Below are 115,343 nucleotides of genomic sequence, written 5' to 3' on the forward strand. Positions count from 1 at the left end.
ATTGTACGGGAATACGGGGAATCGATCAGCCGTAAAATCTGCCCTGCAGCAAACTGTCATCGATTGAACCGCGTTCAGCGAAATGCCTTCTCCAGCGCAAATCGCGCCACCGGCTCGTCGCTGACGCTGACCTGTTCGCAGAACATGGCGAGCGGGCGCACCCACAGGCCGTAGTCGCCGTAGAGCGCGCGATAGATCACCAGCCACTCTTCGGTCTCGCTGTGCTGAGCCACGTCCAGCACTTCGTAGAGCTGGCCCTTGTAGTGGCGATAGATGCCCGGCACCGGCTTTTGATGGTCACTCATCAAGAAATCTCCTGGGTGGCGGCTGATGCCGCTTTGTTTGCCGATGTTTCCATCTCCTCGGCGGCGCGTTTGGCCCGGTCGGCTAGCCGGGTCAGTACGCGGCCGGCGGCGACAAAACCGAATGTCCCGGTGACCACGCTGACCGCCCCGAAGCCGGCGGCGCAGTCGAGCCGTGTGGCCTGACCCGGGGCCGGTTTCTGCAGGCAGACTTCGCCGTCTTCACCGGGGTAGACCAGCTGCTCGTCCGAATAGACGCACTCGACGCCGAAGCGACGCTTGGGATTGCGCGAGAAGCCGAAATCGCGGCGCAGTTTCGAGCGCACCTTGGCCAGCAGCGGGTCGTGTTCGGTGCGAGTGAGATCGGCCACGCGCACGCGGGTCGGATCGCTCTGACCGCCGGCGCCGCCGGTCACCGTGATCGACAACTTGCGCCGGTTGCAGTAGTGGATCAGCGCGGCCTTGGCGCCGACATGGTCGATGGCGTCGATCACGTGGCCGGCGTCGGCCGGAATCCGCTCGGCCAGATTGGTCGGAGTGATGAAAGCGGCGTCGGCATGAATCTCGATGCCCGGCCAGATCGCGCGGCAGCGTTCGGCCAGCACCTCGACCTTGGGCTTGCCGATCTGGCCGTCCAGCGCATGGAGCTGACGGTTGACGTTGGAGACGCAGACATCGTCCAGATCGATCAGGGTCAGCTTGCCGATGCCGGAGCGCGCCAGCGCCTCGGCGCTCCAGCTGCCCACGCCGCCCACGCCGATCACCACCACATGCGCGCGACGAAATGCGTTGGCCGCGCGGGTGCCGTAGAGGCGGCGAATGCCACCGAAGCGGAAGTCGTAATCGTCGTTGTCTTGAGTCTCGGTCAATTCGGTCATGGGCTCTCGATCATAAAGGGATGTCGATCGGTTCGGCAGCCTCAGCAGCGCTGGCGCCATCTTCCCACCGGGCACCGTTCTGCGTCAGATGTGCCTGCCAGCCGAACCGCGTGAGCAGGGCGGAAAAATGATTGTCGGGGGCTGCCTCCAATGTCAGCGTGCGGCCCTCGAACGGGTGTCGAAATTGCAAGAAAACCGCTGCGAGCAGCAGATGCGGGCAGTCCAGATGATCGCGAAAGTAGCGGTTGTGAAGGCCCTTGCCGTGTTTGGCATCATTGATGATCGGGTGCCCGCAGTGGGCCAGGTGACGTCGAATCTGATGGCGCCGGCCCGTCTCCGGTCGCGCTTCCATCAGCGAATAGCGCGAGTGCGGATAGCGATCGACCGCAACCGGAATCTCCACCGTCGCCAGCCGCCGAAAATGGGTCAGTGCGGCTTGCGCCGGCATCTCTGCCTTGGGCCGAGTGCCGTCTTCTTCACGTAACGGCGCATCGACGCTGACCGTCTCCGGCCCCCAGCCGCGAACCACCGCCAGATAGCGCTTGGTCATCTGCTGCTCGGTGAACGCCAGGCTCAGCGCAGCGGCGGCATCGCTGTCCAGCGCGAACAGCAGGACGCCGCCGGTGGGGCGATCCAGCCGGTGCACCGGATAGACATGCTGGCCGATCTGATCGCGCAGCGTCTGCATCACGAAACGGGTTTCGCCGCGGGCCAGCGCCGTACGATGCACCAGCATGCCGGGCGGCTTGGCCACGGCGATCAGGCGTGCGTCGCGATAGATCACCGCCAGCGGCGCAACAGGCGCGGTTGTGGCAAGCGTCGCGATCATGGATTGACCAGGGAAGTCGGGTAGAGCCCTATTGTCGGGGCTGACGCGGGCGATCTCAAGGGCCGGGCTGGACAGGGAGGCTGGACACGAGGGCTGGGCATCCGCGCTGAGTAAGGCTAGCCTCGGGACAGCGAATGAACCCTCGGAATGAGTCTTTGCCCATGAGTGATATCGATTCCCCGCATCTGGTCGTGCTGACCGGTGCCGGCATCAGTGCCGAAAGCGGTCTCAAGACCTTTCGCGATGGCGATGGCCTGTGGGAGAACCACCACGTCGAGGATGTCGCCACGCCGCAAGCCTGGGCGCGAGATCCGCAAACCGTGCTGCGCTTCTACGACGAACGCCGCGAGCAGACCCGCCGGGCGCAGCCGAACGCCGCGCATCGGGCACTGGCCGAACTCGAGGCGGCAGGATTTCGGGTCAGCGTGGTCACCCAGAATATCGACGATCTGCACGAGCGCGCCGGTTCCCGCCATGTGCTGCACCTGCACGGCGAGATTCGGCTGGCGCGCTCATCCGCCGACGCCAACCTGCGTTATCCGGTGGACGAAACGTCGACGACCGGCACCATCGCGCTCGGCGATCTGTGCGACAAGGGCAGCCAGCTGCGCCCGGACGTGGTCTGGTTCGGCGAGGCCGTGCCGCGCTATGCCGACGCTTGCGATATCGTTGCCGAGGCCGACGCGTTGCTGGTCGTCGGCACCTCGCTGGCGGTCATGCCCGCCGCGATGCTGCTGGATCAGGCCCCATTCGAGGCGCCGTGCTGGCTGGTTGACCCCAACGCGCGGGACCTGGCGCCGCCGGGGGTGAGCCCCATCGCCGAACCGGCCAGTCGCGGCGTACCGGCGCTGGTGGCGCGCTGGAAAGCGCAGGGTGACTTTGCTGGCTGAGCGTTGTGGCCGACCGAGCGTTGTGACTGACTGGGCGCTTAAATTGGCGACGCGTTTCGTCTGGCAGCGCGTTTCGCACCATTAGCGGCCTTTTGCCTATTTAGTCGCGGCGTCCGGTGCGGCAAAATGGCGCGCCCGGTCGGCGTCGGCGCGATATCGCCTCGGCATCGGCCCCAACAGAGCCGCTCGAGCGGCCCAGGTGTGCCAAGCCGGCACGCCACTCATCGCTAGGACACTTCATCATGTTTGAACGCATCAACCGGTTGTTCCCGGTCTGGGCCGTCTTGCTGGCCGTCATCGCCGCTTTCGAGCCGCAGCTCTTCGTCGGGCTGAAGGCGGATATCACGACCCTGCTGGTGGTGATCATGTTTGCCATGGGCCTGACGCTGACCCGCGAAGACTTCGCGCGGGTGATCAAGTCGCCCAAGCCGATCGCCGTCGGCGTCGTGCTGCAGTTTCTGATCATGCCCGTTGCCGCGCTGCTGGTGTCTCGCGTGCTGCAGCTCAGCCCGGAGCTGACCACCGGCATGATCCTGGTCGGCGCCACCGCAGGCGGCACCTCTTCCAACGTGATGACCTGGCTGGCCGGCGGCCACGTGGCGCTTTCGGTGTCGATGACCATGGTTTCCACCGTGATTTCGGTCGTCGCCACGCCGTTCATCACCTGGCTGCTGGTTGGCCAGACCATCGACGTGCCGGTTCTCGGCATGCTGGTGAGCATCGCCAAGCTGGTCATCGCGCCGATCGCGCTGGGCGTGATCGTGCATCACCTGCTGGGCGCGCGTATCCGCAAGATCGAATCGGCGCTGGCCACGCTCGCCATGGCCGCCATCGTGCTGATCATCGCCATCGTCGTCGCGCTCAATGCCGGCAATCTGGCCACGCTGGGGCCGATCGTCGCGATCGCCGTCATCGCCCACAACGGCATCGGGCTCACCGCCGGTTACTGGCTGAGCCGCGCGCTGGGCTTCGACATTCGCACCGCTCGTACCATCGCCTTCGAGGTCGGCCTGCAGAATTCCGGCCTCGCGGTCTCGCTTGCCAACCAGTTCTTCACCGCCGGTGCCGCGCTGCCGGGGGCGCTGTTCTCCGTCTGGCACAATGTTTCCGGTTCGCTGCTGGCGGGTTACTGGAAACAGCGGGGTGTTCGCGCCAAGGGCGCAACGGCAGACACGAGCGAGAGCGTCAGCCGCTGAGATCGATACGAATGTTGTCTTAATTCCGACGCTGGAGAAGCGGGGCGAAGTGCTAGAATGCGCGCCCCGCTTTTTTGTGCGCGAGACAGCCGAACCATGCGTGATGATGCCGAACGGACGACCGAATCCCGGCCGCCGAGCGAGACCGAGTTTCCGAGTGCCGAGGCCAGCCGCGAAGCGGTCGTCGGCGAAGCGACCCCGCCGCGCCGCGAGTTCAAGGCGCGAGGCAGCTTCGTCGAACGTTGCGACGGCTGCCGTCTGCCGGTGCTCAACTGCCTGTGCCCTTATCGCGTCATGGCGACGAGCGAGGCCCAGGTATGGCTGCTGACGCACTCCTACGAACATCACAAGCCTACCAACACCGGACGGCTGATCGCCGACGTGCTACCGCAGACCCAGACCTTCACCTGGTATCGCACCGAGCCGGAGGCACGCCTGCTCGAGCTGCTGGCGGATCGGCGCTACGTACCGTTCGTCGTCTTCCCCGATGACCAGCCGGACTATCAACACCGCGTGGTCGACGAGCGTGCGGTGATCAGCGCCAAGCAGGATGGCTTCATTCCGGTGTTCATCCTGATCGACGGCACCTGGCGCCAGGCGCGGCGTATCTTCCGCAAGAGCCCGTATCTGGATGGCCTGCCGGTGCTGCCGTTGCATACCGACCGGCTGACCCGCTATAGGTTGCGCAAGCCGGCATCTGCTGCGCATCTCTGTACCGCCGAGGTCGCCGCCGAACTGCTGCGCAAGACTGGTGATGTCGACGCCGCCGACGTGCTCGACGACTATTTCGACGCCTTCAACCAGAGCTACGCCGAGAGCCGCTTCTACCGCAAGATCGAAAAGCCCAGCGCCGCCATGCAGCGCCTGCTCGATCGGCGTGCCCTCGAAACGACCGACGCCTGAGCGGCTTTTTCGTTTTGTTCGCCGGATGAGCTCTGGCCTGACCTGATTGCCGCCCCGCAGTGTTAGAGAACTGGCAGAGAACTGGCAGAGAGGTGGTAGAGAGGTGGCTAAGAAGCGATAGAGAGGTGACAGATGAGTCGCGGCAGGCAGGCCGCGCCATCGGCTGCACTGCGTCCCGAACGTTCGCAGTGATTGATAAAATGTTATGATATAACGTATTGTGTGGGTGGCGATGCAGTCTTCACGTCATTCAGAAAAAGAGATACGAATCATGAAATTATTATCAGTGCGGAGCGCGGGTGTCGTGGCAGTCGGTTTGCTGACCATGGGGAGTTTCCAGACCGTCCTCGCCGAGGATCACGATGGTCATGGCCATAGCCACGAACATGACGATCACGACCACAGCCATGACCATGAACACAGCCACGATCACGGCGACGATATCCATGCGGGTTACTTCGACGACGACCAGGTCGAAGATCGAAAGCTTTCCGACTGGGAAGGGGACTGGCAGTCCGTCTATCCCTATCTCCAGGACGGCACACTCGATGACGTCTTCGCCCACAAGGCCGAGCACGGCGACAAGACGGCGGCCGAATACAAAGCCTACTACGAGAAGGGCTATCGGACCGACGTGAACCGTATCGTCATCGACGGCGACAAGGTCACCTTTTTTGATGACGGCGAAGCGCATACCGGCGAGTACACCTACGACGGCTATGAGATTCTGACCTACGAAGCCGGCAACCGTGGCGTGCGCTATATCTTCGAGCGGGAAAGCGGGGACGACGACGCCCCGCAGTACTTCCAGTTCAGCGACCACGCCATCTCGCCCACCGATGCGGACCACTACCACATCTATATGGGTGACGATCGCGACGCGCTGCTCGACGAAGTCGTCAACTGGCCTACCTACTATCCTGCCGATCTGAGCGGTGAAGAGGTCGCCGAAGAGATGATGGCGCACTAAGCGCTATTCCGGGCCTCCGCTGCACTCGCATCGGGGGCCCCGGTAATGTTATCGTCTGCGCCGTGCGCCCGAGTGGCTCAACTGGATAGAGCAACGGCCTTCGAAGCCGTGGGTTGCAGGTTCGAGTCCTGCCTCGGGCGCCATTTCGATTGATCTCGAATCATCCCGCCTTACCGAACCGCGCATCATCACCAATCTTGCCTGCTGTTCGGCTCATCAATACCCATTCTGCATTACGATCTTCAAAGCTCACGCCACCAGTTTTTCGACCATCAAAATGATCGAGTGGATCACCTTGATATGGATCTCCTGGATGCGGTCGGCGTAGCCGAAATGAGGAACCCGAATTTCCACGTCGGCGAGCCCCGCCAATTTGCCGCCATCCTTGCCGGTCAATAGTATGATGCTCATGCTCTTTGCTCTCTTAGCACTTGAGTGAAGTTCGCGAGAAGCAATGCGACAAACGCGAGTCTTTACGATGACGAATGTGAAAATCTTTCAGCCCGGCACTGAGAATGAGCAGGCGTTTCTGGCTGCCGTGCAGCGCAGCGAGTCCCTCTTCGACAGGTGGGTTTCACCACCAGATACTCCGGAGAAATACGCCGATCATCTGCGCCGCTATTCGGCGGAGACGCACTACAGTTATTTGGCCCAGGCAACTGACGGCGCGCTGATTGGCTGTATCAACCTGAACGAAATTGTTCGTGGCGCGCTCCAGTCTGCGTACTTGGGTTATTACGCGTTCAGTCCGAACCAAGGCAAAGGGTTAATGAAGGAAGCATTGGATACCGTGATTTCCCACGCCTTCGACAAACACGAGCTTCATCGACTGGAAGCCAATATTCAGCCAGACAACGTGAGCTCGATTTGCCTGGTCAAGTCACTGGGCTTTCGGTTGGAAGGATATTCGCCGCGGTACCTGAAAATTGACGGCGAATGGAGAGACCACGAGCGCTATGCGATCACGTCGGATGAGTGGGTTTCACAGGCACATGCTGTCCGGTAGATCAATTCGAAGGCGCCTGGCAAGCTTTAGTCGAAAATCCGTTTTCGGTTATTAGCGATTACATCCCTTGATCTTCAAGCATGTTCGTTTTGTCGCCGTCATATTGAACGTTACAGCCCGTACTATGGAATCCTAGAGCTCTATCTTGGAAGTACATTTGATCTCTTCCATAGGGATCTCGGTTTTGACACTCTGAACAATTTTCAGATTGGTCAGGTGTTGCATCTGGAACCGTCGGTAGGCGGACAGATCCTCGACGGCGACCCTCAACAGAAAGTCGCAGTCCCCGGCCATGAGGTGGCACTCAAGGACCTGGGGCATCTGCTTCACCAGCTCCGTGAATTGATGGACTGTCTCCTCGTCCTGGCCCGTTAGCCAAACTCGTGTAAATACGCTCACGCCGATACCGACCTTGGCTCCATCCAGCAGGGCGGCGTACCCTCGAACGACACCGGCTTCCTCAAGTAAACGCACTCTACGTAAGCACGTTGAAGGCGAGAGTCCGGTGCGTTTGGCAAGCTCCAAGTTTTGCACACGGCCATCTCGCTGTAATGCGTTCAATATTCGTCGGTCCGTCTTGTCGAGGGGGTATGGTTTTGAATTCAATTTATTGCTCCCTATTTGAAATTTTGTACCAAAATGTACCTTCTGGATAGCGCATAAAAAAGCCAAATTTCGGGCAGTGGTCGATAGGCTAACCATGAACTCATGATTAGCGAGCACGTCTTATGTATTCCACATCCGAAATGAAGTTATATCGCTGGGCAGAGCTGAAGCGGGGAATTAGGGACGCTTTCCCGGTCATCATCGGTCTAGTGCCACTAGCGCTAGTGCTAGGCGCACAGGCGAGCAAAAAAGGAATGAGCACGGTCGAGGTATCGCTGATGACGGCGCTCAACTACGCTGGCGGATCTGAATTCGCGGCAATCGAGCTATGGTCCTCCCCGCCTAACATTGCGGTGATTGTCGCAATGACGTTCTTGATCAACAGTCGCCACATCGTCATGGGCGCGACACTGGCTCCGCTACTGAAGCATTTGCCTTTCCGTAAGACTCTGCCTGCTCTTTTCTTCATGTGTGATGAGAGCTGGGCTATGGGGGTTGCCGATGCCAGAGGATCATCGCGATTCCAGCCCTTCAGTTTCCACTATTACCTGGGTGTTGCTCTTTTGCTCTGGTTCAACTGGGTTGCATTCACGTCTCTAGGGGCGCTGATCGGCCCAGCCTTGACTGACATTAGGGCGTGGGGATTCGATATGGCTTTTCCAGCCGTGTTTCTTGTACTGCTGCGAGGCATGTGGAAAGGATTGAAGTTCGCGTTGCCTTGGCTTGTCAGTCTGCTGATTGCATGTGGATCATGGCTATGGCTGCCGCAGGGATGGTTCGTGCCGACTGGCGCTCTTGGTGGGCTATTAGTGGCATATCTGTTGGGGGGTGACCGTTGATGATTTCATTCGACGTAGCCCTGACGATAGCCCTTATGGGGCTAGCCACTTACTCCACTCGACTGATCGGATTTCTCGCGATCCATAAGCTAGCATTGAACGCGAGAGCTACACGGGTCATGGAAGCCGCCCCCGGCTGCGTGTTAATCACGGTGATAGCGCCAAGGTTCGTAGCGGGAAACATGGGAGAGTTGCTGGCGTTAGCAATCACCATGTTAGCCGCTATTCGTTTCTCGCTGCTCCCTACCGTTATGATTAGTGTGATCTCTACCGGCTTAGTGCGTCATTTATGGGGATGAAGTCTTCATTATTTTTTGAAGATCATTTCAATGGCCTCGGTCGAGAGCTGCCAAGCCGGATGCAGAAAAAGTGCGGCGGATGGCCGGACCAACGACCACATTAGGTCAAAGCGTGTCGGTCACGCCAACGGCTACCGCTGCAAGCGCGCCAAATAGATCGGTGCTTATGCAGCGTCCCTTGTGGGTTCAGTCCACTAGCTGTTCCACCATCAAAATGATCGAGTGGATCACCTTGATATGGATCTCCTGGATGCGGTCGGCGTAGCCGAAGTGAGGAACCCGAATTTCCACGTCGGCGAGCCCCGCCAATTTGCCGCCATCCTTGCCGGTCAGCAGTATGACGTTCATGTTCTGGGCTCTGGCTGTCTCGACGGCCTTGATGATGGTTTCGGAGTTACCCGAGGTCGAAATGCCGAACAGCACGTCTCCTTTCCGGCCGACGGCTTCGACATAGCGCGAGAACACATACTCGTAGCCGAAGTCATTGGCGACACAGGAGAGGTGGCTGGGATCGGAAATGGCGATGGCCGGCAAGCCCCGGCGGTTCTCCCGAAAGCGCCCGGTGAGTTCTTCGGCGAAATGCATGGCGTCGCAGTGTGAACCGCCATTGCCGCAAGCGAGAACCTTCCCGTCGGCTTTGAAGCGTGCCGCCAATAGCTCCGCTGCCTGCGCGACCGCTTCCAACTGGGCTTCATCCTGGCTGAAGCGGGAAAGCACATCGGCGGCTTCATTCATCTGGTCTCGTACGATCTCTTTCAATTCCACGGGGGCTTCCTCTGGGCTGGCTTCGCTGGCGAGGATAGCAAGCCTATACGCCCGAGGCCCTCGATGCGGTAATGCAGCGCCTCGGGTAGGCATTCGTCATCTTGTCAGCGTGGGGTGAGCGCCGCACACTCTGGAGTTCCCGCGAGCCCACCTTCAGCATGGATGCCCCGTGACTTTCGAGACGATTCTGATCATCGCCTGTGCCTACCTCGTGGCCGCCTTCGTCAAGGGGGCGACCGGCCTGGGATTCTCCACATCCGCGCTGCCCATCCTCGCGCTTGGGCTGGGACTGAAGTTCGCGATGCCGCTGGTGATCATTCCCTCGCTGGTCAGCAACGCCATCGTCATGAGACAGGCGGGGCACTTCGGCGAAACGGTTCGGCGCTTCTGGCCGATGTTTCTTGCCACCATTCCCGGCCTGCTGATCGGCCTCGCCGTGCTGGATCTGATCGATAGCCTCGTCGCCGGCGCGATACTGGGCGTGGTGCTGATCGGCTACGGCGCTTTCACGCTGTTTCGCCCTGGCCAGCCGTTATCGCAGAGCCTGGGCCGCAAGCTCGCGCCGGCGTCCGGCTTTCTCACCGGGCTGGTGAATGGCATGACTGGATCTCAAGTCATGCCGGTGCTGCCGTTCCTGCTGGCGCTCCGGCTCGATCCCAAGCGGTTTATCCAGGCGATCAATATTTCCTTCAGCCTCTCGAGCCTGATCATGGCTGTGGGCCTGGCCAAGCTGGGGCTCATGACGGTTGAATCGGTCTGGATCTCGTTGTTGGGGCTGATACCCGTCTACGTCGGCACCAAGATCGGCGGTGTCGTGCGCCAGCGGATGGATGCCGACACCTTCCGCAAAGTGGTGCTGTTGATGCTGATCGTCTTCGGCGTCGTGCTGGTCAGCAAGACCGCTCTGGCATAGGGCGGGTAGCGCCGTTCAGGACGCGCGTAAGGGCGAAACCCAATGCAGAGCTGTCATGCTGCTGGGTTACGAATAGGCAATAGTGGGGCGGGTCAGCGATGTGGTAGTTTCGCTGATCGACTATCAATGACTGGATATGAATCGAATGATTAAAGGCGTGATTTTCTGTGTGTGCTTCCTTGTCGTGCAGCTCATGGTGTTGAGCCATATCGATAACCGCCTATCGCCTTCTTCCAAGGATGCGCGCCAGGTCGTAACAACGACGCCGGCAGTCAACCGAGAAAAGAAAGACGAGAAGGACGCACGTCCATCTTGATCATTCCGATGGGCTGAGAGCCCACCAGCCTGGGAGGGCGATGAAGCAATGGGCGCTCTCAGCCATCCCGCCTTCCCTCTCATAGCGCCTCTTCATGCACTGCCTCCACCTACCCAAGCCTTGGCCCTTATCGGGCCGGCGAAAAGGCGTCATCGGCCCCTGTGGCCATCCTCTGGTTTTTGTTCTGCCGAACCCCGCCGCGCGCTGTCGACTCCCCGCCCCGCCTGCGCGCTAAATGGGTCGGTTTTGATGCAGCGTTGCAGGAGGCGTCGGGCCGCGCCATCGCTGGGGTGGCGGGTCGGATTCAGCGTCGGAAAAGTGATGCGGAATGATGCGTTTTGCAGCCTAATCGACGAAAGGTTGGGGGCGGATTATAGAGAAATGAAACAAAGTGTGTAATGTTGATGCAGAAAGTGTCTTAAAACGGCTCAAGCGGTCTGGCCAGTTCCGATCCAAAGCAGCCGGTTTTGACGGATAACAATCGAGGCAATATACATGGCGCATGATATTGACGTAATTGGCGAGTTTAATCCCGAGACCTCTATTCTCTTCTTAGGCTCTGGATTCAGCCTCGGCGCGAGCAACATCGCGAATGGTAGCCCGCCCAACGGCAAGGGGTTACGGCGCCACTTTATCGAGCAACTTAACCTTCCAGCGGATACGGACTACGACCTGCAAATTCTCAGCGAGGAGTTCGCCGAGCATGATTCTGGAAAGCTTCGTGAAGAGCTTTATAGAGTTTTTCGGCTGACCGAACTAACTGCTGGACAAATAGCTGTGTTGAATGAGCCTTGGCGACGCATCTACTCGACCAACTACGACGATGCGGTCGAGTTGCATCGGTTGACAAGGCAAATGCCACCGAATGCTTACGATGTTTCGGAGCCAGTACCGAACAAGCTGCCTCACGGCGCTGTGGTGCACCTCCACGGCAGCATCCGACTGATTACACCTGATAATGTGATGAAAAGCCTGGTTCTCGGCGAAGGATCTTACGTGAACCAGTATGTCGTGCGCTCGCGCTGGTACGACCAATTTCAGCGCGATCTAGCCTTCGCAAGCACCCTGTACATCGTTGGATACAGCCTCGCCGATTATCATATTGCAGGCCTGCTGATGGCCAATCCTAAGCTTGCGGAGCGAACTGTCTTCATTCAAGGGCCTACTGTCGACGAAACGTTCCTGCGACGCACCGCGCAGTATGGGCGCACTATGTTTATAGGCACCGACGGCTTCGCCGAAGCTCTGGCGCGCGCTCCACGCTCAGTCACTCCCTCACTGGATAATCTGCGCTCTTTCCGCTCGCTGTCACCGGTACGAGATAAGAAGGCAGTCGCTCGACCGACCGCTACCGAGGTCTTTGATCTTCTAGTCTATGGCGATTTCGATCCTAATCGTCTTGCTCGATCACAGCCCAGTGAAGAGTACGCGATTGCTAGGGCAGAAATGGTGCGCACGGCGGCGGCTGCGATTGAGAATAAGGCGTCGCTCGTTGTAGATGGTCGGCTTGGTAATGGAAAATCGATTTTTCTTCATCTACTTGCGTTCGAGCTTTCGTCAAGAGGGTGGACTTGCCTAAAGCTTCAGCTCGGCCATCCGGACCTTCAACGTGAGATTGTGGCACTGACCGAGGTCGAGCGATTGGTCGTGTTTGTCGAGCAATATTCGGCCGCCCAGGATAGTTTGAGTGGCCTTCGAGATGCTCTTCCACAGGCTAAGCTCGTTGTGGAGGTGCGGACGGGTACGTTTGAGGTCCGCTTCCACGAGTTCGTAAAGCTTTTGCCCCAACCGTTTGATCGAGTGAGCTTGAACGCACTTACGAGATCCGAAATGACCTCGTTTGGCCGGTTGTGCGAGAGTGCAGGACTTCGTGCTCCCGATGTAGATCACCGTGGCGACCTACGCGATCTTTTGCTTGATATTTTCGAGAATGCCGCAGTTCGCGATCGTGTGAAAGAGGCTCTGGCCCCCCTGTTTGAAAATAGTTCTACTCGGCGAATTCTCACTATGACTATGTTGATCGCCACCCATCAAGGCTCTGTAGGTGCCTCCTTTGTGAGAAGCGTAGTCGGCGTAGATCCATTTATGGTGCTTAAACCATTGGAGGATCTGTCGCATGAAATTTTCGAGACGTCAGCTGATGGTTTCAGGGCTCGATCATCTATTTTCTCTTCGTTTGTGATCAAAGCGTTCATTACGTCAGAGGAGATCGCTAATGCTGTTGTAGAGGTGACGCTGGCCGCTGCCCAGCGGCGAAGCGAGCGGCCCTATAGGATTCTTATGTCGACTATGATGGCGTATTCGAGCTTGAGGAGAACTTTCCGAGGCAAGGGAGATCCGGGCACCGTCATCGCTAGCATCTATGAACGTTTACGATACGACGAGCGGGTGAGTGGTGAGCCGCTCTTTTGGCTTCAGTATGCGATCGCGATGGCGGAAAAAAACCGACTCGATGCTGCCGACGAATTTATAGCCACCGCCTATAGAAAGGCCGAAGAGCTTCCCGGCTTCCAAACTTATCAGATTGATACCCAGGCTTTCCGCATAGCTTTGTTACGCGCTATGAAGCAAAGTTCGGGCCAAGCTATTTTCAACATTGATGCAGTTCTTCTTGGTTTTGAGCGGATCGATGCCATGCTCGGCGACGGGAGCCACCGATTCTACGCTGTGAAAGTGCTTGAAAACGTTCGGCCGTTCGTAGCCGCACGGCTTGGAGATTTAGCAAATGGCGAGCGGACCGCCTTGCAGTATTGGCTTCTGAAGGTGGAAAAATCGCTCTCTTTGCTGCCAGATGATTTTAAGGCAACAGCTGGATCAGAGGAGATCCGCAAGAGCGTCGAGGCGGCTGCTAAAATGTTTATCGACCAACGTTAATCTTATGTGTGTCCGGCAAGTCTCGAGTTTTTCTACTGCTTTGCGCCGGACGTTCTATATCGTACTGCTTCGAAAGGCGGAGGGTTTTAAAGAAATTACAGTCTGCTTTTGGTCATAAGCTGTCTTGAGGCCAACCATCGTACAGGGTAGGTATGAACCTCCGATCGCATTCAGTGGCATACATAATGGCATACCATGCTGTATTGCCGCATAGATTTTCAATAAAAAACAATCAATTATCCCGTTTTTTGAGTCCTGCCTAGTACCGTTTTGGCGTGACCCGATCGGGAGATTGGAAGTAGTTAGCAAGTACATTAACTCTGACGCAGCAGTGATCGCCACCGCGAGGGGGGCATGCCAAAGGCGCGACCGAAGGCGCGGGTCATATGGCTCTGGTCGGCGAATCCCGCCGAGAGCGCGGCTTCGCTCAGGCCGATGCCAGCGGTGATGCATTGTCTGGCGAGATCCAATCGGCGTAGCGTGAGATAGCGATAGGGGCTGGTGCCGAACAGCGCCCGGAAGTCGCGGGTGAGCGTCCAGCGCTCTTGGCCGGATATCAATTCGAGATCGTCCAGCGTCACGCCCTCGTGAGTATGGGCATCTAAATAGTTCCGAACCAGGCTCGCCGCGCGGTAGTCGGGTGTCGTTCGCGAGCGGGCAAACCGGGTATCACTGTTGGTTTCCAGCACGGCGGCCAGATCGGCAATGCCGTTCTCCTCCTCGAGCGCATCCAGAGGCGCCTCGACCGACGTCAGGAGAAAGCGGACAGCGTCTCTCAATCGCGGGTCCGTCGACAGTCCGCCGGTAATATGTGGCAAGGTCCTGCCGCCCAACGCGGTCTGGATGAGCGCCGGGGCGATGTAGAGCATGCGGTAGCGAAACCCGCGCTCGTCGCCGGCGTGGCCATCGTGGGCCTCGTCCGGGTGGAGCACCATGACGGTGCCGGGCAGGCTGTGCCGATAGTCGCGCCGGTAGTGGAAGCTCTGCACCCCATCCAGCGTGATGCCGATGGCAAAGGTGTCGTGGCGGTGGGTATCGTAGGCATGACCCTGAAAGCGCGCCTCCAGACGCTCGATGCGAGAAGGCGAAGCCACGATGCACCAGTCGGCATTGTTATTGGCCATGGCGGTTCCTGTCACAGAAACGGTATGACAACGTAATCGAAGAACATCATCACCGCGACCACGACGAGCAGAATCGCCATGAGCCGGTTGCAGAGACGAAAGTATCTCGGTTGGTGGATTTGCTTGCCAACTATCTTGCCTGCCCAGAAGTAGAGCGCGGGAGCGCCACCGCCGCCCAGCGCGATGAGCGCCGAACAGCCGATCAACGCCGCGCCTGTGATTTCCCGACCCGGGAACATGACCGTAGTGATCGGGATGACGACGAGTGAGTTCTTCGGGTTGAGCAACTGCATTAAAAATCCATTGCCGAAGCTCAACCGGCCAGAACGGATCCCGTCCCGATCCCCCGCCGCCGTCAGGGTCGATGTGAATACCTTGAACGCCAAGTAGAGGATGTAGGCGCTACCGGCCAGCGCGATGTAGGGGATCAGGTCCCGGACGATCAGGATCTGGCCCGCGAAACCGATCACGGCGAACCAGCAGAAGATCGCCAGTGCCACGCCGGCGAAGAACCCCCACGTCTTCCTGAGCGAAGCGGTCAGCCCCTCGTTCAGGCTCAGCAGGTTCACGGGGCCGGGTGTGTACATCACGGTGAATGCGTACAAAACGATCTCCATCTCTCTGCCTCATCGATGATCAGTTCCGGTTGATTGGATAGGCTAGAGCCCCGAAGGCGTCGAATCTTGAACGATCCTGCAGCGGATGCTTCCGTATCGGTAAGGCTTACTTCCTATAGCGTGTTGGTCTTGGAGCGATTCGAAAAAGTGTTCTTTTGAAACGGACAATTCGGCATGGGGCAAATTTTCAGCCCGTGAGGTGCGGCGCGAACACTCTGCAAAAAATCGGCCGTTCGGTCCTCCTGCCTCGGTCTCGGCTTTCTACAGCTGTTCGAGCATCGTCAGCGAGCTTCGGATGTGGTGGCTGCCCGAGAACCGCTGCATTGGATGAAATCGCCGGATCTTTCGCTCGATACGGGTCGACCGTTACCGCTCGTTGCGTTCGATGATGACTGTTTCTACCGTCAGTGGGCGATGGAGGTCGGGCAGTCGCACCCCCCGGGTTTCACTACCGTCATGACCTGCGGGAGCATCGCTGGTGTCGTGTCGGCAGTGCTCTCCGGGTTGGGCGTGACACTCTTGAATAGCCGCCACATCACGCCCGAGATGGAGATCATGAAGGCCGCGTTTTCCTGAGCCGCCGCCGATCGTTTACGTCATCCGAACCGGGCGCAAGAGTTACTCCAGTGCGGTTCTTGGGTTGGTCGAGGCGATTTCTGGAGAGACTGATCGCGTCTGAATAAGAGAGGTGGCGTGGGATGGCGCCGGGTCAGCGCTAGCGCGGGAGAGGCTTGCACTCGTGTCAATCGCACCTTGCAGCCGAACATTTGAGAGTGCAGGCTGCGAAGTGAGGGAAGAGAGGCTATGATCTCTCTGTGGGGAAAATTTCGGTCTGTAGGCCGAGATGGAAAGTTTCTCGCTTTCCGATGAACACAGGGGTTGACGGGGTGACGATGAGAGCGCAAACTGACGGCCTAGTTGGTTAGCAAGTCGCATATTGTCAGTTGCACTCGAATCATTCGGTAGCCTGGTTATATCCCCTTGTTTTACCCACTATATCGGGTAGCACCCGGCAATCGTAATTAAGCGTTAAGCGCATTAAAGGAATTCGTAACATGGCAACTGGCACAGTTAAGTGGTTCAACGACACTAAAGGCTTTGGCTTCATTTCTCCGGCAGACGGTGGCGACGACCTGTTCGCACACTTCTCCGAGATCCAAGCCGACGGCTTCAAGTCTCTGCAGGACGGTCAGGAAGTTTCTTTCGACGTCACTCAGGGCAAAAAAGGTCTTCAGGCTGCTAACATCAAGCCGCTCTAAGACTTTGGTAGATTCTTCGCCTTAGGGCGATAGAGCTCCAGCACCAAGGCCCGCTAACGCGGGCCTTGGTGTTTTTGTGTGTTCATATTATTCATTGACTCTCCCGCCTCCGAGCTTCAGGCAGGCCACGGGACCGTTCAAGGCATGGCCGCCATGCAGATCGTCGACGCCGACAGTCACCACCTCTCCGCCATCACGGATATCTTCAATCACTATATCCTGCACACCAATGCCCGATTCGAAACGTCGCCCCTGACACTGGTAGATAGGCGGGAGTGGTTTTCTCAATTCGCCAGGAACTCGCGGTATCAGCTGCTCGTTGCGGTGGAAGGGGGCCAGGTCGAAGGCTTCGCGGGTTCGCAACCCTATCGTAAGACCGCGGCGTTTTGCCGAACGGTAGAAACCACCATTTACCTGGCTCCTGACAGGGCAAGACGCGGTATCGGTACACGACTTTATTCAGCGTTATTCAGCCGTCTGAGTGAACAGGAGCTGAATCTCGCCGTCGCAGGTATTGCCTTACCGAATGAAAGCTCCATAGCGCTGCATGAGAAATTCGGATTTCGTCGCGTCGGGACCTTCGAGGACTATGCGATCAAGAACGGCCAGTTCCTCAGTGCTCTATGGATGCAGAAGCACCTGGAGCGGCGGCAGGACGGGTAAAAGCGAGTGGCACTCGCTAGACCAAAACCACCCCCAGCTGCTAGATCGGCTGGGGGTGGCTGAAGATACCGCTTAGCTCTGGCGACGCGCCGCGATGCTGCCGAAGCGGCGCTTGAACTGCGCGGCGCGGCCTTCGGTGCCGACCTCGCGCTGCTTCCCGGTGTAGAACGGGTGCGAAGCAGAGGAGATGTCGAGATGAACGAGCGGGTAGGTGTTGCCGTCTTCCCACTCGATCGTTTCGTCCGAGGTCATGGTCGAACCAATCTTGAAGTACTCGTTGACGCTGGTGTCGTGGAAGATGATCTGGCGATAGTCGGGATGAATGCCGTCTTTCATGGGAATCTCCTGTTCGGGTAATTTTGTTATGTTATTACATAATTGATGTTTTGGGCAATCTTTCCTGCCGGGTGAGGCCAGACCAGCCTGGCTTGTGCGCATCGAGACGTGATCCGTTATCATCGCGTCTCACCTATCAGCCAGATAACGACTCTGCATGCACAACCTCTACATTCCCGTCGTCGCCATATTGTTGGTAGCCGCCATCATCTTCGGCGGTCAGGCCATCTCGGACAGCCAAGTCGATGACGACATCAAGACGCTGATTTCACGGCAACTGGGCTCCGACCGCGAGATCGAGTTGCAGTCAATGAAGGAGGTGCAGAAGGGCTATGGCGTGTGCGGGCTTTATCAGACTGGCGAACGTAGCCAGCACGCCTCACCTTTTTACTATAGCAAGGTCAACGAGCGCGTGACCCTGGACGCCGAATCCGAACGATATCGGCGTCACTGCGAGGGCTGATGCAGGAGGGTCAAATCTGTTGAAAGCGGTCGATGCGTTCGCGAATGGCATTTTCGGGGCCGATGAGATCCTGCAGATCCCGTTCGGTCAGGCCGATATCGCGATGGCCGTGGACGATGGAGGTGTAGTTCTCGCCTTCCCGGATCGCTTCCTCGACCAGTAGCGACAGCTCCTTGCGATCATCGAGAGAGGTCGGGTCGAAGCTTTGCCGCGAACGCTTGAACTGATTGGCTTGTTCTCTGCGACAGCGAAGCAGCAGACTTTCCGTGATGAACGACGTGCTTTTCATGGATCGTACCCCCGACGGCGAAGTTCACTCTGAGATTAGAACCAATTCGAAGCATTTCACCATTGGCTTTTTGTTGTAGGCCGTTGGTTGTTGACGAAGAAACAGGGGCGGTGCGTTTGCGATCTACGACCAAGGTCGGTAGGGTCTAGCCCTTCATGCCTAAAGAACCGACCTGATATGACCTCCGACAACAACATGCCGGCCGCTCGGCGTGGCCGATTTGGCGATCCCGTGGTTCTAGTACTGACCATCGGTTTCATCGTCGCATTTGTGCTGTTTTCAGCGATCTCTCCCGACGCTGTGACTGATGCCATTGGCGCCGGCTTCACCTGGACAGCCGCAACGTTCGGCAGTTTTTTCCAGTTGCTACTGCTACTGACGTTCTTCATCGCGCTCGGTATCGCGATCTCGCCAGCCGGCCGCGCGCGCATCGGCGGCACGGATCGCCCAGAGATGAGCACGTTCAAATGGATCTCGATCATCCTGTGTACCCTGCTGGCAGGTGGCGGCGTGTTCTTCGCCGCTGGCGAGCCGGTCTACCATTTCGTGGTCACGCCCCCGGCCTTCGATACCGAACCCAATACCGCGGCTGCTGTCCCGGCTGCCCTGGCACAATCATTCATGCATTGGGGCTTTCTCGCCTGGGCCGTACTCGGCACGCTGCCGGCCATCGTGCTGGCCCATCAGCATTATCATCGCGGGCTGCCGCTTCAGCCGCGCACGCTGCTGGCGCCGATGATTGGCGAACGTCGAGTCCGTGGCGTGCTAGGCAGCGTGGTCGATGCGGTCTGTGTGATCGCGCTGGTGGCGGGTACGGTCGGCCCGATCGGCTTTCTCGCTACCCAGGTCAGCTTCGGCTTTCATGAGCTTTTCGGCCTGATGGACGGCTACGGCACCCAGTTGATCATCATGGCGATTCTGGGCGCTATCTACGTGACCTCAGCGGTGACGGGGATCGACCGAGGCATTCAGATTCTCAGCCGTTTCAACGTAATTCTGGCGATGGCCATCGCGGCAGTGATTTTGGTGTTCGGTCCGACGCAATTTCTCGCCGATGCCTGGTTCCAGGGCTTCGGCACTTATTTGGGGTCGTTCTTCGAGATGGCTTCGATGACCGCACAGACCGCGCCGGCCTGGTGGATGAAATGGTGGACGGTGTTCTTCTTCGCCTGGTTCATCGGCTACGCGCCGTTGATGGCCATCTTCGTGGCGCGGATCTCGAAAGGCCGCAGCATTCGTGAAATGATCGTCGCCGTGGCGATTCTTGCGCCGCTGGCGACCACGGCGTGGTTCACGCTACTGGGCGGTTCGGGCATCTTCTACCAACTTCATGGCCTCATCGATCTCACCGAGCCGTTGCAGAACTTTCGTTTCGATGTCGCCACGCTGACGGTGGCGCAGGCGTTGCCGGGCGGTGTCTTCATGGCGCTGGCGATTCTGCTGCTGACCACGATCTTCGTGGCGACCACGGGAGATTCGATGAGCTATGCCATTTCCGTGGTGTGCGCGGGTCATGATGAGCCCAAGCCTGCGCTACGCGCTTTCTGGGGCGTGGCGATGGCATTGATGGCAGCGATACTGCTGAAAATGGGCGCCGGTCAGATTAGCGTGCTCCAGCAATTCATCGTGATTTCGGCGATTCCGGTGTCGCTGGTGTTGCTGCCGACTCTCTGGCACGGGCCAAAGTCCGCCTACGCGATGGCGCGAGAACAGGGCCTGCTAAGTGATACTCGGACGACCGCAATCGCTGACTGAGCCCAGCGCCAAACCCTGAGTGCAACGCCCCCGATAGTGGATCATCGGGGGCGTTTTGCGTTGGAGGCGAGATTATTGGTGCAGAGAAGCTGGTGATTGGATTTGAGATCTACGACTAAGGTCGGTAGTGTGTCGCGCTTCATGCCTAAAGAACCCTCCCTCTGATATGACCTCCGACACCAACGTGCCATCGACGCAGGGTGGCCGTTTTGGCGATCCCGTCGTACTTGTACTGACCATCGGTTTCATCCTGATCTTTCTGGCCGCATCGGCAATTGCGCCGGATACGGTCGCCCGGGTGATCGATATCGGCTTTACCTGGTCCGCCAAGACCTTTGGCAGCCTGTTCCAGCTGCTGATGCTGCTGACGTTTTTCATTGCCATCGGCGTCGCCGTCTCGCCGGCCGGGCGCGCGCGAATCGGTTCGCAATCGCAGCCCGACATGAGCACGTTCCGCTGGGTATCGATCATTCTGTGTACGCTGCTGGCGGGTGGCGGGGTGTTCTTCGCCGCCGGCGAGCCCATCTATCACTTCGTGGTCACGCCGCCGGCGTTCGACTCCCAGCCCGGCACCGCGGAAGCCATTCCCAACGCGCTGGCCCAGGCCTTTTTCCATTGGGGCTTCACCGGCTGGGCGATTCTCGGCACGCTGCCGGTGGCGATTCTGTCGCATCAGCACTATCAACGTGGCATGCCTTTGCAGCCGAGGACGCTGCTGGCGCCGGTCTTCGGCGACCGGCTGGTGAGGGGGTTTCTCGGCGGCGTGGTCGATGCCCTCTGCGCGATCGCCGTCACCGCGGGTACGGTAGGGCCGCTGGGCTTTCTGGCCACGCAAGTGAGCTTCGGGCTCCACGATCTGTTCGGCCTGCCGGGCGGTTACGAGGTCGAGCTGATCATTCTGGCAGTGCTGGGCGCGATCTACGTAACCTCGGCCGTTACCGGCATCGATCGCGGCATCCAGTTTCTGAGCCGTATGAACGTGATTCTGGCATTGGTGATCGGCGCCATCATTCTGCTCTTCGGGCCGACGCAGTTCCTGGTCGACAGCTGGTTCCAGGGCTTCGGTACCTATCTTGGGCACTTCTTCGAAATGTCGACCATGACCACGGTCACGGCGTCTCCGAGCTGGATGAAGTGGTGGACGGTCTTCTTCTTTGCCTGGTTCATTGGTTTCGCGCCGCCGATGGCGATCTTCGTCACCCGGATCTCTCGCGGGCGTACGGTGCGTGAAATGATCATTGCCACGGCCGTGCTGGCGCCCATCGTCACCACGGTCTGGTTCACGCTGCTGGGCGGTTCGGGCATTTTCTACCAGCTGAGCGGCGCGATCGATCTCGCCGAGCCGCTGAAGAATTTCCAGTTCGATATCGCCACCTTGACCGTCGCCCAGGCGCTGCCCGGCGGCACCTGGATGGCGCTGGCCGTGCTCGTGCTGACCACCGTGTTCGTGGCCACCACCGGTGACTCGATGAGCTATGCCGTCTCCGTGGTGTGTGCCGGTAACGATGAGCCGAGCACCGCGCTGCGGGCATTCTGGGGTATCGTTTTCGCGCTGATGGCGGCGATCCTGCTGGCTATGGGCGAAGGTCAGGTCAGCGTACTGCAGCAGTTTCTGGTGATCCCCGCGGTGCCGGTGGCACTGATCCTGGTCCCTACGCTATGGCATGGCCCCAAGGCGGCCTATGCAATGGCAAGAGCGCAGGGCGTGCTCGACGAATCGCCGGCAACGACGCCGTCACGCTGACAGCGTTCGGGCCCTGGTTCTGACAAGACGAGCCGGGCAAGACGAACCAGGTAAGACAAGCCGGACAAGACGACACCCCCGACGGATCTCTCCGTCGGGGGTGTCTTCGTCTGATCGGCCGCCATCGGCTCGGCGGCCTGCCCTCACGCGGCTCAGGCGTCAGGTAGTGGCCGTCCCCGTGGTCGGCTGAGCCTCGGTCAGGCGGTGCTGACTACCGTTGATCGGAATCTGGCGTGGCCGCTGTTCCTCAGGAATCACGCGCAGCAGATCGACGATCAGCAGGCCGTTTTCGAGCCGGGCGCCCTGAACCTCGATGTTCTCGTCGAGCCGGAACGACAGCTTGAAAGCGCGCTGGGCGATGCCCTGATGCAGATACTGCACGCGGGCGTCTTCCTGGCGCTCGCCTTTACCCGCGGTGAAATAGGGCCGCCGAATTCTTTTTCAAGCGAGGAAGTCGAAGAATCGTGGAGAAGTTTCGGTCGGCTCGAAACCGGCATGGTTGCCGGTCTCGAGCGCTATATGGTGACGGCGATAGGCGTTTAAAGCGTCCGCTGTCGACGCAAGCTCGGCGCGATCAGCCGAACAGCTGGCCGGCGATGCGCAGGCCGGCGACCCAGGTCGCGATGGCGGAGCCCACGCTCGATAGCAGAAATACCAGCAGCGTGCGGGCGACGCGATTGCGCCACCAGCCCTGCCAATGGCTGACATCGCTGCGCAGTCGCGAGAAGTCGCCGACGGTGGGGCGGCGAAGATAGAGCTCGACACCGGCGGTCACGAAGCCGACGCCGATGGTCGGATTGAGCGAGGTCAGCGGGGCGCCAACGAAGGCGGCGATGATCGTCAGCGGATGCGCCAGGGCGATCAGCGCGCCGAGCGCGGAGAAGCTGCCATTGATCAGCACCCATTCGGCCACCAGCGACCAGCCGAGTGACGTATCGCGACTGAACCCGATGGCGAAGCCGGTCAGGACCAGCGCGACGATCACCCACGGGATCACCTTCCACCAGCGCGAGCGAGGGGCGGTCGCCTCCAGGTTGGCACGCTCCTGGATCACGGCATCGAGTTCGGGCGTCTGCTGGTTCAAGGTCTGCAGATGATCCGTCATGCCCTTGAGGTGACCGGCGCCGATCACCACCAGCACGCGCTTGGCGCTGCCGTCCGGCAGTTCCTCGACCAGCTTGAGCGCCATATAGCGGTCGCGCTCGGTGATCAGCGGCTCATAGAGCGTCTGGGACTGTTCGGCGAATTCGGCGAAAGTGGACTCGAGCACGTCGCCCTGCTTGAGCTTTTCGATCTCCTCGCTCGAGACCTTCTGGCGCGACAGCACGCTACCGAGCAGACCGGAGATCAGGCTGAAGCGCTTGTACCAGGGCACGTTCTGATAGATACGCTTGAGCGTCACGCCGATCTCGCGATCGATCAGATAGAGCGGCAGCCCGGCGCGTTGAGTTTCCTTGACCGCGGCACGCATCTCCGCCCCGGGCTCGATTCCCGACTGCTCGGCGACCCGTTGCTGGAAGGCGCCCAGCGCCAGGCTGGCGGCGACCATCCCGGCCTTGCCCTGCTTGAGCACCTGAAACAGATCGAGCTTGGCCATAGCGTTGGGCTGGACCAGGCTCTGGTGGCGCGAGGTGCAGAGTTCGATCGCGACGGCATCGAATTCGCCGGAACGAATCAGTTCGCGAACCTCGTCGGCGCTGGCCTGAGAAACGTGGGCGGTACCCAGCAGCGTCAGATGATGATCGGCGAGATCGACGGTCTCGCGAGGTCCGGCAGCGGTGTCAGACATCAAGGGCGTTCCAGGCTGAAAGAGATAAGGCGGAAAGATCGTAAGCTGAATGATTGTAAGCTGAGAGATCCTCGCCCCATATTGCACGTCGTGCCGCCAATTCCAAACGATTGACTGCGAAAACCGGCGATGCGTAGTGGGCCGCTCGCCGATCAATCGCGGCCGGCAAGATGTGCTTCGGCGTGGGGCGAACGGCAGGCGGCGGCAGTGAACAGTACATCGGTGGAAGAGTTGAGCGCCGTTTCGGTGGCGTCCTGCAGCACGCTGATGACGAAGCCGATCGCCACCACCTGCATGGCGACATCGGCCGAGATGCCGAACAGGCTGGCCGCCATCGGGATCAGCAGCAGCGAGCCACCAGCGACACCGGAAACCCCGCACGCGGCCAGCGCGGAGACCACGCACAGCAGTACCGCCGTGGCGAAATCGACGTCGATCCCCAGGGTATTGACGGCGGCCAGCGTCATCACCGTGATCGTCACCGCGGCGCCGGACATGTTGATCGTGGCGCCCAGCGGAATCGAGACGGAATAGGTGTCGGTGTGCAGGTCCAGCCGCTCGCACAGCGCCAGGTTGACCGGAATGTTGGCCGCGCTGCTGCGGGTGAAGAACGCGGTAATGGCACTGCCGCGAAGGCAGGCGAAAACCAGCGGGTAGGGGTTGCGGCGGATGTAGAGGAACACGATCAGCGGGTTGGTCACCAGCGCCACGAAGGCCATGCAGCCGAGCAGAACCGCCAGCAGCTGGGCGTAATCGACCAGCGCGCTCATGCCGGTCGAGGCGAAGGTGTCGGCGACCAGACCGAAGATGCCCAGCGGCGCGAAACGAATGATCCAGCGCACCAGTCCGGAGACGGCGTCGGAGAGATCGCCCAGTGCCCGACGCGTGGTGTCGTTGGCGCGGCGGAGCAGCAGCCCGAGCCCGACCGCCCACGCCAGGATGCCGATGAAGTTGGCCTCGGTCAGCGCATGGACCGGGTTGTCCACCGCACTCATGGCCAGGTTGCGAAGAATCTCGACGACGCCCGTCGGCGGCGTGCCGTCGGCACTGGGAGCGTCGAGGATCAGCGTCGTCGGGAAGGCAAAGCTGGCGGTCACCGCGACCAGCGCGGCGACCAGAGTGCCGATCAGATAGAGCATCAGCACGCCGCGAATCTGGGTCGGCTGGCCGCGTTGATGGCCGGCGATCGCGGCCATGACCAGCACGAAAACCAGAATCGGCGCCACTGCCTTGAGCGCGCCGATGAACAGATCGCCGAGGATGGCAAACGTTGAGGCGATCGAGGGCGCCAGTGACGCCAGAATCAGCCCTGCGGCGATGCCGATCAGAATCTGGGGAATGAGACCGATGCGAAACCGGGGCGAAGAGGCGGTAGGGGATTCGGAACTGGCGGACATGACGCTCTCTTGAGGTTGCCGGGTGGCGAGGCTGACGGCAATCGTGATGGCTGTGGTAATGGCAATGATAATGGCGAAGCGGGGCATTCTATCATCGCCATCTACCCCGTACCCGGAAGAAGACCAGCTCGACGGTCGATCGTTTCGGCGTCAGCGGCGCCAGAAGGCCGGCGTGAACAGCACCAGAATGGTGAAGATCTCCAGCCGGCCCAGCATCATCGCCAGCACCAGGATCCATTTGGCGATGCTGGGAATGTCGCCGTAGTCGGTGGAGACCTTGCCCAGCCCCGGGCCGAGGTTATTGAGCGCCGAGCCGATCGCCGACCACGCCGTCACCTGGTCCAGACCGGTGGCGAGTAGCGCCAGCAGCATCACCACGAACAGCATCATGTAGACCGAGAAGAAACCCCAGACGGCTTCGGCCACGCCTTCCGAAATACGCATCTTGCCGACCTTGACCGCGAAGATGGCATTCGGGTGAATCAGGCGATGAATCTCGCGAATGCCCTGCTTGAGGATCAGCAGGATCCGGATCACCTTGATGCCGCCGCCCGCCGAGCCGGAACAGGCGCCGACGAACGCCGCCATGAACAGCATGATCGGCAGCACGCCGGGCCACAGCGTGAAGTCGGCCACGCTGAAGCCGGACGTGGTCGCCACCGAGACCGCCTCGAACAGGCCGTGGCGAATACCGGTGGCGTCGTGATAGGTGCCGGTGGCGAACAGGGTGATGATGGTGATCGCGACCAGCAGCCCCAGAAAGGTCACGAAGAAGCGGAATTCCGGATCGCGGATGTACTGCAGCAGGCGCCGCTCGCGCCACACCGCGAAGTGCAGGCCGAAGCTGACTGAGGAGATGATCATGAAGAACACGCAGATCATCTCGATGGTGGCGCTGTCGAAATGCGAAATACTGGCATCGTAGGTGGAGAAGCCGCCGACGGCGACAGTGGCGAAGCTGTGGCCGATGGCGTCGAACCAGTTCATCCCCGCGCCCCAGTAGGCCAGCGCGCAGACCACGGTCAGGATCAGGTAGATGTACCACAGCGCCTTGGCCGTCTCGGTGATTCGCGGGGTCAGCTTGGAGTCCTTCAACGGACCGGGAATCTCGGTGCGGTAGAGCTGCATGCCGCCGATGCCGAGCGTCGGCAGAATCGCCACCGCGAGTACCACGATCCCCATGCCGCCGAGCCATTGCAGCTGCTGGCGGTAGAAGCGGATCGACGCCGGTAGATGATCGATGCCGCTGAGCACCGTGGCACCGGTCGTGGTGAGGCCCGAGAACGATTCGAATACCGCGTCGGTGAACGACATCGACGGCGCTTCGGAGACCATGAACGGGATGGTCCCGAACAGCCCGAGCACGCTCCAGAACAGCACGGTGATGATGAACCCGTCACGGGTACGCAGCTCGCGTTTGGCGTGGCGATTGGGCCAGTAGAGCAGGGCGCCGGTCACGATCGAGATCGCCATGCCGGTGCCGAAGGCGTACCAGTTGCCGTCGTGGAAGATCCGGGCGATGACCATGGGCGGGACCATGGTCAGGCTGAACACCATCAACAGCAGCCCGACGATTCGCAGAATCACCAGAAAACTCAAGAGGCGGCGCTCCCTGCCGGGCGAGAAGGATGGAGGGTCGAGCGCACGACGGTTAGGGTGGCGACGTCGGACATCAGAAGAAGGTCAGGCCGACCTGGAACAGCCGTTCGACGTCGCGGATTCGACGCTTGTCGATGACGAACAGGATCAGGTGGTCGCCGGTCGCGATCATGACGTCGTCGTGGGCGATCAGCACTTCCTTGCCGCGCACGATGGCACCGATGCTGGTGCCGCTGGGTAGATCGACTTCACCGATCGTGCGCCCGACCACGCGAGAGGAGCGTTTGTCGCCGTGGGCGATGGCCTCGATCGCTTCGGCGGCGCCGCGCCGCAGCGAGTGCACGTTGACGATATCGCCACGCCGCACATGGGTCAGCAGGCTGCCGATGGTGGTCTGCTGGGGCGAGATCGCGATATCGATCTCGCCGCCCTGCACCAGATCCACGTAGGCGGCGTTGTTGATCAGCGTCAGCACCTTCTTGGCGCCGAGACGCTTGGCCAGCATCGACGACATGATGTTGACCTCGTCGTCGTTGGTCAGCGCGCAGTAGATGTCGCAGTCCTCGATGTTCTCTTCGAGCATCAACCGCTTGCTGGTGGCGCTGCCGTGCAGCACCACGGTGCGGTCGAGGCGTTCGGACAGCGCGCCGCAGCGGGTCAGATCGTGCTCGATGATCTTGACCTGATGCTTGTGTTCCAGGGTCTCGGCCAGGCGCTCGCCGATGTTGCCGCCGCCGGCGATCAGTACGCGGCGGAAGTCGCGGTCGACCTTGCGGAGCTCCCCCATCACGGTGCGGATATCGCGACGCGCGGCGATGAAGAACACCTCGTCATCGGCCTCGATCACGGTATCGCCGGTGGGAATGATCGGCCGGTCGCGGCGGTAGATCGCCGCCACGCGGGTGTCGATGTTCGGCATGTGTCGGCGCAGAAAGCCCAGTTCCTGACCCACCAGCGGACCGCCGTAATAGGCCTTGACCGCCACCAGCTGGACCAGGCCACCGGCGAAATCGAGAACCTGCAGCGCGCCGGGATACTCGATCAGGCGACGAATATGGTCGGTCACCACCTGTTCGGGGCTGATCAGGACGTCCACGGGGATGGCGTCGTTGGAGAACAGGCTCTTGCGGGTCAGGTAGGCCGTCGAGCGCACGCGACCGATCTTGGTCGGCGTGCGGAACAGCGTGTGCGCGACCTGACAGGCGATCATGTTGATCTCGTCGGAGCTGGTCACAGCGATCAGCATGTCCGCATCCTCGCCACCGGCCTGACGCAGAATATTGGGGTAGGACGCCGTGCCGATCACCGTGCGGATATCGAGCCGGTTCTGCAGTTCGCGCAGCCGCTCTTCGTTGATATCGACGACGGTGATGTCGTTCTCTTCGTGGGCCAGATGCTCGGCCAGCGTGCCGCCGACCTGACCGGCACCTAGTATGATAATTTTCATGCCAAACCTTCACGGAAGCACGGCGGGCCGCCTGTCAGTTTACCGGCGCAGGAGCGGCGAGATCATGCCGTCCGGCGCCGAAATCAGCGCGTAGCATAACGAGCCGACAGGCTGAATGACAGGACCGTGGTCGACAACGCTCCGGCGGGGCGAAATCACCCCGCCGGGTAGCGCTTCTCAATCCATCGTGACGCCGACCTTGATGGTGACCTGCCAGTGGGCAAGCTTGTTGTCCTCGAGGTGGCCGCGGGTTTCGGTGACCTCGAACCAGCGCATGCCGTGAACGGTCTTGCTGGCCTTCTGCAGAGCGTTCTGTACGGCGTCCTCGATGCTGGTGGGGGAAGAGCCGGTCAGTTCGATCTGCTTGTAGACGTGGTCGCTCATGTTGATGCTCCTTGCGTGGGTGAACGTGGTCGGTGAACGTAGTTGGTGAAAGGGGTGCGTGAACGTGGTCGGTGAAAACGCGTGGGTGACAGAGCGCCTGCGTCGTCCTGCGAGGCGCTGAACTCAGGTGTCGACGATGACGACACCCAGCTCCGAAAGTCGCTGACGCGTGATGTCGTCGGTCTCGGAAGTGACCGGGCGCGTCAACGACCAGAGAAAGTGGGTCTTGAAGCCGGCCGCCACGGCATCTTCCGCGGTCCACAGCACGCAGACATCGCGGGCCAGGCCGCAGACATAAACATCGGTGACGCGTCGGTCGCGCAGCCAGCCCGCCAGCCCGGTGGCGGGACGATGGCCGTCGGGGCCGACGTTGTTGCGAAAGGCGCTGTAGGAGTCGATGGCGGGATCGGTGCCCTTGCGAATGATCGCGTCGCAGTAGGACCAATCGATGGCCGGATGCAGCGCCGCCCCTTCGGTGCGCTGAATGCAGTGGTCGGGCCATAGCGTCTGGGAGTGGCCGTAAAATTCGAGCGCCTCGAACGGCTGATGCGGCGGGTGCTTGGAGGCAAACGACACGTGCCCGGCCGGGTGCCAGTCCTGGGTCGCCACGACATGATCGAAGGCGTGCTGGGCCAGCAGCCACTCGAGCCCCAGCAGAATCTCGTCGCCCTGGGCGCAGGCAAGCGCGCCGCCGGGCATGAAGTCCGGCTGCACGTCGACGATGATCAGGGCGCTATGCGCAGAGACGCCGCCGAGTGCCAGCCCCGCGGGCTGCGTCTCGGTGTGGTGCCGGGTATCGGGAGACTCGATCTCGGGAGCCTCGGTATTAGGAACTTCCGTAGCGAGAACGTCCGTTTCGAAAACCTCGTTGTCAGGCACGGCCGGCGCTTCCTGAATGGCGAATTCAGTTCCAGTATCGAAGGCGGATGGGCATGTCGCAAGTGAGAAGCGCGGGAGAGGTGCGGGAGAGACGTGGGAGAGGCGTGATAGCAGGTCGGGGCGGCGAGCCACCCCGACGTGGATCCTGTCTCTGGATCAGGCTTGCTTGCGCAAGCGAGCGTAGAAGAAGCCATCGTGGCCGGTGGCAGCCGGCAACAGCTGCTGGCCCTGGCCGGCGGGGCGACCCCAGCTCAGGTCGGACGGTGTATCGGCGACGGCATCCGGCGTGCGGGCCAGGAACCGTTCGATCTGGGTCGCGTTTTCTACCGGCAGCACCGAGCAGGTGGCGTAGAGCAGCGTGCCACCCGGTGCGAGCTTGGCCCACAGTGACGCAAGCAGCCGCCCCTGCAGCGCGGCCAGTTCGGCGATATCGCTGTGGCGGCGCGCGAGCTTGATGTCGGGATGGCGGCGAATGACGCCGGTGCCCGAGCAGGGGGCGTCGAGTAGAATCACATCGAATGGCTCGCCATCCCACCAGCTGTCGTCGGCGCTCGCCGCGCTGGCATCGGCGGCGTGCAGCGTGGCGTCCAGATGCAGGCGCTGCAGCGTCGTCGCCACGCGTTTGAGGCGAGTGGCGTCGACGTCCAGCGCGGTGAGTCGAGCATCGAAGCGTTCGAGCAGGTGGGCCGTCTTGCCGCCAGGGGCGCTGCAGGCATCGAGCACGCGCTTGTCGTTGCTGTCCGTCAGTACCGGTGCCAGCAGGTCGGCACACAGCTGGGCGGATTCGTCCTGAACGCTGATGTCGCCCTCGGCGAAACCGGGAAGCTGGGTCACGTCACAGGGGCTTTCCAGCTGGATACCGTCTTCGGCGACGGCGCAGGGCGATGCCGCCAGGCCGGCGGTCGTTAGACGCTGGAGATAATCCTCGCGGGTGACGCGGCGGCGATTGACGCGCAGCGTCATCGGACCTGGTTCATTATTGGCTTCGCAGATCGCCCGCCAGTTGTCCGGCCAGGCGTCGCGAAACTCCAACAGCATCCAGGCGGGATGCCACAGCGCCACCGGCGCATCGCGGTCGACCTTGCCCTGCAGCGCCACCGATTCACGCTGGAAGCGGCGCAGACAGCCATTAATGACCTTCGTCGCCCATCCCTTGCCGAAGGCGCGAGCGGCACCGGCGGTTTCGCTGACGGCGGCGTGGGGTGGCACTCGCATGTGCAGAATCTGATATAGGCCGATCAGCAGTAACGCCTGGATGTCGGTATCACGCGCTTTCAGGGGCTCGCGCAGCAGCTGGTTGGCGAGGGCTTCGAGACGCGGATGCGTGCGACAAACGCCGAAGCACAGCGCCTTGACGAAGCCTCGATCGCGCTCCTTGATCACGCTGGAAGCCAGGTCGGCGTCCAGGCTCGACAGCGAGCCCTTGCCGTTCAGCACCGGCACCAGCAGTTGCGCGGCAAACGCGCGAGTATCGCCAGGGTTCATTGGGCGGCTTCCTTGGATGACGGGTCGAGTGATTGACCGGAACGTTGATCGAAACCTGGCCCCAAGCACTGCCCGGGTGCGAGCCGGGGATGGTTGGCATTGAGCAGATCGCGGGCCGCCAGCGGCTTGCCGCCGGGCATCTGCAGCTGGGCCACGCGCAGAACCTCGCGGCCATCGTCGCCACAGGCGATTCGGATAGCATCCGCGGCGGAATCGAGCAGCGTGCCTGGCACGTTGTCCTTCCCACTGGCTTCGGCTTCCGGTGTCGCGAACCACAGCCGCAGGGTTTCACCTTCGAGGCGCGTCCACGCCACCGGCCACGGATTGAAGGCGCGAATCCGACGTGACAGCGCGATCGCCGATTGGCTGAAGTCGAGCTCGGCTTCCGGCTTGGAGAGCTTGCTGGCGTAGGTGACGCCGGCCTCCGGCTGCGGTGTCGCGGTCAGATCCTGCGCGGCCAGCGCGTCGACGCCTTCGATCAGGGTCTGGCCGCCCAGCTCGGCGAGTCGGTCATGCAGCTCGCCGCCGGTGGTGGTGTGATCGATCGGCGTGCGCTTGATCAGCAGCATGGCGCCGGTATCGAGGCCGGCATCCATCTGCATCAGGGTGATCCCGCTCTCGACGTCGCCCGCCTCGATGGCGCGCTGGATCGGCGCGGCACCACGCCAGCGCGGCAACAGTGAAGCGTGCACGTTGAGGCAGCCGAGCCGGGGAATATCGAGCACTGCCTGCGGCAGCAGCAGACCGTAGGCGACGACGATCATCACGTCGGCATCGAACTCGGCCAGCCGACGCTGGGCGTCTTCGTTCTTGAGGCTGAGCGGCGTTTCCACCGGCAGGCCGTGCTCGAGCGCCAGCCGCTTGACCGGGCTGGGCGTGAGCTTGCGGCCGCGGCCGGCAGGGCGGTCCGGCTGGGTATAGACGCCGACGACCTGGTGGCGGGAGGCGAGCAGGGTCGCCAGGCTCTCGGCGGCAAAGTCGGGCGTGCCGGCGAAGACGATCCGCAGCGGCTGCCCTTCACAACGGTGACTCATTCGATGCTTTTCCTGGGGGTGGATGATGCCGACGACGGCAGTGACGCCCACGGATGAAAGGACGAAAGGCCGGCGTCACTGAGACAGCCGGCCTTTGAAAGCCTGAGTGGCGATGCCTGACGGGCAAGGAAGCCGGCGATCAGGCGTCCTGCTTCAGCCGTTTCTGCATCTTCTTGAGAATCCGGTCACGCTTGAGCGGCGACAGATAGTCGACGAACAGCACGCCTTCGAGATGATCGCACTCGTGCTGGATGCAGTGCGCCAGCAGGCCGTCGGCGTCCAGCTCGTAGGCATTGCCGTCGCGATCGGTGGCCTTGAGACGCACGCGCAGCGCGCGCGGCACCTCGGCGTAGTAATCGGGGATCGACAGGCAGCCTTCCTGCAACGGCTCGCGCTCGTCGTCCAGCGGCTCGTAGATCGGGTTGATCAGCACCAGCGGGCCGTTACGGTCGTCGCTGACATCCATGACGATCACGCGCTGATGAACGTCGATCTGTGTCGCGGCCAGGCCGATGCCGGAGGCGTCGTACATGGTTTCGATCATGTCGTCGACCAGCGCACGGATGCTGTCGTCGACCTCAGCGACCGGCGCCGCCTTGGTGCGAAGACGCGGATCGGGATATTGAAGAATGGTTCTGATGGCCATAGTCGTTTGCGTGCCTATCGGCATGAGTGACGTGTAGTGCCTATTGTAGAGCGCCAGCGTCGACGGGGGAACCGCCTGGCGGGTCTTGCGGCCTTCTCGTGCTCGAGTCCGCCGGGCTCTCGTCCTCAAGTCCGCCGGGCTCGCATCCTCAAGTCCGCCTGGCTCTCATCCTCAAGTCCGCCTGTCGGGAGCCGATCTATACGGGAAGACGTCGGCGTTCACCTCGGGGGAAGACTAAAGCAATGATCAGTGTGCAGGGTTGGTGGGCGCGTCGTTGCCGCTCGGCGGCGGGGCGTTGGCTGCTGGTCGCGGCTCTGGGTATGGGGGCGCTGCCGACATCGTTCTGGGCAGCGTCAGTCCAGGCTGATTCATCGGGGGCCCAGGCTGATTCGCTGACGCTCAGGGCAGACGCCCCGGCCAGCTACACGGTTCGTGAAGGCGATACGCTGTGGGGCATCGCCGCGCGCTTTCTCGACGCGCCGTGGCAGTGGCAGCAGCTATGGCAGCGTAATCCCCAGTTGGTTTCGCCGCGGAAGCTCTATCCCGGAGACGTGATCCATCTGGAGGCGAGCGCAGGCGCGCCGCGTCTTTCCCTCGAGCGAGGGCGCGGGCAACCGGTTCGGCTTTCCCCCGGTGTGCGCCGGGCGCCGACGCGTGACGCGGTGCCCGGATTGCCGCTGGATCGAATCAAGGTCTTTCTCGACGCCTACCAGATCATCGATCCCGATGTTCTCGACGACGCGCCGACGGTCGTCGCCGGTCAGGCTCAGCGGCTGCTGAGTGGTGCCGGCGATAAGCTATATGCCCATGGTGATCTGCCAGCGGCGGGGGCCACGCTGGGTGTGTATCGGCCGGGGACGGATTACCGCATGCCGTTGCCGACCGGCCAGTCTCGGCAAGCCGCCCAGCAGGCAACGGACCAGACGACGCCCGGTCAAGAAACATTGGAAATGACATCCGTTGGCCTGGAGCTTCAGCGGCTCGGCCACGTAAAGGTAATTCGCAACGTCGGCGACGTCGGCGAGCTCCAGGTGCTGGATGCGGTGCAGGAGATCCGTAACGGCGACTATCTGCTGGCCCTCGACGAAGGCGGTATTGCCACCGAATTCCTGCCGCGCGCGCCGGAGACGCCGGTGGTGGCAACGATTCTGTCGGTGCCGGACGGCGTCCGGTTCATTGGTCGCAACGATGTCGTAGCGATCGACCGCGGCCGCGCGGATGGCCTCGAGACGGGCCACGTGCTGCAGGTCATGCGCCAGGGCGAAAAGGTCCGTGACGACGTGCGTGACGCCTGGGTGACGCTGCCGGATACCGAAGCGGGGGCGGTGATGGTGTTTCGTGTTTTCGATCACCTCAGTTACGCCCTGGTGATGCGCGCTTCTCAGGCGCTGGCGGTGGGCGATCGGCTGGTGGTGCCGCGGGATCTGCGTGAAACGGTGGCGAGCGGAGGGGCTTTTTGATCGGCGCAGCCATGAACCGGCTCGACTCCGGCAGCGACGGGTGTCGGTCATGACGCTGGGGATTCGCGACTGGCTGGCGCTGGATGCGCTACCCGGACTGGGTCCGGCCAGATTGGCGCCGCTGATGCGCCGCTGGCGCGAGGAGGACGATCTGCACTGGCCCCAGGGCTGGCTGGCGGCGCTGCCCGCGACTCTGGCCCAGCCGTTGCGGCTGTGGCTGGAACATCCGGCGCGCAGCCCGCTTACGGCTTCGGTCGACGCCGCGATCGCCTGGGAAGCCGAAGATCCCCGCCATCATCTGCTGCATCCCGGTCATCCGGCGTGGCCGGATCTGCTCGATCAGCTGCCGGACCCGCCGAGCGTTGTCTGGGCCAAGGGCGATCTCGATGTGCTGGCTCGCCCGGCCATGGCGATCGTGGGTACCCGGCGACCCACCCGGGAAGGTCAGGACAACGCGATGCGCTTCGCCCGAGATCTGGTCGAAAGAGGCTACTGCATCGTTAGCGGCATGGCGCTGGGAATCGACGGCGCCGCGCAGCGAGCGGCATTGCAGGCGGGCGGCGCGACCATCGGCGTGCTCGGCTGCGGGGTGGACGTGATCTATCCGCCGCGCCACGCTTTCCTCTACCGGGAACTGCTGGCAGGGCAGGGACTGCTGCTCTCCGAACATCCGCCGGACACGCGGGCGCATCCGCGCTTCTTTCCCCGTCGCAACCGCCTGATTACCGGTCTTGCCCAGGGCGTGCTGGTGGTGGAAGCGGCGGAAAAGAGCGGTTCGCTGGTCAGCGCCAGGCTGGCGCTGGAGCAGGACCGGGAAGTCTTCGCCATACCCGGATCGATTCACAACCCGCAGTCGACGGGCTGCCTGCGCCTGATTCGTCAGGGCGGAGCGGCGCTGGTGCGCGATATCGACGACATGCTCGCCGACCTGGCGCCGTGGCAGCTGCCTGTTTCCGCCCCGACGACGGGCCGCGAGGAGAATCAGCGAATCGCGGGGGATCGCTCGCAGCCGTCCACGGCAAGCCGCTCGGCGCCGAACGTTGCGCCCGTCGCACCCGACTCGCCGCTGTTGGCAGCGCTCACCGACGCGCCGACGCCGGTAGACCTGTTGGTCGAGCTCACCGGACAGTCGGTGGCCGAGCTCCAGCTGGGCCTGCTCGAGCTCGAACTCGACGGCTGGGTTGCGCAGACCACCGGCGGCTGGGTCAGGCGAGGGCGCTAAGAGCGACCCTTATCTCGGCCATCTTCGACACGGAATTCTTGCCGTCAGGCGCGAATGCCGCCTGTTGGGCTATCAGGTTCCTGGGCTATTGGGTCGCTGGCCCGCCCCACACTTCCAGATGGTTGCGCCGCGCGCGCGACTTCTCCTCGTCGCTCAGGCTCCAGTCGCCGCCATAGATCGCTTCTTCCCAGGCGCCATAGGCCGGGTTGGGCAGCACGATGTAGCGGCTGCCGAAGGCGTCGGCCTGCGCATTGACGGCAGCTCGTCGCGCTGCGGCGGTCTCGCGATCGAAGCCGGCGGAAAAGTCTCCCAGGTTGTCCCCCATCAGCAGCACGACCCAGTGCGACTGTGCCACCCGTTGGCGGCGTGGCGTCTTGTCGCTGGCATCGGTGCGCGGCAGGAAATGCTCGCTGTCGGCATCGGGGAAGCCGACCTGACGCAGGTTGCGAAGCGTCGCGTCGGACTCGTTCTCGCGGCGGTTGGTGACGTAGAAGACCTCGACCCCGCGGGAGGCGGCGTAGTCCAGAAATGCCTTGGCACCGGGCATCGGCACCGCGCTGGCCTTCTCCACCCACTGATGCCAGCTGTCGCTGGCGTAGTTCTCGTCGTTGGCAATCAACCACGCCTCGTAGGCCGCGTTGTCGAGAACGGTCTCGTCGACGTCAACGATGATCGCCGGTGGACGCTGCTGATCGTTACCCGGGGCGGAGAGCGCGCGATCCAGGTTCATCCGGGCGAGATTGAAGGCCTGATGGCTGAGTGCGGCGTACTCTCCCGAAGACTGCATCCACACCGTCGCCATCACCAGTTCGTCGGAAAGCGACGTCGACTGGCTCGGCGGTTGTGCGGGTTGCTGGGCGCAGGCGGTCAGCCCGCCGGCCAGCGCCAGCGAGACCAGGGATAGAGAGAGTGAAGATCGGGGCATCGTCGGTTTCCTTGTCGGTTGTCTGTCGAGGGCCGGTCACTGTCTGTCGAAGTCGGTGAGTGTCTGCGAGGGTCGGTCGTTGTCTGGCGATGAGCCTACGACGAGTCAATATGGCTGGCGATCCGAGCATTCGCCAGCTGTGGATCGGCAGGCGGGTGAGGGCGGGTGCGACGTCGAGGTGCGGCCCGAGCCCATGCCGACATGCTAGAATTTGCGCCACGCTCGGTGCCCTTGTTTCACTTCAGGTTCCGGTACCGGCTGTCGCGCAGATATTCATGTCGTGCAGATGCTCGTAACGCGCAGCTTTTCGTGACGCATAGCTTTTCGTGAATAGAGATCAAAACGAGGGAAGGATGAGGCAAGAGTATGCGGCAGCGGTCGCGGCGCTCCAGCGCGGCGGGATCATCGCCTATCCCACCGAAGGCGTCTGGGGGCTTGGCTGCGATCCGGACAACGAGCGGGCATTGGCCGCGTTGATCGCGCTCAAGGGTCGCGCCAGTGAAAAAGGACTGATCCTGATCGCCGGTGACATCCGCCAGCTCTCGACCTGGCTCGAGGGCATCGACGACGCGGCGATGGCCCGGCTGATCGCGACCTGGCCCGGCCCCAACACCTGGTTGGTGCCCGATAACGGCCGTGCCTCGCCGCTGCTCCGTGGCAAGCATTCCACCCTGGCGGTACGCGTCAGCGATCACCCGCTGGTGCAGACGCTGTGTGCCGCCTGGGGCGGACCGCTGGTGTCGACGTCCGCCAATCGTGCCGGTGAGCCGGCGGCGATGAGCGCCGAGCAGGTGCGCGAGACGTTCGGCACGGCGCTGGACGGCATCGTCGACGGACCGTTGGGCGGACGCGATCGGCCGAGTACCATTCGCGATCTGATGAGCAACCGTACCCTGCGCGCCTGAGGGCCCGAGCGGCTGGCAGCGAGACTGCCCGATTTACACTCTGAACTCATATTTTCCGGACCCGAAGGAACGACGACCGTGGCACATCCTCATCTCGAACGCGTCAAGGAATACCTGCTCACGTTCCAGGACCGGCTCAGCGACGCGCTGACTGCCCTCGACGGCGGCGGGCGCTTTCACGAGGAAACCTGGGATCGCCCCGAGGGCGGCGGCGGTCGTTCGCGGGTGATCGAAGAGGGCGCGCTGTTCGAGAAAGGCGGGGTCAATTTCTCGCATGTCTACGGCGAGAAACTGCCGCCCTCGGCAAGTGCGGCACGCCCCGAGCTGGCGGGGCGCAGTTTCCATGCCGTCGGCGTCTCCTGGGTACTGCATCCGCGTAATCCGCACGTGCCCACCGTTCACGGCAACATCCGTTTCTTCATCGCCGACAAGGCCGGAGAGGAACCCGTGTGGTGGTTCGGCGGGGGCTACGACCTGACGCCTTACTACCCTTATCTCGAAGACGTTCAGCATTGGCATCGTGTCGCCAAGGCGGCCTGCGATCCCTTCGGCGATGACGTCTATCCGCGCTTCAAGGCCTGGTGCGACGAGTACTTCTTTCTCAAGCATCGCAACGAGACGCGCGGCATCGGCGGGCTGTTCTTCGACGATCTCAACGAATGGCCGTTCGAGGAGTGCTTTGCTTTCCAGCGCTCGGTCGGCGAGAGCTTTCTCGAGGCGTTCGAGCCGATCGCCCGGCGTCGTCGCGAGGTGCCTTTCGGCGAGCACGAGCGGGAATTCCAGTCCTACCGCCGCGGGCGTTACGTCGAATTCAATCTGGTGTGGGACCGCGGCACTTTGTTCGGCCTGCAGAGTGGCGGACGTACCGAATCGATTCTGATGTCGATGCCACCGCTGGCGCGCTGGAAGTATCAGTGGACCCCGCAGGCCGGCACCGAGGAGGCGCGTCTGCAGGCGTTCCTCGAACCCCGCGACTGGCTATCCGCAACCGAGGAACCCCAACCGTCATGACCGACCGTTACGCCGTTTTCGGCAACCCCATTGGCCATTCGAAATCACCGCGTATCCACCGGGCGTTCGCCGAGCAGACCGCGCAATCGCTGCGCTACGACGCCATCGAAGCGCCTGAGATCGACTTCGCGGGGGCCTGGCAGGCGTTCGTCGATGCCGGCGGCCGCGGCGCCAATGTCACGGTGCCGTTTAAGCAGGACGCTTATGCACTGGCGCAGGTGCTGTCACCGCGAGCGCAGTTGGCCGGTGCCGTGAATACGCTGATGGTGGGGCGCGATGGCCAGATCTACGGCGATACCACCGACGGTGTCGGGCTGGTCCGCGACCTGCAGGCCCACGCCGCTCCGCTCGAGGGGGCGCGTGTGCTGTTGCTCGGCGCCGGTGGCGCCTCCCGTGGGGTGATCGAACCGCTGCTGGAGGCCGGTATCGCTTCGCTGACTATCGCCAACCGTACGGTGGCCAAGGCGGAGGAACTGGCGCTGCTGTTCGCCGCCAAGGGTGAGGTGGCCGGCTGCGGATTCGATGTCGTCGAGGGGCCGTTCGATCTGGTCATCAACGCGACCAGTGCCAGTCTGGCCGGCGATCTGCCGCCGTTACCCGACGAGACGTTCGCCGCGGAAGGCCTGGCTTACGACATGATGTATGCCGCCGAGCCGACGGTATTTCTACGTTGGGCGGCCGAGCACGGCGCGCGCACCGTCGACGGGCTCGGCATGCTGATCGAGCAGGCGGCGGAGTCGTTCTGGCTGTGGCGTCAGGTGCGTCCGGATACCGCACCGCTGCGGGAGCTGCTGAGGCGGGAGCTGTAAGCGCTCGTAGGCGGAGAGGCCGGCAAAGCCTGTAAGTCGAACTTGCCATCCCCTGACGTCTTCATGACGGTGCTGACAGTTGGAGCGCTGAGACGGGTCTGGCGACAGGGATGTCGCCAGAGGCGCGTCGGCACAGGGATGTGCTTACGCGCCGACCCGGGAGCAGCGCTCCAGCGGTCAGGGTTTCGCCGTCATGCGACGTCAAGAAAGGGGAGCGCGAGGGGATCCCCCTCGCATTCACGAGCAACAGGGCGGTTGACGCCACGTCAGTGGTAACTCGAACACCTTCGAATATGTTGCCCTGATCCCAATCAAGCCTTGCAGTTGGGCCGCTTGCCATCGGCCTTTGCTTGCTCATAGCGCGGTTCGGCTTCGCTGAGCCGGTCATGCAGGGCTTCCATGCGCTGGGCGTTGCTGGGGTGGGTCGACATCCAGGCAGGCTGTTCGCCCTGGCTTTCGGCCGACATGTTCTGCCATAGCTGAATACTCGAGCTGGGGTCGAAGCCGGCGTCGGCCATCAGGTCGAGACCGACCAGATCGGCCTCCGACTCCTGTTTGCGCGAGAACGGCAGGATCACGCCGTACTGGGCGCCCGCGCCCAACAGCCCCATGACCTGCTCGCCGCCGGCGCCCTGGAGGCCGGCCACCGACTGCAGTACCGACAACCCGCTCTGTGTCGCGGCCTGAGTGGAGACGCGCTCATTGGCGTGGTGCGCCAGCACGTGCCCGACTTCGTGGCCGATGACCGCAGCCAGCTGATCCTGATTGGTGGCGACGTCGAGCAGCCCGGTGTTGACGCCGATATAACCTCCCGGCAAGGCGAAGGCGTTGGCGGTATCGTCCTTGAACACCTTGACTTCCCAATTGGAAATTCCGGCGCTGTCGGGGACGGCCGCAGTGATCGCCTTGGCCACGCACTGGACGTAGGTCGCCTGCGCGCCGCCGACCGTGGGCAGTTCCTGTTCGTACTGGGAAAAGCTCTGCTTGCCCATCTGGGAAAGCTCGTCATCGGAGTAGAACGCCAGCTGGTTGCGGCCCATCGGCGAGGTGCTGCACGCACTCAGCAGTGCGGCGACGCCGAGCGCGCCGATCAGCCGCGAGGACGGTCTTTTCGATGCGAGGGTCGATGCTAGGGGCGATGTGAGGCGCGATGCGAAAGTCTTCGAATCTTCCATGAGTATCTCCGGAGCTGCCTGAAGCTCTGTCGTCATGACGGTTTGTCGGGACGGATTATCGATCCGCTCAAGATACCCGGCCTGGCGGGGTGGTCAACCCGGCGCGTTCTCTCTCGCGTCCTCGCTTGCGTTTCCGGGTGCGCTCTCCGGCGGGTCACCTGGCGATATCGTTGGCGGCTCGCCGACATCCAGCGTCAATGTCGGGGCGGTGACGATGCCACCGAGGGCGGCCGGCAGCGTCGGCGTCAACGACAGCCGGCTGCCCGGCGGCAGTTCCCCCGTAGCGCTGAGTCGACGCGCCAGCGCCAGCAGCGACGAGACGCGTTCGGCTTTCGAACTCATCTCGTCGAGCCCGGTCGGTTCGAGCGCAACCGGCAGCATCACGGTGGTTGGCTCACCGCCTTGCAGTTGAACGGGCTCGTCGACCTCGCCGGTGACAGGCTCTGCGCCGGGCACCTGCAGCTGCCAATCGAAGCCCTGAAGTGCGATCGAGGGCGCGCTTGCCGGCAGCATCATCGCCAGCGGCAGGTCGATATTCACCGGTAGCCCGGCCAGCGCCAGCCCGGAACTCAGCAGCGAGAGCTCGTCGATATCTTCCAGCCCGGGGGAAAAGTGATAGTTACCGATCCGCACGTTTTCCACGCCCATCGACGACAGCGCGATTCGGCCCAGCATCAAGCCGACCTGAGGCAGTGCCAGGCAGCCGCCGAGCAAAGCCACCAGCGTCAGAGCCAAAAACGGACGGCAACGAGAGAGCATCGTTTTTCCAGGCAGTAATCAGGTGGGGGAGTGGTTGGAAAATGCGGTGAAAACGGCGATTCCATCAAGCAGGGCTCGCCTCGGGGCCGGGCAGACAAGGTTGGCCGTCACCGCCCATGACTGGACCCGTGGAATCAACCGGCACAAGATACGCTGTTTCCGGCATTCTGCAATCGTCTGTCACGTCGATCGTCATCGTCGGTATCTCGTCGGTAGCGTGGCGCTGCCAGTCTGCTCTGTTTGGCGCATTTTTGCGTTGTTATCCGGGACGTTTCCATCTTCAGCCGAGACGTTCCAATTTTCAAATGGTAGGGAGAATCGAAGATGTATGGGGATCTTGCGCTACGGGTGAGCCGCCTGCTGGATCGTGTCGAAAGCTGGCTGCCGGAGCAGCCGGCAGCCGTGGACTGGAGCCGTGATATCGCGGCGCTGTGGCAATCTCACCCTCTCGGCGGGCAGCTGGTCGCCGTATCGCCACGCGACGGCGTGACGCTGGATGATCTGATCGGCGTCGAACGGCAGAAGCACGCCCTGCTGGAGAATACCCGTGCCTTTCTCCAGGGTTACCCTGCCAACCATGCCTTGCTCTGGGGCGCTCGAGGCAGCGGCAAGTCGTCGATGGTCCGCGCCTTGCTCAATACCCTGGCGGGGGAAGGGTTGCGCCTGATTCAGGTCGACCGCCACGATCTGGTGGCATTGCCGATCCTGGTCCAGCGGTTACGCGATCGCTCGGAGCGTTTCGTCGTCTATTGCGACGACCTCTCGTTCGAGGGCAGCGACGATGCCTACAAGGCATTGAAAAGCGTGCTCGATGGCACCCTCACCGGCCCGCCGGACAACGTGCTGCTCTACGCGACATCGAACCGACGCCATCTGTTGCCGGAATCCATGGCCGACAATCAGCAGACGCATCTGGTCGAGGGCGAGCTGCATCACGGCGACGCGGTGGAAGAGAAAATTTCGCTGTCGGACCGGTTTGGCCTGTGGCTCGCCTTTCACCCGTTCGGCCAACAGGCCTATCTCGAGACCTGTGAACACTGGGTCGCGCACCTGGGCGGGGAGTCTGCCTGGAACGAGGCGGCTCGCGCCGAAGCCGTGCGCTACGCCACCCTGCGGGGCGTGCGCAGTGGCCGCGCCGCCTGGCAATTTGCCTGTCAGTGGGTCGGATCGCAGTCTATTCGACGCGCCACGGAATAAAAGATTACGGTACTCTCATGAAAAAGCATGAGCCAAGCTCAGCTCATCAAGGCTTCATGAGGGGAAAAACGGGTGAAAGTCTCTCGCTTACCGATATGGCTGATTCTGCTGGGCAGTGCCTTGCTGACGCTTTTTTTCGGCTGGATGCTACTGCAGGCGTTGTACAACGACCGCGAAGCTTTTTCCCGAGACCTTGATTTTCAGTCTCAGGAGCAGGGGATCACCATCAATGCCTCTCGAGCGGGACTCGAACGTCGCGTTCAGGTGCTGGCCACCACTCTTGTCGCCAATCCGGTGGTCAGAGGGATCATGGCGCAGGCTGTGACGCCGCTCCCACCGGGTCGACTTCGAGCGATCCGAGCCCGGCTGCGCGAGAACCTCGTCCCCTATTGGGAGGCGCTGGAGGCGGGCAACGCTCTGGAGCTTAATCTCTTCCTGCCCGGTGACACCGACGCGGATCCCTTCTTGAGCCTGCAGTCGAATGGCGCGTCCCAAGCATCCGGGGGCAGTGACTACCTGCTGCGACAGAGCCTGGAAACACGGGAGGCGGTTTACGGCATCGAGTTCGACGGCTCGCGCGCCACCACGGCTGGCGTTGCCCCCATCTTCGCCCCCGAGGATGAGAAAAACGATGTGCTCGTCGGACTGCTGGAGGTGGAATTCGCCGTCGTGCCCAACGTCGATAAGCTTTCCGCGCAGTTGGAAAGTGGTGTCGCGATTCTTGCTCCTCAAGGCGATGGCACCTCGCCCGGGTGGCAAGTCGCCAACCGATCGGACGAATTAATCGATGGCTGGGTGTCGCGACATCAGCTTCCGGTCGTTCACGACCAGGCGAATTGGACCGTGGTCGAGGGGGAGGGTGGACACGGCTATCTATTGACGCTGGTCCCGTTGAGTCAATCCGGCGACGAAAGCTCGCGAGCGGTTGCGGCGGTCGCGGTCTGGAAAGACATTACGACTCAACTTGAGCATCGCGATGCGCTGATCGTCAACACTTGGCTGCGTTGGGGAGTGGCCTGGCTTATTGCCGAAGCCTGCCTGCTGTTGTTGCTATGGGGCACGCGTCGTGTGACCCGGGACACCATGCTTCGTCATCAAAAGCGACTCGAGGGGCAGAAGTCGACGCTCGAGTCTCTCAATCAGCGTCTCGAGGCGCAGAAAGATACGTTGCAGACGCTCAACGACATCGCTGCCTTTCAAGAGACTTCTTTTCAGCGTCTGGTGGAAAAGGCGCTGCAGGAGGGCGCTGAACACTTGGGTATGCCGTTCGCCGTCGCCAATCGCATCGAAGGCGAGGATTATCTGATTCAAGCTGCCTACTCCATCGATCAGCGATTCGAGCCGGGGCAGCATCTGAAAACCAGTGATACATTCTGCGAGCTGACCATGGCCAGCGCCGATGTCGTCGCTTTTTCCGACGCCGATGCCGATGGTTTCTCGGAGCATCGGTGTCGGTTGCGCTATGAGCTCAAGAGCTACATTGGTGCGCCCATCTGGGTGCATGGCAAGCGCTATGGCGCGCTGGCGTTTAGTAGTGACCAAGTGTATCCGCGACAATTCAATGAGGTTGACGAGGAGTTCGTGCGCCTACTGGCACGCTGGATTGGCGCCACACTAATGCGCTGGAAGGATGTCGAGGCGCGAGAAGAATTGAGCAAGCGGTTGCGCAAGATTGCCTCACAGACGCCAGGTTTGATTTACCAATACCGTCAAGATTCGGCAGGGCGGTCGTCGTTCCCCTATGCCAGTGAAGCGATCAAGACGTTCTATGGGATCACGCCCGAGGAGGCCGCCGAGGATGCTTCTCATGTCTTCGAGCGAGTACATGAAGATGATGCAGAGCGTCTGGCGATTTCCGTCAGCGAGTCCGAGCGTAATTTGACTCCCTGGAATTGCGAGTACCGGGTGAGACAGGACAATGGAGAATTTATCTGGCTCGCCGGACAGTCGATTCCCGAGCGTGAGGACGATGGCGGAACGATATGGCATGGTTTTTTGCATGACGTGACTGCACGCAAACGCGACGAGCGCTTGAAAGGAGAGTTCATTTCGACGGTCAGTCATGAGCTGCGCACGCCGTTGACCTCGATCTCCGGTGCGCTGGGGTTAATTCAAGGCGGTGTCTTGGGCACGCCGCCGGATGCTATGCGGAGCATGCTGACGACCGCGCATAATAACTCCCAGCGTCTGATCCTGTTGATCAACGACCTTCTCGACATGGAAAAGCTGGTGGCGGGCAAGATGTCGTTCCAGATGCAGGACCAGGCGCTGATGCCCCTGATCGATCAGGCAGTCGAGGCCAACCAGGGCTATGCGGATCAGTTTCATACCCACTACGTGATTACCAGGCGCCTCGATCGAGCGATGGTCAACGTCGATGCGATGCGCCTTCAGCAGGTCTTGAGCAACCTGCTCTCCAACGCCGCCAAATTTTCGCCGCCGGAGACGCAGGTCGACATTCTGGTCGAGCCGATCGCCGATCGGGTGCGCGTCAGTGTCATCGATCACGGGCCGGGGATTCCGGTCGAATTCCACGAGCGTATCTTTCAGAAATTCTCCCAGGCCGACGCCTCCACCACCCGCAAGCAGGGCGGCACCGGGCTGGGGCTTGCCATCACTCGCGAGCTCGTCGAGCGCATGCGCGGGTCGATCAACTTCTTCTCGGAAGAGGGCCATGGCGCCTGCTTCTTCTTCGAGCTGCCATGCGTGGAGCCGGCCTCGACCCCAGTAGGTGTCCTGGAGGGCGTCGGGGAAGGCGTCGACGGATCGCGACGGCATCCCGATGAGAAGGCGCTGGCAAGCACGGACGAGACGGTCGCCGCCGGTTCTCGACTGCTGATCGTCGAAGACGACCACGATACGGCAATGCTGTTGGCAACGCTGGTAAGGCATTGGGGCTATCAGGCCGAAATCGCCCACACCATGAGCGAGGCGTTGAAATGGCTGGAACGGCGCAGTTTCGACGCTCTCACACTCGATCTGATGCTGCCCGACGGCAACGGCCTGACCCTGCTGCGCCAGCTGCGGGAACAGCCGCAGACGCGCGATCTACCCGTGCTGGTGGTATCGGCGAAGGCGGAAGAGGGCCAGCTCGAGATCGGCGGTCGGATGGCTGCCGTAGACTGGCTGGCCAAGCCCTTCAACGAGAAGCGCCTCGCCGGCGCGCTGCACAGCTCATTGAGTCTGCGTCCGCAACACGAGCGGATTCTCCATGTCGAAAGCGATGCCGGACTCTCCCAGCGCGTTGCCGGACAGATCGCCCCCAGCATGACGCTAGATGTGGCGCGTTCACTGCAGGAGGCTCGCTACCTGCTCGACAGTCACGACTATGGCTTGATCTCGCTGGATCTGACCGCGCCCCAGGGGCCCGGCTGGGAGATCATTCCGATACTGAGCCAGCTCGCCAGACAGCCGGCCGTCATCATCCTGTCGGAGGAGGCCCTGGCGCCGACGCTGCTAGGCCGCGTCAAAACGGCGATTGCCAGACCGGGGCTCTCCGCAGAGGCATTGATGGACGCCTTCGACCGTCAGCTCAATGCCACCAGGACGCTTTCGAATGACGATCCCGAGGGCGTTTCCCAGAGCGATTCCCAGAACGATAAAGAGGAAGACCAGAAGGAATGAGGTTGATATGAAACCCCTTCAACGTATTTTGCACGTCGAGGACGATATCTCGATTCAGGAAGTGGCCAAGGTGGCACTCGAAATCGTGGGCGGCTTCGAGGTCACCAGTTGCGACGACGGACAGTCAGCGCTATCGCGAGCCGACGCCTGGCAGCCGGATCTGATTCTGCTGGACGTGATGATGCCAGGCATCGACGGTCCCACGACGCTGGGCAAACTCCGTGAACAGCCCTCGACGCAGGCGATTCCGGTGGTGTTCATGACGGCCAAGGTCCAGCCCAGCGAGATCGAGCACTATCGTGCCATCGGTGCCCTGGACGTGGTGATCAAACCCTTCGATCCCATGACGCTGGCCGAACAGCTGCGTCGCATCTGGGAGCAGCATCATGTCTGATATCGATGTTCAGGCGCGTCTGGCCGCGCTGCGCGAGCAGTACAGCCGGCGTTTGATCGATGACTTGCAGACGTTGATGGCGCAGTCGCGGGAGATGAGTGCGCGGCAAAGCGGCGTCGATTTCGCCGCGCTCGACGTGCTGCGCCAGGGGCTGCATCGCATCGCCGGTTCGGCGGGCAGTTTCGGCTATACGGCGTTGAGTCGCGATGCGCGCGAGATGGAAATCTGGCTGCAGACGGCTCTCGAGAACACCAATCCGCCAACGCCACCGATGCTGACGGCGCTGCATGACCGGCTGCAGGATTGCTATCGCGCGCTGGAAAGCCCGCCGCTTTCGGAAGTCGACGAGCCACAGGGTAGCTATTATCTAGCCAGCGGCGACCGGGCGATACGCGTGGCGGTGCTGGCGGACGGCGATACCGAGACTCTCATCCAGTCGTTGAGCGGTTTCGGCTATGAATGTCGGCAGCTGTCGGGGGCTCTCGATCCTCATCGAACCTGGTCCTCGTGGCATCCGGATATCGCCATCGTCGATACCGCCAAGGTGGCGGAGGAGATCTGGAAGCCCGCCATGGAGGCCGTGCCTGAGGCGGCATTGATAATGCTGAGCGCCGAGAGCGGCTTCGAAGCGCGGCTGAATGCCGTCCGTCACGGTGCCCAGGGATTCTTCACCCATCCGGTGGATGTACCTTCGCTGGAGCATCGCCTGCGCCATCTGGTCAACCTGCCGCAGCAGGATCCCTACCGGGTATTGATCGTCGACGACGATATCGAACTGGCCGAGCATTTTCGGCTGACGCTGAAGATGGCCGGCATCGAATCGCGAGTGATCAGCGACCCCCAGGACGTGCTGCGGGGTCTGCGCGATTTCGTGCCCGATCTGGTGCTGATCGATATCAACATGCCGGGTTGCTCCGGCCCGGAGCTGGCGCGGATCATTCGTTTCGACGACGACTGGCTGAAGATTCCGCTGGTCTACCTGTCGGCGGAGTCGGATGCCCATCGTCAGGCCCAGGCGCTCGCCCTGGCGGGGGATGACTTCCTGGTCAAGCCGATTGCCGACGTGGCGCTGGTCGCCGCGGTGACCGCGCGGGCGCAGCGTTCCCGGCAACTGAGCCTGGCGCTGGCTCGCGACGGCCTCACCGGCCTGATCAAGCACCCGGCGATCAAGGAGCTGATCGAGCTCGAGATGGCCCGCGGCCAGCGTACCGATACCGCGGCGTGCGTGGTGATGATCGATATCGATCGTTTCAAGTCGATCAACGATACCTACGGTCATGGCACCGGTGACTACGTCATTCGGCTGCTGGCCAATCTGCTACGCCAGCGTCTGCGGCGCGTCGATCACGTCGGGCGTTATGGCGGGGAGGAGTTCGTCGCGGTGCTACCGTCGTGCTCGCTGGAAAACGCCCGTGAGGCCATCGAGCGCATTCGCGTCAGCTTTTCGCAATTGGAATGCGTGGCCGCGACGGAGACCTTCCATGCCACGTTCAGCGCCGGGGTGGCGAGCACCCATGAATGGTCGGATGCCGAAACGCTGCTGGAGGCGGCCGACAGGGCGATGTACGAGGCCAAGCAGGGCGGACGCGATCAGACCCGGATCGCCGTTCCGCCGCGGTGAGAGGTGAAACGTGAGCGACGAGGGTCGTCTCAGCGCCGGTTCTTGCGCGCTTCGCGACTGCGGCCCAGTTCACGTTTCTTGGCCTTCTCACGGTCGCTAGCGCCAGCGTCGGTATCGTAGGGGTTGTCGCCGGAACGGAATTCGAACCGAATCGGCGTGCCCCGCACCTTCAGTACCTTGCGGAAGGTGTTGGTCAGATAGCGCTTGTAGGCTTCCTGCAGCGATGACGTCTGGTTGCCGTGGACGACGATGATCGGCGGATTGCTGCCGCCCTGGTGCGCCATGCGCAGCTTGATGCGGCGGCCATTGATCATCGGTGGCTGATGCTCGCTGACGGCGTCCTGCAGGATGGTGGTCAGACGATTGGTCGACCAGTGGCTGTTGGCGCTGTCGAAGGCCTTGTCGACCGACTTGTAGAGATCGCCAACGCCGGTGCCATGCAGCGCCGAGATGAAATGGAGCTCGGCGTAGTCGGCGAATCCCAGGCGGCGCTTGATATCGGAGCGCATCTTGTCCCGCGCCTCGCTCTCCAGGCCATCCCACTTGTTGACCGCCAGCACTAGCGCGCGGCCGCTGCTGAGGACATAGTCGAGCAGATGCATGTCCTGTTCCACCAGGCCGGTGCGCGCGTCCAGGACCATGATCGCGACGTGGCACTCCTTGATCGCCTCCAGCGTCTTGACGATCGAGAACTTCTCGGCGATCAGGCTGACGTTCTTGCGTCGCCGGACACCGGCGGTGTCCACCAGCACGTAGGGCTTGCCGCGGCGCTCGAACGGAATTTCGATCGAGTCGCGAGTGGTCCCCGCTTCGTCGAACACCACCACGCGATCTTCGCCCAGCATGCGGTTGACCAGCGTCGACTTGCCGACGTTGGGCCGGCCGATGACGCCGATATGGATGCCGGGGTGGTAGCCGGCCGGGCCCGCGTTGGGGTCGCGCTCGGGGAAGGGCGCCAGCACCTCGTCGATCAGGGTGGTGACGTTACGCCCGTGAGAGGCCGCAATCGGGTGGGGATCGCCCAGGCCCAGCGCCCAGAACTCGGCCATCGCGGCGTGTTCTTCCAGACCGTCGGTCTTGTTCACCACCAGCCAGGTCTTCTTCTGGTTGACGCGCAGATGGTTGGCGATCGCCTGGTCGGCGGGCATCAGGCCGGCACGCCCGTCGACCATGAACAGCACGATATCGGCGTCGTCGATGGCGGTGAGCGATTGCTCCGCCATCGCCGCGTCGATGCCGTGTTCGTCGCCACTGATGCCGCCGGTATCGATCACGGTGTAAGTCTTGTCGCCGAGTTGCCCGCTACCGTATTTGCGGTCGCGGGTCAGGCCGGGGTAATCGGCCACCAGCGCGTCGCGCGTACGTGTCAGGCGGTTGAAAAGCGTCGACTTGCCGACGTTGGGTCGGCCAACCAGGGCGATAACGGGGTTCATGGCGATTCGCAAAAGGGCGGTGACAAGATGGACGATCAGCGGGAGGGGTCGGAGAACCCGGTGCGATCGATGCTAATAACCGGGCATTATAGCATGTGACGAGCGTGAAATCCGAATCAGGGGATCCGGTTCGCTACAACGCAATCGGCCCCGCATAGGCGGGGCCGATAGAGGGCTTTCGGGTACGATCAGTTGCGATCGGAAAGCGTCTCGAGGTCGTAGGCTGCCAGCGTGCCGTCGTTGCTCAGCGCGTAGATGCGCCGATCACCGGTCAGCAATGGCAGTGTCAGGCCGTCGCCGCCAAGTTCTTCGCGGCCGCTCATCTCTCCGGTCGAGGCGTCGATGAGGTGGATGTAGCCTTCGTAGTCGCCCACGGCGATGTTGCCGTCGACGAACGCGGGCGCGGTCAGCGAGCGACCCTCGAGCGTGTCGGAATCCCACATCACGCGGCCGGTATCGGCCTCGATGGCGATAACGTGGCTGGCGGCATTAACCGTGAACAGGTAATTCCCCACCACCAGCGGCGTCAGGTAGCTGGACTCTTCATGCTCCCACAGTACCTTGCCCGATGTGGCTTCCAACGCCAGCAGGCGACCGTTGTAGCTGGTCACGAACAGGCGGCCGTCCTGGGTCAGCACCGGCTGGCCGTCGAGATCGACGAGCTGATCGACTTCGGTACGTCCCTTGGGTACGGCGACGCGCATGTCCCATAGCGGCTGGCCGCTGCGATTGTCCAGCGTCACCAGGCGACCGTTGGCAAACCCGGCGAACGACACCGGTTCGATGACGCGGGGCGCGCCGGTGCCGCGCAGCGTCAACGCCGGCTGCGAGCTCGAATAGACCCACTTCTCGCTGCCGTCGAGACGGTCGAGGGCCGTCACCGCACCGTCGACACTCTGCACCACGACGAGCTCGCTGTTGACCTGCGGTGCGGCCAGCACTTCGCTGGAAACACGCGACTTCCAGTCGACGCTGCCGTCATCGCGGCTCACGGCCAGGACTTCACCATTGCGCGTACCGATATAGAGATGGGTGCTGTCGGCGCCGATTCCGCTGGAGATCGGCGTGCCAAGCTCGACGTCCCACTCGGTCTCGCCGTCGTCGGTACCGATGGCACGAAGATCCCCGGTCTCGTCGACCGCATAGATCGTGCCGTTGTCGACGATCGGCGTGAGCGGGTAGCGGGCGCGGCCCAGGCCCTCGCCGATGCCCTGATCCCAGCGCTCGTCGAGGCTGACCTTGGGTGTGAAGTCCTGAAGCGGCTTGGGCGGATACTGCGGCTCGACGCTACCGGCACAGCCGGCCAGCAGCGTGGCGGTCAACCCCAGAGGCAGAAGTAGGTGGGTCAATTTCATTGGGTAGCGTCCTCCGCACCGAGATCGTCTAGCTTGAGCTGCAGGCCATAGATGGTCTGGTCGGCATCCTGCGCCAGACTTTGTGCCTGCTGATAGGCCTTGCGCGCGTCATCGGGACGCTCGAGCGCCAGATAGGCGTCGCCGAGCACGTTCTGGCGCTGCGCTTCGAGCGGGCCGGGCACGGCATCTTCGAGGGTCTCGAGCGCCTGACTCGGGTCGTCGCCGGCGATCTGCAGGCGCGCCAGGTCGATTCGAGCCAGGCCCTGCATATAGGGGCGGTCGCTGTCGTCGACGACATCGTTGAGCGCCTCGCGGGCGCGATCGGTGTCGTCGGCATTGACGGCGATCTTGGCTTCCAGCAGGCCGGCCAGATCGGCATACAGCGTATCGCCGTGATCGCTCTGCAAGCCGTCGGCAAGGTCGAAAGCCTGCTTGCGGGCATTGTCGTCGAGCGTATCGCTGCTGGCGATGGCGATCAGCTGCTGATAGCTGTTGGAGGCTTCGGCAGACTGGCCTTCCTGATGGCGCTGCCACGCCTGCCAGCCAAAGACGCCGGCGGCGGCGATGACAATGCCGACCAGCAGGGCGCTACCGTTGGATTTCCACCATTCCTTGATCGCGTCCAGCTGCTCTTCTTCGGTCCTAAGCTCCGCCACGGGCGGTCTCCTTAATTCGTTCCAAAACGGCTATGGCCAGCAACACGGCACCCGCGCCTTCACGGCATTCGTTCGCCGCCGAGTCTGGGTTTTGAACCAGTCGCTCTCGTCCCACTCAGGCGAACTGTCGGCCGAGCCAGGCGATGGCCTCGTCCTGAGCGAGTGTCTGCTGTTCGCTGTCGTCGCGCAGCGGCTTCAATGTCAGTCGCGCGTTGGCGATTTCGTCTTCACCCAGAATCAGCGCGAACCGGGCACCGCTGCGATCGGCGCGCCGGATCTGGCTCTTGAAGCTACCGCCGCCGCAGTGTACCTGAAGACGCAGCTCGGGCAGAGCATCGCGCAGACGCTCGCCCAGCAGCAGGGCTTCACGCTCGGCGGATTCGCCCATCGCCAGCAGGTAGGCATCGGCACCGCCCTTGGCCTCTTCGGGGACCAGCTCGAGCGTTTCGAGCAGCAGCATGAGGCGTTCGAGACCAATGGCGAAGCCCACGCCGGGCGTGGGTTTGCCGCCGAGCTGTTCGACCAGACCGTCGTAGCGACCGCCACCACAGACCGTACCCTGACTGCCGAGGGCCGTGGTGGTCCACTCGAACACCGTGCGCGAGTAGTAGTCGAGGCCGCGCACCAGTCGCGGATTGATGCGGTATTCGATACCGGCGGCGTCTAGCGTCGACTTGAGCCGTTCGAAGTGCTCGCGGGATTCGTCGTCGAGATGATCCAGCAGCTGCGGCGCACCGGCGAGCATCTCGCCCATGGCCGGATTCTTGGAGTCGAGGATGCGCAGCGGATTGGTGATCAAGCGGCGCTGTGAATCCTCGTCGAGCACCTCGCGGTGAGACTCGAAGTAGGCCACCAGGGATTCACGATAGGCAGCGCGCGCCTCCGGCGAACCCAGCGAATTGAGCTCGAGCGTCACGTGGTCGGCCATGCCGAGCTGACGCCACAGGCGGGCGGAGAGCAGAATGATCTCGGCATCGATATCGGGGCCGGTCATGCCGTAAGCTTCGATGCCGATCTGATGAAACTGGCGATAGCGGCCTTTCTGAGGGCGCTCGTAACGGAACATCGGGCCCATGTACCAGAGCCGCTGGGTCTGGTTGTGGAGCAGACCATGTTCCATCGCGGCGCGCACGACGGCGGCCGTATTTTCCGGACGCAGTGTCAGGCTTTCGCCATTGCGATCGTCGAAGGTATACATCTCCTTCTCGACCACATCGGTTGCCTCGCCGATGGAGCGGGCAAACAGCACCGTCGGTTCGACGATCGGCGTGCGGATCTCGCGATAATCGTAGCGATCCACCAGTGAGCGCAGCTGCCGTTCGAGGTATTGCCACGCGGGTGACTGGTCCGGCAGCAGATCGTTCATGCCACGAATGGCTTGTAGTTTGTTGCTCAACTGACACTCCTGCTTATAGCAAAACGCCACAGGCGGCCTGCCTGGGCGTTCGTCGGTGATTCCCGGATCGAGAATGGCGACGCATCAAGCCTCGCGGACACGCGCTGGCACCTCGCGTGTTCACGCCCCGCGGGCAATGACGGCGTCTTCCTGGCTCTCTTTCTCTTTGGCCTTCTGGCGGATCAGCGCTTCGAGATCGTCGACCAGATGGTCGTTGCGCAGCTTGCTGGCCGGCTTGCCGTCGATGTAGACCAGGTTGGCCGGGCTGCCGCCGGTGAGGCCGATGTCGGTCTCCTTGGCTTCGCCGGGGCCGTTGACCACGCAACCGATCACCGAGACGTTGAGCGGTGTCATCACGTCCTCGAGACGCGTCTCGAGAGCATTCATGGTGGCGATGACGTCGAAGTTCTGACGCGAGCAACTCGGGCAGGCAATGAAGTTGATGCCCTTGGCGCGCAGCTTGAGGCTCTTCAGCATGTCGAAGCCGACCTTGATCTCCTCGACCGGATCCGCGGCGAGCGAGACGCGGATCGTGTCACCGATGCCGTCCATCAGCAGCATGCCGAGGCCGATCGATGATTTCACCGTGCCCGAGCGCAGGCCACCGGCTTCGGTGATGCCGAGGTGCAGCGGCTGTTCGATCTGCTTGGCCAGCAGCCGGTAGGCGGCCACGGCCATGAAGACGTCGCTGGCCTTGACGCTGACCTTGAAGTCGTGGAAATCGAGCCGGTCGAGGTGGTCGATATGGCGCATCGCCGATTCAACCAGCGCTTCCGGGGTCGGCTCGCCATATTTTTTCTGCAGATCCTTCTCCAGCGAGCCGGCGTTGACGCCGATGCGGATCGGGATGCCGTGATGGCGGGCCGCATCGACGACCGCGCGGACGCGATCCTCGCGGCCGATATTGCCGGGGTTGATGCGCAGGCAGTCGACACCGAGTTCGGCTACGCGCAGGGCGATCTTGTAGTCGAAATGGATGTCGGCAACCAGCGGCACGCTGACTTGCTGCTTGATCTTGCCGAAGGCTTCGGCGGCATCCATGTCGGGCACCGATACCCGCACGATATCGGCGCCGGCCTGCTGCAGGCGCTGGATCTGGCCTACGGTGGCGGCGACGTCGTTGGTATCGGTGTTGGTCATGCTCTGTACGGCGATGGGGGCACCGCCGCCGACAGGCACGTTACCGACATGGATCTGTCGAGAAAGACGACGGGTGATCGGAGATGGCATCTGCATGGCGCTTCTCAGTCTCCCAGGGTGAAGCGAGCGACATTGTTGCCGCCCGTGTATTGGCTCAGATCGACCGACTTGCCGCGATATTCGAGCGTCACGCCACTGGCGTTGCCGATGGTCAGACGAAAGGGCGGTTCGCCTTCCGCGGTTGCCTGACTGTCGGCGGACTGGAGCCCGCTGAAAATTCGGTCGTCGTTGGCATCATAGATCTCGGTCCATGACTCCTGGCTGAAAGTCAGGGAGAGCTCGTTGTCGCTGGCGTCCGCGGCCGCCGTGTCATCATTCGCCGCCGAAGTTTCGTCGCCTACCGCCGCGGAACTGGCCTGTGCAGCCTGGCGTGCGTCGTCGCTCGGTGTTGTCGTTTCCGCCGAGGCGGAGACGCCCGTGGCGTTGTCGTTGCCGCGCGCGGCCGTTGCGTCATCGGCGCCGGTCGTCGGCGTATTCTGCTGCGTCGGCAGTGGCGGCAACTGGGTGTCGGTATTGGGTGTCATCGCCGAGCTATCGGTGCCGGTGCTGTTGCCATTCGAGCTGCCGGCGTCGGTAGCGTTCGCGGCGTCATTGTTGCCTTCGTCGTTCAGGCGATCGACGGCGATGGGGCTGTCGTCGCTGCCCCCCCCGAAGATGTCGTTGCCTTCCCGGCTTTGCCACCACAGCAACGTCAACGATATCAGACCAATGATGACCAATAGGGTAAACAGGCGAAAGATCCACGGGCCGACTCGGGAAGGCGCCCGGGTGGTGTGAACCACGCCGAGTTTACGCTCCATGTCGCCGCGACCATGGGTGGCGTCGTAAGCATTGACAACACGGGTCTCGTCGATTCCCAGCAGGCGCGCGTAAGATCGCACGTAGCCCCGGCGGTAGGCAGCGATCGGTACCTGGTCGAAGCGGTCTTCCTCGAGCCCGGAGACGACGATCGGGCGCAGATTGAGCTGCAGCGCGGCATCCTCGAGGCTCAGCCCCTGGCGTTCGCGCTCGCTTCGAAGCATGTGGCCCGCCGTTTCGTGAGACGGGGCTGGTGCGTCTTGCTGCTTGACTGATGGTTCGTTCATTTCGCTCATGGGCGAAAATCCTTTTGATCTTTTCCGAGCACGGGCTCGAGTAAGGGGTTCTGATCGCCTCAGGAGCCGCCGAGCTGCTGACGGTAAAAGGCCGCACGAGTCGAATCTCCTTGCGCACTGGCGATGTCACTCGCCAGTCGCAGGCTATCGTCGTCGGTGCCGGCCACGGTGAAATAACGCTGCAGGCGTTCCCAGGCGCGTTCGTCGTTACCCTGCGTGTGATCGATGCGAGCCAGCGCCAACAGGCTGCGCGCGTTGCGCGTATCGATATCGAGGGCGCGCTCGTAGTACTGCTGAGCGGCAGTCGCATCGCCGTTGGCGGTTTCGCATTGGCCCAGATTCGCGAACAGCTGGGCTCTTTGGGTGTAGTTGATATCCTGACTGGCAACGGCCAGTTGCTCGCACGCCTGGGCGTACTGTTCACGCTGGTACAGAAGGGCCGCATAATTGTTGCGAATGCGCGTTGCCTCGGGGTCGGCTTTCAGGGCTTTCTGGAAAAAGTCGTCGGCCAGGTCCAGCTCTTGCTGACGTTGATAGAGCAGGGCCAGACCTTCCAGGGCGCCACTGTCGCCGGCGTCGAGATCGACGGCATGATTCAGGGCCTGCTGCGCGCGGGGCAGATTGCCCTCGGCGAGATACGCCTTGCCCAGGCGGGTGTAGGCTGCCGCCGCGTCCTCAGGGCTATCCTGTTTCGGTCCGTTGGATGAAACCGCCGTGGCGCAGCCACTCGATAGACACAGCGCCCCCGCCAGACATACGACTCCCGTCGCGATACACAGCGATCGTATCGAACACCAACGAGATGAGCGGGTCATGCGCGGCTCTCCCACGTTTCGAGACAGCGACGAGCCAAAGGTCGAATCCCGAGCAACTGAAAACAAAGCGGTTTTGGGGCTCCCATCAAAGCGCCGCACCGAGTCGAAGTCAAGGCGAGGCCCGCTCGAGGTGATGGCGACATCGATGGCTGCGGCAGACATTGACGGCCGCATAGCGACTTCATGCCCAAGCGTTCAGTCGGCATCCAGCTGGATCGACTGGATGTAGCGCTCGTGACGCTTGGTGCGATCCTTGACCTTACCTACCAGCTGGCCGCAGGCGGCATCGATATCGTCACCGCGGGTGGTGCGCACCATGGCCGTGTGGCCCAGCTCGTAAAGCCAGCTTTGAAAGCGCATCACTTGATTGCGCGAAGGCTTTTCGTAACCCGAGTGCGGGAACGGGTTGAACGGGATCAGGTTGATCTTGCACGGCAACTCCGCGAGCAGCGCCACCAGTTCCTCGGCGTGTATCTGCTGGTCGTTGACGTCCTTGATCAGGGTGTACTCGATGGTGACATGACGCGTCGTCTCGCACTTGGCGAGGTAGCGATGGCACGCATCCAGCAGCGTGCGGATGTTGTACTTGCGGTTGAGCGGCACCAGCTCGTTGCGTAGCTCGTCATTGGCGGCGTGTAGCGAAATCGCCAGGCTCACATCGATGTCGTCGCCCAGCTTGTCGATCATCGGCACGACGCCGGAAGTCGATAGCGTCACGCGGCGCTTGGACATGCCGTAGGCGTTGTCGTCGAGCATCAGCTTCATCGACGGCACCACATTGTCATAGTTGAGCAGAGGTTCGCCCATGCCCATCATCACCACGTTGGTGATCGCCTTGCGTCCGTCGGGGGCGCTCATGCGGCCGCCGGCACGCTGCTGGGCCACCCACACCTGGCCGATGATCTCGGCGCTGGTCAGGTTGCGCTGAAAACCCTGCTTGCCGGTGGAGCAGAAGCTGCAGTCCAGCGAGCAGCCGACCTGGGACGACACGCACAGCGTACGCCGCGCGCCGTTGTCGGCCGGAATCAGCACGGTTTCGACGTAGCTCCCGTCCTCGACTTCCAGCACCCATTTGCGGGTGCCGTCGCTGGAGGTGCCTTCGTAAACCACGTTCGGGCCACGGATCTCGGCATGTTCTGCCAGGCGGCCACGCAGTGACTTGGAAAGGTTGGTCATCGACTCGAAGTCGTCGCAACCTTCCTGATGAATCCACTTCATGACCTGGGCAGCGCGAAATTTCTTCTCGCCCAGAGAGACGAAGAACGTCTCCATCTGCTCGCGGGAGAGCCCCAATAGATTGGTGCGCGGAGTAGCGGTGGCAGCGGTCATGGCAACGGAATCGGCTCGAGAGTGGCGGGGTGTGCTGGGACGGAGAAGGCCGACCGGCCCTGAAGGCCGGTCGGTCGACGAATCAGCTGCGCGAGCAGAGTTCGTCATCCTTGAAGAAATAGCTGATTTCGCGAGCGGCGGATTCCGGTGCGTCGGAACCGTGCGCGGCGTTGGCGTCGATGGAGGACGCGAAGTCGGCGCGGATGGTGCCCGGCGCGGCTTCCTTGGGATTGGTGGCACCCATCAGCTCGCGGTTCTTAGCGATCGCGCCTTCACCTTCGAGCACCTGGACCATCACCGGACCGGAGGTCATGAAGCCGACCAGATCGGCGAAGAAACCGCGCTCGGCGTGCTCGGCATAGAAACCTTCCGCCTGCTCCTTGGAAAGGTGCAGCATCTTGGCGCCGACGATCTGCAGACCGGCTTTTTCGAAGCGGCTGTAGATGTCGCCGATCACGTTCTTGGCAACGGCATCGGGCTTGATGATGGAAAGCGTGCGCTCGGTGGCCATGAATTTAGGTCTCCTGGTAGTAGTGCATTGATAATGAATCGATCGCGATTGTCGCGAGCGGAAAAAAATAGGTAGATGAGGCGAGGCGAAGGTTCATGCCGAACCATTCATTCCCGGCCACAACGCCCCGTCCGAAAAATCGCGCCATTGTAGCGCAAGCCCTTGGCCGACGCATCCCGGCCTCGTTGGTCGGGATGCGTCGATCAGCAAGCGTCGGTCAGCGAGCGGCGATCAAAGAGCACCGGGCAGACCGGGCCGGGACGATCGGGGCGGAGCTCAAACGTTGAAGCTTTCGCCGCAGCCGCACTCGTCGGTGACGTTGGGATTGTTGAAGCGGAAGAAGCGATTGAGCCCTTCGCTGACGTAGTCGACCTCGGTGCCGTCGAGAACGTTCAGCGCTTCCCGGTCGACCAGTACCTTGACCCCGCGCTCTTCGAACTCGACATCTTCGGCGCGCAGGTCGTCGGCGATATCGAGCACGTAGCTGTAACCGGAGCAGCCGCTCGGCTTGATCGCCACGCGAAGGCCCAGGCCACCGCCGCGCTCTTCGAGCACGTGGCGAATCTGGGTGGCGGCGGATTCACTGATGGTAATGTTCTGCATGGTATTTCTCCTGCCGAAGACGAACGGCAACTGCCGTTCCTCTAACGATGATTCATGGCGGCTTTGGCGGGTTGACGCAACCCACTCAGGGCGCGGCGTATGTCGGCGACGGCCGCGTCGATCTCTTCGAGGGTGGTGAAGCGACCAAAACTGAAGCGAATCGAGGCCAGTGCCTGCCGATGCGGAACGCCGATGCCCTCGAGAACGTAGGACGGTGCCACGCTGGCCGAATTACAGGCCGATCCCGTGGAGACGGCCAGCCCCCGCAGCGCCATCAGTAGCGATTCGCCGTCGACGCCGTCGAAAGCCAGGTTGACGATGTTGGGTACGGCCTGGTCCAGCGGCGAGTGGTTATGAATGCCGCCGCAGTCCGCCAGGCCGTCGAGAAAACGTTGGCGCAACGCGCGGACGTGGGCGCCGTCGGCTTCGCGCTCGTCGCGGGCCAGCATGAAGGCTTCGCCCATGCCCACGATCTGATGCGTCGGCAGCGTGCCGGAGCGCATGCCGCGCTCGTGGCCGCCGCCGTGGATCAGCGCCTCGATGCGCAGGTCCGGATCGCGACGCACGTAAAGCGCGCCGATACCCTTGGGGCCGTAGGCCTTGTGCGCCGAGAGCGACATCATATCGATGCCCATGGCTTGCACATCGAGCGCGAGCCGTCCGCAGGCCTGCGCGGCATCGACATGAAAGCGGGCGCCGAACTCGTGCGCGACGGCAGCGAGGGCGGTGAGATCGTTGACGCTGCCGAGCTCGTTATTCACCGCCATCAGCGAGACCAGGGCGGTGTCCTGGCGCATCGCCTCGCGCAGCTGGCCCGGTTCGATACGCCCGTCGTGGCCCGGCGTCAGCCAGGTGACCTCGAATCCTTCTCTCTCCAGCGCGATCGCGGTGTCCACGACCGCCTTGTGCTCGATGATCGACGTCACCAGGTGACGGCCCCGAGCGCGGTTGGCGCGCATGAAACCGGTCAGCGCCAGGTTGTCCGCCTCGGTCGCGCCGGAAGTCCAGACGATCTCGCGCGGGTCGGCACCGATCAGGTCGGCGACCTGACGGCGAGCGTTCTCCACCGCCTGCTCGGCCAACCATCCCGGCATGTGGCTGCGCGAGGCCGGATTGGCATAGACCCCGTCCATCGTCAGGTGGCGCATCATCTGTTCGGCCACGCGCGGGTCGGTCGGGGTGGTGGCGGCGTAGTCGAGATAAATCGGAGCACTCATGGCACGCAAGATCTCTGGCAGTCGATCGAAAGGAAATCGGACCCGATACATTAGAACAAAATACGCTGAAGCCTAGAGAACAAAAGACGCTAAAGCGTATTCGCTCGCAGGCGTTTGCCTAGTGCGACGACACCGTGATCGTGGCAGCGTCGTCGGCGAGTGAGCGCACGTCGGGTTCGCGTCGCGTGGTCGAGCGGGCCTGTTCGCGATGCACCAGCTCCAGCAGGCTGATATCGCTCAGGAAGCGCTGGATCTCGTCGGAGAGATCGCACCACAGATGATGCGTGATGCACTTGCTGCCCTGATGACAATCCGCCTGTCCGTGGCAGCGCGTCGCATCGATCGACTCGTTGACCGCGTCGATCACGCCGGCCACGGAAATCTCGGCGGGCGCCATGCCCAGCAGATAGCCGCCGCCCGGTCCGCGTACGCTGCTGACGAGCTTGGCCCGGCGTAGCCGCGCGAACAGCTGCTCGAGATAGGACAGCGAAATATCCTGCCGCCTGGAGATATCCGCCAGGCATACCGGGCCCTGATCGGCGTTGAGCGCCAGATCGAGCATGGCGGTGACGGCGTAGCGCCCTTTGGTGGTCAAACGCATTGGCGAGTATCGGCTGTCGCTGCATCGGTGTCGACATTATGGAAAAACCCAGTAATTCGGTCAACCATTCCGCCGCCGCCGCGCTGCCTTCTGGAATCGCCATCCAGCCATGTCGAATCAGGACTTGTCGTGCAGCCGCTTGTCGATCGTTCCCAGAATGCCGCGCAAAATGTTCATTTCCATGCTGTCGAGATGGGCGCGCATGAATAGCCGGCGCAGACGTGCCATCAATTGGCGGGGATTGTCGGGGTCGTGGAATTCGATCGCCGTCAGCGTTTGCTCGAGATGGACGAAAAAGCGTTCGAGATCGGCGTGGGTCGCCGGCGGGTTGTCCCAGGTCACGCCGAAAGGCTGATCGACTTCGCGCTCCGGCGCGGACGTGGCGCTCGACGAAGCGTCTTCCAGAGCCAGAAACGCCTGGCGGCACTCGTAGGCGAGCACCTGCACGGCGGCGGCCAGGTTCAGCGAGCTGAAGTCAGGGTTGGTCGGGATGTGCACGTGCTGATGGCAGCGCTGCAGCTCGGCGTTGGTCAGGCCGGTGTCCTCACGACCGAACACCAACGCGACGCGGGCCTCGGTCGGTTCCAGCGCTTTCGGCAGGCTCTCCGCCAGATCGCGGGGCCCGACCATCGGCCAGGGCAGATGGCGGGAGCGAGCGCTCGCTCCCACCACCAGGGTGCAGTCGGCCACGGCGTCCTCGAGCGCGTCGAATTGTCGCGCGCTATCCACCAGCGTGGTCGCCCCGGAAGCTCGCGAGTAGGCCTCCAGATCCTTGGGGTTGCAGCGGGGAGTCACCAGGGCGAGATCCTCGAGGCCCATGTTGCGCATGGCGCGAGTGGCGGCGCCGATATTGCCGGGATGGCTGGTGCCGATGAGAACGATACGGATACGGTCGAGCATAGAAAGAGGCATGGGACACTGTGAAAGAGGCATCGGGTACGGATCGAATGCTGGGGCAAGCGGGAAAACGCGTAGTCTAGCATGACTGGAAAGGCCGACTTCTGCTAGACTGCGCGGCGTTCTTTAACAGCCTCCGACACCCCAAGGCCAGATCCATGCATCCGATGGTTCAATATGCGCTGCGCGCCGCTCGCAGTGCCGCTGAGCAATTCGTTCGTATCCGTGACCGTCTCGAGGTCAACCACGACGAGCAGGCAACCGCCAATCTGCTCGAGGATACGGCACGTAACGCTGAAACGCTGATCGTTCATCAGCTCTCCCGCGGTTATCCGCAACACGGGATTTCCGGTCGCTACACGCCTTATCGCGAAGGCAAGGGCACCGACAAGGATACCGTGTGGCACATCGAGCCGATCCACGGCGAGTCCAATCTCGGTGTGGCGAACCGCCAGTTCGCGATCTCGATGGTGTGCCTGGTCAAGGGGCGCCCGGAGCATGCGGTGGTCGTGTCGCCATTCAGCGATGACGAATTCCTGATCAGCCGTGGTCGCGGCGCGCAGGGTAACGGCAAGCGCATGCGCGTCTCCAAGACGGTCAACGTCGAGGGCGCTCGGCTCTCGCTGGCCTGGCCGGCGCTCGACAGCCGCTCGCGCTGGTTGCCGCAGTATCTGACCGTGGTCGAACGTTTGGGGCCGCAGATCGATACGCTGAGCGGTACCGGCTGTGCGCTGCTCGACATGATCGAGTTTGCCTCGGGCCGTGCCGACGCCGTGTTCGTGATGGGGCTGGAAGAGCAGGACCGTCTGGTCGGCTCCTTGCTGCTGAAAGAGGCGGGTGCGCTGACCGGTGCTATCGACGGCTCGCCCAGCGTCGAAGACGGTGGCAGTCTGATGGCCGCCGGCCCGCGTCTCTACAAGGCGCTGGCGCAGCAGCTCAAGGCCAGCGTCTAGACGAGCCGCCGAGCGACTGGCTCTCGAACGCGCCACGAAACGAAGCGCCCTGTCGGGGTATCCCGGCAGGGCGCTTTGCGTTGGAGTGTGCACCCAGTCCCGATCAGGGTGTCGAAGAGGCCGTCGGCTGAGGGCGAGTGAGCAGGCTCCCGACCACGAACGCCAGCAGCGCGGCGGCGAGGCCGGCATAGATCGGCGTATTGGCCAGCAGACCATCTTTCAGCATGAAGACGATCACGCCCGCGCAGCCGGCCAGCATACTGGCAATGGCGCCGGTGGTGGTCGATCGCTTCCAGAACAGCGCCCCCAGCATGGGAATCAGCATGCCGCCGACCAGCAGGTTGTAGGCGACCGTCAGCGCGCCGATGACATCGCTGACGTTGATCGCGATGATGACGCTGACCACGCCGACCAGACCGGTGCAGAGTCGATTGATCCTGACACCCTCGATCTCGCGGCCACCGCGGAGTGCTGGCAGGATGTCCTGAGTCAGCAGTGTCGAGGAGGCGAGCATACCCGCGCTGGAAGTCGACATCATCGCGGCCATGGCGGCGGCGATGATCAGCCCGCGGATGCCGTCCGGTAGCGCCAGTTGCGCGATGGCGGCGAAGGCGTTGTTGGCGTCATCGAGATTGGGCAGTAGGACGCTGGCGGCGATACCGACCACGGCACCGATCATCCCGTAGAGAATGCAGTAGATGCCCGCGAAGGTGCCGGCGCTGCGGGCCACGCGGCTGGATCGCGCGGTAAAGACCCGCTGCCAGATATCCTGGCCGATCAGGATGCCCAGGAAGTAGATGACGAAGTAGGTGATGATCGTGTCCCAGCCGATCGCCGTCAGCGAAAAGCTGGTTGCCGGCGCCTTCTCCAGCAGCGCACTCCAGCCCCCCACCGAATCGATCGTCAACGGCAGCAGCAGCGCCACCATGCCGACGGTCATGATCAGAAACTGCACGATGTCGGTCAGCGTCAACGACCACATGCCGCCGATCGTCGAATAGATGACCACGACCACGCCGCCGATGACGACGGCCTGCCAGGCCGGCATGCCGAAGATCACGCTCAGGACGGTACCGATGCCGATCGTCGAGGTCACCGCCAGCATCAAGTCATAGGCGAACATGATGATCGAGCTGATCAGCTTGGCGGCGGGGCTGTAACGGCGCTCGAGCACCTGGGTCACGGTGTAGAGCTTGAGTTTCATCAGCGGTTTGGCTAACACCACGCTCAAAACGATCAGCCCCAGGCCGAGCGAGGCGCAGAGCCACAGACCGGAAAGCCCGTAGGTATAACCGAGCCTGACCGTGCCCACAGTCGACGCGCCACCGAGCACCACTGCCGACAGGGTGCCGATATACATGCCGGGCCCCAGACGACGGCCGGCAACGAGGTAGTCTTCCCGGTTACGGGCACGTTTCATGCCCCACCAGCCCAGGCCGAGCATACCGACCGCATAGAGTGCGACGACGAAGAGATCCAGCATCATGTTGTCCTGTCCTGCCGCTGAGTCAGCGGCGGTTGTTATTGTCGAAAGACGATCTTGTCGGGGATGACTGCTCGGTGTCGTTCAGCGCCGTTTGACGCCGGGTAGAATGCACAACATCTCGAACAGCAGGTTGGCGGCGACCACGGCGGTCTGGCCGTGCGCGTCGTAGGGTGGCGAGACCTCGACCAGGTCGCAGCCGACGATATCGAGGCCATGGGCGCCGCGGATGATCTCCAGCGCCTGGGGGATGGTCAGGCCACCGATCTCCACGGTTCCGGTACCCGGCGCATAAGCGGGGTCGAGGCTGTCGATATCGAAGGTCACGTAGACCGGGCCGCCCTGAACCTTCTCGCGGATCTCCGCCATCAGCGGTGTCAGACTCTTGTGCCAGCACGCTTCTGCCGGCTCCACCCGAAATCCCTGCTGGCGGCCCCAGTCGAACTCCTCGGGGGAGTAACCCGTGCCGCGCAGGCCGATCTGGGCGACGCGATGGCAGTCGAGCAGGCCTTCCTCGACCGCGCGCCGGAACGGCGTGCCATGAGCGATGGCTTCACCGAACATGTGCTCGTTGATATCGGCGTGGGCGTCGACGTGGATCAGCCCCACTGGGCCATGCTTCTTGGTCATGGCGCGCAGGATCGGCAGCGACAGAGTATGGTCGCCGCCCAGGGTCAGCGGGATAACGTCGTGGGTCAGCAGCTCGTCGTAGTAACGCTCGATGATGTCGACGCTCTTCTTGAGATCGAAGGTATTGATTGGCACATCGCCGATGTCGGCGACCTGCAGACTTTCGAACGGCGCGGCACGGGTCGCCATGTTGAAGGGGCGAAGCATCCGGGATTCATCGCGGATCTGGCGGGGTCCGAAGCGTGTGCCCGGGCGATTGGAGGTGCCGATATCCATTGGAATGCCGACGAAGCAGGCGTCCAGCCCTGCGGCGCTCTTCTGCGTCGGCAGACGCATCATCGTGGCTGGCCCGCCGAAGCGAGGCATCTCGTTGCCGCCGAGCGGCTGGTTGTATGGCGGTCGGTCGGTCATGGGAATCCTGGGTGTTGTGGTTGTCGGTGGTGATTACCGAGTAAACACCAGCAGGAATCATGCCAATCGGTAAGTGACTGATATGTCGCGATGCTGCGAGCCGGTTGATTCATTAATGAATCATTGCGCGGGTCTGAATGATACTTTTATGGATTAATGATTCGACAATGCATCGATAGCGGATTCATCATGCCGATTCTCCATGGCCTTGGTTGATGCCAGTTTCGATGATGAAAGGTGCGGCCGCTGAAAGGTCCAGCGGACGACAGGTGCGTCCGATAAAAGGTGCAGGGATGACGGATTCGACGAAAACGGAAGACGCTGCGGCTCAGCTGACGCTGGAGACGCTGGTCCAGACGGCTCAGGACCATCTGTTCATCGTCGACAGCGACGGCCATATTCTGGATGTGAGTCCGGGCAGTGCCGCGGTCTACGGCTTGCGTCGGGATGAACTTCGCGCCACGACCGTCCAGGCGCTGCAGGCCAGCGGGGTGCTGTCACCCTCGGTATCGCTCGAGGTCATTCGTACCGGACAGCCCGCGCAGATCATGCAGCGTACGGGTACCGGCCGCCAGGTGATCGCCGAAGCGTTTCCGGTCTACGCCCACGGCGAGCTGATTCGCGTGATCAGTCGATCGCGGGATCTCACCGACCTCCAACTGCTGCAGGACGAATACGCGCTTCTCCAGCGCCGATTTGCCGAGCATCTCAAGCGCCATCACGAGCCCGCCGGAGACGAGGAAACCGCCGTTGGCGAGCTGGTGGTAAAGAGCCGGATCATGCGCGAGATGGTCCACCTGCTGAAGCGCAGCGCGCCAACCGACGCCACCGTCTTGATGCTGGGTGAATCGGGCGTCGGCAAGACGGCCTTCGCGCGGCAGCTGCATCGCTGGAGCCGACGGCGCGAAGGTGACTTCGTCGACGTCAATTGCGCGGCGATTCCGGAGTCGCTGTTCGAGTCGGAGATGTTCGGTTACCAGCCGGGTGCCTTCAGCGGCGCGTCGCGCCAGGGCAAGGCCGGTCTCCTCGAGCAGGCTCACGGCGGTACGCTGTTTCTAGACGAGATCGGCGAGCTGCCGCTGTCGATGCAGTCGAAGCTGCTCAAGGTGATTCAGGACGGTTCGTTGATGCGCCTGGGCGATACCCAGTCGCGTCAGGTCGATTTTCGCCTGGTGGTGGCGACCAACCAGGATCTGATCAAACGGGTCGAGGAGGGCACCTTCCGTCTCGATCTCTACTACCGGCTCAACGTGATTCCGGTGACCTTGCCGCCACTGCGAGACCGGCGAGAGGATATCCGCGGATTGGCCGAGCGCCACCTCGAGCAGCTCAATCGTCGCTACGGTCAGGACAAGGTGCTGCATCCCGGTGCCTGGGCGGAGCTGATGAGCAATGACTGGCCGGGCAATATCCGGGAGCTGGAAAACTGGCTGGAACGAGCCTGGCTATCGGCGGAAGGCAACGTCGTGGGGGCGTCGACGTCGAATCTGACGGACGCCGCTATCACGCCCCACGACTCGGCGGGTGTCGAGAGCGAGGTGGAGGGATACCCGGCGATGAACGCTGTGCTCGCCCCGGAGCAGGGGCTCAAGGCGGCCATGGCCGCTCACGAGCGCCGCATTCTGGAGGCGCTGATAGCGACGCATCGCACGACCTATGCCCTGGCCGCGCGTCTCGGCATCAGCCAGCCCAGCGTGGTCCGCAAGCTCAAGCGCCATCACCTTCGGCTCGAACGCTAGGCGCGCTGATCGAACGTTAGCCGCAATGGCTCAACGGCTGATATCGACGTTGGTGTCCATGTTCGTGCTCGCCATGGCGCTGACGTCCCGCGATACTTCGTCCGAAGATGAGGCTTGATCGCCGCCGCTGGACTGTGCGATCGGCTTGCGTCTGCCATAGCCCCAGCGCTCGGCCTCCGACGGCGCATCCGGCGCATCGTCGTCATGCAGCCACTCTCGCCAGCTGGCGACCAGCAGCGCCATCAACACCGGGCCGACGAACAGCCCCACGATTCCCATCGTCTTCACGCCGCCGATCAGGCCGAAGAAAGTCGGCAGGAAGGGCAGCTTGATCGGGCCGCCAACCAGCCGCGGGCGCAGCGTCTTGTCGACGACGAAGAGCTCGAACGCGCCCCAGATGAAGAGTCCGACGCCGTTGATCATATGCCCGGTCGCCAGCAGATAGAGCGACACCAGCGTGAACGTCAGCGGCGCGCCACCGGGCACCAGGGCCATGAAGGCGGTAATCACGCCGAGCACCACTGGCGATTGAATGCCGGCGATCCAGTAGGCGGTGCCGAGCACCAGCCCCTCGCCGAGCGCGATCAGGCCCATGCCCATCACCGTCGAACTGACCGTCGCCGGCACCACGCGCGAAAAACGCTGCCAGCGCGCCGGCAGCACCCGCTCGCCGACGATATCCAGCTGACGGGCCATGCCGGCGCCGTCCTTGTAGAGAAAGAACAGCGTGATCAGCATGAACAGCAGCGTCAGTGCCAGATGCAGCGCGTTGCTTCCCAAGGCCAGCACCCAACGCGAGATATTGCCGATATGCTCGCCGCCCACCAGCTGAATCAGATACTCGGGGGCGTGAGGCTCGGCCAGATAATCCTGCCACTGTACGGCCAGCCAATTCCCAACGCCCGGCAGATGTTCGACCCAGGCCGGCGGCGGGATGCCGCGCTGGTTGGCGACCATCAGCCAGCCGACCCAGCCTTTCAGTTCCTGGAAGGCGTAAGTAGAGGCCAGCACCATGGGAATCACCAGGCATAGAATGATCAGCCCCAGCGCGATGCTGGCGGCGAGCGTCTTGCGCTGCCCGCAGCTCGCCAGTAGTCGGCGATAGAGCGGCCAGCTGGCGAGGCAGATGATCAGGGCGGCCAGCACGGGGATCAGGAAATCGATGAAGAAGTAGACACCGGCGACCATCACCAGCACCAGAAGCCAGCGGGCGACGCTGCTGTCGGCAAAGATTGGGGCCATGTAATACTCGTGAAAGCGACGAATGAAACCGGTTAGTCCGGACGAAATCGAACGGCATGCCCATCGGCAGCCAGCCATCATACCCCAGCCGGGCGATGAGCGACGGCCACAAAAAAGGCCCCTCGCCGTGCGAGGAGCCCCGAAGTCACTGACGCGACGTGAAGGCTACGGCGTGTCGTCGACGACCTCGCCTTTCTTCACCGGGATCAGATCCTGACGCTCCAGCTTGAATACGATCAGCAGCGCCGCGGCGACGTAGACCGAAGAGAACGTGCCGGCCACGATCCCCAGGATCAGCGAGATCGCGAAGTTGTGGATCATGTCGCCGCCGAGGAAGAACAGCGCGAACAGCACCAGCAAGGTGGTACCGGACGTCGCCAACGTTCGCGACAACGTCTGGTTGATCGCTTCGTTGAAGATCTGCGCCAGATCTTCGCTGCGTGACAGCCGGATATTCTCGCGAATCCGGTCGTAGACGATGATGGTGTCGTTCAGCGAGTAGCCGATGACCGCCATGATCCCCGCCAGTACCGTCAGGTCGAATTCCCACTGGAACAGCGCGAACAGGCCCAGCACGATCAGCACGTCGTGTCCCAGCGAGATGATCGCGCACAGCGCGAACTTGTACTGGAAGCGGAAGGCGACGTAGATCGCCACGCCGGCAAGGGCCACCAGCATGCCCAGACCGCTCTGGTCACGCAGCTGATCGCCGACCTGGGCGCCGACGAATTCGGCGCGAACCAGCTCGATCGAGGCGTTGCCGCTACTCAGGGCCGAAACGACCTGGTTGCCCACGTCGTTGCTGAAGGTCTGCTGCAGGCGCACCAGGATTTCATCCGTGGCGCCAAAGGTCTGTACCGAGAAGTTCTCGAAACCGCTATTGGCCAGCAGCGAGCGGATATCGTCCAGCGACGGCGCCGCGGCATAGTGAAGCTCGACGACGGTGCCGCCGGTGAAGTCGAGCCCGAGATTGAGGTTGAGCAGGGCGAGGGCCGCCACCGACACGATCGTGAGTGCGATCGAGACGATAAAGGCGATGCGGCGCTTGCCCATGAAGTCGAATTGGCGCATTGCTCGCATCTCCTAGATCCAGAGTTTCTTCAACGGCTTGCCGCCGATGGAGAGGTTGACGAGGGCACGCGACACCATGATGCCGGTGAACATCGACGTCAGAATGCCGAGCGACAGCGTCACGGCGAAGCCCTTGATCGGGCCGGTGCCGATCGAGAACAGCACGACAGCCACCAGCAGCGTGGTGAGGTTGGCATCGACGATCGAGGTGAAGGCGCGGCCATAGCCCGCATGGATCGCCTGCTGCGGCAACGTCTTCTGCCTGAGCTCCTCACGTATGCGTTCGTAGATCAATACGTTGGCATCCACCGCCATCCCCAGCGTCAGCACGATCCCGGCGATGCCGGGCAGCGTCAGCGTGGCGCCCAGCAGCGACATGGCGGCGATCAGCAATACCAGGTTGACCGCCAGCGCCACATTGGCGATGACCCCGAATGCCTTGTAGCGAATCAGCATGAAGGCCACGACCAGCAGACCACCGACCAGCACCGAGAAGATGCCGCGCTCGATGTTCTGGGCGCCCAGGCTAGGCCCGATGGTGCGTTCCTGGACGAAGTAGATCGGCGCCGCGAGCGAGCCGGAGCGCAACAGCAGCGCCAGTTCGCTGGCCTCGGTCGGGGAATCCAGGCCGGTGATGCGGAAACGGTTACTCAGCGCGCTCTGCACCGTCGCCAGGCTGATTATGCTGCGGCTGGTGGTGGGAATGCGCTCCTCGACCTGCTTGCCATCCTTGGTCACGGTGCGCGTGTCCGTGCTGTGATCGATGTACAGCACCGCCATGTTGCGACCGATATTGGTACGGGTTGCCTGGTTCATCAGCGAACCGCCGGTACCATCGAGGTTGATGTTGACCTGCGGTCGGCCGTTCTGATCGAAGCCCTGGCTGGCGCTGGAGACCCGGTCCCCGGTGATGATCACGTCGCGCGACAGGGTTGCCGTGCGCTGTGAGCCGTTGCGAAACGGGAACGTTTCGGTCTCGGCGTCCGGCGTGTCCGGGCGAGCCTCGAGACGGAACTCAAGGTTGGCGGTGGCGCCGACGATACGCTTGGCCTCGGCGGTGTCCTGCACGCCGGGCAGCTCGACCACGATACGGCTGGGCCCCTGACGCTGGACCAGCGGTTCGGACACGCCGAGCTCGTTGACGCGATTGCGGATGGTGGTCAGGTTCTGCTGGACCGCGTAATCCTGAATGTCCTTGATCGACTGTTCGGTCAGGGTCATGTCGAGATAGGCACGGCGACCTTCGTCACGGTCTTCCAGCTGGAACTCGCTGAAGGTCTGGCTGATCTGATCGCGGGCGGCGTCACGGTCTTCGCTGTTGGCGAATTCGAGATGCAGGGCGTTGTCGTCGACGTCGGTGCCGCGATAACGGATGCGCTCGTCGCGCAGGTCGGCGCGAATGGCGCTGGCCGTGGCCTTGAGACGCTGTTCGACCGCGGCGTCCATGTCGACTTCGAGCAGGAAGTGCACGCCGCCGCGGAGATCGAGACCGAGTTTCATCGGCGCCGCGGAAAGACTGGTCAACCAGGACGGGGTGGAATCGGCCAGGTTGAGTGCCACGGTGTACTTGTCGTCGAGCGCCTTGTCGACCACATCGCGGGCGGGAAGCTGCTGTTCGGCATCGTCGAGCCGAATCAGGGCGGTGTTGTTGCCGGTCATTGCTGCCGACTTGACCTGGATGTCGTCGTCGGTCAATGCCTGGGTGACTCGGTCGAGCTGCTGACTGCCGAGAGAACCGTTGGTGGTGCTGATCTGGACGGCGGGGTCCTGGGGGTAAAGATTGGGTAACGCGTAGATGACGCCGACAATACAGACGATCAGTATCAGCAGATACTTCCACAGGGGGTAACGATTGAGCATGGAAGCCCTGTCCTTTCAATCAATGACGATCGGGCGATGACCGTCGTGCGAAGAGTGTCGCGGAAAGAGACGGCTGCCGATGGGAATCACCGGCAGCCAGGAGAGTTACAGCGACTTCAACGTGCCTTTGGGGAGGACGGAGGCCACGGCGCTCTTCTGAACGCTGACGATGGTACCCTCGGCAATCTCCATGCTGATGAAGTCATCGGTCACGTCGGTAATGCGGCCGAGCAGCCCGCCACCGATCACGATTTCATCACCCTTGGACAGGTTGGTGACCAGCTTCTTGTGCTCCTTGGCGCGCTTGGATTGCGGACGCCACAGCAGGAAGTAGAAGATCAACACGAAACCGACCAGCATGATGATCTGGGCAATACCACCACCGCCAGGGCCGCCCGCATCCTGGGCGTGAGCCGCAGGGATGAAAAAGTCCAGCATTGATGTATCTCCGAAGGTTGTGTAATGAAACGGCTGTGTAATGAAAAGGTTGCCTGGGTGAAGCTGACGATACGGCGTACCGGGCGACTACCGAGGACCGTTCGAATCGTCTCAATCGGCCTCGGGCGGCACGGACAGTCCGCGTCGCCGATAGAATTGTGCTACGAAGTCGGCCAATGTACCCGCTTCGATAGCGCCGCGCAAACCCGCCATCAGGCGCTGGTAGTAGCGCAGATTGTGCACCGTGTTGAGCATCGAACCGAGCATTTCGCCGCACCGGTCCAGGTGATGTAGATAGCCGCGAGAAAAGTGCTGACAGGTGTAGCAGTCGCAGTCGGCTTCCAGCGGGTTGGTATCGTGACGATGCACGGCGTTACGAATCTTGACCGTGCCGTCGGCGGTGAACAGATGGCCGTTGCGGGCGTTACGGGTCGGCATCACGCAGTCGAACATGTCGATGCCGCGGCGTACGCCCTCGACCAGATCCTCCGGCTTGCCGACGCCCATCAGATAGCGCGGCTTGTCTTCCGGCATCCAGCTCGGCAGATAATCCAGCACGCGGATCATCTCCTCCTTGGGTTCGCCCACCGACAGCCCGCCGATCGCCAGGCCATCGAAGCCGATGTCGAGCAGGCCTTCGAGCGAGCGCTTGCGCAGCTCGGGGTACATGCCGCCCTGCACGATGCCGAACAGCGCAGACGGTGAATCGCCGTGCGCGGCGCGGGAGCGGGCTGCCCAGCGCAGCGACAGCTCCATCGACTTCTGCGCCTCGGCCTCGCTGGCCGGGTAGGGCGTGCATTCGTCGAAGATCATCACCACGTCCGAGCCCAGCGAGTGCTGCACCGCCATCGACTCTTCCGGCCCCATGAACACCTTGGCACCGTCCACCGGCGAGCGGAAATGCACGCCCTGCTCGGTGATCTTGCGCATGGCGCCCAGCGAGAACACCTGGAAACCGCCAGAGTCGGTCAGGATCGGCTTGTGCCATTGGGAGAAGTCATGCAGATCGCCGTGGGCCTCGATCACCTCGGTGCCGGGGCGCAGCCACAGGTGAAAGGTGTTGCCGAGAATGATCTCGGCGCCGATCGCCTCGACATCCTTGGGCGTCATGCCCTTGACCGTGCCGTAGGTACCTACCGGCATGAAGGCCGGCGTTTCCACCGTGCCGCGCGGAAAGGTCAGCCGGCCGCGACGGGCACGCCCTTGCTGGCCCAGCCGCTCGAATTTCATGAAGCATTCGTCTCGCATGGTGTCTCTCTTCTTTATTCAACGCGCCCGAAGCCGCGCGCAAGGCGTTTGTCTATCAACCAACGCGCCCGAAGCCGCGCGCAAGGCTTTTGTCTGTCCAACCAACGCGCCCGAAGCCACGCGCAAAGCGTTTTTCTGTCAACGCGCCCGGAGCCGCGCGCAAGGCGTATGTCTGTCCACCGCGTCCGGAGCCGCGCGCAAGGCGTTCGGGGATTAGCTGGGTCTACGGGTCAGATACATCGCATCGCCATAGCTGAAGAAGCGGTATTCCTCGGTGACGGCTTCCTGATAGGCGCGCATGACGGCGTCGTAGCCGGCGAACGAGGAGACCAGCATCAGCAGGGTCGATTCCGGCAGATGGAAGTTGGTCACCAGCGCATCCACGCAGCGCCAGCGATAACCGGGATAGATGAAGATGTCGGTCTCACCACGGTAGGGCGTCAGCTCGCCGCTGTCGTTCTGGCTGGCGGTTTCCAGACAGCGAACGCTGGTGGTGCCGACGGCGACTACCTTGTTACCGGCGGCATGAGCGCGATTGACCTGTTCGCAGACCGATTCGTCGACTTCCAGCCACTCGCTGTGCATGTGGTGTTCGCGGATGTCGTCGACTCGCACCGGCTGAAACGTGCCGGCGCCGACGTGGAGCGTGACGAAAGCCGTCTCGATACCCTTGGCACGCAACGCCTCCATCATCGCCTCGTCGAAATGCAGCCCGGCCGTGGGGGCGGCAACGGCGCCTTCCCGGCGGGCATAGACGGTCTGATAGCGTTCACGGTCGGCCAGTTCGTCCTCGCGGGTGATATAAGGCGGCAACGGCATGTGGCCATGCTGTTCGAGCAGCGCGATCAGCGGTGTCTCGCCCAGGAAGCGCAATTCGAACAGCGCATCCTGACGGCCTTCGACCACGGCATGGATGTCGCCTTCGAAAATCAGCTCCGTGCCCGGCTTGGGCGACTTGCTCGAACGCAGGTGCGCCAGCCCGCGATGCGCATCCAGCGGACGCTCCAGCAGCATTTCGACCTTGCCGCCGCTGGCTTTCTGGCCGAACAGCCGCGCCGGAATCACCCGGGTGTCGTTGAATACCACCACGTCACCGGGTTCGAGTTTCGCCAGCAGATCGGGAAAGCGGGCGTGCTCCAGCGTGCCGGACTCGCCGTCGACGCAGAGCAGGCGACAGTCGGTACGCTGTTCGGAAGGGTAACGAGCGATCAGCTCGTCGGGCAGATCAAAATGAAAATCGGCGCGCTGCATGGCGTAGGTCGCGTATCGGCTCGAGTCGGGATGGGTAGGTTGTATTCGAAAGGGCGCCATCATAAAGCACCCGAACGATTAAGTCAGTGGGATGATTGACGCCGGGCGGGGCGTCCGTATAATGCGTTTCCGCTGCCGGCGTGGCGGAATTGGTAGACGCAGCGGATTCAAAATCCGCCGCTGGAAACAGTGTGTCGGTTCGAGTCCGACCGCCGGCACCATCCGCAAAATCAGTATTTTAGCTTCGTTATTTCTCTCCTTGGTTCTTCCGCGTTTCAGTGCTTGGTCGCAGAACGCGCTCGATGTCGCTCAGTTTCCTGACGACACGAGATCGTGATACCAGTACGCGCCAGCGTGCAGCAGACCAGCTTCGCTCTCCTCTTATCACCCTGTGCTATTCAGCGTTTCCGTGACCGGTCGAATGTCCGATCGTTGGTCGAGCCCGTGGCTCGCCAAGTGAAACGAACAACGCTTCTCGCTATTCAATTGTGGGTGGCAAAGCATGCCGGCGGGCAGGTACGGTAGGGGGCCAAGCGCAGTTTAAGGCGGCGAGCAGAGCAATGATGAACTGGATCTCTCAACACAGCTCCGCCATTTCCGCGCTGACCAGTCTGTGTACGTTGTTGGTTTGGCTGTTCTACGCGCAGCTGCTGTATCTCAACTTCAAGCGGCAGCGACAACCGAAGATCATCATCAATCGGGGGTTCGGCCGTTCGCTGCAGGCGCGCTGCGTCATCAGCAACATGAGCCCCGAGCCGATCTTCATCGAACATATCGTGGTGATCCTGCATACGGATCGCGGCACGCTCTTCCAGGATCTGATCGATTTCGAACGGTCTGCCGGCGACAAGGGCAGTGCCGATCAACTGGTCGAGACGACGCGGCAGGGGCCGATGGCCTCGGGCAGCTACAACCATATTGGAACCTTTCAGAATGTCGTGGAGCGGGTGCTTCGCTGGCATGACATTCCGACGGATGACTTTCAAACGACCGACGGTCGCACGTTGCAGGCGGTGGAGCTGCGCGTCATCGCGATCTACGGCAGTGAAGATTCACCCGTTGGCGCTTCCAGAACCTTTGAATTGACCATGAGCCCCTCTGGCGAGGCCTTGATTCCGACGCGCCTTGATACCCGGCGATATGCTTCCCGGTGGCGGCGCCTTCGAGTCAAGCGCTGGATTCGTGAGCTGGACGCCTGATACCGCATGCAGGAAAGAGCGCTCCGGGATTGAAAGCCCGCAATCCGCAGCCTGTAGGCCGCCGTTCGATTATATTTTTAGGTAGTTGATCTGTATCAACTTAATTCGCCGATATCAGGTCCACAGTGGGCGCCTGTACCGGGAAGGTACTGGAGAGGAAACTGCAAGGAAGCGGTTGTCACAAGGACGCATGGCAGGATGCCATGGTGCTATTGGCATGGAATAGCAGCGTATCTGAGACCTGCAAGCGATAGGTCTCTTTTCCGCTGTGCCAACCGATTTTGCTGGTATGGCGATGTGAGTCGTCAACTCCCCACCTGTTGTACACCCTGACCTGTTTTACCACCTGACCTGTCGTACACCCCTATCTGTTATGCGATGCGCCAAGCATTGTCAGTCGTGCTCATCCGCGCACGCACTCGCGTTTCCCGTATGGACCGGCTTGAACCGCTTAAGCGTGTTGCGCCTCGCGCCTCGCGCCTCCCGCTGCGCCATCGTCCCTCGCGACATGGCGGGAATTGGAGCATAATCCCCGCGTGATGAAGTTGTGTGAAGAACGATATGAAAGAAAGCCACGGTTTGAGTCAATCGAGCAGTACCACTGCGTCCAAGGCTTCATTTCTGCCTCAAGCAAGGAGCAGTAGCATGGTAGCAGACGTCTCCTACGCCAATAGTCTGATGGTTCAGAAGTTGGAGAGCATCTTCAGTCTCTCCCCCGAAGAAAAACAGGCGCTTCAGGCATTGCCGGTCCAGATCGAAACGCTAAAGCCCGAGCAGGATATCGTGAGGATCGGTGATCAGCCGACTCAGTGCTGCCTGTTGCTCGAAGGTTTTACCTGCGTTTACAAGCTGACCTCCGAAGGCAAACGACAGATCCTGGCATTGCACGTACCCGGTGACATGCCGGATCTGCAGAGCCTGCATCTGCAGGTGCTGGATATCAGTATTGCCTCGGTCAGCGCCAGCAAGGTCGGCTACATCCAGCATGACGTTCTACGCCAGGTTTGTGAGCGTCACCCACGCCTGACGGCCGCCTTCTGGCGTGAAACATTGGTTGATGCCTCGATCTACCGGGACTGGATCCTCAATATCGGACAGCGCGATGCCTATGCCCGTGTAGCTCATTTTTTCTGCGAGCTGCTGATGCGTCTTCAGGCTGTGGGGGTGGTCGAGGACCGAGCATTCCACCTGCCGATCACTCAGGCGCAGTTGGCAGATGCGATCGGCATCACCTCGGTCCATATGAACCGAGTGTTCCAGGCGCTGCGTTCGGATGGGCTGATCGATGCCACGAGAGGAAGAGTGGCGATTCTGGACTGGGACCGACTGCAGGAAGAAGGCGATTTTGATCCGCTCTACCTTCATCTCAAGAAGCAGCGCTCAACTCGATAGGGCTGTTGGCGCTGGATAGGCAGGCGCCAAGAGGCGGGTTATGACGGCGAGTCACGTGATAATAGTGACTCGCCGTTTTTGTGTCTGCGGTAGCTAACGATGGCCAATCAGGATTCGAAAACACTTCTTAACCGTCTGTTTTTACGTGGTTTTCTATAATTCCGATAATTCAGTTATACCTTACGATATACTTCTTGGCCTCATAAGCTATCCGTGTGGTTGCACATCGCACGACCGTGTAGTCACGGCATCAGGCCGCCATGCTGGCCCAGGGCCCTTGTCTGGGTGTTGCGGAAATTAGCCTGGTACCCGTCGGCTTTTCGATCGGACGCGACGAGACCGCATGCGTATTTGGACTTCTCATCCGCGTCGTCTATCAAGGGCGAGGTGTGGGGCCGCTTGCTTCTTGAGAAAGGCGAGCGGCCTCTATTCGCCAAATTCGACGATATTTGGCTGGAAACCGAGATCGGCAGTCGGGCCTATGCATTTTACGAGCGTGCCAGCTGGATTCCCGTTGAAAAGTGGATCGCGGCTTGATGAAATTCGTCAAAGTCCGAACCATGGCGAGTGACCTCTAAGTGGCGGCATTCGGCCAAGACCGGTCTTTTAGATTTCACTGATGTAGCGCTCGGCTTAGTTGCTGCAGAAATGAAGCGTGCTTTACGTTATTGTCTGAACAATAGTAAATAAAGAAAAATACGCAGCGCCGGCCTTTAAGCTTTAATTTTTTAAAATTCGTTTCTTTGAATGTCCAGAAATGCATCCCCGACATCCTCTTGATAGTCATCCATGATTTTCATGAGAACAATATGATCTATCGTGGGCTCCATAGCTAATAAAGCACATGTTATTTGACATAAACTAATAGCGGCTGCATGCGCAGGATCTGTCATCCCTGAATTACTCTGTCCAACAAGCAGAATATCATCTTCGGCTTCACTTAGGCCAAGACGACTTCTCATTCCCTTTGAGCCCGCATGTACGTTCTGGCTAGCCCGTTTATAGTAAGGTCGCATGTGATCCAAGCCGACATCCTTTTCTATCGCAGTGAACCCTACACGACGATGATGTGGAAATATATTCGAAGCCCATCCGTAGTGATCCCCAAACTTCTTTCCATAATGCGCAATAACCTTATTGTATTCCAATTTGCAACTGTCTATTTCCTCTTGTGAGGCGGCTTTTTCCTGGAGTCTGCCTTCATATTTTTTGTGTTCAAGCATCCCGTCGTAGGAATCAACAATATCATGAAGATAAAATCTTTCAGCACACTCCTGCCCGTGCTTTGCTATAAATATTGCTGTTGCATTGACTTCATGTAGCGCCCGCCATCTTGCATGAGCTGCATCAGCAAAACCAGACTTGAGAAGATGCAGAATCTCTTGAGCTATATGGCAAGCCCTTGCATGGTGCCGGACGACAATATCGAATACTAAATTATTATCCTCTACAGCCATCGGTCGATACGATGAATTAAACTCTTCTCCTGCCTCAGTACAAATTACAATGTGGGTTTCAAGCAAATCAAATGCTTTAGACCAACGTTTAACATTGCGCGCTTCGAACTCTCTGGTTAGAGTCCTATGTTCCTCTAGCATCTTCTTTGTCGATTTTCGAAGGTTGCCTTTAATTAATCCTACCGCTTCCGGTGTCACGTTGGCTATTAGCTGCTCAATATCAATATTCTCTGCTTTTTCTGGGTTGGCAGCTATAAGATCATTGAGCGTTTTAAACAAGGCTTTTTGTAATTCCTCCACTCAATACTCCTTAAAATTCACAGCAGGCATTAGAATGCGCACACCCCGGTCGGATAGGTTTTTTGACAAATACATCATCCGGCATCCATTCCGAATCTTTAATATACATAAATTTAATTCATCCTGCGCAATGTATCCAGATTCAACTAACCCAAGCTCATTTTCGAACGTTTTCTCTGGGCCGCATTCGGCTAGGAGCGATCTTTGGACTAGTGCTGATATAACGCCCGCAACACGCGCGACGATGTAGTGGACGCGCAGATGCAACAAAAAAGCCGTCGGATTGCCGACGTCTGCTAGGCGTTGGCAACTTCTTATGGAATGCTAGATATGGCATAGCCGCAAGCCTTAAGCTCTTTTGAAACCTCATTCTTCCAAGCACCAAATGAGTCTAGTGAGACATAGACAACGCCGCTTATATCATTAGGTGTCTCAATTTCCCCCTTTACAAGCGAGCAAACATTTTCTCTGCCCAGCTTTGCCATAAGATAGCCGTGCTCAAACACAACATTTTGGCGTGCTCTATTTTTTGGTGGGATTTTGGTTTCATGCACCCCTCTGCCATGATCACAAGCTGTGTAAAGAACTATTGCGAAATCCGCGTCGTTAGAATAATGCTCGATTTTTTCAATTATTGTCATTCCCGAACTTGCCTGCTCATGGAGGATGATTGCCTCCAGTCCCAACTTTTCTATAAAGCGGCTCACTTCGTGCTTCGCTTCATTATCACGACCATGGACTATAAAGACCTTACGTTTATTCCTGGCCGCAATCGAAGCTGCAACTGGAGAAGCGGGATTAGAAGTTTGAATTGGCTGTCTCGGTTGCGCTGTCCGAAAATTCTCACCGAACTCTAGTGCATCTAGTGCCGGGGTAAACTGCTCAGAGAGATATGTTCGTCTCTCTGCATAAGTGCCGAACATGGGTTTTATAAATCCCCAAAAAGAGTCCAAGTTCCGATGCTGACGCAGCCATTTTGGCAGCATCGGAGCGACATGTTCGTTGCTCAGCAATTCTCTTCTTAGCAGTTCGAACTCACGACTATCTGCGGCGAGACCAGTCGCCCGAGCTGTAAGCAAATTAGCCAGATAGCTCACTTTGTCGAAATCATTTTCAAGAAATTCAATATCCAAACCATTATTACTCTTTGTATGTGATTTCTGCTGGGTGTGACTTAGTGGTCTAACAGGTATAAGACAGTGCGCTCGATTATTGAATTGAATGCACACGCCGCCGTTCTCGGACCATCCGCTTCAGGTCGGAATCCGTTGGACCTCCTAAGACTTCTCAGGAATACGTTTCGCATCAATTTGCCACATCCCGTTTCACTTCTCTATCCAAGTTCTCCCGCGTTATGTCGGGTATGCTGCAAAATGCAACATTTCGCATAATTTCTATGGGCCGTGAAAACTCCTGCCGCCTCATCACTGGCGCGAGATAGAGCCCTCTGCAACGCTGCATCAAAACCAACCCATTTAGCGCGCAGGCGGGGCGGGGAGTTGACAGCGTGCCGGCGGTGCCGGCTCGAGCCTCGCCGATCCAAGCCCAAGCTACGGCAACGGCTACTCTTCCTGTCGCCGTATAGGAACAGTTAGCACGATTCAGGCTTTTTAAGGAATCCCCTCATCGTCCATCGATTGGTCTAATGCTGCAGTCGGGCATGCCTACGCGCCTTCTGGCTGGCATGAGCCTGATAGGAGTTGCACTAGTGGTCCAAACTTCTATCCGCGTTGCGCCAAATTTAGAGCGGGGTAATGAAACGCGCGGCTTCGAGTAGAACATCGGGGAGATCGGGATTTTGCGAAGTGTCTGGCATTGAGTTGAATAGGAGTGGGCATTGAATTGAATAGTGACAGACGTGGAATAGCGGCGGACGTGGGAGATCGCTGGCGCCGAAATGGTGCCCCCATCAGGATTCGAACCTGAGACCTTCCCCTTAGGAGGGGGACGCTCTATCCAGCTGAGCTATGGGGGCTGACCGGGATCGCCCTGAATCGGGCGAGGTAAGCGGCGCACAGTATAAGCGCCGGATTCGTCGAGATAAACCCGCGGGGGTCATTGCGTCGGGACGGCCCGCGTTGGCGTTGATACAATGCCGCCTTTCCGATTCGAGCCGTCGCTATCTCATGCCGTGTTCTCATGCATAGTTCTCATGCGTAGTTCTGATGATGCTTCCGCGCTGCCTGCCGCGAGCCCGCGGCACGGCAACGATATCCCCGTGGGACAGGACCGGATCTTCGACGGCCTGGCCGACAAGTTCGCCAACAGCCTTTACGCGACGGCGCGCGGTCAGATCCGCCTGGCGGTGCTCGATCAGGTCCTCTCGCAGTCTCTGCCGCAGGACGGTGCGGCCGCGCTGGATGTCGGCGGCGGCCTCGGCCAGATGAGCGTGTGGCTGGCCGAGCGCGGCCATGATGTCACGCTGGCGGAGCCCTCCGCGGAGATGCTGGCCCGAGCGCGAGCCGAATTCGGCGAGCTTCCCATTCGAACACTGCAGGCGCCGATCCAGGCATTGCCCGAGCTGGCGCCGGGGCCGTGGCCGCTGATTGTCTGTCACGCGGTGCTCGAATGGCTGGCCCAGCCGCGTCAGGCGGTTGCCACGTTGAAGTCCCTGCTGGCGCCAGGTGGTCGTCTGTCGCTGATGGTGTTCAACCGGGATGCGCTGCGTTTTTCCAATGTGGTCAAGGGTAATCTGGACAAGGCGCTGGAAGACCGGCTTTCGGGAACGGGCCAGCGGCAGCGTTTGACGCCGATCTCGCCATTGACGCATGCCGATATCGAGCACTGGTGTCGGGAAGAGGGGCTGGTGATCGAAAGCGTCGCCGGCATCCGGATCTTTCACGACTACCTGCGGGAACGTGCGCCGAGCGACGCGCAGCTCGCGACGATCATCGAGCTCGAAAAGCGTTACTGCCAGACTGATCCGCACTGGCGCCTGGGGCGCTACCTTCACTACATCATTCGGCACGCCGACAGCGCGGGCCCAGAGGAGACGTTCTGATGTCGACGCAGCCACCGGCGTGTCAACTGCTCGCCCGCCAGGATGCGGACTATCGCGGCTGGCTATGGGTCGCGCCACCCCGCGATGGCTGGCTCGAGTCCGGCGAGGGCAGCGTGTGGAGTGCGGATCTGGATGTCTGCGAGGCCTGGCGCAATGGCGGGCGCCCGGCCTACGGGGCGCTGAACGCACCGCCCGCCGAGGTGCCGGGGGCGGTGCTGTTCTGGCCCAAGAGCCTCGCGTTGGGGGAATGGTGGCTGAGCGCGCTGAATACGGCGCTACCGGCGGGCACGCCGATTCAGATCGTCGGCGAAAACCAGGGCGGCATCAAGCGTGTCCCGAAGATACTCGAAGGCTTTGAGCAGACGTGCCGCAAGCTGGATACGGCGCGTCGCTGCACGCTGTTCGCGAGCCGAACGGTCGCATCCGACCGTGACCCGGACGCGGTCTGGCAGACGTTCACGGCAGAAGAGCTGACGCTGGCGAGCCATCCTGGCGTCTTCGGCCATGGCAAGCTCGACGACGGCACGCGGCTATTGCTGAAGGCATTGGCGCAGTCGCCGTTGCCGTTGCCGGCGCGCGGTAAGCCGCTGCGGGCGCTGGATGTCGGCTGTGGGGATGGCGTGCTGTCGGCGTGGCTGGCGAAGCAGGGCTGCCAGGTCACGGCGGTCGATCTCAACGCCTTCGCGGTCGAGGCCACGCGGCGCACGTTAGTCGCCAATCAGCTGACCGGCACGGTTATTCAGAGCGATGTCTATCGCCAGATGGAGGGCAGCTTCGAGGGCATCGTCAGCAACCCGCCGTTTCATCAGGAGCGCTCGATCGATTACGGGCCGACCCAACGACTGATTCGCGAGGCGCCGGCGCATCTCGTCGATGGTGGCAGCCTGACCCTGGTTGCCAATGCGTTTCTTCCGTATCCGGATTGGCTGCAGGAGACGTTCGGCAGCTTCGAAACCCTCGCCGACAACCGACGCTTTCGCGTCTATCGTGCGATCAAACCGCGGCGTTGATTCGCCGTGCACGCCCGGCCAAGTTCTTCGGAAGTTGGCGCTCGGAAGTTGGCGCTCGGAAGTTGGCGCTCGGAAGTTGGCGCTTAGAAGTCGGCGCCGCCGTGCATGACCTGCGGGCGCGCCAGATAGTAGCCCTGGAACAGGTCGCAGCCGGCGCGCTGACAGCAGTTCAGGTCGTCTTCCGTCTCCAGTTTTTCCGCCAGAATCTTGAGCTCGGGATAGTGAAGGCGTAGCTGCTCGACGATGTACTTGAACGTTTCGTCGCAGTAATACGGGTATTCGAGTTTGACGATATCCACGAGGGGCAGGTAGGGATGCTCGACGTCCACTTCGGCATAGTCGTCCAACGCCAGAGTGAAGCCTCGCTGGCGCAACTGCTGCAGGCAGTCACGGATGGTGTCGTCGACCGGCGTATCTTCGAGAATTTCCACTACCAGGCGCGAAGTATCGAACGGCAGATCGATACTCAGCATGTCGGCGGTGAAGTTGATGAATAGCGGCTTTCCCTCGCTGACCGTCTCCAGCTCGCCTTGACTGAACGCATTCATCAGAACCGTGCTGGTGGCCCGGTTGCCATCGAATGGCATCGGCCTCGGGCCGCCATCCGTCGGGCGATAGAGTAGCTCGTAGGCGACGATTTCCAGGGCGGTGTCGAAGATCGGTTGCCGAGCGAACAGTATCGACGATGAGGGCGGATCGATGGCATTCGGCATGGGCTGTCCTCGAGGGCTCGTTCATGTCAGCGACGGATAACGGTCTTTCCACGCCGGTTCGGCGGGCGGTCTGAACCGTACTCCCGGCCTAGCTCGGCTGGGTCTGCGGCTTCAGCTTTCGGAATCGACATAGGCGATATCGGTCACGATGTAATGGGTCTCGCCGCCCGGGGCCGCGACGACGACATCGTCATCCAGCGCCTTGCCCAGGAGCGCCTGCGCCAACGGCGCATCGATGCTGATCCAGTGCTTGTCGGTATTGGTTTCGTCGTGGCCGACCAGGCGCACCTGCAGCTCTTCTCCATTATCGTCTTCCAGCGTGACGCTGGCACTGAAATAGATCTTGCCGGTATCCGCCGGCAGGCGATCGACGACCTGGAGCTCGTCCAGCCGCTTCCGCAGATAGCGGATCCGGGCAATGACGCGGTTCAGCTCTTTCTTGTTGTAGGTGTAGTCTGCATTTTCGCTGCGATCCCCCAGTGCTGCGGCTTCGCCGACCTTCTCCGACAGCTGCGGGCGTTTGACCCGTGACAGATGGTCGTGAATGCCCTGTAACCGATTCCATCCCTGCGGCGTGATCAGGTTGCTCTTCTTCTCCTGACGCGGATCCGTTTTGGGATCGCGCCAGCGCGTCATGTTGCGGCCTTGCATAAGAAGATCCTGTTACGCTCATCGAAGGCGGAGCGTATCGTAATCCGGTGTCTGGCGGCCATCTCATGCGATTAAAACCGCGTCTCTTGCGACTAAAACCCTATAGTGATGGATTCAAACGCTCGTTAGATTGCTAGCACGATTGATTATTAGCACGATCCCCCAGGAGAGATGTCGATGCGACAGCAATGCCAGTGGTCCCCGTGCAGCCGTTTTCGACTGATGTTAATGCTCATGATACTGGCCGTGGCGTCCAGCGGCGTTCTCGGTGCGGCTACCGCGATGGCGCAAGCGCCGGACTCTTCCCTCTTTTCCCTCATGCAGCGGTGGGGCAATGTCGAATACCAGATGCAGGGCGATGCCCAGTTACGCGCTTTCGAGGATCTTGCCGGCGAAGTCGACATGCTGGCCAGGAGCGAACCGGAGAATTCCCATATATTGACGGCCCGGGGCGTGATTCTGGCCTCGTACGCCAAGGCCAAGGGCGGCCTCGGCGCACTGGATCTGGCCAAGCAGGCACGCACGGCACTGGAGAAGGCGATCGCCATCGACCCGCAGGGCGAAGACGGTTCGGCCTACGTGACGCTGGGCGCGCTCTATCAGCACGCGCCGGGCTGGCCGATCGCCTTCGGCGATGACGACAAGGCCCGGCAACTGCTCGAGCGCGCGGTATCGATTCGGCCTGCCGGTATCGATACCAACTTCTACTACGCCCAGTTTCTGGAGGATCAGGGCAAGGATGACGACGCCTTGACCTACGCCCAGCGCGCCGTCGATGGCCAATCGCGGGCTGGCCGGCCTTCCGACGAGGCGCTGCGGAAAGAAGCTCGAAACTGGTTGGCCGAGCGCCGCTGAGCGTCGTGCCCACTCGGATTGGGAACTATCAATACAGGTTGGCCTTGAGCAGCGGCTTGAGCAGATAGTCCAGCACGCTGCGCTCACCGGTTTGGATGTCGACCTGGGCGATCATGCCGGGGATGATCGGCAGATTCTCGCCGTTGTGGGTCAACGAGCCGCTGTCGGTCCGGATATAGACCTTGTAGTAGGACTCCGTGCCGCGCGGCGTCTCCTCTTCGATGGTATCGGCACTGATCTGATCGACGGTGCCCTCGAGATCCCCGTAGATCGTGTAATCGTAGGCCGTGATCTTGACGCTGGTGAACATGCCCGGCGCCAGGAAGGCGACATCACTCGGCTTGATCTTGGCCTCGATCAGCAACTGATCCTCCAACGGGATCACCTCCATGATCGTCTCGCCCGGCGGTACCACGCCGCCCCGGGTGGTGTAGTTGATGGCGTTGACCCGGCCATGCACCGGCGAATGCAGCTCGGTGCGCTGATACTGGTCCTGACGCTGTACCAGCACCTGCTCCAGCGAGGAGAGTTCGCCTTTCTTGTCGGTCAGCTCGGTATAGGCATCCTGCACGTAGCTGTTCTGGATTTCGGCGCGTTTACCCCGTAGCGACGCCATGTCCTGCTGCAGCTGCAGCGCCTCCATCTCGCTCACCGCCTTGCGCTTGACCAGCGGCTGGATCAGGTTCAGGCGGCGCTGCGCCATCTGGATTTCATGGTCCAACGATTCAGTGGCCTCACGCAGCTTTTCACGCCGCGCGTGAAACAGCTCGCGCTCGGACTGGGCCAGCGAGCTCTGCGAATCGACGCTCTCCGGGAACGTGATGCTGTCCTGCTCCAGCACTTCGGCCTGCAGCCTGGCGATGGCCGCCCTCAGTGCCTGGACCTGATTCTGCGTTTCCTGATAGGCGCTGCGAAAGCGGGTGCCGCTGAGCTGGACCAGCAACTGGTCCTTGTCGACGATATCGCCTTCACGAACCTTGAGGTCTTCGATGATGCCGCCCTCGAGGCTCTGGATCGACTGGATCCGGCTGACCGGAATCACCCGGCCCTCGCCATGGGTCACCACGGCGATATGGGCCCAGGCGGCCCAGCCGATGAAGCTGAGCAGGCAGATCAACACGGCCCATACCACCGGGCGGGCAAGGGGATGACGCAGATTGGCGCGTGGATCGCCCAGTTGGCGCTGCAGTTCCTGATCGCTGAGTGTGGTGGCCATCTAGCGTGCCTCCCTGGGTTGGGAACCAAGGTTGGAGCTGGCGCCCTGGTTGCCGGTGGCGGCGACCCGGTTGCCCTTGACGACCTGATCGAGACTGCCCTGCATCGCCAGCTTGCCCTCGCGCAGGACGATGGCGCGATCGGTCAGTTCGAGCAGCGGCTTCTTGTGGGTCGAGACGATCAGCGTGCGACCTTTCATCCACCGCTTGAGGAATTCCACCGCGCGCTTCTCGTTGGTCTGGTCGAAGGCGGCGGTGGGTTCGTCCAGCAGCACGATGCGGGGATCCTGCAGCACCAGCCGCGCCAGGCCGATGGCCTGACGCTGGCCGCCGGAAACGCTGCCGCTGGAGGCGATCGGCAGTTCCAGCCCTTGAGGATGCGAGCGCACGAAACGCCCCAGGCCGACGCCGTCCAGGGCCTGGAATATCTCCTCGTCGTCGTAGGCCGCGCCGTCCAGAGTCAGGTTCTCCCGCAGGGTGCCGTAGAACAGCGCTATATCCTGCGGAAGATAGCCGATCGCCTGGCGCCGGTCGGCGGATTCGATTTGAGCGATATTGACGTCATCCAGCATGACCTGACCGCCGGAGGGTTCGATGAAGCCGGAGAGCAGCCGCAGCAGTGTCGATTTGCCGGCACCGTTACCGCCCAGCAGTGCGACGCGCGAACCCGCCTCGATCGTCAGCTCGTCGATCTTAAGCGCGGCCGGCCCCTCTTCCTGATGGCGGACCTCGACTTCCTCCAGGCGATAGTCGCCGTGGAGCCGGGGTTTACGGACTTTCTGCCCGGCCCCGCTTTCGTTGGGCGCCTGCATCAGTTCGTCCAGGCCCTCGACAGCCGCCTTGACGTGCTGCCAGCGGGCGAGCAGGGCGCAGGTCTGTCCCATCGGCGCGATCGCTCGTGAGCCGAGGATGGAGCAGGCGATCAGCGCACCCACCGTCATGTCGCCGGCGCTGATACGGTAGACACCGACGATCACGATGCCCACGTATCCCAGCTGCTGCAGCAGCGAGGCGGAGTGCGTCAGCATGCTGGTGACCGAGCGCAGTCGGATCGACGCCGTCGACAGCTGGGCCGAGAGCGATTCCCACAGTGCCAGGTTGCGGCCCTCGGCGCGGGTCGCCTTGACGGTCTCGAGCTGATCCAGCGATTCCAGCAGCACCCCGTTCTTGACCGCACCTTCGCGCAGGTTCTCCCGGGCCAGTTTGGCCAGATAGCGTTGCAGCAACAGGCCGGGAATGATCATCCCGGCGATAGCGGCCACCGGTACCCAGGCCACCGGCCCGCCGATCCAGGCGATGATCAGCACGAAAATGGCAACGAAGGGCAGGTCGCTGATGGCGCCGGCCGTCGCGGAAGTGAAAAATTCACGCACCGCCTCGAACTCGCGCACCTGACTGGTAAAGGCACCGGTCGAAGGCGGCTTTGCCGCCAGACGCAGGCGAATCGCCTGTTCGAACAGCTTGGACGAGAGTTCGAGATCCAGTCGCTTGCCGATCACCTCTAGCAGATGCGCACGCAGGCCCTTGAGCACGAATTCCAGCAGTACCGCCAGCGCAACGCCGCTGGCCAGCACCCACAGCGTATCGAAGGCGGCGTTGGGGACGACGCGGTCGTAGACCTGCATCGCGAACAACGCGGTGGAGATCGCCAGTAGGTTGGCGGCCAGGGCGGCAACGCCGACTTCGGCATAGGCGGGCCAGCACGCCTTGAGTGGCGCCTTCAGCCAATGTTTTGGCTCAGCTTTGGCAAAGTTGCCGGCACGATCGTCACTCCGGGCTATCGGACGAGCGAAGATCGCGGTACCGCTGTAGATCGCTTCCAACGCCTCGCGGGTCATCACTTCCTGGCCGCCGCCGGTCTCCGGCAGCACGACGGTGGCCTCGTCGGCATCCAGCGATTCCAGCAGGACCGTGTCGCCGTCCTCGAGAATCAACAGCGCCGGCAGCAGCCGCGAGGAGAGGCTGGCCAGCGGTCGGACGGCCACGCGAGCGCTGACCCCGGCTCGGCGCAAGGAACGGGCGACTTCGCTCAGGGGCAATCGCCCCTGTGACAACGGCAGACCGTCACCCAGTTCGGCAACCGAGGCGGGTCGATCGAGACGGCGGCAAAGCAGGGCCATGCCCTCACGGAGCGGATCGGTATAGTTAGCATGGTGATTGGCGTAGCTGTCGGCGCAGTGATCAGATTGGCTGTCGGCGTGGCTGTCGGCGTGGCTGTCGGCGTGGCTGTCGGCGTGGCTGTCGGCGTGGCTGTCGGCGTGGCTGTTGGCGTAGCTCTCGGCCGAATCCGGATGACGGTTCTCGTTGCGTTCGGAGGAGGATAGGCTCATGGAGCGTCATCTCCCAGGCGACCGGTGATCAGCGGGTTGATCAGTCCAAGTTGTGAGGCTGCGCGATACTGGATGCGCTTTTGCTGGCTTTCGAGGTCGATTAACTGACGACGGGCCGAGAACGCTTCCTGGCGGATCGTCAACAGATCGTTGACGTCACGCAGTCCAACCGAGAACTGATCGTCGTAGAGATCGCCGACGGATCGCGCTTGCTTGACCTGATCCGTCAGCGCCTGCTGACGTTGCCGATAGACCTCGGCGTTTTCGATCAGGGTCAGCACGCTGCGGCGAATTTCGCGCTGCTGGTCGTCGATGCGATAGCGGGCGGCCTCGAGTCGCTGGCGGGCAGCATCGGGGCGCTGGAAGTTGGCCAGGCCCTGCAGCGTATCCATGCGCAGGCGAAGCCCGATGACCGAATCGTTCTGCAGCTCGCCGCCGATCTGGCGACGCTCCAGCGAACCTTCGAGATTGAGCTGCGGCTTGAGTGCCGCCTGGGTCTCGTCCAGTTCCGCCTGGGCCTGAGCGGCGCTGGCTAACGCCTGACGATAGGCCGGCGCCGCGACGATCCAGTCGTCCAGCGCTGCGGTTTTCTCCAGACGCGCGGTGAGCTCGTTGGGCATCGGCGCTTCCAGTTCGCCGGGTGAGACACCCACCAGGACGCGAAACTGCTGACGAGCGTCATTGAGCGCGCCGCGTTCTGTGGCCAGCTCATCGCGGGACTGGGCCAGATCCAGGGCCACGCGGCCCTGTTCGCTGCTGTCGGTATAGCCGTTGCTGCCGCGATCCACGGTCAGATCCCGCAGAGTCTCGAGGTCGTCGACGTAATTCTCTGTCACCTCGAGGCGCTGCTTTGCGGCGAGCACGTCCAGATAGACCTCGACGATGTCGAGTGCGGCTTCCTCCTCGGCAACGCCTACCGCGCGGAGTGCTTCTCTTTCGGCCGCGTCCGCGCTGGCGACCTGGCTGTCGACACGGCCCCAGTCGTAGAGCATTTGGCGGGCCGAGGCGTCGTAACCGAACTCGCTGAACGGAAATTCTTCCGGGCCGGCGGAGAGATCGACGGTGGGGAAATAGCCCCACTCGGCGATATCGACTTCGGTGCCGGCGGCATTGGCGTCCGCGATGGCGGCGCGCACCGCCGGGTTGATCGCCAACCCGCGGCGGATGGCTTTCTCGAGCGGGAGCGGTGCGTTTCGAACGGTTGACCGACCAGCCGTCGTTACCCGATCAGCAGCCGATGGCTGAACGCCGGTCTCGCTGAATCTCCTGTTTGAGTCGGCCGCTGGCGACGCGGTCCATCGAATCGCGGGCAGATCCGTTCTGACCTTGGGGCCAGCCCCGTGATCCACGGCGTTCCACCAATGGCGCTCCTGACCGTGGGCGATGGCAGGCGCCAGACAGACGACGATTGCCAGCATGCGTAGAGACCACCTTTCTGCGTGTTGGAGTGAGTCGTCGATGACCGTGTTTCCTTGTGTCTGCGTATCCTCGGAGGCGACCTGAGGCGCCCGCCCTGGTGAGTGAGGGAAATGGAAACGGCCATGAGTCCGATGCATCGGGCTCATGGCCGTGCCGATCAGGTCTCTACCTGAACGGTGTCCTGCTCGACTTGAATGGCGGTATCCCCAAAGGTGTATTGGTCGTAGGCAGTGCCTCCCAGCGTAACAGTACCGTCGGATGTCGCCCCTTGAATATTGAGTGTGTCCTGTTGGTCGCCGGTGATCTGCAGCACGTTGTCGTCGTCGGTCATGGCATCGACGTCTTCCGCGCTCAACGTCACCGTGCTGGCGTCATCACCGCGGCCCAGGTCGATCCTTTCGACATTAGTGACGGCCCCGATATCGCCGTTGACCATGTCGAGATCGATCCCGCCATCGAGCAGCAGGGTATCGAAGCCATCACCGCCGTCGATCGAGTCGAAGTCGGTGCCGCTGGTCACCAGCAGGTCGTTGCCCGCGCCGCCGTCGAACGTGTCGGCGCCGTTGCCGTCGATCAGCAGATCATTGCCGGCACCGCCGTTCAAGGTGTCGTCGCCTGCACCGCCACGTAGCAGATCGCTGCCGTCGCCACCGTTCAGCGTATCGTTGCCTTCATAACCGTAGAGGCGCTGGCTGCCAGTGTCGCCATCGAGCGTCTCGTTGCCGCTGGTGCCCTCAATGATATTGTCGTTGTTGCCCAGCAAGGTGCTTAACGCATCGAGGTTGGTCAGCTCGCCGAGCGAGTCCGAGGCGGTCCGGCCGTCGCTATCGGTGGCGGTAATGCTCGTTGAACTGAGCAGTGAGAGCTGGAGGTCGGCACCGAGCCCGAGTAATCCGTCCGCATCGGCGAACGCCACCGTCCCCAGCAGTTCGTTGATCGCCAGATTGTCGATGGTGCCGCCGTCAGCGGCCGTAATGGTGACACTCGCAGAGGGCGCCACCAGCCCGAGCAGGCCGGGATCGTTATCGAAGGCCAGGCTCAGCCCCAGTTCGTCGGCCATTTGTTGCGAGGCAGTGAATTGAAGCGCTGTAAGGTTCACGCTAAGCAGAGGCTGGTAGGCGACCGTCACCGATTGCAGGTTGCCGTTGGCATCTGCAGCGAACAGATCCTGATTGCCACCGATATCGATCAGACCCAGCAGATCCGCGCCGGCGATACCCAGCAGCGAGGAAGCGTTGGCCTGAACCACAGGGGCGACGTTGTCGGGATCCGGCGTCGGTGCCTGCTGGCCGGTACTGTCGAAATCGACACTGGTACCGGCAGTATCGCCATCGTTGTCCGAGATGACGGCGTCGACGCCGGTGGAGACGCTGCCGGAGAGATCGGTATCGGCCGAGGCGTCATCGACGAGCAGGTTGCCGTTGGTCAGTAGCGTCTCGATGATAGCCAGATCGCTCGCGCCATTCCCGATCAGATCGACGCCCTGGAGTGTGATGATCTGGTCGGCCGAAGCCTCCTTGGCCGAGGCATCGGTCACCCCCTGGAACGCGCCCGCTGTGCTGATGTAGACCAGCGTACCGGTGCCGACCAATGCGAAGTGCAGGTAGTTGGTCAGGTTGCCGGCGTTCTTGCCGATCTTGCCTTCGCCCTGCAACAGGTTGCCGAGATCGAGGATGTCGCCACCCCCGGAAACCCGAGCGCTGTTGAAGTCGGTGATGGTGTCGTTGGCGGGGGTGCCAACGCTGCCCTGATTGCCTTCTTCCCAGCGGAATACGTCATTGCCGGTCCCGCCGGTCAGCGTGTCGTTGCCGGCGCCACCGATCAGGATGTCGTTGCCGCTGCCACCACTGAGCGTATCGGCCCCGGCGCCACCACGAAGCAGGTCGTTGCCCTCGCCGCCGTTGAGCGTGTCGTTACCCCCGTAGCCGTACAAACGATCATTGTCGGCAGTGCCGGCCAAAGTATTGGCCGAGCTATTCCCCTGAACCAGATAGTCGGGGACGTTGCTCTGCAGTAACCCAAGGCTGAGAAGGTCGCTGCTGGAAGTGCTCGTCGTGTTGTTCTCGGCATCGGTGGCGGAGATGGATATCGTCGAGGCGAGTCCCAGGTTCAGCACGGAACTGCTGAAGTAGACCGAGCCCAGAAACTCGTTCAGCGCCTGATTATCGATGGTGCCACCGTCGGCCGCGCTCACAGTGATCGAAGCGTTGAAATCCAAAACGCCGAGGTTATCGACGGTGTAGGTCAAGCCAAGGTCATTAGCCAGCGCCTGTGAGGCGCGGAAACCGGCGCCGAGGCTGATATTGATCGCTGTCAGAGACACCGTTACCGAGCGAATGTCGTTGTTGGCATCGGTAGCCGCAAATGCCTGCTCATCGCTGAAGTCGACCAGGCCGAGCGTTTCCGTGCCGATCAATCCCAGAAGACTGTCATCGTCGCCCAGTGCCACCACCGGATCAGCCGCCGGCTCCGGATCTAGCAGGTTCGCGCCGGACGCGTCGTAGTCGTAGCTGCCATCCTGCATGTCGACGGTCAGTGTCTCGCCCTTGACGGTCTGGATCGTCAGTTCGCCCGAGGCGTTGTCGTAGTCTCCCGGCTGGAACGGCACGACCAGCTCGGAGCTACCGGACGCGGAGACGCTGTCCGTCTCAGGGTCGTAGTTGAACGTATAGCCATCGAGGGTGAGTTCGGAGACGTAGCCCCCATCGGCACCGTAGCTGTCGACGAAGCTGCCTGAAGCCGTCGCCGAGTCGGTATCGATCTCGAATAGCGCCGGCTGAGCCGCGACAGGAAGATCATCGGTCAGATTGACGGTCAGCTCGCCGATGGTCTCGTTACCCAACCGGTCGCTGGCGGTGACATCGAAGCCCAGCGCCAGAATGTCGGCGCCGGCCAGCGGGTGATCCAGCGCTTGCGATTGCGTGAATGTGTAGGCGCCGGTGGTGCTGACGCTCAGCGTTGCCACGGTCGTGCCATTCGCCGTGCCGGTCAGGGTGTAGGTGTCGTTACTGAAGCTGCCGCTCCAGTCCACGGCCACACCATTGGCAGTGACGTCCTCCGGACCGGTGATGTTGATCGCATCGACCCCCGTACCGCTGTCATCGATCGCCATGGTGCCGGAGATCGCAGTGCCGAGATTCGCCTCGCTCGCGTTTGCGGCAGCGTCGTCGATCGTTGGGGCCAGGGTATCGAGCGTGGTGGTGTCGGTGATTTCACCGTCGTTGCCGGCAGCATCGGTCAGCCCGAGGGTGGCGGTCAGAACACCGTCGTCCAGCGTGCTCAGGTCCTGGGCGGCGACGCTCACGTTGCCATCGGCATCGACGGTGATATCCGCTGGATCAACAGTAACGGTATTGCCGCTGGCGTCACTGATGATCAGCGAGCTCACGGTCGCATTGCTTTCGATGCTGCCGCTCAGGGTGACGCTGTCGGCTTCATCCAGCGCCAGTGCCCCGTCGCCGCCGTCGTTGAACTCGATGCTGTTCAGGCCGTCGTCGTTAGCCGGCGCAACGCCGTCGACGGTCGCTGATGCCGGGTCGCTGGTGTTGCCTGCGGCATCCGTAGCTGTGGCAGTGAGGGTATCGCCATCGGCGAGTGGGTCGTCGAGAGTCACGCTCCAGTCACCATCGCCATCGACGAGAGCCGGGTCACCGATCGCGTTGCCCGCATCGTCGGTCAACGTGACCGTGCTGCCGGGTTCGGCGGTGCCGGTGATGATGTCACCGTTGGTCGGATCGATAGTCGGCGCCATCGGATCGAGGGTATCCACGCTCAGCGTGAAGCTGGGGCTGGCGGGGGAGACGTTACCGGCGGCATCGGTCGCCGTGGCGGTAAAGACGATATCGCCTTCGGGCAGGGCGTTCGGTGTGAACGTCCAGTTGCCATCATCGTCGGCCTCGGCCGTGCCGATCTGGGTGCCGTCGGCGAGGATCGCCACCGTGGCGTTGGCTTCGGCGGTGCCGGTCAGCGTCGGGGTGGCGTCGTTGGTGCTGTCGCCATCGCCGAGCGTGCCGGTCGGGTCGACGTCATCGGTAGCGCTGACGATCGTTGGTGCTAGCGGCTCGGTGACATCGATGGTGACCGCGCCGAGGTTACCCACTTCGCTGGTGTTACCTGCGGCATCGGTCTGACGCACCTGCACGTCACCGGTGGCATAGTCGCCTTCCGGCAGTTCGAAGCCGTTACCCGTTCCGGTCGTCCAGCTGTCACCACCGTCGGTCGAATATTCCCAGGTCGCGCCATCTTCGAGGCCATCGACATTGACCATCGGGTCACGGGTGATGCCGTCACCGTCGGTGGCGGTATCCACTGCCAGCGTGGGCACCGGAGCCTCTGGGGCTACGCTGTCTAGCGTGCTTGTGTCGGTAACCGTGCCGGTATTGCCGGCGGCATCGGTGATCGACAGCGTCGCGGTCAGCGGTCCGTCGGCGAGGCCGGAAAGATCCACGCCGTTGGTCGTCAGGTCACCGTCGGCATCGATGTCGAAGTCCGTGACCTCGACACTGCCTCCAGCTCCATCGCTGATCGTCAGGCCGGTGACGACCGCGTCGTTCTCGATAGTCCCGTTCAAGGTGACGTTGCCGGCCTCGTCGGCATTGAGGAAGCCGTCGCCGCCGTCGTTGAACTCGATGCTGTTCAGGCCGTCATCGTTAGCCGGCGGAACGCCGTCGACGGTCGCTGATGCCGGGTCGCTGGTGTTGCCTGCGGCATCCGTGGCCGTGGCATTGAGGGTATCACCATCGGCGAGCGGGTCGTCGAGGGTCACGCTCCAGTTGCCGTCGCCATCGACGAGGGCCGGGTCACCGATCGCATTGCCCGCATCGTCGGTCAACGTGACCGTGCTGCCGGGTTCGGCGGTGCCGGTGATGATGTCACCGTTGGTCGGATCGATAGTCGGCGCCATCGGATCGACGGTATCCACGCTCAGCGTGAAGCTGGGGCTGGCGGGGGAGACGTTGCCGGCGGCATCGGTCGCCGTGGCGGTGAAGACGACATCGCCTTCGGGCAGGGCGTCCGGCGTGAACGTCCAGTCGCCGTTGTCATCAGCCTCGGCCGTGCCGATCTGGGTGCCGTCGGCGAGGATCGCCACTGTGGCGTTGGCTTCGGCGGTGCCGGTCAGCGTCGGGGTGGCGTCGTTGGTGCTGTCGCCATCGCCGAGCGTGCCGATCGGGTCGACGTCATCGGTGGCGCTGACGATCGCCGGTGCCACCGGCTCGGTGACATCGATGGTGACCGCGCCGAGGCTACCCACCTCGCTGGTGTTGCCGGCAGCATCGGTCTGGCGCAATTGCACGTCGCCAGCGGCATAGTCGCCCTCGGGTAGCTCGAAGCTGTTACCCGTACTGGTCGTCCAGCTGTCACCACCGTCGGTCGAATATTCCCAGGTCGCGCCATCTTCGAGGCCATCGACATTGACCATCGGGTCACGGGTGATGCCGTCACCGTCGGTGGCGGTATCCACTGCCAGCGTGGGCACCGGAGCCTCCGGGGCTACGCTGTCCAGCGTGCTCGTGTCGGTAACCGTGCCGGTATTGCCGGCGGCATCGGTGACCGACAGCGTCGCGGTCAGGTCGCCGTCGGTGAGAGCGGATAGATCCACGCCGTTGGTCGTCAGGTTACCGTCGGCATCGACGGTGATATCCGCCGTATCGACGGTGACGGTATTGCCCCCGGCATCGCTGATGATCAGTGAGCTCACCGAGGCGCCGCTCTCAATAGTCCCGTTCAAGGTGACGTTGCCGGCCTCGTCGGCATTGAGGAAGCCGTCGCCGCCATCATTGATCTCGATGTCGTTGTCACCGGCGTCGGGCGCTACAGCATCTACCGTTGCCGTGGCGGGATCACTGGTATTGCCCGCCACGTCCGTAGCTGTGGCAATGAGGGTATCGCCATCGGCGAGTGGGTCGTCGAGAGTCACGCTCCAGTCACCGTCGCCATCGACGAGGGCCGGGTCACCGATCGCGTTGCCCGCATCGTCGGTCAACGTGACCGTACTGCCGGGTTCGGCGGTGCCGGTGATGATGTCGCCGTTGGTCGGGTCGATCGTCGGCGCCATCGGATCGAGGGTATCCACGCTCAGCGTGAAGCTGGGGCTGGCGAGGGAAACGTTGCCGGCGGCATCGGTGGCGGTGGTCGTGAAGTTCACGTCGCCATCGGGGAGTGCGTTCGCGTCGTCGATGGTGAATGACCAGCTGCCATCATCGTCGGCATCGGCCGTACCGATCTGGGTGCCATCGGCAAGGATCGCCACCGTGGCGTTGGCTTCGGCGGTGCCGGTCAGCGTCGGCGTGGCGTCGTTGGTGCTGTCGCCATCGTCTAGCGGGCCGGTCGGGTCGACATCATCGGCGGCGCTGTCGATAACTGGCGCCACCGGCTCGGTGACATCGATGGTGACCGCGCCGAGGCTACCCACCTCGCTGGTGTTGCCGGCAGCATCGGTCTGGCGCACCTGCACGTCGCCAGCGGCGTAGTCGCCTTCCGTCAGTTCGAAGCTGGTACCCGTGCCGGGCGTCCAGCTGTCGCCACCGTCGGTTGAATATTCCCAGACGGCGCCGTCTTCGATGTCAGTGACGTTGACGGTGGTATCACTAGTGATGCCGTCACCGTTGATGCCGGTGTCGCTGGCAAGCGCTGCCGTCGGGGCGTCAGGGATCCCGGTATCGATGCTCAACGAGAACGCGTCGCTGGTGCCTGAGGCGTTGCCGGCTTCGTCCTGTGCCGTGGCGGTAAAAATCGTTTCACCGTCGGTGAGGGCGTCCATGTCATCCGGCGTGAACGACCAGTTGCCGTCGCCATCAGCAAGGGCGGTGCCGATCTGAGTGCCGTTGGCCGAAACCATGACCGTGGCATTGGCCTCGGCGCTGCCGGTCAGTGTCGGCGTGGCGTCGTTGGTGCTGTCACCGTCGATGAGCGCCCCGGTCGGCTCGACATCGTCGGTGGCGCTGTCGATGGTGGGTGCGTCCGGTATGTCGGTATCGACCGTCAGCGTGAACGAATCGCTCGCTCCGGATGTATTGCCGTTGCCATCGGTGGCGGTAGCCGTGAAGACGGCGTCGCCTTCCGGCAGCGCATCGACCAGGGCGTAAGACCAGTTGCCCTGATCATCGGCAGTGACCGAAACAAGCTCGGCGCCATTGAGTGAAATAGCGACCGTGCTGCCGGCTTCCGACGTGCCTTGGAGAACGGGCAGCGTGTCGTTGGTACTGTCGCCGTCGGCGAGATCGTCGGTTTGCGGAGCGACATCGTCGACCGCGAATTCGATGGTCGGTGGTGCGGGCGGGGTGACGTCATTGAGATCTGCGTCAACGGAAATGCTGGCGGCCGGCCCGGTATTGCCGGCGGCATCGGTTGCCGTGGCGCTGACCACGGTAGCGTCTGCCAACGGCGCATCCGGAGAGAACGACCAGTTGCCTTGGGCGCCGGCAGTCGCTGTCCCGATCACGTTATTATCGACAGTCAATATGATCGTGGCACCGGCCTCGGCAGTACCCGTGATCGGCGAGCCGTCGGTGGCGTCCAGCGTTGGTGCGTCGGGCGCCTGAGTATCCACGGTCAGGGTGAATTCGTTGCTGACCGGTGAAACATTGCCAGCTACGTCAGCCGTCCGGGCAGTGAAAGTGTAATCGCCTTCATCGAGCGTGGCGGGGGTGAACGCCCAATTGCCGTCGGCATCGGCGGTAACGCTGATGAGTTCCGTACCGTTCTGGAAGAGGGTCACCGTGGTGTTGGCTTCGGCGGTGCCGATCAGTGTTGGGGTCGGATCGTTGGTTGCATCGCCATCCGCGAGCTCGCCGGTGATCGGCGTAACATCGTCACCGGCGCTGACGATGGTCGGTGCTGCCGGGTCGGTCTGGTCGACCGTAATCGGCCCCAGGCTACCGATATCACTGGTATTGCCGGCCGCATCGGTCTGGCGCACCAGGATGTCGCCATCGGCGTAAGTCGCCGCGTCTAGCTCGAAGCGGCTACCGGCTCCCGTGTTCCAAATAGTGCCGCCGTCGGTGGAGTACTCCCAGGTCGATCCCGGCTCTAGACCGGCGACATTGACCGTGGCGTCGCTGGTGATGCCGTCTGCCGCATTATCGCCAGTGTCGTTGGCCAGTGTGGGTATCGGAGCAGCGGGGTCGGTGGTATCCACCGTCAGCGTGAAGGTGGAGCTGGCAGGCGAGACGTTGCCCGCGGTATCGGTGGCGGTGGCGGTAAAGTCCACATTGCCATCGGGTAGAGCGTCGGCGTCGTCGATAGCGAATGACCAGTTGCCGTCATCGTCGGCATCGGCGGTGCCGATTTGCGTGCCATTGGCGAGGATTGCCACCGTGGTGTTAGCTTCGGCGCTACCGGTCAGCGTCGGTGTGGCATCGTTGGTGGTGTCGCCGTCGTCGAGCGTACCGGTCGGGTCGACATCATCTGTGGCGCTGAAGATTGTTGGCGCGACAGGATCGGTCAGGTCGACCGTCACCGCACCGAGGTCGCCGCTGCCGCCGGTGTTGCCCGCGGCGTCGGTCTGACGCACCTGCACGTCGTCAGCGCCGTAGACGTCTTCCGGCAGCTCGAAGCTGTCACCCATGCCGGTTGTCCAGCTATCGCCGCCATCGGTGGAATATTCCCAGGTTGCGCCGTCCTCGAGGCCGCCGACGTTGACCGTGGCATCGTTGGTGATGCCGTCATCCTCAGTTCCCGAGTCGTTGGCCAGCGTTGCGGTCGGGGCGTCAGGCGCAGCGGTATCGAGCGTGGTGGTATCGGTGACCGTTCCGGTGTTGCCGGCGGCATCGATCACGGAGAGAGTGGCTGTCAGTTCGCCGTCGGCGAGATCCGACAGATCCACGCCGCTGGCAGTCAAGTTGCCGTCGGCATCGACATCGTAAGTGGTGATTTCGACGCTTTCACCGGTTCCATCGCTGATCGTCAACCCGGTGACAGAGGCGCCGCTCTCGATGCGCCCGGTCAAGGTGACATTGTCGGTCTCGTCGACGTTCAGGAAGCCGTCGCCGCCGTCGTCGATACGAATGTCGTTGCCATCGGCATTGGGCGCGGTTGCGTCGACCGTGGCCGTGGCTTCAGGGCTGACGTTACCGCTGGCATCGGTTGCGGTGGCGTTGACTTCGGTCCCGTCGGGTAGCGGCTCGTCCGGCGTGAACGACCAGCTACCGTCTTCGGGATCGGCATCGACGCTGCCGATCGGGGTGCCATCTGCGTCGGTCAACGTGATCGTGCTGCCGGGCTCGGCGGTACCGGTGATCTCGTCTCCATTGGTCGGTTCGATCATCGGGGCCGCAGGGGCCGTCGTGTCGAACGTCAGCGTAAACGTCGGGCTAGTGGCAGAAACGTTGCCTGCGATATCAGTCGCGGTGGCAGTGAAGACGGTTTCACCGCCAAACAGCTGATCCGCCTCATTGGTGGCGAACTGCCAGTCGCCGTTGCCATCGGCCGTGGTAGTGCCCAGGTTTCGACCGTCGGCGTAGACGGTCACGATGGCATTGGATTCGGCGCTGCCGATCAGTGTCGGCGTCACGTCGTTGGTCATATCGCCTCCACCGATCGGTCCGGCGGGAGGAACGTCGTCTTCGGCGCCTTCAATCACGGGGGCTTCCGGGGCGGTCAGATCGACCGTTACCGCGCCGAGATTGCCGGTGCCGCTGGTGTTGCCCGCGGCATCGGTCTGACGAACCTGCACGTCGTCAGCGTCATAGACGTCTTCCGGCAGTTCGAAGCTGTCACCCATGCCGGTTGTCCAGCTATCGCCGCCATCGGTGGAATATTCCCAGGTTGCGCCGTCCTCGAGGCCGCCGACGTTGACCGTGGCATCGTTGGTGATGCCGTCATCCTCAGTTCCCGAGTCGTTGGCCAACGTCGCGGTCGGGGCATCAGGCGCAGCCGTGTCGAGCGTCGTGGTATCGGTGACCGTGCCGGTGTTGCCGGCGGCATCGATCACGGAGAGAGTGGCTGTCAGTTCGCCGTCGACGAGATCCGACAGATCCACGCCGCTGGCAGTCAAGTTGCCGTCGGCATCGACCTCGTAAGTGGTGATTTCGAGGCTGCCGTCTGCACCATCGCTGATCGTCAACCCGGTGACGGAAGCACCGCTCTCGATGCGCCCGGTCAAGGTGACATTGCCGGCCTCGTCGACGTTCAGGAAGCCGTCGCCGCCGTCGTCGATACGAATGTCGTTGCCATCGGCATTGGGCGCGGTTGCGTCGACCGTTGCCGTGGCTTCAGGGCTGACGTTACCGCTGGCATCGGTTGCGGTGGCGTTGACTTCGGTCCCGTCGGGTAGCGGCTCGTCTGGCATGAACGACCAGCTACCGTCTTCGGGATCGGCATCGACGCTGCCGATCGGGGTGCCATCTGCGTCGGTCAACGTGACCGTGCTGCCGGGCTCGGCGGTACCGGTGATCTCGTCTCCATTGGTCGGTTCGATCATCGGCGCCGCAGGGGCCGTCGTGTCGAACGTCAGCGTAAACGTCGGGCTGGTGGCAGAAACGTTGCCTGCGATATCAGTCGCGGTGGCAGTGAAGACGGTTTCACCGCCAAACAGTTGATCCGCCTCATTGGTGGCGAACTGCCAGTCGCCGTTGCCATCGGCCGTGGTAGTGCCCAGGTTTCGACCGTCGGCGTAGACGGTCACGATGGCATTGGATTCGGCGCTGCCGATCAGTGTCGGCGTCACGTCGTTGGTCATATCGCCTCCGCCGATTGGCCCGGCGGGAGGAACGTCGTCTTCGGCGCCTTCAATCACGGGGGCTTCCGGGGCGGTCAGGTCGATCGTCACCGCGCCGAGGTTGCCGCTGCCGCCGGTGTTGCCCGCGGCATCGATCTGACGAACCTGCACGGCGTCAGCGTCATAGTCGCCTTCCGGCAGTTCGAAGCTGTTGCCCATGCCGGTTGTCCAGCTATCGCCGCCGTCGGTCGAATATTCCCAGGTGGCGCCGTCTTCGAGGCCACTCACGTTGATCGTGGCATCGTTGGTGATGCCGTCACCCTCAGTTCCCGAGTCGTTGGCCAGCGTCGCGGTCGGGGCATCAGGTGCAGCGGTATCGAGCGTGGTGGTATCGGTGACCGTGCCGGTATTGCCGGAGCCATCGGTCACGGAGAGGGTGGCAGTCAGTTCGCCGTCGGCGAGACCCGACAGATTCACGCCGCTGGCAGTCAAGTTGCCGTCGGCATCGACCTCGTAAGTGGTGATTTCGACGCTGTCACCGGTTCCATCGCTGATCGTCAAGCCGGTGACGGAAGCGCCGCTCTCGATGCGCCCGGTCAAGGTGACATTGCCGGCCTCGTCGATGTTCAGGAAGCCATCACCGCCGTCATTGATCTGGATACTGTTGTCATCGGTGTTGGGTGCGGTGATATCCACGCTGACCGTGTCGGTGGCCGGCGTCGACGGGTTACCGGCCGCATCGGTGGCCGTCACTTCGATAGTGTTATCACCTTCGTTCAAGGTGACGCTGTCGGCCGGCACAATCCAGTTGCCGTCTTCATCGACGGTGGCCGTGATCGGCTCGCCGCCGTTGACGCTCACGCTGACCGTGGCGCCGGGATCATCGACGGTGCCGGTCAAGGCCGGGGTGGTGTCGTTGATCGGCTCGTCGAGCGCATCGATGGCCACTATCGGCGCGGTCTGATCGAGTGTTGCGGTGTCGGTGACCGTGCCGTCGTTACCGGCGGCATCACTGAGCGTCAGGGTCGCGGTTAGCTCGCCATCAGCCAGGCTGGACAGATCGGCGTTGTAGGTGAACGAACCATCGTCGCCGAGGGTAATCTCGTCACCGTCGATGACGACCGGATCACCGCCATTGGCACTGGTGATGGTCAGCGACGCGATAGACGCGCCGTCCTCGACCTGGCCGGCGAGGGTGGCCGTATCGGCTTCGGCGGCGTTATAGACATCATCGGCGAACGCCACGCTATTGAGGCCATCATCGCCGTTACCCGGCGCGGTGATATCCACCGTGACCGTGCCGGTCGCTGTCGCCTCGTTGCCGGCCAGATCGGTCGCGGTCACGCTGATCGAGGCCGCGCCTGGATCGAGTTCGGCAACGATGTCGTCGGCCAGGGCCCAGGTGCCATCGCCATTGTTAGTGGCGGTGTAATCGTCGCCGTCGACCGTCACGGTAACCGTGGCCTCGGCATCGTCGACCGTACCGCTCAGGGCCGGCGTAGTGTCGTTGGTGATCAGGTCGGCGACAGTGACGGTCGGCGCTGTGATATCCACGCTGACCGTGTCGGTGGCCGGCGTCGATGGGTTGCCAGCCGCATCGGTGGCCGTCACTTCGATAGTGTTGTCACCTTCGTTCAAGGTGACGCTGTCTGCCGGCACACTCCAGTTGCCGTCTTCATCGACGGTGGCCGTGATCGGCTCGCCGCCGTTGACGGACACGCTGACCGTGGCGCCGGGATCATCGACGGTGCCGGTAAGGGCCGGGGTGGTGTCGTTGATCGGCTCGTCGAGCGCGTCGAGGGTGACAACCGGTGCGGTCTGGTCGAGTGTCGTGGTATCGGTGACCGTGCCGTCGTTACCGGCGGCATCGCTGAGCGCCAGGGTCGCGGTCAGTTCGCCATCGGCCAGGCCGGACAGATCGGCGTTGTAGGTGAACGAACCATCGTCGCCGAGGGTGATTTCGTCACCATCGATGACGACCGGATCACCGCCGTTGGCACTGGTGATGGTCAGCGACGCGATAGACGCGCCGTCCTCGACCGTGCCGGTGAGGGTGACGTTGTCCGCTTCTTCAACATTGAGGAAGCCGTCACCGCCGTCATTGATCTGGATACTGTTGTCATCGGCGTTGGGTGCCGTGGCATCCACGATTTCGGTGGCTGGATCACTGGCGTTGCCCGCCTGATCCGTCGCCACGGCGTTGACTGTGCCGCCGTCGTCGAGCGGCGTCTCGGGCGTAACGCTCCAACTGCCATCGTCGGGATCGGTCGCCACATCTTCGGCAATGACGTTGCCCTCACCATCGGTCAACGTGATCGTACTGCCGGGCTCGGCCGAGCCGGTAATGGTGTTGCCGTCGGTAGGTTCGATCGTCGGTGTCGCCGGGGCGGCGGTATCCACGCTCAGCATGAAACTCGGGCTGGCCGGAGAGACGTTGCCGGCGGCATCGGTGGCGGTGGCAGTGAAGTCCACATTGCCATCGGGCAGGGCATCCGGCGTGAACGTCCAGTCGCCGTTGTCGTCTGCGACGACCGTGCCGATTTGAGTGCCGCCCGCGAGGATCGCCACCACGGCGTTGGCTTCGGCGGTGCCTGTCAGGGTTGGTGTGGCGTCGTTGGTATTGTCGCCGTCGTCGAGCATGCCGCCCGGATCGACGTCATCGGTCGCGCTATCGATCTTCGGGGTAGCCGGCGGCGTTGTATCGATGACGACGGCAAAGGGCTGGCTACTATCCGATTCTTGACCGGTCGGATCGATCGATTTCGCCATGAAGCTCGTGTTGCCCTCGGCCAGGCGACTGAAAATACGGAAACTCCAATTGCCGAAATTGTCGGCTTGGGTCGTGCCGAGCATCTGCATGCCACTGCCGTCGTCGGCCCAGACCTGGACCGTGTTGGTTGCTTCTGCAGTGCCCATCAGCGTCGGGCTGGGATCGTTGGTCGTGTCACCATCGTCGACGTTTCCCGTTACCGGCTCCGTCGTATCGATCGAGGTGATGATCACGGGTACGGAGGGAGGTTGCGTATCGACAAGGTCGGCATCGACGGTAGCGCTACCTGGATCGCTGGCATTGCCGGCTGCATCCGTCGCGACTGCGGTTAAGGTGCTGCCATCCTCCAGCGGCGCATCGGGTGCATAGGACCAGTTGCCGTTGACGTCCGACGTTACCGTGGCGATGGTGTCGCCATCGTCATCGGTGAGAGTAACGGTGCTTCCGGCTTCGGCACTGCCCGTCAATATCTCGCCATTGGTGGGGTCGACAATTGGCGCGACGGGCGGCTGGGTATCGACGGTCAGGGTGAAGGGATCACTGCTATCCGACACGTTGCCAGCGGAGTCAGTCGCGGTGACGTTGAAAGTGTAGTCCCCGTCATCGAGTGACTCGGGCGTGAATGACCATTCTCCGTCGGCGTTGGCGATGGTCGTGCCGAGCTGGGTCTCACCCGAATACACAGTCACGATGCTGCGTGATTCGGCTTGCCCCGATAGGGTCGGCGTCGCGTCGTTGGTGCTGTCGCCGCTGTCGAGATCGCCGGTCTGCGGCGTGGTGTCATCACTGGCCGAGGTAATGCTTGGCGTGGCCGGAGGTGTCGTATCGCTGGGGTTGGCGTCCGTGATCACGGTAGCCGGAGCGCTGACATTACCCGCGGCATCGGTTGCCGTCGCTTCGATTTCGGTGCCGTCGGCCAATGGATCGTCAGGTTGGAACGACCAGTTACCGTTCTCGTCTGTCGTCGTCTGGCCGACGGCGTTACCGTCATCATCGGTCAGCGTCACCACACTGCCAGCTTCCGCGGTACCGATCAGCACGCTGCCATCGCTGGGATCGACAGTCGGTGAATTCGGTGCCGAGGTGTCGATCGTCAGCGCATAGCCGTCACTGCCATCCGAGACATTGCCGACGGAGTCCGTGGCGGTGGCACTGAATGTGTAATCACCGTCGTCGAGATCGTCGGGGGTAAATGCCCAGTTGCCCTGATCATCGGCCGTGGTGGTGCCGGTTTGCTCGCCATTGGCGAAGATCGTCACGGTGCTACCGGCCTCGGCCTGCCCGGTCAGACGCGGCGTGGTGTCGTTGGTACTATCGCCGCTGGCGAGCTCCCCGGTCTGCGGATCGACGTCGTCCATGGCGGTAGTGATCGTCGGCGCATCCGGCGCGGCGGCGTCGATGGTGCCCGTGGTCGGCTCGCTGGTATTGCCGGCGGGGTCCTGCGCGACGACTTCGATGTCGGTACCGTCGGGCAGCGGCTCATCGGGCGTGAGCGTCCAGTTGCCGTCGTCGTCGGTGGTCGTCTCGCCGATCGGGTTCCCGTCACCATCGGTGATGATGACCGTGCTGCCGGGCTCGGCTTCACCACTGATGGTTTCGCCATTCGAGGGATCGAGGGTGGGCGCATCCGGCGCGACGGCGTCGATGGTGCCAGTGGTCGGCTCGCTGGTATTGCCGGCGGGGTCCTGCGCGACGACTTCGATGTCGGTACCGTCGGGCAGCGGCTCATCGGGCGTGAGCGCCCAGTTGCCATCATCGTCGGTGGTCGTTTCGCCGATCGGATTGCCATCGCCGTCGGTGATGATGATGGTGCTGCCGGGCTCGGCTTCACCGCTGATGGTTTCGCCATTCGAGGGATCGAGCGTGGGGGCATCCGGTGCCGTGGTGTCGCCTTCGCCGTTCTCTCCGTCATCTGGCGGCGCAGTTCCGCCGTCATCATCGTCGCTACCGCCGCCACCTCCACCGCCGGCCGCGATCGCACCGGCTGCCAGTGCACCACCACCAATGGCCGCCCAGCCCAGTGGCGTGATGGAAGCCCCTTCGCTTTCTCCACCGGCAACGCTCACCGGCTCGAAGACTCCAAACTCGCCTTGAGGAAAGTAGTCGGCGGCGATGACGCCATCACCGCCGGCAGGGCTGAGATCGGCCCAGATCAACTCCTGATCGTCTCCGGTCAGATATAGCTGGCTGGTGGTCGTCTCATCGCCGCCGTAGAAATTCTCGATGCGAATGACTTGGCCATCCGTCGTCCTCACGAGGAGGTCATTGCCGTCGCGGCGTAGTTCCTGCACGTCGTCCGGGGAAAGGCTGAGCAGTACCTTCCTGGGCTGCTCGAGAGCTATCATGCCGTCGGCGTCAACGGCATTGGCAGGTGCTGCGGCAACGTCTTCGTTAAGGGCACTGATCTTTGCGGAAATGGCCATGTGATTCTCCCCGGACCGAGCGTCTGTAAATTGTTAAGACGCTCTACTTGTAGGTCTTAGATGGTGATTTACTTCGCTTTTTCTAATGAATTAGGTCTAGGAGAAATGCCACGTCATTGCAAAGTGTTAAGTCGAGAAACATTGCGGCATAAATTTAATTTATATATATGTTCTGATGTAAAACAGTGACTTGGCGTTGTCATGTTGTTGTTCTAATCATCCTTTATGATTAACGGCCAAAGGAAAATTAGCTCCGCGATAATATTTATGCGAGGGGTGTCGTCAAGTTGTGATCATCTTATTTATTAAACAACTAAATGTAATGCTCGGCGTGTCGGGGGAGCGAGCTGTTGGGTAAAGAAGGACGGGACAAGTTGAATCGATCGGTTGCTATACCGGAAGCAACTCGCGGAGGGTTTTCTCTCGAGAGCTTGTCAGGATGCAGGTCAGGCGACGCCGAAGAATCAGTGTCGACTCGAGAATGGGCGCGCCGGACACTCCACCAACGGATTCCAGAGACGCGCGCTGACGCACCACGAAAGGCCTATGGCTTCCGTTGAACGCTCTTGGATGACTGATGAAAGAGGTAGAGAGGTAGAGAGGTAGAGAGGTAGAGAGGGGGGAGCGTCGATCTATTGACGCGTCAAAACATTACCTCCCTGGTGTCGGATCGGCATCCGACTTCCAGGGAGTGAATTTTCAGCGGTGACTCAGGCGCTGCAGCGGGTTACGACTAGATGTTGTCGTCGCCCGCCGGCTTGCCCGAGACATCGACCTGAGCAATGGCTGGCTCGTTGGCGCTGTCCTGGTCCAGTTTTGCCAGCAGGTTTTCCGATTCGCGCTTGAATGCGGCCAGGGCATCGCCTCGCAGTCGCTGGGATTCCGGCAGCTTCACGCGCATGGGATCGACCTGATGGTTGTTGACCATGACTTCGTAGTGCAGGTGAGGGCCGGTAACGCGGCCGGTACTGCCCGACAGCGCGATCTCTTCGCCCATCTTGACGTGTTCGCCGGGCTTGACGAGTGCCTTGCTCAGGTGCAGAAAGCGAGTTTCGTAGCCATTGTTGTGGCGAATCACGATATAACGCCCGGCGAGTGGGTGATTGACCACGCGTTCGACGACCCCATCGGCCGGGGCGTCAATGGGCGTGCCGGAGCGCATGGCAAAATCGGTGCCCTTGTGAGGGCTGATGCGACCCGTGACGGGATGTAGGCGTCGCAGATTGAACGGCGAGCTGATGCGGTAATGGCCCTGAAAAGGATAACGATCGAACGCCGGATCGAGGCTATTGCCATCCGGCGTATAGAAATGGTCATCGGCGCTGTTGCGAAGCACCGTCAGATCCATCCGTTCCCCTTCGTATTCGGCGGCCAGAACTTTGGAGTCCATGGAATGACCGTCGATCATGTCCGACTCCACCAGTACCCTGAACTGATCGCCCGCGCGCGCATCGCGGCGGAAATTCAGCTTCTTGGAAAGGATGTTGGTGAGCTCGGAAACTTCCGAGCTGGACAGGCCGGTCGACTGTGCCGACGAGGCAAACGAGCCGCTGACGGTGCCGGTGAACATGCGCTGAGCGGCTTCTCCCGCTTTCTCCACTGGCGAGTAAGCGAACTCTGCCGTCTCATCGCCTCGCTTGAGCAGATAACCCTCGCGAGGATTCTTCATCACGCGAAGAGCCAGCAGCTGACCGTTCTCGTCGAGTTTGTAATCGAAGCTGTGCCCGACCCGCCATCGCGTCAGGACTTTCTTGTCCGGCACGGTGTTGAGAATCTGCATCACATCACTATATGCCAGACCCAGTGTTCTTTCGGCGGTGAGTGCGAAGGAGTCGCCGCTTTGAATGGTATAGCTCTGCCATTCCGGCACGTAGGTTTCCCGAGACGCGATTTCGTCACCCAGCTCCGTGTCGCCGGAGGGGTCCTGAGCGTTATCGAACGTCCAGTCTTCGTAAGAAGTGCCACCAATGCCGTCATCGTCTTCACTTTCGGCTGACGTGGCATCTTCCGACGGGAGCTGCATGGCCAGCTTCACCTCACTCGGCTGAGTGGGGGGCTTGGCAATGGGAGAAAAGGCCTGTGCCTGGGAGTCATCATCGGCACGGGCTTCGGAGATGAAATCGAGATGCATCACCTCCAGCGGCTTGAGCTGAGCCAGCGGAATGCCCTTCGATAAATCGCTCAGCGTAAGGGAAGCGATAGCCGCTTCGCTCGAGGCGGCTGAATTGACGATCGACTGAGAAATCGTAGTCGTCGTCGCGACGGGAATCTGTGTCTGGGCGTCTTCGGTATCGCCGAAAACACCAATGATCTTTTGCGTACCCAGCACGGTGACCATGGTGGCAACCGGTAGCAATAACACTTTATGCGTGCGGGGCAGCGAATGGAAAATTCGCAACATGAAGAGATGAGCCCGGATAAAATAGGATGACAAGTTTAAATAAAGGCCGAAGAACCATACCCCAAGCTAGTGTTAATTGCCTAGTCTGTATTTATATACAGTATTGGAGAGTGCATGGTTCGGGCATTGTGCAAAAAAATGGCTTCAGGCGAAAGTCGTAGCCAAAGAGGCGAGGCGTAAGTGGATGTAATGCGTCTGTGCATACTGTTGCACCAAGATGGTGCTTTGAAAAACCTTGTTTCCTGGCTAATTATTATTTCCGTAAAACCTTTGTAAAAGTTTTTTTATTCGAGGTTGGTGGCTTGATAGCGCCAATTTAGCGTCCAACGTGACGTTGAGTAAGTCATAATGGCGGTCATGATTTCTGCTCTGTTAGCAGCAGGTCGATAACGAGACACGTCAGCGATCGCGGGTCATTTCGCTTGCCGGAATTTAGGGCTAGAGGGAGAAAATCGTGCCGAAAGTGACATTGCTGCAGTGGCAAATGCTGGCTGCGGTAGCGGATAGCGGTGGATTTGCCAAGGCGGCCGAAGTCGTTCACCGAAGTCCTTCGACGCTCAACCACGCCATCCACAAGATCGAGGAGCAGTTGGGGGTCGTACTTTTCGAACCGAAAGGTCGTCAGGTCGTGCTCACCGAGGCGGGAAGCCTCTTGCTGCGTCGAGCGCGTCAACTCATCGAGAATGCGGCGTCGTTGGAGGACGTGGCGGAGCGCCTGGCCGGCGGGTTGGAAGCGGAAGTCACGCTGGCCGTGGATCAGGTCTTTCCGGGGGATGCTCTGGCCGATGCGTTGACGCAGTTTTCGGCCGCGTTTCCTCATGTGCGCGTCCAGCTGTACGAAACCGTGCTCAACGGCGCTGTCGAAATGTTGTACGAGAGTCGGGCCGACCTGATCATATCGGGGGTCGTCGCGCAGGGGTTCCTGGGCGAGCCGATCGTCGAGGTGCCTTTTATCGCGGTGGCTCACCCGCAGCATCCACTACATCAATTGCAGCGTGAACTCGATCTGCGCGATCTGGAACGCCATCGTCAACTGGTCGTGCGCGATTCAGCCATCCATCAGCGACTCGACGCTGGCTGGTTGAAGGCGGAACAGCGCTGGACCCTGGGTCATCTATCGACATCGATCGATATGCTGGAACGGGGCCTGGGTTTCGCCTGGGTGCCGGAAACGCGCATTCGTTCGGCGCTGGACGAGGGACGCGTCAAAGCATTGCCGCTGCGCGCGGGCGGGGTGCGACGAGTGGCACTGCAGATATTCCATCGCGACGTCGATGGCGCGGGTCCCGCGACGCTGGCCCTGGCTCGGACACTGAAGGCCAGCGTGACAGCGAACTGTCCACGCGATGCCGTTTCCCCGAACCTGCATTCATCGATGCCGCCGAACGAATGAGTCGAGTTATTGCGCTCGACCTTGGGTCGCGGGGGCCTATCCTGTCAATCTAAAGACATCGAGTGGACAGGAGGCATCATGGGACTGCTTGTCGAGGGTGAATGGCGGGATCAGTGGTACGACACCAAGAGTCACGGTGGAGAGTTCGTTCGGGAATCCGCCAGGCTGCGGGACTGGGTCACGCCTTCGGGCGAGCCGGGTCCGGAAGGCCAGGCCGGGCTCGCAGCAGAGGCCGGGCGCTATCATCTCTATGTATCGTTGGCCTGCCCCTGGGCGCACCGCGCGCTGATCATGCGCAAATTGAAAGGATTGGAAGCGCTGATCGGTGTCTCTCATACCAGCCCGTTGATGCTCGACCAGGGTTGGTCCTACCGTATCGATGAAGGATCGAGTGGCGATGACATCAATCATGTCGATTTCCATCACCAGCTCTATACGCTGACCGATCCTCACTACTCCGGGCGGGTGACGGTCCCGGCACTATGGGATCGGCAACGACGGTGTATCGTCACCAACGAGTCCGCCGACATCGTGCGCATGCTGAATTCGGCCTTCGACGAGCTGACCGGCAATCGCTGGGACTTCTACCCCGTCAATTTGCGTGAGGTCATCGACGAGATCAATACGGACGTCTACGACAACGTCAACAACGGCGTCTACAAGACCGGGTTCGCGACCGAGCAGTCGGTCTACGAGAAACACTTTGCCGCGCTGTTCGCTTGCCTCGATCGTCTGGAGGCGCGCCTCGAGACGCAGCGTTATCTGGCAGGGCAATGGCTCACGGAAGCCGATATACGTCTGTTCACGACGTTGGTGCGTTTCGACCCGGTCTATCACGGGCATTTCAAATGCAATCGCCAGCGCATCGCCGACTATCCCAATCTGTCGAATTATCTACGCGAGCTGTATCAGTGGCCGGGCATTCGGGAGACGGTGGATTTCGATCACATCAAACGCCACTACTACTATAGCCACCCGACGATCAACCCGACTCGTATCGTTCCGGTGGGCCCGGCATTGGCACTGGACGAGCCCCATGATCGTGAACGGTTGCCGGGGCAGGGGATCCGCGGAACCCATCGATAAAAGGTGGGCGTCTCGAAGCCCGTTCTCAGGAACGGGCGTGACGCTGCAGCCATCGATCCAGGGCATTGGCGAATTCGCGGCGATCCCCGTCGGTGTAGGCGTTGGGGCCTTGGGTGTGCTCGCCGCTGGCGCGCAACGTCTCCATGAAATCGCGCATCTGCACGCGTGACTTGATATTGTCGAGGGTCAGGCGCTCTCCCCGAGTGGTCATGACTTCGGCGCCGCGTTCGATCACCTCCTGCGCCAATGGCAGGTCGCTGGTGATCACCAGATCGCCGGCAGTCGCGGCTTCGACGATCGCGTTATCCGCCGCATCGAAACCCTGCGCCACCGTGCGAGACTTGACCCAGGCCGACGGCGGTAGTCGTAGCGCGTGGTTGGCCACCATCCAGGTTTGGGTATGAGTGCGCTCGGCGGCACGAATGATGATGTCGCGGGCTACCCGGGGGCAGGCGTCGGCATCGATCCACAGCGTGGGTTTGGGTGTCGGCATGGCAAGAGGGCTCAAGGTGCTGGAATTCAATGTGCTAGAATTCAAGGTGCTGGAATAAGTTACTGGAATAAGGCACTGGAACAAACAGCGTTGAAGCCAGTCTACGGCCTTCGATCGATCGCTTCATCTGTCGGATTTTTACGTTCCGGTGGTGAAACGCCTACACCAATGGTATAGTGGCACTTCCTCGCATGTGTTGACCCCACCATCCTGCCGATATGTCTGTAATCGACGCCATCGACCTGTGAATCGATGCCCAGCACCGGACGTATCTCGTACATGACGCACGGCATAGCCGTTTTTCGCGTCCGGATGCAATGATGGAGCGCCTAGATCGGTTGATAATGAGTTCAACCGGGCGCATCAAGGTCGCCACATACGCTATCGCTTCGTGACTCGCGAGACGATAAGCGCAATGCCTGGTGCGACCGGCATTCAGTGGTGATCACGCCACCGATGCCATGACATTTTCGCCGGTGCCTACCGGCCACTCCAAGGTGTGAAATGACCTCGACTGTTACTGCTTCGCCTAGCTTTGGCGATCTGGCTCTGTTGCCGGAAGTACTGACTGCCCTCGAAACCCTGGGCTATGAAATCCCGTCACCGATCCAGACGCAGACGATTCCTGCGCTCCTGGAAGGACGTGACATGCTGGGCCAGGCGCAGACCGGTACCGGCAAGACTGCAGCGTTCGCGCTGCCCCTGCTGAGCCGACTCGATCTCGGCCGGCGTGAACCGCAAGTATTGGTGCTGGCACCGACCCGTGAACTGGCGCAGCAAGTCGCCGTGTCGTTCACCAAGTACGGCCAGAATCTGAAAGGCCTGGAAGTCGCGACGTTGTGCGGCGGCCAGGACTATCGCGAGCAGCTTTCGGCGCTGAAGCGTGGCGCCCAGGTTGTCGTGGGTACGCCGGGTCGTGTCATCGATCACTTGGATCGTAAAAGTCTCAAGCTCGACGGTCTGTCGGCGCTGGTTCTCGACGAAGCCGACGAGATGCTGCGCATGGGCTTCATCGATGACGTCAAGCGCGTCGTCGCGGACACCCCGAAGAATGCCCAGCGCGTGTTCTTCTCGGCCACGCTGCCGAGCGAAATCGAGCGCATCGTCAATCGTTATCTGGTGGATCCGGTCAAGGTCACGATCGATTCCAAGATCAGTACCGGCGAGAACATCAAGCAGCGTGTGGTGCGTGTCGAAGGCCCCAGCAAACTGGAAGCGCTGGCGCGTATCCTGGAAGTCGAAGCGGTCGACGCGGCCATCGTTTTCGTGCGTACCCGTGCCGCCTGCACCACGCTGGTCGAGCAGCTTACCGCTCGTGGCGTCAACGCTGCCGGCCTGTCGGGCGATCTCGATCAGAGCCTGCGTGAACGCACCGTGACGCGTCTCAAGCGTAGCAAGGTCGACGTACTGGTCGCCACTGACGTGGCGGCTCGTGGTCTCGATGTGCCGCGAATCACGCACGTCATCAACTACGACCTGCCGCAGGATTCCGAGGCCTACATCCACCGTATCGGTCGTACCGGCCGTGCGGGCCGCGACGGTATCGCCATTACCTTCGCCGGTGGCCGTGAATCGCGCAAAGTGCGTTGGGTCGAGCAGGCGACCGGTCAGTCGATGACCGAAATGCCGCTGCCCGACGATGCGGCGATTCGTGCCCATCGCGACGATCGTTTCAGTGCGCGCCTGCGTGAAATGCTCGATGCCGGGTCGGCCCATCAGCGTGGGCTGATCGAGAAGCTGGTCGAGGAAGGTCACGATCCGATCGATCTGGCCGCAGCGCTGGCGACATTGGCGCGTGGTGGAGAAGCTCCGATCGGTCGCATCACCAACGCCCCGGCCCGTCGCGAGAATGGCCGGGATGGCGGTCGCGAAGGCGGCAATCGTGAGCGTGGCGGCCCGCGTCAGCGTGACAGCGCGCCTCGCGAAGGCATGACTCGCTATCGCGTGTCGGTTGGCCACAAGGATGGCGTCAAGCCGGGCCAGCTGGTCGGCGCTCTGGCCAACGAAGGGGGAATCGAAGGCGGCCGTATCGGGCGTATCGATATCCGTAACGCCTTCTCCGTGGTCGAACTGCCGAGCGGACTGCCGGCCTCGATTCTGACCAAGATGGCCCGAGCCCGCGTTGGCGGCCGCTCGCTGGAGATCGCGGAAGATCAGGGCTCACCCGAGCGCGCACCGCGTCGTCGTACCGACGGCGATGCACCGGTCCGTCGTTCGCAGGCCTGATTCGCGAGCCAGACCGGCCAGCGGGGCCCGCCTCGCTGACGTTCAAACGCCGTCCACCTTTGTGGGCGGCGTTTTCTTTTGTCTGGCGGTTCGATCTGTCCGCGTTCTCTGGGTCGACTCGGAAAAGCCCCGGCGCTACCTGGAGCAGGTCCGAGGTCTGCCTGTGGGATAGTCACTGTCGGACAGTGATGACGGACAGTGATGACGGACAGCCCCTGTATGTCACGGATAGTCCCTATGTCTGGCAGCCAGTGACGATCTTTGTATGCAATACTCGTTATCGCTGAATCGTGGCACGTCCCGATTTGTCCCCTACATTCGGCGGGAATGAGGTTGATGGCGAAGACGCTCAAGGATCAATTGTACGACGCGCTGTTGCGCAGCATGGCCAGCGGGCATCTGGAGCCGGGTCTGGTTCTGCTCGAGGGCAATATCGCCGATATTTTCGGCATGAGTCGTTCGCCGGTTCGCCAGACGCTGGGGCGTCTGCACGATGAGGGCGCGATCAGTCGTTTCGAAGGGCGGGGGTTCCTGGTGGGACGTGAACCTCGCGCGATCGTGCGACGTTCGTTGACCGCTGCAGACTTCCGAGCTGCCGGCGGACAGGCTTCCGTCAAACGCACCGAGTCCTGGCGCGCGTTGGCCGAGAAGGTCGAGCACGATGTCGTACTGTGTTCGATGAAAGGCCGCTTCGAGCTCAACGAACTGCAACTGGCCAAGTCGCTGGATGTCAGTCGTGCCACGACGTATCGAATCCTGCTGCAGCTGCAGTCTCTGGGCGTGGTCGAGAAGATCAAGTACAGCAGCTGGAACGTGGTGCCGCTGGACGATGATCGGCTCCATCAGCTCTACGAGGCTCGGCGACAGTTGGAGCCGTTCATGATCGCACATGCCTGTGAGCGCATAGCCGACAAGGAGATCGTCCGGTATCTCGATCGACTCGATCAGGCTCAGGCCCGCTATCCCGCCGTGCAGGCAAGCCAGCTCGATGCGCTGGAAAACGATCTCCATCACGAAGCGCTGGAGAGTGGCGGCAATGCCGAAATTCTGATCATGCTCCAGCGCACGCGGCCGATCCTGCTGATCAGCAAGCACTTGCTGGATGGGGAGATCGAGCTGCCGCCGGGCGATCCCTTCTTCGCGGCGCACCGGGAAGTCTTCGAGGCCATGCGGGCGCGTCGTTCCACGCTCGCCAGCTCGGCGCTGCATCGACACCTTCAGGCTTCGGAATCGCTGGTTCAGGAGCGACTGGCCAATTTCCGACATGCCGGTGAATTACGGACACCAAGATACCTGCGTTGGCTCGGCCAGCGCTGAACTCGGTCAATCCACCGGCATGCCGTTGCGCCGGCGAAGTTCCCGAATCAATCCGCTGTGATCCAGCTCGCCGTCGCCATGGCTCAGCATGTCGCCGAACAATGCATCGGCCTGACGACTGACCGGTAGATCCAGTCCCAGTCGATTCATTTCCGCGATGGCGGTCTGGGTATCCTTGTACTGCCATTTGGCGGCGCCGCCGGGGGCGAAGTCTCCCTCGAGCATGCGCTGACCGTGCATCTTGAGAATCGTCGAATCGGCGAAGCCGCCCATCAGGGCCATTCTCACCTGGGCGGGATCGGCACCGCCGCGTTCCGCCAGGAGTAGTGCTTCCGCCACAGTGGCAATCGTATTGGCCACGATCATCTGATTGGCGAGTTTGGCAAGCTGGCCGCTTCCGGCAGGGCCCACGTGAGTGGGGCGGCCGAAGTTCTGCAACAGCGTCTGGCAGCTGTCGAACACCGCGGCATCGCCGCCGGCCATGATCGCCAGGGTGCCGTCGATGGCGCCGCGTTCGCCCCCGGAAACCGGCGCATCCAGATAGCCGATTCCATGTCGGGCGGCGATGGTCGCCTGATGGCGGGCGGTATCCACCGGAATCGAGCTCATCACGACCAGAATGCTATCCGGCGACATCGCGGCGATGACGCCGTCGTCGCCCAGTAGAATCTCGTCGCATACCGGCCCGGCGCTCAGCATGACGATGACGACATCGGCGCCGCGTGCAGCGGCCATGGCCGAGCTGACCGCTTCGACACCGGCTTGTTGCAGAGGAATCAGCTTGTCTGGCGTGCGGTTCCAGGCTCGGACGCGATGCCCGGCCGCGGCCAGGCGACTGGCCATGGGTGCACCCATGATGCCGGTCCCGAGGACCCCCACAGTGCGAGACGTCTGTTCCGAGAGGGAGGCGTGCGAATCAGTCATGGGTGGTTCCTGAGCGAGGTGGTGCCGCGTTCGAAGTCTGGCCGCTCATTCGATCGGGCGGGGCAGAATTCGGCCGGGTGACATCAAGTATCGTGGATCGAGCAGACGCTTGAGACCTCGCATGATCTCGTATTCGGGCTCCGGCAACGTCTCCAGGAAGGCGGTCTGCTTGAAGCGCCCGATGCCATGCTCGGCACTGATGCTGCCATCGAAGTCGTCGACGATTTCGAATAGGCGTTCTTCCAGTTCGTGCAGCAGTGCCGCACGCGCTTCGGCCTCGAGCCCGGGCGGTGGCAGGATATTGAAATGCAGGTTGCCATCGCCGATATGGCCGTAGGCGATGATCGTTGCCTGCGGGCACAGCGCCTGGATCTCGTCGGAGGCGCGTTGATGGAAAGCGGTCAGCGACGAGATGGGTAGCGAGACATCCGTGCGCAGATGTTCGCCGCGATTGCGCTGGCCTTCGAGCATCGCTTCGCGAATGTGCCACAGGTTGCGAGCCTGAGTATCGCTGCTGGCAAGCACGCCATCGGTCAGCACGCCAGCCTCGAATCCGCGCTCGAACAGATTCTCGATCATCGCCTCGAGATCGACCGGTCCGCTGGCGGCCGCCTCCATCAGTACGTAGACCGGGGAGGGCGCCTCGAGCGGATCGCGCAGGTCGGGTGACGCTTCCATGGCGAGCTCAAGACAGGTTCGCGGCACCAGTTCGAAGGCGGTCAGCAGATCACAGCAACTGCGTCGTGCCAGGGCGTAGAGACCGAGCACGGCATCGATGTCCGGGCAGGCGAGCAGGGCGGTACGGCTGACCTGGGGGCGGGGAAAGAGCTTGAGCACGGCGCCCGTGACTATGCCAAGCGTCCCTTCCGCGCCGATGAACAACTGCTTCAGATCGTAGCCGGCATTGTTCTTGTGCAGTGCCTTCATGCCGTTGTAGATGCGCCCGTCCGGCAGCACCACCTCGAGCCCCAGCACCAGCTGTCGCATCATGCCGTAGCGCAATACGTTGAGGCCGCCGGCGTTGGTCGAGACATTGCCGCCGATCTGACAGCTTCCCTGGGCACCAAGCGACAGCGGGAAA

General features: G+C 61.8%; 92 protein-coding genes and 3 tRNA genes (1 of these 95 only partly in view). 38 read left to right on the forward strand and 57 right to left on the reverse strand.

Going from position 1 to position 115,343, the window contains the following annotated elements:
- Positions 1-74: 74 nt before the first annotated feature.
- From DOM58_RS10430 to DOM58_RS10440, 3 genes are read right to left on the reverse strand one after another with little or no spacing between them, the layout of a single operon-like run.
- On the reverse strand, positions 75-305 hold the full coding sequence (locus DOM58_RS10430; RefSeq protein ID WP_110692770.1) for a DUF1653 domain-containing protein: 231 nt from the start codon (positions 303-305) through the stop codon (positions 75-77).
- Positions 305-1,180, reverse strand: coding sequence for a tRNA cyclic N6-threonylcarbamoyladenosine(37) synthase TcdA (gene tcdA / locus DOM58_RS10435; protein WP_110692771.1), 876 nt, complete (start codon positions 1,178-1,180; stop codon positions 305-307). The genes DOM58_RS10430 and tcdA overlap by 1 nt, the downstream gene beginning before the upstream one ends.
- 10 nt (positions 1,181-1,190) lie before the next feature.
- Positions 1,191-2,009: a pseudouridine synthase gene (locus DOM58_RS10440; protein WP_110692772.1), complete on the reverse strand. Its 819-nt coding sequence runs from the start codon at positions 2,007-2,009 to the stop codon at positions 1,191-1,193.
- Between the two features lie 161 nt (positions 2,010-2,170).
- On the opposite strand from DOM58_RS10440, the gene DOM58_RS10445 reads away from it, so the two are divergent.
- The 5 genes from DOM58_RS10445 (at position 2,171) to DOM58_RS10465 (ending at position 6,111) form a co-directional block, all read left to right on the forward strand.
- The gene (locus DOM58_RS10445; protein WP_110692773.1) at positions 2,171-2,899 is read left to right on the forward strand and encodes an SIR2 family NAD-dependent protein deacylase; all 729 of its coding nucleotides are present in this window, start codon (positions 2,171-2,173) and stop codon (positions 2,897-2,899) included.
- A 242-nt stretch (positions 2,900-3,141) separates the two neighbouring features.
- Positions 3,142-4,095 (forward strand): bile acid:sodium symporter family protein, encoded by a 954-nt coding sequence (locus tag DOM58_RS10450; RefSeq protein ID WP_110692774.1) that lies wholly within the window; start codon positions 3,142-3,144, stop codon positions 4,093-4,095.
- A 96-nt stretch (positions 4,096-4,191) separates the two neighbouring features.
- Entirely contained in the window at positions 4,192-4,998 is an 807-nt protein-coding gene (locus tag DOM58_RS10455) for a tRNA-uridine aminocarboxypropyltransferase (protein ID WP_110692775.1), read from the forward strand.
- Between the two features lie 271 nt (positions 4,999-5,269).
- Complete coding sequence (locus DOM58_RS10460) at positions 5,270-5,968, forward strand: metal-binding protein ZinT (RefSeq protein WP_110692776.1); 699 nt, start codon at positions 5,270-5,272, stop codon at positions 5,966-5,968.
- Between the two features lie 66 nt (positions 5,969-6,034).
- Positions 6,035-6,111 (forward strand) — tRNA-Arg (locus DOM58_RS10465).
- Between the two features lie 106 nt (positions 6,112-6,217).
- On the opposite strand, the gene DOM58_RS10470 is transcribed toward DOM58_RS10465, so the two are convergent.
- On the reverse strand, positions 6,218-6,379 hold the full coding sequence (locus tag DOM58_RS10470) for a phosphoheptose isomerase family protein (protein WP_223162158.1): 162 nt from the start codon (positions 6,377-6,379) through the stop codon (positions 6,218-6,220).
- 67 nt (positions 6,380-6,446) lie between these two features.
- Here DOM58_RS10470 and DOM58_RS10475 point away from each other — a divergent pair, with 67 nt between their 5' ends.
- On the forward strand, positions 6,447-6,974 hold the full coding sequence (locus DOM58_RS10475) for a GNAT family N-acetyltransferase (RefSeq protein ID WP_223162159.1): 528 nt from the start codon (positions 6,447-6,449) through the stop codon (positions 6,972-6,974).
- Positions 6,975-7,106: 132 nt separating this feature from the next.
- On the opposite strand, the gene DOM58_RS10480 is transcribed toward DOM58_RS10475, so the two are convergent.
- Positions 7,107-7,676, reverse strand: coding sequence for an Lrp/AsnC family transcriptional regulator (locus DOM58_RS10480; RefSeq protein WP_110692778.1), 570 nt, complete (start codon positions 7,674-7,676; stop codon positions 7,107-7,109).
- A 26-nt stretch (positions 7,677-7,702) separates the two neighbouring features.
- On the opposite strand from DOM58_RS10480, the gene DOM58_RS10485 reads away from it, so the two are divergent.
- Positions 7,703-8,419: an AzlC family ABC transporter permease gene (locus tag DOM58_RS10485; protein WP_110692779.1), complete on the forward strand. Its 717-nt coding sequence runs from the start codon at positions 7,703-7,705 to the stop codon at positions 8,417-8,419.
- A complete protein-coding gene (locus tag DOM58_RS17865; protein WP_110692780.1) occupies positions 8,419-8,718 on the forward strand; it encodes an AzlD family protein in 300 nt (99 codons plus the stop codon). Before DOM58_RS10485 ends, DOM58_RS17865 begins: the two co-directional genes overlap by 1 nt.
- Before the next feature lie 186 nt (positions 8,719-8,904).
- On the opposite strand, the gene lpcA is transcribed toward DOM58_RS17865, so the two are convergent.
- Positions 8,905-9,483, reverse strand: coding sequence for a D-sedoheptulose 7-phosphate isomerase (lpcA, locus tag DOM58_RS10495; protein WP_223162160.1), 579 nt, complete (start codon positions 9,481-9,483; stop codon positions 8,905-8,907).
- Between the two features lie 169 nt (positions 9,484-9,652).
- On the opposite strand from lpcA, the gene DOM58_RS10500 reads away from it, so the two are divergent.
- Together DOM58_RS10500 and DOM58_RS10505 are read left to right on the forward strand one after the other, a co-directional pair.
- Positions 9,653-10,396, forward strand: coding sequence for a sulfite exporter TauE/SafE family protein (locus DOM58_RS10500; protein ID WP_110692782.1), 744 nt, complete (start codon positions 9,653-9,655; stop codon positions 10,394-10,396).
- An 811-nt stretch (positions 10,397-11,207) separates the two neighbouring features.
- Positions 11,208-13,586 carry an SIR2 family protein gene (locus tag DOM58_RS10505; RefSeq protein WP_110692783.1) on the forward strand — a complete coding sequence of 793 codons (2,379 nt, stop codon included), beginning with the start codon at positions 11,208-11,210 and terminating at the stop codon, positions 13,584-13,586.
- Between the two features lie 314 nt (positions 13,587-13,900).
- On the opposite strand, the gene DOM58_RS10510 is transcribed toward DOM58_RS10505, so the two are convergent.
- Positions 13,901-14,710, reverse strand: coding sequence for an AraC family transcriptional regulator (locus tag DOM58_RS10510; RefSeq protein ID WP_110692784.1), 810 nt, complete (start codon positions 14,708-14,710; stop codon positions 13,901-13,903).
- Between the two features lie 11 nt (positions 14,711-14,721).
- A complete protein-coding gene (locus tag DOM58_RS10515; protein WP_110692785.1) occupies positions 14,722-15,327 on the reverse strand; it encodes a LysE family translocator in 606 nt (201 codons plus the stop codon).
- A 327-nt stretch (positions 15,328-15,654) separates the two neighbouring features.
- Here DOM58_RS10515 and DOM58_RS17870 point away from each other — a divergent pair, with 327 nt between their 5' ends.
- The 3 genes from DOM58_RS17870 to DOM58_RS10530 all read left to right on the forward strand — a co-directional run bounded on the left by DOM58_RS17870 (position 15,655) and on the right by DOM58_RS10530 (position 17,249).
- Complete coding sequence (locus DOM58_RS17870; protein ID WP_425353394.1) at positions 15,655-15,903, forward strand: LysR substrate-binding domain-containing protein; 249 nt, start codon at positions 15,655-15,657, stop codon at positions 15,901-15,903.
- 479 nt (positions 15,904-16,382) lie between these two features.
- Positions 16,383-16,586 carry a cold-shock protein gene (locus tag DOM58_RS10525; protein WP_071229947.1) on the forward strand — a complete coding sequence of 68 codons (204 nt, stop codon included), beginning with the start codon at positions 16,383-16,385 and terminating at the stop codon, positions 16,584-16,586.
- Positions 16,587-16,730: 144 nt separating this feature from the next.
- Positions 16,731-17,249 carry a GNAT family N-acetyltransferase gene (locus DOM58_RS10530; RefSeq protein ID WP_223162162.1) on the forward strand — a complete coding sequence of 173 codons (519 nt, stop codon included), beginning with the start codon at positions 16,731-16,733 and terminating at the stop codon, positions 17,247-17,249.
- A 72-nt stretch (positions 17,250-17,321) separates the two neighbouring features.
- Here the strand turns inward: DOM58_RS10530 and DOM58_RS10535 are convergent, their stop codons facing one another.
- Positions 17,322-17,585 carry a type B 50S ribosomal protein L31 gene (locus tag DOM58_RS10535; RefSeq protein WP_110692787.1) on the reverse strand — a complete coding sequence of 88 codons (264 nt, stop codon included), beginning with the start codon at positions 17,583-17,585 and terminating at the stop codon, positions 17,322-17,324.
- A 157-nt stretch (positions 17,586-17,742) separates the two neighbouring features.
- On the opposite strand from DOM58_RS10535, the gene DOM58_RS10540 reads away from it, so the two are divergent.
- Positions 17,743-18,048: a hypothetical protein gene (locus DOM58_RS10540; RefSeq protein ID WP_110692788.1), complete on the forward strand. Its 306-nt coding sequence runs from the start codon at positions 17,743-17,745 to the stop codon at positions 18,046-18,048.
- 10 nt (positions 18,049-18,058) lie between these two features.
- Here DOM58_RS10540 and DOM58_RS10545 read toward each other — a convergent pair whose 3' ends face one another.
- Positions 18,059-18,337 (reverse strand): hypothetical protein, encoded by a 279-nt coding sequence (locus DOM58_RS10545; protein ID WP_075562662.1) that lies wholly within the window; start codon positions 18,335-18,337, stop codon positions 18,059-18,061.
- 177 nt (positions 18,338-18,514) lie between these two features.
- Between DOM58_RS10545 and DOM58_RS10550 the strand changes: the two genes are divergently transcribed.
- Together DOM58_RS10550 and DOM58_RS10555 are read left to right on the forward strand one after the other, a co-directional pair.
- The gene (locus DOM58_RS10550; RefSeq protein WP_110692789.1) at positions 18,515-20,092 is read left to right on the forward strand and encodes a BCCT family transporter; all 1,578 of its coding nucleotides are present in this window, start codon (positions 18,515-18,517) and stop codon (positions 20,090-20,092) included.
- Between the two features lie 166 nt (positions 20,093-20,258).
- Positions 20,259-21,836 carry a BCCT family transporter gene (locus DOM58_RS10555; RefSeq protein WP_110692790.1) on the forward strand — a complete coding sequence of 526 codons (1,578 nt, stop codon included), beginning with the start codon at positions 20,259-20,261 and terminating at the stop codon, positions 21,834-21,836.
- 159 nt (positions 21,837-21,995) lie between these two features.
- Here DOM58_RS10555 and DOM58_RS10560 read toward each other — a convergent pair whose 3' ends face one another.
- The 10 genes from DOM58_RS10560 to def form a co-directional block, all read right to left on the reverse strand.
- Positions 21,996-22,271 (reverse strand): Hsp20 family protein, encoded by a 276-nt coding sequence (locus tag DOM58_RS10560; RefSeq protein ID WP_110692791.1) that lies wholly within the window; start codon positions 22,269-22,271, stop codon positions 21,996-21,998.
- A gap of 139 nt (positions 22,272-22,410) precedes the next feature.
- Positions 22,411-23,625: a TraB/GumN family protein gene (locus DOM58_RS10565; RefSeq protein ID WP_110692792.1), complete on the reverse strand. Its 1,215-nt coding sequence runs from the start codon at positions 23,623-23,625 to the stop codon at positions 22,411-22,413.
- A 152-nt stretch (positions 23,626-23,777) separates the two neighbouring features.
- Complete coding sequence (gene sstT / locus DOM58_RS10570) at positions 23,778-25,022, reverse strand: serine/threonine transporter SstT (protein ID WP_110692944.1); 1,245 nt, start codon at positions 25,020-25,022, stop codon at positions 23,778-23,780.
- Positions 25,023-25,172: 150 nt separating this feature from the next.
- Positions 25,173-26,621, reverse strand: a complete 1,449-nt coding sequence (locus DOM58_RS10575) for a TrkH family potassium uptake protein (RefSeq protein ID WP_110692793.1) — start codon at positions 26,619-26,621, stop codon at positions 25,173-25,175.
- 73 nt (positions 26,622-26,694) lie between these two features.
- Positions 26,695-28,068, reverse strand: coding sequence for a Trk system potassium transporter TrkA (gene trkA, locus DOM58_RS10580; RefSeq protein WP_075562657.1), 1,374 nt, complete (start codon positions 28,066-28,068; stop codon positions 26,695-26,697).
- A 177-nt stretch (positions 28,069-28,245) separates the two neighbouring features.
- Positions 28,246-28,452, reverse strand: coding sequence for a dodecin (locus DOM58_RS10585; RefSeq protein WP_075562656.1), 207 nt, complete (start codon positions 28,450-28,452; stop codon positions 28,246-28,248).
- Positions 28,453-28,575: 123 nt separating this feature from the next.
- On the reverse strand, positions 28,576-29,331 hold the full coding sequence (gene pncA, locus DOM58_RS10590; protein WP_245392233.1) for a bifunctional nicotinamidase/pyrazinamidase: 756 nt from the start codon (positions 29,329-29,331) through the stop codon (positions 28,576-28,578).
- A 156-nt stretch (positions 29,332-29,487) separates the two neighbouring features.
- Positions 29,488-30,816, reverse strand: a complete 1,329-nt coding sequence (rsmB, locus tag DOM58_RS10595) for a 16S rRNA (cytosine(967)-C(5))-methyltransferase RsmB (protein WP_110692794.1) — start codon at positions 30,814-30,816, stop codon at positions 29,488-29,490.
- Positions 30,813-31,850: a methionyl-tRNA formyltransferase gene (fmt, locus tag DOM58_RS10600; RefSeq protein WP_110692795.1), complete on the reverse strand. Its 1,038-nt coding sequence runs from the start codon at positions 31,848-31,850 to the stop codon at positions 30,813-30,815. Before fmt ends, rsmB begins: the two co-directional genes overlap by 4 nt.
- 139 nt (positions 31,851-31,989) lie before the next feature.
- A complete protein-coding gene (def, locus tag DOM58_RS10605) occupies positions 31,990-32,496 on the reverse strand; it encodes a peptide deformylase (protein ID WP_110692796.1) in 507 nt (168 codons plus the stop codon).
- Between the two features lie 242 nt (positions 32,497-32,738).
- Between def and DOM58_RS10610 the strand changes: the two genes are divergently transcribed.
- Both DOM58_RS10610 and dprA read left to right on the forward strand, forming a co-directional pair.
- The gene (locus DOM58_RS10610) at positions 32,739-33,956 is read left to right on the forward strand and encodes a LysM peptidoglycan-binding domain-containing protein (RefSeq protein WP_110692797.1); all 1,218 of its coding nucleotides are present in this window, start codon (positions 32,739-32,741) and stop codon (positions 33,954-33,956) included.
- Between the two features lie 49 nt (positions 33,957-34,005).
- Complete coding sequence (dprA, locus tag DOM58_RS10615) at positions 34,006-35,178, forward strand: DNA-processing protein DprA (protein WP_110692798.1); 1,173 nt, start codon at positions 34,006-34,008, stop codon at positions 35,176-35,178.
- A gap of 85 nt (positions 35,179-35,263) precedes the next feature.
- Here the strand turns inward: dprA and DOM58_RS10620 are convergent, their stop codons facing one another.
- Positions 35,264-36,103: a 5'-nucleotidase, lipoprotein e(P4) family gene (locus tag DOM58_RS10620; protein ID WP_110692799.1), complete on the reverse strand. Its 840-nt coding sequence runs from the start codon at positions 36,101-36,103 to the stop codon at positions 35,264-35,266.
- Positions 36,104-36,456: 353 nt separating this feature from the next.
- Between DOM58_RS10620 and tsaC the strand changes: the two genes are divergently transcribed.
- From tsaC to aroE, 3 genes are all read left to right on the forward strand, one after another.
- Positions 36,457-37,008 (forward strand): L-threonylcarbamoyladenylate synthase type 1 TsaC, encoded by a 552-nt coding sequence (gene tsaC, locus DOM58_RS10625; RefSeq protein ID WP_110692800.1) that lies wholly within the window; start codon positions 36,457-36,459, stop codon positions 37,006-37,008.
- A 78-nt stretch (positions 37,009-37,086) separates the two neighbouring features.
- Positions 37,087-38,019, forward strand: a complete 933-nt coding sequence (gene hemF, locus DOM58_RS10630; protein ID WP_110692801.1) for an oxygen-dependent coproporphyrinogen oxidase — start codon at positions 37,087-37,089, stop codon at positions 38,017-38,019.
- On the forward strand, positions 38,016-38,828 hold the full coding sequence (gene aroE, locus DOM58_RS10635; RefSeq protein WP_110692802.1) for a shikimate dehydrogenase: 813 nt from the start codon (positions 38,016-38,018) through the stop codon (positions 38,826-38,828). The genes hemF and aroE overlap by 4 nt, the downstream gene beginning before the upstream one ends.
- 311 nt (positions 38,829-39,139) lie before the next feature.
- Here the strand turns inward: aroE and DOM58_RS10640 are convergent, their stop codons facing one another.
- Entirely contained in the window at positions 39,140-40,003 is an 864-nt protein-coding gene (locus DOM58_RS10640) for a M48 family metallopeptidase (RefSeq protein WP_110692803.1), read from the reverse strand.
- A 93-nt stretch (positions 40,004-40,096) separates the two neighbouring features.
- Positions 40,097-40,762, reverse strand: coding sequence for a hypothetical protein (locus DOM58_RS10645; RefSeq protein ID WP_110692804.1), 666 nt, complete (start codon positions 40,760-40,762; stop codon positions 40,097-40,099).
- Between the two features lie 324 nt (positions 40,763-41,086).
- Here DOM58_RS10645 and DOM58_RS10650 point away from each other — a divergent pair, with 324 nt between their 5' ends.
- The 4 genes from DOM58_RS10650 (at position 41,087) to DOM58_RS10665 (ending at position 47,598) form a co-directional block, all read left to right on the forward strand.
- Positions 41,087-41,959 carry an ATP-binding protein gene (locus tag DOM58_RS10650; RefSeq protein WP_075562646.1) on the forward strand — a complete coding sequence of 291 codons (873 nt, stop codon included), beginning with the start codon at positions 41,087-41,089 and terminating at the stop codon, positions 41,957-41,959.
- A gap of 72 nt (positions 41,960-42,031) precedes the next feature.
- Positions 42,032-45,583, forward strand: a complete 3,552-nt coding sequence (locus DOM58_RS10655) for an ATP-binding protein (protein WP_110692805.1) — start codon at positions 42,032-42,034, stop codon at positions 45,581-45,583.
- A 7-nt stretch (positions 45,584-45,590) separates the two neighbouring features.
- Positions 45,591-45,977, forward strand: coding sequence for a response regulator (locus DOM58_RS10660; RefSeq protein WP_110692806.1), 387 nt, complete (start codon positions 45,591-45,593; stop codon positions 45,975-45,977).
- Positions 45,970-47,598, forward strand: a complete 1,629-nt coding sequence (locus DOM58_RS10665) for a diguanylate cyclase (protein WP_110692807.1) — start codon at positions 45,970-45,972, stop codon at positions 47,596-47,598. Before DOM58_RS10660 ends, DOM58_RS10665 begins: the two co-directional genes overlap by 8 nt.
- A gap of 29 nt (positions 47,599-47,627) precedes the next feature.
- Here DOM58_RS10665 and der read toward each other — a convergent pair whose 3' ends face one another.
- From der to DOM58_RS10730, 13 genes are all read right to left on the reverse strand, one after another.
- Positions 47,628-49,031: a ribosome biogenesis GTPase Der gene (der, locus tag DOM58_RS10670; protein WP_075562642.1), complete on the reverse strand. Its 1,404-nt coding sequence runs from the start codon at positions 49,029-49,031 to the stop codon at positions 47,628-47,630.
- 188 nt (positions 49,032-49,219) lie between these two features.
- A complete protein-coding gene (gene bamB, locus DOM58_RS10675; protein WP_075562641.1) occupies positions 49,220-50,386 on the reverse strand; it encodes an outer membrane protein assembly factor BamB in 1,167 nt (388 codons plus the stop codon).
- Positions 50,383-51,042 carry a YfgM family protein gene (locus DOM58_RS10680; protein WP_075562640.1) on the reverse strand — a complete coding sequence of 220 codons (660 nt, stop codon included), beginning with the start codon at positions 51,040-51,042 and terminating at the stop codon, positions 50,383-50,385. Before DOM58_RS10680 ends, bamB begins: the two co-directional genes overlap by 4 nt.
- 115 nt (positions 51,043-51,157) lie before the next feature.
- Positions 51,158-52,438 carry a histidine--tRNA ligase gene (gene hisS, locus DOM58_RS10685; RefSeq protein ID WP_110692808.1) on the reverse strand — a complete coding sequence of 427 codons (1,281 nt, stop codon included), beginning with the start codon at positions 52,436-52,438 and terminating at the stop codon, positions 51,158-51,160.
- 120 nt (positions 52,439-52,558) lie between these two features.
- Positions 52,559-53,674 (reverse strand): flavodoxin-dependent (E)-4-hydroxy-3-methylbut-2-enyl-diphosphate synthase, encoded by a 1,116-nt coding sequence (gene ispG, locus DOM58_RS10690; RefSeq protein WP_075562638.1) that lies wholly within the window; start codon positions 53,672-53,674, stop codon positions 52,559-52,561.
- An 8-nt stretch (positions 53,675-53,682) separates the two neighbouring features.
- Entirely contained in the window at positions 53,683-54,660 is a 978-nt protein-coding gene (locus DOM58_RS10695) for a RodZ domain-containing protein (protein ID WP_245392234.1), read from the reverse strand.
- A gap of 131 nt (positions 54,661-54,791) precedes the next feature.
- A complete protein-coding gene (gene pilW, locus DOM58_RS10700) occupies positions 54,792-55,547 on the reverse strand; it encodes a type IV pilus biogenesis/stability protein PilW (RefSeq protein WP_110692809.1) in 756 nt (251 codons plus the stop codon).
- 195 nt (positions 55,548-55,742) lie between these two features.
- Positions 55,743-56,876 (reverse strand): dual-specificity RNA methyltransferase RlmN, encoded by a 1,134-nt coding sequence (gene rlmN / locus DOM58_RS10705; protein ID WP_110692810.1) that lies wholly within the window; start codon positions 56,874-56,876, stop codon positions 55,743-55,745.
- A gap of 82 nt (positions 56,877-56,958) precedes the next feature.
- Positions 56,959-57,387, reverse strand: a complete 429-nt coding sequence (ndk, locus tag DOM58_RS10710; RefSeq protein WP_075562635.1) for a nucleoside-diphosphate kinase — start codon at positions 57,385-57,387, stop codon at positions 56,959-56,961.
- Positions 57,388-57,663: 276 nt separating this feature from the next.
- The gene (locus tag DOM58_RS10715) at positions 57,664-57,990 is read right to left on the reverse strand and encodes a HesB/IscA family protein (RefSeq protein ID WP_110692811.1); all 327 of its coding nucleotides are present in this window, start codon (positions 57,988-57,990) and stop codon (positions 57,664-57,666) included.
- A 41-nt stretch (positions 57,991-58,031) separates the two neighbouring features.
- Complete coding sequence (locus tag DOM58_RS10720; RefSeq protein ID WP_075562633.1) at positions 58,032-59,207, reverse strand: aminotransferase class V-fold PLP-dependent enzyme; 1,176 nt, start codon at positions 59,205-59,207, stop codon at positions 58,032-58,034.
- Positions 59,208-59,325: 118 nt separating this feature from the next.
- Positions 59,326-59,808: a Fe-S cluster assembly transcriptional regulator IscR gene (gene iscR / locus DOM58_RS10725; RefSeq protein WP_110692812.1), complete on the reverse strand. Its 483-nt coding sequence runs from the start codon at positions 59,806-59,808 to the stop codon at positions 59,326-59,328.
- Positions 59,809-59,925: 117 nt separating this feature from the next.
- The gene (locus tag DOM58_RS10730; RefSeq protein ID WP_110692813.1) at positions 59,926-60,708 is read right to left on the reverse strand and encodes an RNA methyltransferase; all 783 of its coding nucleotides are present in this window, start codon (positions 60,706-60,708) and stop codon (positions 59,926-59,928) included.
- Positions 60,709-60,863: 155 nt separating this feature from the next.
- Between DOM58_RS10730 and DOM58_RS10735 the strand changes: the two genes are divergently transcribed.
- The gene (locus tag DOM58_RS10735; protein ID WP_110692814.1) at positions 60,864-61,658 is read left to right on the forward strand and encodes an inositol monophosphatase family protein; all 795 of its coding nucleotides are present in this window, start codon (positions 60,864-60,866) and stop codon (positions 61,656-61,658) included.
- Positions 61,659-61,761: 103 nt separating this feature from the next.
- Here the strand turns inward: DOM58_RS10735 and DOM58_RS10740 are convergent, their stop codons facing one another.
- Both DOM58_RS10740 and speB read right to left on the reverse strand, forming a co-directional pair.
- Positions 61,762-63,144, reverse strand: coding sequence for a sodium:solute symporter family protein (locus DOM58_RS10740; RefSeq protein ID WP_110692815.1), 1,383 nt, complete (start codon positions 63,142-63,144; stop codon positions 61,762-61,764).
- An 81-nt stretch (positions 63,145-63,225) separates the two neighbouring features.
- Positions 63,226-64,182, reverse strand: coding sequence for an agmatinase (speB, locus tag DOM58_RS10745; protein ID WP_110692816.1), 957 nt, complete (start codon positions 64,180-64,182; stop codon positions 63,226-63,228).
- 293 nt (positions 64,183-64,475) lie between these two features.
- Between speB and DOM58_RS10750 the strand changes: the two genes are divergently transcribed.
- Positions 64,476-65,921 (forward strand): sigma-54 interaction domain-containing protein, encoded by a 1,446-nt coding sequence (locus DOM58_RS10750; RefSeq protein WP_110692817.1) that lies wholly within the window; start codon positions 64,476-64,478, stop codon positions 65,919-65,921.
- A gap of 30 nt (positions 65,922-65,951) precedes the next feature.
- On the opposite strand, the gene DOM58_RS10755 is transcribed toward DOM58_RS10750, so the two are convergent.
- From DOM58_RS10755 to queA, 6 genes are all read right to left on the reverse strand, one after another.
- Entirely contained in the window at positions 65,952-67,163 is a 1,212-nt protein-coding gene (locus DOM58_RS10755; RefSeq protein WP_110692818.1) for an AI-2E family transporter, read from the reverse strand.
- A 165-nt stretch (positions 67,164-67,328) separates the two neighbouring features.
- Positions 67,329-68,234 carry a protein translocase subunit SecF gene (gene secF, locus DOM58_RS10760; RefSeq protein WP_110692819.1) on the reverse strand — a complete coding sequence of 302 codons (906 nt, stop codon included), beginning with the start codon at positions 68,232-68,234 and terminating at the stop codon, positions 67,329-67,331.
- A 12-nt stretch (positions 68,235-68,246) separates the two neighbouring features.
- The gene (gene secD, locus DOM58_RS10765; RefSeq protein ID WP_110692820.1) at positions 68,247-70,094 is read right to left on the reverse strand and encodes a protein translocase subunit SecD; all 1,848 of its coding nucleotides are present in this window, start codon (positions 70,092-70,094) and stop codon (positions 68,247-68,249) included.
- Between the two features lie 105 nt (positions 70,095-70,199).
- Complete coding sequence (yajC, locus tag DOM58_RS10770; protein ID WP_075563434.1) at positions 70,200-70,532, reverse strand: preprotein translocase subunit YajC; 333 nt, start codon at positions 70,530-70,532, stop codon at positions 70,200-70,202.
- A 111-nt stretch (positions 70,533-70,643) separates the two neighbouring features.
- A complete protein-coding gene (tgt, locus tag DOM58_RS10775) occupies positions 70,644-71,762 on the reverse strand; it encodes a tRNA guanosine(34) transglycosylase Tgt (RefSeq protein ID WP_110692821.1) in 1,119 nt (372 codons plus the stop codon).
- A 231-nt stretch (positions 71,763-71,993) separates the two neighbouring features.
- Complete coding sequence (gene queA / locus DOM58_RS10780) at positions 71,994-73,031, reverse strand: tRNA preQ1(34) S-adenosylmethionine ribosyltransferase-isomerase QueA (RefSeq protein ID WP_110692822.1); 1,038 nt, start codon at positions 73,029-73,031, stop codon at positions 71,994-71,996.
- 134 nt (positions 73,032-73,165) lie between these two features.
- On the opposite strand from queA, the gene DOM58_RS10785 reads away from it, so the two are divergent.
- From DOM58_RS10785 to DOM58_RS10800, 4 genes are all read left to right on the forward strand, one after another.
- A tRNA-Leu gene (locus tag DOM58_RS10785) sits at positions 73,166-73,252 on the forward strand.
- 342 nt (positions 73,253-73,594) lie between these two features.
- A complete protein-coding gene (locus DOM58_RS10790; RefSeq protein WP_188113806.1) occupies positions 73,595-74,230 on the forward strand; it encodes a hypothetical protein in 636 nt (211 codons plus the stop codon).
- A 645-nt stretch (positions 74,231-74,875) separates the two neighbouring features.
- Positions 74,876-75,622 (forward strand): Crp/Fnr family transcriptional regulator, encoded by a 747-nt coding sequence (locus DOM58_RS10795; protein ID WP_110692824.1) that lies wholly within the window; start codon positions 74,876-74,878, stop codon positions 75,620-75,622.
- Positions 75,623-75,973: 351 nt separating this feature from the next.
- On the forward strand, positions 75,974-76,159 hold the full coding sequence (locus tag DOM58_RS10800) for a hypothetical protein (protein WP_110692825.1): 186 nt from the start codon (positions 75,974-75,976) through the stop codon (positions 76,157-76,159).
- A 191-nt stretch (positions 76,160-76,350) separates the two neighbouring features.
- Here DOM58_RS10800 and DOM58_RS10805 read toward each other — a convergent pair whose 3' ends face one another.
- The 3 genes from DOM58_RS10805 to DOM58_RS10815 all read right to left on the reverse strand — a co-directional run bounded on the left by DOM58_RS10805 (position 76,351) and on the right by DOM58_RS10815 (position 79,354).
- Positions 76,351-77,379: a DUF5677 domain-containing protein gene (locus tag DOM58_RS10805; RefSeq protein ID WP_110692826.1), complete on the reverse strand. Its 1,029-nt coding sequence runs from the start codon at positions 77,377-77,379 to the stop codon at positions 76,351-76,353.
- Between the two features lie 314 nt (positions 77,380-77,693).
- Entirely contained in the window at positions 77,694-78,512 is an 819-nt protein-coding gene (locus tag DOM58_RS10810) for a TIR domain-containing protein (protein ID WP_110692827.1), read from the reverse strand.
- A 765-nt stretch (positions 78,513-79,277) separates the two neighbouring features.
- Positions 79,278-79,354 (reverse strand) — tRNA-Arg (locus tag DOM58_RS10815).
- A gap of 177 nt (positions 79,355-79,531) precedes the next feature.
- On the opposite strand from DOM58_RS10815, the gene DOM58_RS10820 reads away from it, so the two are divergent.
- Both DOM58_RS10820 and DOM58_RS10825 read left to right on the forward strand, forming a co-directional pair.
- A complete protein-coding gene (locus DOM58_RS10820) occupies positions 79,532-80,380 on the forward strand; it encodes a methyltransferase domain-containing protein (RefSeq protein WP_110692828.1) in 849 nt (282 codons plus the stop codon).
- Positions 80,380-81,390, forward strand: a complete 1,011-nt coding sequence (locus DOM58_RS10825; RefSeq protein WP_110692829.1) for a methyltransferase — start codon at positions 80,380-80,382, stop codon at positions 81,388-81,390. The genes DOM58_RS10820 and DOM58_RS10825 overlap by 1 nt, the downstream gene beginning before the upstream one ends.
- Positions 81,391-81,473: 83 nt before the next feature.
- On the opposite strand, the gene DOM58_RS10830 is transcribed toward DOM58_RS10825, so the two are convergent.
- Positions 81,474-82,103, reverse strand: coding sequence for an EAL and HDOD domain-containing protein (locus DOM58_RS10830; RefSeq protein ID WP_110692830.1), 630 nt, complete (start codon positions 82,101-82,103; stop codon positions 81,474-81,476).
- A gap of 111 nt (positions 82,104-82,214) precedes the next feature.
- A complete protein-coding gene (greB, locus tag DOM58_RS10835; protein WP_110643520.1) occupies positions 82,215-82,754 on the reverse strand; it encodes a transcription elongation factor GreB in 540 nt (179 codons plus the stop codon).
- A 228-nt stretch (positions 82,755-82,982) separates the two neighbouring features.
- On the opposite strand from greB, the gene DOM58_RS10840 reads away from it, so the two are divergent.
- Positions 82,983-83,609 carry a hypothetical protein gene (locus tag DOM58_RS10840; RefSeq protein ID WP_245392235.1) on the forward strand — a complete coding sequence of 209 codons (627 nt, stop codon included), beginning with the start codon at positions 82,983-82,985 and terminating at the stop codon, positions 83,607-83,609.
- 28 nt (positions 83,610-83,637) lie between these two features.
- On the opposite strand, the gene DOM58_RS10845 is transcribed toward DOM58_RS10840, so the two are convergent.
- The 5 genes from DOM58_RS10845 to DOM58_RS10865 form a co-directional block, all read right to left on the reverse strand.
- Positions 83,638-84,825: an HlyD family type I secretion periplasmic adaptor subunit gene (locus DOM58_RS10845; RefSeq protein ID WP_110692831.1), complete on the reverse strand. Its 1,188-nt coding sequence runs from the start codon at positions 84,823-84,825 to the stop codon at positions 83,638-83,640.
- Positions 84,826-87,153 carry a type I secretion system permease/ATPase gene (locus DOM58_RS10850; protein WP_245392236.1) on the reverse strand — a complete coding sequence of 776 codons (2,328 nt, stop codon included), beginning with the start codon at positions 87,151-87,153 and terminating at the stop codon, positions 84,826-84,828.
- Positions 87,150-88,571 carry a TolC family protein gene (locus DOM58_RS10855; protein WP_188113807.1) on the reverse strand — a complete coding sequence of 474 codons (1,422 nt, stop codon included), beginning with the start codon at positions 88,569-88,571 and terminating at the stop codon, positions 87,150-87,152. The genes DOM58_RS10850 and DOM58_RS10855 overlap by 4 nt, the downstream gene beginning before the upstream one ends.
- 158 nt (positions 88,572-88,729) lie before the next feature.
- Entirely contained in the window at positions 88,730-104,422 is a 15,693-nt protein-coding gene (locus tag DOM58_RS10860; protein WP_110692833.1) for an Ig-like domain-containing protein, read from the reverse strand.
- Positions 104,423-105,155: 733 nt separating this feature from the next.
- Positions 105,156-106,823 carry a peptidoglycan DD-metalloendopeptidase family protein gene (locus DOM58_RS10865; protein WP_110692834.1) on the reverse strand — a complete coding sequence of 556 codons (1,668 nt, stop codon included), beginning with the start codon at positions 106,821-106,823 and terminating at the stop codon, positions 105,156-105,158.
- Between the two features lie 454 nt (positions 106,824-107,277).
- Between DOM58_RS10865 and DOM58_RS10870 the strand changes: the two genes are divergently transcribed.
- Both DOM58_RS10870 and DOM58_RS10875 read left to right on the forward strand, forming a co-directional pair.
- Positions 107,278-108,216, forward strand: coding sequence for a LysR family transcriptional regulator (locus DOM58_RS10870; RefSeq protein WP_110692835.1), 939 nt, complete (start codon positions 107,278-107,280; stop codon positions 108,214-108,216).
- Positions 108,217-108,294: 78 nt separating this feature from the next.
- On the forward strand, positions 108,295-109,302 hold the full coding sequence (locus DOM58_RS10875; RefSeq protein ID WP_110692836.1) for a glutathione S-transferase family protein: 1,008 nt from the start codon (positions 108,295-108,297) through the stop codon (positions 109,300-109,302).
- A 25-nt stretch (positions 109,303-109,327) separates the two neighbouring features.
- Here DOM58_RS10875 and DOM58_RS10880 read toward each other — a convergent pair whose 3' ends face one another.
- The gene (locus DOM58_RS10880) at positions 109,328-109,795 is read right to left on the reverse strand and encodes a YaiI/YqxD family protein (RefSeq protein WP_110692837.1); all 468 of its coding nucleotides are present in this window, start codon (positions 109,793-109,795) and stop codon (positions 109,328-109,330) included.
- A gap of 504 nt (positions 109,796-110,299) precedes the next feature.
- On the opposite strand from DOM58_RS10880, the gene DOM58_RS10885 reads away from it, so the two are divergent.
- Together DOM58_RS10885 and DOM58_RS10890 are read left to right on the forward strand one after the other, a co-directional pair.
- The gene (locus tag DOM58_RS10885) at positions 110,300-112,021 is read left to right on the forward strand and encodes a DEAD/DEAH box helicase (RefSeq protein ID WP_075563497.1); all 1,722 of its coding nucleotides are present in this window, start codon (positions 110,300-110,302) and stop codon (positions 112,019-112,021) included.
- Between the two features lie 336 nt (positions 112,022-112,357).
- Entirely contained in the window at positions 112,358-113,338 is a 981-nt protein-coding gene (locus tag DOM58_RS10890; protein ID WP_110692838.1) for a GntR family transcriptional regulator, read from the forward strand.
- A gap of 6 nt (positions 113,339-113,344) precedes the next feature.
- Here DOM58_RS10890 and DOM58_RS10895 read toward each other — a convergent pair whose 3' ends face one another.
- The gene (locus tag DOM58_RS10895) at positions 113,345-114,262 is read right to left on the reverse strand and encodes an NAD(P)-dependent oxidoreductase (RefSeq protein WP_110692839.1); all 918 of its coding nucleotides are present in this window, start codon (positions 114,260-114,262) and stop codon (positions 113,345-113,347) included.
- Between the two features lie 45 nt (positions 114,263-114,307).
- Positions 114,308-115,343, reverse strand: partial view of an FAD-binding oxidoreductase gene (locus DOM58_RS10900; RefSeq protein ID WP_110692840.1) — the 3' portion only. The gene runs 392 nt beyond the window's last position; 1,036 of the gene's 1,428 nt are visible here — the last part of the coding sequence; its start codon lies off the right edge, out of view; it ends in the stop codon at positions 114,308-114,310.

The sequence above is a fragment of the Salinicola halophyticus genome, from assembly GCF_003206695.1.
GTDB lineage: Bacteria > Pseudomonadota > Gammaproteobacteria > Pseudomonadales > Halomonadaceae > Salinicola > Salinicola halophyticus.

Coding starts and splice junctions, on each gene's coding strand:
- DOM58_RS10430 (WP_110692770.1), bottom strand. CDS start 305: ATGAGTGACCATCAAAAGCCGGTGCCGGGCATCTATCGCCACTACAAG.
- tcdA (WP_110692771.1), bottom strand. CDS start 1,180: ATGACCGAATTGACCGAGACTCAAGACAACGACGATTACGACTTCCGC.
- DOM58_RS10440 (WP_110692772.1), bottom strand. CDS start 2,009: ATGATCGCGACGCTTGCCACAACCGCGCCTGTTGCGCCGCTGGCGGTG.
- DOM58_RS10445 (WP_110692773.1), top strand. CDS start 2,171: ATGAGTGATATCGATTCCCCGCATCTGGTCGTGCTGACCGGTGCCGGC.
- DOM58_RS10450 (WP_110692774.1), top strand. CDS start 3,142: ATGTTTGAACGCATCAACCGGTTGTTCCCGGTCTGGGCCGTCTTGCTG.
- DOM58_RS10455 (WP_110692775.1), top strand. CDS start 4,192: ATGCGTGATGATGCCGAACGGACGACCGAATCCCGGCCGCCGAGCGAG.
- DOM58_RS10460 (WP_110692776.1), top strand. CDS start 5,270: ATGAAATTATTATCAGTGCGGAGCGCGGGTGTCGTGGCAGTCGGTTTG.
- DOM58_RS10470 (WP_223162158.1), bottom strand. CDS start 6,379: ATGAGCATCATACTATTGACCGGCAAGGATGGCGGCAAATTGGCGGGG.
- DOM58_RS10475 (WP_223162159.1), top strand. CDS start 6,447: ATGACGAATGTGAAAATCTTTCAGCCCGGCACTGAGAATGAGCAGGCG.
- DOM58_RS10480 (WP_110692778.1), bottom strand. CDS start 7,676: ATGGTTAGCCTATCGACCACTGCCCGAAATTTGGCTTTTTTATGCGCT.
- DOM58_RS10485 (WP_110692779.1), top strand. CDS start 7,703: ATGTATTCCACATCCGAAATGAAGTTATATCGCTGGGCAGAGCTGAAG.
- DOM58_RS17865 (WP_110692780.1), top strand. CDS start 8,419: ATGATTTCATTCGACGTAGCCCTGACGATAGCCCTTATGGGGCTAGCC.
- DOM58_RS10505 (WP_110692783.1), top strand. CDS start 11,208: ATGGCGCATGATATTGACGTAATTGGCGAGTTTAATCCCGAGACCTCT.
- DOM58_RS10510 (WP_110692784.1), bottom strand. CDS start 14,710: ATGGCCAATAACAATGCCGACTGGTGCATCGTGGCTTCGCCTTCTCGC.
- DOM58_RS10515 (WP_110692785.1), bottom strand. CDS start 15,327: ATGGAGATCGTTTTGTACGCATTCACCGTGATGTACACACCCGGCCCC.
- DOM58_RS17870 (WP_425353394.1), top strand. CDS start 15,655: ATGAAATCGCCGGATCTTTCGCTCGATACGGGTCGACCGTTACCGCTC.
- DOM58_RS10525 (WP_071229947.1), top strand. CDS start 16,383: ATGGCAACTGGCACAGTTAAGTGGTTCAACGACACTAAAGGCTTTGGC.
- DOM58_RS10530 (WP_223162162.1), top strand. CDS start 16,731: ATGGCCGCCATGCAGATCGTCGACGCCGACAGTCACCACCTCTCCGCC.
- DOM58_RS10535 (WP_110692787.1), bottom strand. CDS start 17,585: ATGAAAGACGGCATTCATCCCGACTATCGCCAGATCATCTTCCACGAC.
- DOM58_RS10540 (WP_110692788.1), top strand. CDS start 17,743: ATGCACAACCTCTACATTCCCGTCGTCGCCATATTGTTGGTAGCCGCC.
- DOM58_RS10545 (WP_075562662.1), bottom strand. CDS start 18,337: ATGAAAAGCACGTCGTTCATCACGGAAAGTCTGCTGCTTCGCTGTCGC.
- DOM58_RS10550 (WP_110692789.1), top strand. CDS start 18,515: ATGACCTCCGACAACAACATGCCGGCCGCTCGGCGTGGCCGATTTGGC.
- DOM58_RS10555 (WP_110692790.1), top strand. CDS start 20,259: ATGACCTCCGACACCAACGTGCCATCGACGCAGGGTGGCCGTTTTGGC.
- DOM58_RS10565 (WP_110692792.1), bottom strand. CDS start 23,625: ATGTCTGACACCGCTGCCGGACCTCGCGAGACCGTCGATCTCGCCGAT.
- sstT (WP_110692944.1), bottom strand. CDS start 25,022: ATGTCCGCCAGTTCCGAATCCCCTACCGCCTCTTCGCCCCGGTTTCGC.
- trkA (WP_075562657.1), bottom strand. CDS start 28,068: ATGAAAATTATCATACTAGGTGCCGGTCAGGTCGGCGGCACGCTGGCC.
- DOM58_RS10585 (WP_075562656.1), bottom strand. CDS start 28,452: ATGAGCGACCACGTCTACAAGCAGATCGAACTGACCGGCTCTTCCCCC.
- rsmB (WP_110692794.1), bottom strand. CDS start 30,816: ATGAACCCTGGCGATACTCGCGCGTTTGCCGCGCAACTGCTGGTGCCG.
- fmt (WP_110692795.1), bottom strand. CDS start 31,850: ATGAGTCACCGTTGTGAAGGGCAGCCGCTGCGGATCGTCTTCGCCGGC.
- def (WP_110692796.1), bottom strand. CDS start 32,496: ATGGCCATCAGAACCATTCTTCAATATCCCGATCCGCGTCTTCGCACC.
- DOM58_RS10610 (WP_110692797.1), top strand. CDS start 32,739: ATGATCAGTGTGCAGGGTTGGTGGGCGCGTCGTTGCCGCTCGGCGGCG.
- dprA (WP_110692798.1), top strand. CDS start 34,006: ATGACGCTGGGGATTCGCGACTGGCTGGCGCTGGATGCGCTACCCGGA.
- DOM58_RS10620 (WP_110692799.1), bottom strand. CDS start 36,103: ATGCCCCGATCTTCACTCTCTCTATCCCTGGTCTCGCTGGCGCTGGCC.
- tsaC (WP_110692800.1), top strand. CDS start 36,457: ATGAGGCAAGAGTATGCGGCAGCGGTCGCGGCGCTCCAGCGCGGCGGG.
- aroE (WP_110692802.1), top strand. CDS start 38,016: ATGACCGACCGTTACGCCGTTTTCGGCAACCCCATTGGCCATTCGAAA.
- DOM58_RS10640 (WP_110692803.1), bottom strand. CDS start 40,003: ATGGAAGATTCGAAGACTTTCGCATCGCGCCTCACATCGCCCCTAGCA.
- DOM58_RS10645 (WP_110692804.1), bottom strand. CDS start 40,762: ATGCTCTCTCGTTGCCGTCCGTTTTTGGCTCTGACGCTGGTGGCTTTG.
- DOM58_RS10650 (WP_075562646.1), top strand. CDS start 41,087: ATGTATGGGGATCTTGCGCTACGGGTGAGCCGCCTGCTGGATCGTGTC.
- DOM58_RS10660 (WP_110692806.1), top strand. CDS start 45,591: ATGAAACCCCTTCAACGTATTTTGCACGTCGAGGACGATATCTCGATT.
- DOM58_RS10665 (WP_110692807.1), top strand. CDS start 45,970: ATGTCTGATATCGATGTTCAGGCGCGTCTGGCCGCGCTGCGCGAGCAG.
- der (WP_075562642.1), bottom strand. CDS start 49,031: ATGAACCCCGTTATCGCCCTGGTTGGCCGACCCAACGTCGGCAAGTCG.
- bamB (WP_075562641.1), bottom strand. CDS start 50,386: ATGAAATTGACCCACCTACTTCTGCCTCTGGGGTTGACCGCCACGCTG.
- ispG (WP_075562638.1), bottom strand. CDS start 53,674: ATGCAGATGCCATCTCCGATCACCCGTCGTCTTTCTCGACAGATCCAT.
- DOM58_RS10695 (WP_245392234.1), bottom strand. CDS start 54,660: ATGCTTCGAAGCGAGCGCGAACGCCAGGGGCTGAGCCTCGAGGATGCC.
- pilW (WP_110692809.1), bottom strand. CDS start 55,547: ATGACCCGCTCATCTCGTTGGTGTTCGATACGATCGCTGTGTATCGCG.
- rlmN (WP_110692810.1), bottom strand. CDS start 56,876: ATGACCGCTGCCACCGCTACTCCGCGCACCAATCTATTGGGGCTCTCC.
- ndk (WP_075562635.1), bottom strand. CDS start 57,387: ATGGCCACCGAGCGCACGCTTTCCATCATCAAGCCCGATGCCGTTGCC.
- DOM58_RS10715 (WP_110692811.1), bottom strand. CDS start 57,990: ATGCAGAACATTACCATCAGTGAATCCGCCGCCACCCAGATTCGCCAC.
- DOM58_RS10720 (WP_075562633.1), bottom strand. CDS start 59,207: ATGAGTGCTCCGATTTATCTCGACTACGCCGCCACCACCCCGACCGAC.
- iscR (WP_110692812.1), bottom strand. CDS start 59,808: ATGCGTTTGACCACCAAAGGGCGCTACGCCGTCACCGCCATGCTCGAT.
- DOM58_RS10730 (WP_110692813.1), bottom strand. CDS start 60,708: ATGCTCGACCGTATCCGTATCGTTCTCATCGGCACCAGCCATCCCGGC.
- DOM58_RS10735 (WP_110692814.1), top strand. CDS start 60,864: ATGCATCCGATGGTTCAATATGCGCTGCGCGCCGCTCGCAGTGCCGCT.
- DOM58_RS10740 (WP_110692815.1), bottom strand. CDS start 63,144: ATGATGCTGGATCTCTTCGTCGTCGCACTCTATGCGGTCGGTATGCTC.
- speB (WP_110692816.1), bottom strand. CDS start 64,182: ATGACCGACCGACCGCCATACAACCAGCCGCTCGGCGGCAACGAGATG.
- DOM58_RS10750 (WP_110692817.1), top strand. CDS start 64,476: ATGACGGATTCGACGAAAACGGAAGACGCTGCGGCTCAGCTGACGCTG.
- DOM58_RS10755 (WP_110692818.1), bottom strand. CDS start 67,163: ATGGCCCCAATCTTTGCCGACAGCAGCGTCGCCCGCTGGCTTCTGGTG.
- secF (WP_110692819.1), bottom strand. CDS start 68,234: ATGCGCCAATTCGACTTCATGGGCAAGCGCCGCATCGCCTTTATCGTC.
- secD (WP_110692820.1), bottom strand. CDS start 70,094: ATGCTCAATCGTTACCCCCTGTGGAAGTATCTGCTGATACTGATCGTC.
- yajC (WP_075563434.1), bottom strand. CDS start 70,532: ATGCTGGACTTTTTCATCCCTGCGGCTCACGCCCAGGATGCGGGCGGC.
- tgt (WP_110692821.1), bottom strand. CDS start 71,762: ATGAAATTCGAGCGGCTGGGCCAGCAAGGGCGTGCCCGTCGCGGCCGG.
- queA (WP_110692822.1), bottom strand. CDS start 73,031: ATGCAGCGCGCCGATTTTCATTTTGATCTGCCCGACGAGCTGATCGCT.
- DOM58_RS10790 (WP_188113806.1), top strand. CDS start 73,595: ATGAACTGGATCTCTCAACACAGCTCCGCCATTTCCGCGCTGACCAGT.
- DOM58_RS10795 (WP_110692824.1), top strand. CDS start 74,876: ATGGTAGCAGACGTCTCCTACGCCAATAGTCTGATGGTTCAGAAGTTG.
- DOM58_RS10820 (WP_110692828.1), top strand. CDS start 79,532: ATGCGTAGTTCTGATGATGCTTCCGCGCTGCCTGCCGCGAGCCCGCGG.
- DOM58_RS10825 (WP_110692829.1), top strand. CDS start 80,380: ATGTCGACGCAGCCACCGGCGTGTCAACTGCTCGCCCGCCAGGATGCG.
- DOM58_RS10830 (WP_110692830.1), bottom strand. CDS start 82,103: ATGCCGAATGCCATCGATCCGCCCTCATCGTCGATACTGTTCGCTCGG.
- greB (WP_110643520.1), bottom strand. CDS start 82,754: ATGCAAGGCCGCAACATGACGCGCTGGCGCGATCCCAAAACGGATCCG.
- DOM58_RS10840 (WP_245392235.1), top strand. CDS start 82,983: ATGCTCATGATACTGGCCGTGGCGTCCAGCGGCGTTCTCGGTGCGGCT.
- DOM58_RS10845 (WP_110692831.1), bottom strand. CDS start 84,825: ATGGCCACCACACTCAGCGATCAGGAACTGCAGCGCCAACTGGGCGAT.
- DOM58_RS10850 (WP_245392236.1), bottom strand. CDS start 87,153: ATGAGCCTATCCTCCTCCGAACGCAACGAGAACCGTCATCCGGATTCG.
- DOM58_RS10855 (WP_188113807.1), bottom strand. CDS start 88,571: ATGCTGGCAATCGTCGTCTGTCTGGCGCCTGCCATCGCCCACGGTCAG.
- DOM58_RS10860 (WP_110692833.1), bottom strand. CDS start 104,422: ATGGCCATTTCCGCAAAGATCAGTGCCCTTAACGAAGACGTTGCCGCA.
- DOM58_RS10865 (WP_110692834.1), bottom strand. CDS start 106,823: ATGTTGCGAATTTTCCATTCGCTGCCCCGCACGCATAAAGTGTTATTG.
- DOM58_RS10875 (WP_110692836.1), top strand. CDS start 108,295: ATGGGACTGCTTGTCGAGGGTGAATGGCGGGATCAGTGGTACGACACC.
- DOM58_RS10880 (WP_110692837.1), bottom strand. CDS start 109,795: ATGCCGACACCCAAACCCACGCTGTGGATCGATGCCGACGCCTGCCCC.
- DOM58_RS10885 (WP_075563497.1), top strand. CDS start 110,300: ATGACCTCGACTGTTACTGCTTCGCCTAGCTTTGGCGATCTGGCTCTG.
- DOM58_RS10890 (WP_110692838.1), top strand. CDS start 112,358: ATGGCGAAGACGCTCAAGGATCAATTGTACGACGCGCTGTTGCGCAGC.
- DOM58_RS10895 (WP_110692839.1), bottom strand. CDS start 114,262: ATGACTGATTCGCACGCCTCCCTCTCGGAACAGACGTCTCGCACTGTG.